Source organism: Mesorhizobium sp. M0954 (assembly GCF_040319155.1).
In the GTDB taxonomy this organism is placed as follows: domain Bacteria; phylum Pseudomonadota; class Alphaproteobacteria; order Rhizobiales; family Rhizobiaceae; genus Mesorhizobium.
The window spans coordinates 54,407-166,638 of record NZ_JAMYNR010000013.1 but is presented as its reverse complement, the minus strand read 5'-3'; the positions used below and the strand labels follow the sequence as shown (position 1 = coordinate 166,638).

Here is a 112,232-nt window from a genome sequence, read left to right as displayed (position 1 = left end):
GGCGCGCACCAGCGGCTTGATCTTCTCGACCATGAGATTGCCGGCGTCGATGTCGACGCCCGCTTCGGCATAGGTGAGCCCGTTCTTGCGCTTGCTCATTTCCGGCGCCTGCTCATCTGTTGCGCTTGCCTGTCGCTGGTTTCATTCGCGTGCGGGCTCTTCGCATGAACGGTTTTGCCCCGCAAGGCAAGCGCGCGATGAGGGTGTTTTCAGTTGGATGCCGGGGGAACCGGGCGCGATACACTCCAACAATAAAAAGAAATCCCTGCCAGAATTGCGGCGAGGCCTCCGACGGTGGCAAGAGACCTGATCTCACCGTCGAAGGGCAGGGTCCCATACGAGAAGCCGGCGGCGATCAACGCCGCCGCGGCAGCCCACAGACCTGGATTTGCAACGACTGATCTTGAGAAAACGAACGCGACGACAGCGGCGGTCAGCCAGAGGGGCCAAGAGACGACCACGCCCACGGCCAGCTCAAGAGCGAAGGCCCACAGGAGATCTTGCGTCGCCACCTTGCGGTGCGGGGCTCCCAAAAATGCGAAGACCAAAAGACTTTCTGTCAGTCCGGCCAGATAACAAAGCGTTACTCGCCAAGCGATTGTGATTCTCTGCGCCATCGTCATTCAGCAGTGGGGAAATAGGCTGTCGCTTCACGGGCTCTTCGCATGGGCAACAGCGTCTTGCAAGGACGGCAGCGGAATACCGGGCACTTACGTCTCTTCCAGGAAAGGCACCGCCGTTTCGTCCGTCCAGAGGCGACCGCCCTTGGGGAGGGTCTGCTGCTGTCCCATAAATCGTTCATCGTGCCCGCGTCCTCCCGGTGACTGGAAGAAGGCATATTGAACATGTCTTGGGTTCCAACGCGCCCCGGCTGGATGTCCCTCATGAACGTGCCGCCAGATCGAACCCCAACTGGGTTCCCAGATATCAATGAACTTGAGAAATAGGCCGAGCAAAACCTTTGTATTCACCGGTTCGGCTCCAGCTATGTAGCTAAACTCCAGCGAAGCATTGTTCTGGCTGTCTTCCGACAGATATTTGGACCAGGAACTGCAATGGACTGATGTGGACGCCTCTATATTTGCCTGGCGCTGGTTCCACAGCGACACATTGTATCCCAGTTCAGGAACGGGCTGTCTCGGAGGCATGTCCGTCTTGTTCCGGCCCTTTAACAGCCAGCGATGGAGAACCTCGCACGACGAGGTGTTGACCGGCTTGAGGCGATTGCTTTTTTGAGCGATCTGCCGCGCGGGGCCCACCTCGCGAACCTGTCGTCGGCTTCGTCAAAGGCCCGGAAATGCGCCTGCAGCTGCGGGACCAGCTCTTCGGCGTCCTTTCTCCTCGCCCCCAGTAGACATAGATGTTGATCGACATGGCGTCCCCTCGAATACGGGAGACGTACCAGCTTTCTTGACTGGCGTCGCCAAAGGAGAGCGCGCGCGCTTCGGGCTCGCTTCCATTTGGTTAGTTCAATGCTGGCTAATCTTCACGCCCCCTCTGCGTTGATCGCAAATTGCGCGGCGAAAGCCCGGATATAGGCCGGCCGTGCTTCCCCGCGCGCTACATAGGCAGCCAAGTTTTGATATTCGTCCAAAATGCCTGACATTCTTAGTCGCAGCAGCACCGACACCATCAACAAATCGCCCGCGCTGAACGCATCATCGAGCCAGTCGGCGACACCCAAGTGAGCCGAGAGTTTGTCCAGCCGAGCGCGAACACGGTCCTTTACCAACGGCAAGCGCTCCTCGCTCCAAGGCTTGTCACGTTCGAATATTCTTGCCGTCGTTAATTCGAGGATCGGTGGTTCGACGGTGTTAAGTGCGGCAAACATCCACGTGATCGCACGCGCGCGGGCATTGCGATCCTTCGGCAGCAATCCCGCATGCTGCTCAGCAAGATGAAAGACGATCGAGCCGGTCTCGAACAGCGAGAGAGAACCTTCCTCATAGGTGGGGATCTGGCCGAAGGGATGGATCGCCAGATGTTCAGGCGCCTTCATCTCTGCGAAGGAAACAAGACGAACCTCATACGGCTGCCCCACTTCTTCGAGCGCCCAGCGAACGCGCGTATCACGCGCCAGTCCCTTGCCGCCATCGGGCGATCGTTCAAATGCTGTGATAGTGATTGTCATCGCGTCCGTTTCCTTGCCTGGGCAAATTTCCTTGGCTTCCTATCGTGAGACGAATGAGCCTCCCCGAAATCGACATCTGTCTTGACCTATTTCATTGCTGGCGCCCTCGTGGGGAGATTGGCAGCTTCTGTGTCGCTTCTCACTTGCCGTAACCCTCCATCTCCATCATGTATCGGCAAACAAGAGCGACGGGATATGCGTTTGACCATCCCCAACATGATCACGATCATGCGCTTCGTGCTGGTGCCGGCGGTGGTGCTGGCCATGCTGCAGGACCGCTGGGACTGGGCCTTTGCGGGCTTCCTCATTGCCGGCATTTCCGACGGCGTCGACGGCTTCATCGCCCGCCATTTCAATCAGTTTTCCAGGCTCGGCGCCTATCTCGATCCGATGGCCGACAAGCTGCTGCTGGTCTCGGTTTTCGTGGTCCTGGGCTTCAGCGGCGAACTGCCGCTGTGGCTGGTCGTTACCATGGTGTCGCGCGACGCACTGATCGTCTGCGCCGTGCTTTTATCCACCGTCATGGCGCATCCGGTCGAGATGAAGCCGCTCCTGGTGTCGAAGGCCAACACCGCGATCCAGATCGTGCTGGCGGCAGTGGTGTTGGGCGAACTCGCCTTCGACATCCGTCTCGATCCGCTGAGGCCGGCCCTCATATTGCTGTCCGGGGTCTTGACCGTGGCTTCGGCCGCGGCCTATCTCGTGGCTTGGCTGAGGCATATGAGCGGCTATGGCGAAGGCTCCACACCCGGCACCTGACGAACGGTCCATCGACGCTGAAGCTGAGGCTGCGGCAGCGGAAGCTGCGGCATCGGCGTCGTTTCGCCGCCAGATCCGCTTCTGGCTGGTCAGCGCCATCATCCTCGCCGTCTTCCTCTATGTCTTCAGCGGCATCCTTCTGCCGTTCGTCGCCGGCATGGTGCTCGCCTATTTCCTCGACCCTGTCGCCGACCGGCTGGAGCGGCTTGGCCTGTCCAGGCTGATGGCGACGGTGGTCATCCTCATCGCCTTTATCGTCGTCCTGGTGCTGGCCGTCGTCATCCTGGTTCCGGTGCTCGCCTCGCAGATGGCTGATTTCGCCAGCAAGCTGCCGGACTATCTGACCCGGCTGCAGAGCCTGATCACCAGCTTCGACCCGAAATGGCTGGAAGAGAAATTCGGCGTCGACGCCAACGGCCTGCGCGAAGGCCTGAACTCGCTGCTGACCTCCGGCTTCGGCCTCCTGACCACCGTGTTCACCTCGATCTGGAGCTCCGGCGTGGCGCTGGTCTCGGTGGTCAGCCTGTTCGTGGTGACGCCGGTCGTCGCCTTTTACATGCTGCTCGACTGGGACCGCATGGTGACAATCGTCGACAGCTGGGTGCCGCGCGACTATGTCAAGACCGTCAGGACGATCGCCAGGGACATCAACACGGCGACCGCCGGCTTCGTGCGCGGCCAGGGCACGCTGTGCCTGGTGCTCGGCGCTATGTATGCCACCGGCCTGACACTGACGGGCCTGAATTTCGGCATCCTCATCGGTCTGTTCGCCGGGCTGATCTCCTTCATCCCCTATGTCGGCTCGCTGACCGGCCTGGTGCTGGCCGTCGGCGTCGCCTTCGTCCAGTTCTGGCCGGACTGGACCATGATCGCAGCGGTGGCCGGTGTGTTCTTCGTCGGCCAGTTCATCGAGGGCAACATCCTGCAGCCAAGGCTGGTCGGCAAAAGCGTCGGTTTGCATCCGGTGTGGCTGATGTTTGCGCTGTTTGCCTTCGGCGCGCTGTTCGGCTTCGTCGGCCTGCTGATCGCCGTTCCGGCTTCCGCCGCCGTTGCCGTTCTGGTGCGCTTCGCCATCGCCCGCTATCTCGAATCGCCGCTCTACAAGGGCCATGCCGACGAGCCGGTGCCGCCGCTGCAGGTGCGGCGCCGCGGGGGCGCGCGCGGTTGAGCCAGATGCCGGACAAGATCGATCCGCCGCGTCAATTGCCGCTCGATCTAGGCCACGGCACAGGCTATTCGCGCGACGAGCTCGTCGTCTCCAGCACCAACAGCCAGGCGGCGGCGCTTGTCGACCGCTGGCCGGACTGGCCGTCGCCGGTCGTCGTGCTGGCCGGGCCGGCCGGCTCGGGAAAAACCCATCTGGCCTCGATCTGGCGGACCCGCGCCGACGCGGTGAAAGTGGAGGCCGGCCGCATCGGCGACTGCATCGAAAATCTCGGCGCGCATCCGGCCCTGATCGACGATGTCGATGCCGGCCCGATCGATGAGCACGGCCTCTTCCACCTGATCAACGCGGTGCGCGGCGCCGGCTCGAGCTTGCTGTTGACGGCGCGGCGCTTCCCGTCCGCCTGGGGCGTCAGGCTGCCCGACCTGGCGTCGCGGCTGAAGGCGGCGGCGACCGTCGAGATCCACGAACCCGACGATCTTCTGCTGGCCGGCGTCATCACAAAGCTGTTCGCCGACCGCCAGGTCGAGGTCGAGCCGCATGTCGTGCAATATCTGGTGCGCCGCATCGAGCGCTCGCTGGCCACTGCCATGCGGGTGGTCGAACGGCTCGACCGCACCGCGCTCGAGCGCAAGACGCCGATCACCCGCGCGCTCGCCGCCGAGACCGTCAGCGCCATGGATGAAGGGCAGGGCGAGTTCGAGATTTGACGATTCCAGTTCCGCCACTGTCCCATTTCGGGAACAAAACCTGGCATCTGTCTTGCAGCAACGAGCTTGCCGGCTAATCCCGGTCCTGATTGCGTATCAAATCAGGTAGTAGGCTCGCCGGGAGATGGGTGGTTGGGGTTCTCGCCCGGCGAGCTTGCCTTTGGCAGCATCGAATCGATAGCGCCATTGCGCGGCTGGCCTCAGCTCTCTCCGCCTGCAACCGCCGCTCGTTCCACGCCAAAGCGCCGGCGGTAATCGCCAGGCACCAGGCCGGTTATCCTAGCGAATACTTTGCGGAACGAGCCGGGATCGTCATAGCCGACCTCCCAGGCGATCTGGTCGATCGACCGCATCGTGGTTTCCAGCAGCTCGCGCGCCTTGCCGACGCGCAGGTGCTGACAATATTCGGTCGGCTTGAGGCCGGTGGCGCTGCGGAACCTGCGCAGGAAAGTCCGCTCCTCCAATCCGGCATGCCCGGCCATGGCGCCGAGCGTCACGTCGCGGGCGCCGTTTGCCTGCAGCCAGTGCTGCACCTTGAGAATCGCTTCGTCGCCGTGGGTCAGCCGCGGCGCGAACGGGCTGTAAAAGCGTTGCTCGCGGCCCGGCGGGTCGACCAGCATGAAACGCGCCGTGTCCATCATGACGGTCGGCCCGAGCACCCTGTCCACCAGCTTGAGGCCGAGATCGGTCCAGGCCATGTAGCCGCCCGCGGTGATGATGTCGCCATCGTCGATGACCAGCCTGTCGGCATCGAGCAGAATGTCTGGAAAGCGTAGCGCCAGCGCGTCGCGATAAGCCCAATGCGTGGTCGCAGCACGACCCGACAGCAGGCCGGTCTCGGCAAGCACGAAGGCGCCGGCGCAGACCGAGCCGAGGGTCGCGCCTGCCGCATGACGGCCCCTGAGCCAGCCGGCATAGGGCGCGGCTGCTTCCCGAGCGATCGGATCTCCCAAGGTTGGCGGGATGATAGCCATGGCTGGTTCATTGTCGGCGCCGGGGTCGCTGTCGAAAGTGCAGACTACGGTCTGGCCCGCGTCCTCCAATTGCCAATGGCTGACGCGAAGCCTCAAAGCGTCCGGCGACCGATCGGCCGCCAGCCGGTTGGCCAGCAGAAAGAGATCGGTCAGGCCGAGCACGGCCGCTTCCTGCACGCCGGGATACAAGACAAGGCCGATTTCGATCAGATCAAGCGCAGCCGCCATTTGTCAGTTTTGCCACGTTGAATGTCCGTTTTGCCAATGCTCACCCTGGCCGCACTGTTATAATTTGTCCAGCAGAAGGGGGCTAAAAGCTTCCCTGTTACCCCCAATTTTTCCATTAAGGAGTAGGACGATGAGCACATTCACCACCCATGACGGCACCGAGATTTTCTACAAGGATTGGGGCAAGGGCCAGCCGATCGTGTTCCATCACGGCTGGCCGCTGAGCTCAGACGACTGGGACAACCAGATGCTGTTCTTCCTCGAAAAGGGCTACCGCGTCATCGCCCATGACCGCCGCGGCCACGGCCGCTCGTCGCAGACCGCGACCGGCAACGACATGGACACCTACGCTGCCGACGTCGCGGCGCTGGCGGCGCATCTCGATCTCAGGGATGCGATCCACATCGGCCACTCGACCGGCGGCGGCGAGGTGGCGCGTTACGTCGCGCTTTATGGCAGCGGAGGCCGTGTTGCCAAGGCGGTGCTGATCGGCGCGGTGCCGCCGATCATGGTCAAGACCGATAGCAATCCGGGCGGCCTGCCGATCGAGGTCTTCGACGGCTTTCGCGCCGCTCTGGCCGCTAACCGCGCCCAGTTCTACAGGGATGTGCCGGCCGGCCCGTTTTACGGTTTTAACCGCGACGGCGCCAAGGTTTCGCCAGGGGCTATCGACAATTGGTGGCGCCAAGGCATGATGGGCGCAGCCAAGGCCCATTACGACTGTATCAAGGCGTTCTCGGAGACCGATTTCACCGACGACCTCAAGAAGATCGAGGTTCCGGTCCTGATCATGCATGGCGACGACGACCAGATCGTACCGATCGCCGATTCCGCGCTGCTTGCGGCCAAGCTGGTGAAGCACGGCACGCTCAAGGTCTACAAGGGCCTGCCGCACGGCATGTGCACCACCCACCCGGAGATCATCAATCCGGATCTGCTGGCCTTCATCCAGGGCTGACGGCTTGCATATCGGACGGGCAGCGCGGGCTCGTGCTGTCCGTCCGTCGCTTAAGCATGACCGGCGACGGCAGACACGCTCGAGCGTGATCCGCTTGCCCTGCCGACGAGATTTGCTTGATGAATGGTCGGAGTGGAGAGATTCGAACTCCCGACCCTCTGGTCCCAAACCAGATGCGCTACCAGGCTGCGCTACACTCCGAACGGTCTGTTGCCTAGTGATTTCAGCCCGCCAAAGCAAGCGTAAAAAGCCATCGGCCTTGCTGCCGGCGGCATTGCGCAGTAATGACGGGCTAGTGCATGGCCAGAGAACAGTAATGTGGTCTCGGGGTCGTGTGCTTGCAACCAGCAATGAGGTGGTCATGTCAGCCCGCATTTTCAGCCCAGCCAAAACCGCGATGCAGTCCGGCAAGGCCAAGACCGGCTATTGGGTGCTGGAATTCGATCCGGAGCAGCGCAAGAAGATCGATCCGCTGATGGGCTACACCACGTCCGGCGACATGCGAAGCCAGATCAGGCTGACCTTCGACACAAGAGAAGAGGCGGTCGCCTATGCCGAGAAGGAAGGGCTGGCTTTCCGCGTCGAGGAGCCGAAGGAAATCAAGCGCCGCCAGATTTCCTATGCGGAGAATTTCCGCTATGACCGCAGGACGCCCTGGACGCATTGATCCCATACCGGCCCTGCCGGCACAATCCGCCGGTCATGCGGCCGGCCAGCGGTCCCGTAGCTCAGCTGGATAGAGCACCGGCCTTCTAAGCCGATGGTCACAGGTTCGAATCCTGTCGGGATCGCCAATATTTTCAGGGTCCATTCCGGACAGGTTCACTCGCCAGTCGCACAGGATTTCCAACACATGACAGCGATGGGCGCGGCGGCACTGCTGATCCTGGTCCTGACCTATGCCGGCGTCGCCATCGGCAGGATACCCGGGCTGCGCCTCGACCGGGCAGGGATCGCGCTGCTCGGCGGTGCGGCGATGATCGCCATCGGCGCGCTCGACATGGAGGACGCCTACCGCGCCATCAGCTTCGACACCATCACGCTTCTGCTCGGCATGATGATCGTCGTGGCGCATCTTAAAGTGTCGGGCGCCTTTCGCGCGCTCGGCGGGTTCGCCATCGAGCATGCGCATGCGCCGTTCATGCTGCTGGTGATGGTGACGCTGTTGACCGGCGTCCTGTCGGCGTTCCTGGTCAACGACGCCATCTGCCTGGTCATGGCGCCGATCGTCGTCCATGTCACCCGCGTCATCAACCGCAATCCGGTTCCCTATCTGATCGCCACCGCCACGGCGTCCAATTGCGGCAGCGTCGCGACCATCACCGGCAATCCGCAGAATATGGTCATCGGCGCGCTGTCGGGGATTTCCTACCCGGCCTTTTCGGCGGCGCTGGCGCCGGTCGCGGCGTTCGGCCTCGTCGCCGTCATCGTCATCATCCGCATCGTCTACCGCGCCGAATTTTCGCGCAAGGCCGAGCTCAGCCCCGAAGTCTATCGCGGCCGCATGCTGCCGGGGCAGGTGGTGAAGGCGGTGGTCGTCTGTGTCGGTTTGGCGATCGCCTTCTTCGCCGGCGTTCCAGTCGCCAAGGCAGCGCTGATCGGCGGCGCCATTCTTCTTTTGACCCGCGCCATCAAACCTGAGCGCATCTATCGCGAGATCGATGGCCCGCTGCTGTTCATGTTCGCCGGGCTGTTCATCGTCGTCGCCGGGGCGGAGAAGACGCTGCTGACGCCCGACATCGTCGCCTCGGCAAAGGACCTCGGGCTGAATGATGTGTGGCGGCTGTCCGGCTTCACCGCAGTGCTATCCAACATCATGAGCAATGTCCCGGCCGTGCTGGCGCTGAAGCCGTTCGTGCCCGGACTGGAAAACCCCGAGCGGGCCTGGCTAGTCGTCGCCATGAGCTCGACGCTGGCCGGCAATTTCACGCTGCTCGGCTCGGTCGCCAATCTGATCGTTGCCGAGCACGCGCGGGTCTCCGGCAAACCGCTGGGCTTCATCGCCTTCTTCAAGGTCGGCCTGCCGTTGACCCTGGTCACGCTTCTTGTAGGGACGGCATGGCTGGCGGCCTAAAAGCGCGTCGCATTCGACCGGCCTCATGCGGCGCGCTTCAGGCTCTTTTTATGCATGTCGTTATCGCAAAACCGCTGCACACTTTTGCGCGGCATGCATCAGCCAGTCAGGGCGATGTCACCGTCAGATGGCCTCTCATGTTGGGATGGAAGCGGCAGAAATAATCGACCGATTCCGCCTTCTTCACCGTCAGGCTCGCCGCCTTCTTCGGCGGGATCATCACTTCCCAGGCGCCGTTGACGGTTGCCGTGTGGGCGAACACGTCCTTGTTCACCCACCTGATCGTGTCGCCGACCTTCGCCTCGATCTTTGCCGGCGAAAACACAAGCTTGTCGATCGTCACCTCGATGGTGTCGGCCTTGGCCAGCTGGGCACCCATGGCCAATGCCAGCGCAACCCACAGATGCCGCCCCGACGCCATTGGCCCGATCCTCACTTCAGCATGCCGGCGACGTGTTCGGCGTGCTGTTCGTGGCCCTGGAATATTTTCAGACCGGTTTCCAGCAGGCTCTTCAGCTCGGCATTGCTGGCCGACGGGATCAGCAGAGTTTCGAGCGCGCCATTGACCTGCTTGTGGTAGGCCACCTCGCTGGCGACATAGGCCTTGTCGAACGCCGCGCCCTTGAGCTTGGCAAGCTTGGCTCGTTCCTCGGCCGCCGCCTTGGTCAGCGCCTTGCTGGTCGGATTGTCCTCAGGCGTGACCTTGAGCTTCTTGACCAGGTCGAGAGCCTGTTTGTTGACCGCCTCGTGATCTCGCACCATGTCCTTGGCGAAATCCACGACCTCCTTGTTCTTCGATTTCTTCAGCGCCTGCTTGGCCGCCTCGACGTCAAGCACGCCTGCTGTGTAGGCGATATGTGCGATCTGCGGATCGGTCGGTTTGTCGGCAGCTTGCGACAAGGGCGCTGCGCTAAGCAGGAAAAATGCGGCCAGTGCCGTGGTCGATCGAATAAACATGATGCTCTCCTTCGCCCCGACGCGGAACTGCATCGGGCTTCGTTTTCAGTGATGCTCATTGGATGCAGGTCGCCGCCAAACGTTCCCGCGAAAATCGGCGCGACCTATCCGGAAAGACCAAGCCGCTGCATCACGGCATTGGTCAGCCGTTCGCAGCGCCGGCCCGCGAAGGGAAAGGCGTCGAGCAGCACCGGGCCGATCTGGTCGTCCAGCGCCTTGCGCACCAGCGCGCGGGCGCGGTGCAGCCGGGTCTTGATGGTTTCTGGTCGCACGCCAAGCAGTTCGGCGGTTTCTTCGATGCTCAATCCCTCGATGACGCGCGCCACGAACACCATCCGGTAGACATCGGGAAGACTGTCGGTTGCCCGTTCGACAAGCTCAAGGATCTGCCGTTGCGCCATCGTCCGCTCCGGATCGTCGCTCGGGTTGAGGGGAAACCGGATGATTTCGGCTTGCGGGTTTTCAGGCATCGCTACCATTCGCCGCCTTTTGCGCAAGCGGCCGAGCGCTTCGTTGATGACGATACGCGATAGCCACGTGGCGAGCGAGGCATCGCCGCGAAAGGCCTCGAGATGGGCAAAGGCGCTGACATAGGCCTCCTGGACGATGTCCTCGGCCTCGCTGTCGTTACGCACGACGCCTCGGGCGATGCGGTAGAGCCTTTGGTTGTGCGTCTTGATGATGGTGCGGAATGCATCGCTATCACGTGCCAGCGCGCGGCCGACAAGCTGCATGTCGCCGGAAGCGGCGGGCGTTGCCGTCAACGCAGCAGGCATGGCCGATCTCCTGATAGGCTTCTCATCGGACATTGGATGAATCGGCCGACAAAAGGTTCCCGACCGATCCGCCGGCCGGCCTCGATCCGTTTCAAGCGCCGGCAGAGGCTATTCTAACGCCTCCACCACACCGGCGTCTCTATTTTGTAGACGCCGTGTCATCGGCTGATCGGTCGCCATGACATCACTCAGGATCGCAATTTTTCCAAGCTGTTACGCCGATTTCCTGACTCAGCCTGGAAAGGTGCTTGGCTCAGGCCTGTGCGGCCGCCGCCAGCCCGCGCGCCAGGTCGGCCTTCAAATCCTCGACATCCTCGAGCCCGATCTGCAAGCGCACCAGCGGCCCGTCATACGGGCCCTTGGCGATTGTGCGGTCGCCAAGGAATACCGGCACGGCAAGGCTCTCATAGCCGCCCCAGGAATAGCCGAGGCCGAAAAACTTCAACGCGTCGAGGAAGGCGTGCTGCTGCTTCTGTCCGCCGCCCGCGAGAACGATCGAGAAGATGCCGCTCGATCCGCAAAAATCGCGCTTCCACATGGCGTGGTCGGGATGACTGGGCAGCCCGGGATGCAGCACCTGCGCTACGCCCGGCTGACCCTCGAGCCAGCCGGCGAGGGCAAGCGCGCTCTTTTGATGATGCTCCAGCCGCACACCCATCGTGCGCAGGCCGCGCAGCACCTGGTAGACGTCGTCAGGCCCGGCGCAGCAGCCCATCGTGTTGAACGTCTCGAAAAGCTGCTTCCAGCAGTCCGCATTGGCCGACACGGTGCCGAGCAGCACGTCGGAATGGCCGGCCGGGTATTTCGTCGCCGCGTGGATCGAGATGTCGACGCCATGGTCGAGCGGGCGAAAGTAGAGCGGCGTCGCCCAGGTGTTGTCCATCATGACGATGGCGCCGGCGGCATGCGCTGCCTTGGCGATGGCCGGTATGTCCTGCACCTCGAAGGTGTTGGAGGCCGGCGATTCGGTGAACACCACCTTGGTGTTGGGCTTGATCAGCGCCGCGATGCCGGCGCCGATGCGCGGTTCGTAATACTCGACCTCGATGCCCAGCCGCTTCAGCATCGTGTCGGCGAAATTGCGGGTCGGATGATAGACGGAATCGACGATCAGCAGATGATCGCCGGCCGACAGGAAGGCGAGCAGCGGCAGCACCACGGCCGCCAGGCCGGACGGCACCGCGACCGTGCCGGCGGAGCCTTCCAGCGCATCGATGGCGCTGGTCAGCGCATCGGTGGTCGGGGTGCCGCGCGTGCCGTAGGTGTATTTCTGGCTGCGCGCCGCCATTGTCGCCGCATTGGGATAGAGCACGGTCGAGGCATGCACCACCGGCGGATTGACGAAGCCGAAATAGTCATGCGGGTTGTTGCCGGAATGGGCGAGCCGTGTGTTGACGCCCATCTCGCTGTCGTCTTTTGCCATTGCTTTTCGTCCCATGGGTTGGTCGTTAGCCATAGTGCGGCGGCATTGGCCGCGCAACCGCACCGCACTCGCCAGGCCAAGGTCTTGAATATGCCAATTCAGCAACGAGCCGTGGACCTGCGGGAAGGCTGCCAAGTGCGCTTGGCAACTCACGGTCGGACTTTGCCGGCTTTATTGGCGCGCTGGCCGATTTGCGAGCGCGTTTGTCTGCAATTTCAGGCATTTCAGGCAGTTGGTTTTCAAAGTCTTTCGGATTTGGTCATTTCCCTTGACCTCACAGGAATAATCGCCTTCGATGTTGTTCGTGAATGGGAGGCAGCGCGTCGGTTACGATGCGGGATTCCGGTAATGGGCCGGGATACATAGCTGCGTTCACACGGGAAAAAGTCAGGTTCGCCTGGAAAAAACAGAAAAGGGTCTGTGGGTCATGAAACACATTGCAATCGGCGTTTTGGGCGCCGCCGCGTTTGGATTCGCGGCTTCGGCGGCTTCGGCGGCCACGCTCGACGATGTCAAAGCGAAGGGCTTCATCCAATGCGGCGTCTCGACCGGTCTGGCCGGCTTCTCGGCGCCGGACGACAAGGGTGAGTGGCAAGGCATCGACGCGGACTTCTGTCGCGCTGTGGCAGCCGCCGTGTTCGGCGATGGCACCAAGGTGAAGTTTACGCCGCTCAGCGCCAAGGAGCGGTTTACCGCTCTGCAGTCGGGCGAGATCGACATCCTGTCGCGCAATACCACCTGGACCATCAATCGCGACACCGCACTCGGCCTGAACTTCATCGGCACGACTTATTACGACGGCCAGGGCTTCATGATCAACGCCAAGAAGCTACCGGGCGTGAACTCGGCGCTGCAGCTTTCGGGCGCGGCGGTCTGCGTGCAGAGCGGCACCACGACCGAGCTCAACCTTGCCGACTATTTCAAGTCGAACAAGATGGAGTACAATCCTGTCGTCTTCGAAAAGCTGGAAGAGGTTAACGCCGCCTATGACGCCGGCCGCTGCGACGTATACACCACCGACCAGTCGGGCCTCTATGGCATCCGCCTGACGCTCGGTGCGCCGGCCGACCACGTCGTGTTGCCCGAGATCATCTCCAAGGAACCGCTTGGGCCGGCCGTACGCCAGGGCGACGACCAATGGTACCACATCGTCAAGTGGACCTATTTCGCGTTGCTCGACGCCGAGGAACTCGGCATCACCAAGGCCAATGTCGACGAGATGAAGAACTCGGACAGTCCAGAGATCAAGCGCGTGCTCGGCCAGGAAGCCGACACCAAGATCGGCACCGATCTCGGCGTCTCTAACGACTGGGTCGTCAACATCGTCAAGGCCGTCGGCAATTACGGCGAGATGTTCGAGCGTAATGTCGGCTCGGGCAGCCCGCTGAAGATCGCGCGCGGCATCAACGCGCTGTGGACCAAGGGTGGCCTGCAGTACGCTCCGCCGATCCGCTGATCGAAAATGGATCCGGAAGGCAGATCGTCTGCCTTCCGGTCTCTCTTTCCAGGGGACTGTCGAATGGCATCGCAGGAAGTTCTTCGCGAGGAGCCAAGCCGCGGTTCCTTCATCAATGATCCTCGTGTCCGCGGAATATTCTTTCAAGCGCTGGTCCTCGTCCTGCTGGTAGCGGGGGTCTGGTGGGTTACCCACAACGTCATCGTCAATCTGACGCGCTTGCACATCGCTTCCGGCTTTGGCTTCCTCAGGGGCCGCGCCGGCTTCGACATCAGCGAAAGCGCGATCGCATATTCGTCGGATTCGACCTATTTCCGAGCCATCCTGGTTGGCTTCATCAACACCGTGATCGTTGCCGTCGTCGGCATCATCACCGCCACCATTATCGGTTTCATCGTCGGCATCGGCCGGCTTTCGCGCAACTGGCTGATCAGGAAGATCTGCACGGTCTATGTCGAGGTCTTCCGCAACATCCCGCCGCTGCTGGTCATCTTCTTCTGGTATTCCGGCGTGCTCGCCGTGCTGCCGCCGCCGCGCGAGAGCATTAATTTGCCGTTCGGCTCCTTTCTCAACCAGCGCGGCTTCTATTTTCCGCGCGCTGTCTGGGGCGAGGGCTCCTGGCTGATCCTGGTCGCCCTGCTCCTCGCCCTTGCCATGGCCTGGTTCGTCGCCCGCAAGGCGCGGCAGCGGCAGATGGCGACGGGTCAGCCGTTCCCGGTGCTGTGGACATCCATAGCGTTGATCGTCGGCCTGCCGCTGCTGGCCTACGCGCTGAGCGGCTTTCCTCTGACCTTCGAATTCCCGAAACAATCGACTTTCAACCTGGTCGGTGGCTTTCAGGTCAGACCAGAGTTCCTGTCACTCTATCTGGCGTTGTCCTGCTATACGGCCGCCTTCATCGCCGAGATCGTGCGCGCCGGCATCAGGGGCGTCAGCACGGGCCAGACCGAGGCGGCCGCGGCACTCGGGCTGCGCTCGGGATCGATCCTCAGGCTTGTCGTCGTGCCGCAGGCGATGCGCATCGTTATTCCGCCGCTGACCAGCCAGTATCTGAACTTGACCAAGAACTCTTCACTCGCCATCGCCATCGGCTATCCGGACCTGACGGCGACTGCCGGCACTGTCTTGAACCAGACCGGGCAGGCGGTTGAAGGCGTGGTGATCATGATGGCTGTCTATCTCGCGCTCAGCCTGATCACGTCGGCGATCATGAACGTCGTCAATGCCAGGATGGCGCTGGTGGAGAGGTAGAGCCATGCAGGAACACGACATGTCCTGGGTGCGGACGGAGATGGCGCTGGCCCAACCGGCGCCGTCGAGCGAGCGTGGCCTCACCGCCTGGATCCGCAAGAACCTGATTGCCACCACGGGCGACACCATTCTCACCATCGTTGGCATCGCGCTGGTCGCTGTGATCCTGCCCCAAATCATCAATTGGGCCTTCATCAACGCCCAGTGGACCGGACCGGACCGCTCGGTCTGCGCCACCGTGGCGCAAGGCGGCATCCAGCCGGATGGCTGGACCGGTGCTTGCTGGGCATTCGTCAACGCCAAGTTCGGCCAGTTCATGTTCGGCACCTATCCTATCGAGGAGCGTTGGCGGCCGATCGTGGTGGCCATCCTGTTCGTGGCACTGCTGGTGCCGTTGCTCATTCCGCGCGTGCCGCGCAAGGGGCTGAATGCCATTCTTCTCTTTTTTGTACTGCCGGTCGCCGCCTTCGTTCTGCTGGTCGGCGGCATGTTCGGCCTGCCGCATGTCGAGACGTCGCGTTGGGGTGGACTGCTGGTGACGCTCAGCCTGTCGTTCGTCGGCATTGCCGTGTCGCTGCCGATCGGCATCGTGCTGGCGCTCGGCCGGCGCTCGAACATGCCGATCGTCAAGCTGCTGTGCGTGATCTTCATCGAGACGGTACGCGGCATCCCGCTGATTACGGTGCTGTTCTTTGCCAGCGTGATGCTGCCGCTGTTCCTGCCGGCCGGCGTCAGCTTCGACAAGTTCCTGCGCGCGCTGATCGGCGTGTCGCTGTTTGCCGCCGCCTACATGGCCGAAGTGGTGCGCGGCGGCCTGCAGGCGATCCCCAAAGGCCAGTATGAGGGCGCCGATTCGCTCGGTCTCAGCTACTGGCAGAAGATGGGCCTGGTCGTCATGCCGCAGGCGCTGAAGCTGGTCATTCCCGGCATCGTCAACACCTTCATCGGCATGTTCAAGGACACCAGCCTGGTCATCGTCATCTCGATGTTCGACCTCCTCGGCATCGTCAAGCAGAACTTCTCCGACGCCAATTGGGCGACGCCACAGACGGCCAGATCCGGCCTGGTGTTCGCGGCGTTCATCTTCTGGCTGTTCTGCTTCGGCATGTCGCGCTATTCAATGTACACGGAACGCCGTCTCGACACCGGCCACAAACGCTAAAAAGGGGACCTTGTCATGGCCATAGAAAACGCCGTCAGCGCGGAAGAGATCAAGGTCAATGCCGCCAAGATGCACATTTCCACCACCGATGTCGCCATCGACATCATCGCCATGCACAAATGGTACGGCGAATTCCATGTGCTGAAGGACATCAATCTAAAGGTGATGCGCGGCGAGCGGATCGTCATCTGCGGCCCGTCGGGCTCCGGCAAATCGACGATGATCCGCTGCATCAACCGGCTGGAGGAACACCAGAAGGGCAAGATCATAGTCGACGGCAAGGAACTGACCAACGATCTGAAGAAGATCGACGAGGTGCGTCGCGAGGTCGGCATGGTGTTCCAGCACTTCAACCTGTTCCCGCATCTGACCATTCTGGAAAATTGCACGCTGGCGCCGATCTGGGTGCGCAAGATGCCGCGGAAACAGGCCGAGGAAATCGCCATGCATTTCCTCAAGCGCGTCAAGATCCCGGAACAGGCCAACAAATATCCCGGCCAGCTTTCCGGCGGGCAGCAACAGCGCGTGGCGATCGCCCGCTCGCTGTGCATGAACCCGCGCATCATGCTGTTCGATGAGCCGACCTCGGCTCTCGATCCGGAAATGATCAAGGAAGTGCTGGAGACGATGGTCGGGCTGGCCGAGGAAGGCATGACCATGCTCTGCGTCACCCACGAAATGGGCTTTGCGCGCAAAGTCGCCAATCGGGTGATCTTCATGGATCAGGGTCAGATCGTCGAGCAGAACACGCCGGCCGAGTTCTTCGACCACCCGCGCCATGAGCGCACGAAGCTGTTCCTGTCGCAGATCCTGCACTGATCCTTACTCCGGTTCGGGACAAGACCGGCGGATCACGCCTCTCTGTCTTGCTGGCTTCGCGCGTATTCGGCGAGCGCTGACCGTGCGCTACGCGAGAAGATAGCAAGCGTGCTTCAGGCCGTTCGAGTGGTCACGTTGCAACCTGGTAACTAGCGCCGGCACGGATCATAAGCGCGCCGGCTGCGTTCATTGCCATTGGGAGTTGTATAACGAGCCGCGTGGGCGCGTGCGGCGGCAGGTCACGGGTTCATCCTGATGCTCATCCAACCGATCGATTATTTCCTCGTCGTCTGGTTCGCGCTGGCGCTGGCTTCGACGCTTTACGTCGGCTTCGACCAATATCGCAACAATCCCGAGCCGGTGGTGATGAAATGGGGCTTCATCCTGGTCACCCTCTATATGGGTCCGCTCGGCTTGCTGCTCTACGTGCTCGCCGACAAGGAGCCCCGGCCGGGCGATCATGAACTCTTCACCCGGCCGCTCTGGAAGCAGGGCGTCGGCTCCACCATCCACTGCGTCGCCGGCGATGCCACCGGCATCATTCTTGCCGCCGCCGTCACGGCGGCGCTCGGCCTGCCGATGTGGATCGACCTGATCGTCGAATATCTCGCCGGCTTTGCCTTCGGCCTGTTCATCTTCCAGTCGCTGTTCATGAAATCGATGATGGGCGGCACCTATTGGGAAAACGTACGCAAGAGCTTCCTGCCCGAGTTCATCTCCATGAACTTCATGATGGCCGGCATGGCGCCGGTCATGAGCTTCCTGATGATGGGCCGCGACATGCGCGCGATGGAACCGACGGAGCTGCTGTTCTGGGGCGTGATGTCGATCGGCGTCATCGCCGGTTTTGCGCTTGCCTATCCGGCCAATGTCTGGCTGGTCGCCCGGGGGCTGAAGCATGGGCTGATGACGCAGCGTGCGCAGGCAGCCGGCATCGATGTCCGGGAGCAGCCTGCCACGAGGCAACATGCGCAGATACAAATGCAGCAGGCCGACGCCAGCGGCCATCGCGGGCAGCACCACGATATGGTTTCCCACAAAGGCAAAGGCGGCGGCCATCACATGGAGACGGATGCCACGACGCCGCAGGTCGCTGCCCTGGGTGCCGTCTCCCTGCTGGCGCTCGCCATCGGCATGGTCGCGCCGGCGAACTGGCTGAACCTGACGCTGTCGGCACGCGACGTCGGCGGGGTGATCATGCCGCGAGGCATGATCATGGATCGCGACACGCCAGCCGATACAATGCGCGACATGGCGGCTACCGATCCACGCCTCGTGGCCGCCTCTTATGGCCTGACGGCAAGGGGCGACCAGGAACTGCCGTTTCGGATGGAGAACGGCATCAAGGTGTTCGAGCTCAGGCCTTCAGTGGTCCGCTGGCAGATCCTGCCGGACGTCGCGGTCGACGCCTATGCCTATAACGGCCAGATTCCCGGTCCGCGAATTCATATTCGCCAGGGCGATCGGGTCAGGATCAACGTCACCAACGGCCTGCCTGAGGAAACGACGGTGCATTGGCATGGCTTGATCCTGCCGAACCAGATGGATGGGCCGGCCGAGATCACGCAGCCGCCGATCGAGCCCGGGCAATCCTATTCATACGAATTCACCGCGACCCAGCACGGAACCTATTTCTATCACCCCCATGCCAAGCCGGACCGGACCCAGGCGCTCGGCCTCTACGGTGCGCTGATCATCGATCCCGCCAATCCCGCCGACGAGGTCGCGGCCGACCATGATTACGTCATCGAGCTTCAGGAATGGCTGGTGCGGGAAGGGCTGACCTACCCGTCGATGCCGATGGATGGCGGCATGCCGAATTTCTTCACCATCAACGGCAAGGCCTATCCCTCGACCGAGACGATCCCGATGAAGGTCGGCGAGACGCTCAAGGTGCGGTTCATCGGCACCAACAACGGCTTCATCCATCCGATGCATATCCATGGCGGACCGTTCGAGGTCGTTGCCCGCGACGGCGAGACGGTCCCCGCTTCGGGTCGTTTCCTTGCCGATACGATCAACGTCGGGCCGGGTCAGCGCTACGACGTAATCTGGAAGGCGCAGCGTCCGGGCAAATGGCTGATCCATTGCCACATCCCGCATCACACCACGAACAACAATGTCGAGGAAAAGGGCGGCGGCGGGCTGATGGTCGTGATCGATGTGACATGACCGGCGTCGCCTAGGCTCGTTCCAGCCGGTGCACCGGCCCGGACGCCATGCAGTGGCTGGGGCCAAATTTTCTCTCAAGCTGAGGTGATCTGCCAGACAGCGACGCCGGCAAGGGCGAGACCGGCGGCGCCCTCGATGGCCCGGGAGATGGTTTCGAACAGGCGTGGCTGGCGCGCGAAAAACTGTACAAGCCGTTCCCGAAACACGATCGACAACACGGCGACGCAGGACAGCGTCAGCGCCACGCCGACCATCATTGTGATGGCAAACAGGACGCCCGCTGCCGGAACACCCCTGGACATCGCGAAAGTCATCGCGAAAAGCGTAAGCGGACATGGGATCAGGCCTGCCATGACGCCGACAGCCTCGCCCTCGTGCCTGTGGTGATGGCTGTGGCTCAAAGCGCGCCAGAGCATCCAGATGCCAATGAGGCCGAGCAGCCCGCGACTGGTGTGCTCCAGAAGCGGAGCGCGGCCGACGCTGCCCAATGCTATTGAGACCAGTGGCAGCGAGAGAGCCGCAATCAGAACGGCAATCGTCACATGCGTGAACGATAGCGTGATAGATACGAGCAGACCACGCGAGACCTTCGCATCCGAACCGGCAAGATAAGTCGCCAGGACGGCCTTGCTGTGCCCCGGCGTCAGCGCATGGGCAGCCCCGAACAGGACGCCCATCGGCAGGAAGGCCATGAACGCCAGCCAATTGCCTCCGGCCGCAAGCAGCTTGATCTGTTCGCCGAGCGTCAGATAGATCGTGCGCTGAAATTCGACGAGCGTCTGGAACATCGGGCGAGACTAGCAGAAAATCGGCGAGCGTCAGTGCATGTGGCCGTGGTCATGCGTGTGCTCGTGAGGATGGCCGTTCTCTCCACGTTCCGTTGAAAACCGCACATTCGCCTCAGCCAGGGCGGGCATATGCTGGGATAGTTCGTCCTTCAGCGCTGCGGCGATCTTGTTGGCCGCCGACAGCGGCAGGGTTTCGTCCGCGGCAATTGCGATGTCGGCGTGCAATCTATGACCGATCCAGCGCGCCTTGGCATCGACAATGCGCGCGCCCGGAACATGCTCGGCGGCATGTCGGATTTCGTCTATCACACCGGGTTCGATTCCATCCAGCATGCGGGTCAGCACCGAGCGGGCCGATTGCCAGACGATACCGAAGATCGCAATCGTGATCAGCAGGCCGACGATCGGATCGGCCAAGGAAAAGCCAAACCAGACGCCGATGGCTCCGATGACCACGGCAAGGCTGGTAAGTCCATCTGTGCGGGCGTGGTAGCCGTCGGCAATCAGTGCCGCGCTGTTGATTTCGCGGCCGACGCGGATACGGAACACGGCAACCGCCTCGTTGCCGAGGAAGCCGACAATGCCCGCCGCAGTCAGCCAGCCCAGGTGTGTCACCGCTTGTGGATTGATCAGCCTGTCGACGGCTTGGTAGGCAGCGACTACAGCGCTGAACAGGATGATGAGCACGATGATGATGCCGGCCAGATCCTCGACCCGGCCCAAGCCATACGTGAAGATCCGCGACGGCTTGCGCCGCGCCAGAACGAACGCAATCCAGAGCGGGATCGCCGTGGTCGCGTCGCCGATGTTATGGATCGTGTCGGCCAGCAATGCCACGCTCCCCGACAACGCAACCACGACCATCTGCAATGCCGCGGTGATGGCCAGGATCACGAACGACCATTTGATTGCCCAGATGCCCCGGTCGGTGGTGGCAATTGTCGCGTCGATGACGCCATGGCTGTGACCGTGCGGACCGTGATCGCCGTGATGATGTGCGGCGTGCGAGCCGAACCCGAGCCAGTCCAGAATGCGGGCTACGATGGCATTCATAGATACTTCGCCAGCTGCTTGAGTTCCGCCAGCGAGTTGCCGCCGGTTTCGACGCTGTCGGTCAGGCAATGCTCGATGTGATCGTTGATCAGCTCGCGCTTGGCGCTGCCGATGGCCCTTTCGACGGCATGAAGCTGCTGCGCCAGGTCAACGCAAGGGCGATGCGCCTCGATCATCGCCAACACCGCCGCAAGGTGGCCCTGCGCGCGCTTCAGGCGCTTTATGATGGAAGGATGCGAGGCGTGGAGGTGATCTGACATGCTTGAGCATATCCTCCCGGGGAGGATATGCTCAAGCTCTAAGTCAGCGGCGCAACTTTCGGAGAGGCTTCACCTTGAGCATTGCTTGTTCTATGCCTTTCCCATGAAGAAGCTTGCCCGTTTTCTTGGCCTGCTGGTCGTTGCAGCAGTCCTTGCAGTGGCGCTGGGCACGCTGCTGCCGCGCCCGCTCTGGCCGGCGGCCGTTGCCGATCCGATCGGCACAAGCCGCCGTATCCTGGTGCTGCAAAATCCGATCCACACCGACATCGCCATCCCGGTCGACGACGTTGTGCGCCGGCGCTTCCATTTCCTGGTCGATGCCGGCATTCCCGCCGACATGACGGAGGTCCGCTACATCGTCTTCGGCTGGGGCGGCCGCGCCTTCTATCTCGAGACGCCGACCTGGTCGGAACTGAAGGCAGTGCCGGTGATGAAGGCGCTGACCGTCGATGCCTCGGTGATGCACGTCGACATTTCAGGCGAAATCGCCGAGCCGCATCCCGACGTCGCCGGCTTCGACATCGGCGAGGAGCGGTTTACGGCGCTGCTCGATTACATTGCGGGAAGCTTCCGGCAGGGACCGAACGGGGCCATGCCGATCGAGAATGCGGCGTATTCCCGTTTCGATCGTTTCTTCGAAGGCAATGGCCGTTTCAACGCGCTGGTCGGCTGCAACACCTGGGCGGCGGCGGCACTGCGCATCGCCGGGCTGCGCACCGGCTGGTGGAACCCGCTGCCGGCATCGCTCGGCCTGTCGATGCGGCTTTACAATTGACAAGGCGCCGATGACTTAGGACCGCCGAACGTCCTACGCCCGCCAGCCGTAGAGCCAGTCGAGATCGGCGGCGAGCTTTTCGGGTGAGCGCATCGCCAGGAACAGGTTGCGGGCCATCGCCACCGGCCCGGCCGCATGCCAGGCGACGCGATTGACGGCGCCGCGACGGGCGACCTGGGCGACGCGCGGCCGCCGCGCCTGTTCCCAGGCGACAAGCGCGCTGCTGAGATCGGCGGGCGAGGTGGCAACGAAACCGGCAAGGGTTACCGCGTCTTCGATCGCCATCGCCGCGCCCTGTGCGGCAAACGGCGTCATCGCGTGCGCCGCATCGCCGGTCAGCGCGATGCCTTCCGGCGTCGTCCACCGCCGCTGCTCGACTATGTGGATCGGCCATGCCGTCCACGGCGCGGCCTCGTTCGCCAGGCGGACCAGCGCCGGCGCGGCGCCACGCATGGCGCTGGCGAGGATGGCGGGGTCGGCATGCCCTGACCAGCCCTCGGCGATGCGCTTGCCCTTGGTGAAGGCCGCGAGGTTGAAGACAGTGCCACGGCTGACCGGATAGGCGACCATATGGAAGCCTGGATGGAGGAATGCGGTAACGCAATCGGGCGCACCGATCGCCCTGAAGGCTTGTCCGGCAAGGCTGTCCGCGGCCACCGTGGCGCGCCAGGCAAGCTCGCCCGAGAATCGGCTTCTGCCGAATTCGGCCGCCTTGCGGGCCAGTTTTTCTCGCACCGACGACCAGACGCCATCGGCTCCGACCAGCAACGATGCTTCGGTTTCGATGGTCGTGCCGGCAATCTCGACTGTTGCGGTGATGCCATTCGGTCCGGTTGCGACGCCGCCGACGCGGGCACCGGTGACAAGCTCGATCTCGGGCCGCTCGGCTATCCGCTGCATCAGCGCTGACTGCAGATCCGCGCGGTGGGCAACGAGATAGGGCGCTCCCCAGCGCGTTTCGGCCGCCTGGCCAAGCGGTACGCGCGCCAGCTTGCGCAGCGTGGCGGCATCCTTGAGCACGACCGCCTCCGGGCGCACCGACGTCGGCAGCAGCCGATCGAGTACGCCGAGCTGCCGTAGGATGCGCGTCGCGTTGGGCGAAAGCTGGATACCGGCGCCGGCAGCCTCGAGGTGCTGCGCCTGTTCGAACAGTTTTACCCGATAGCCGCGCTCGGCGAAGGCCAGTGCCGCGGTCAGCCCGGCGACGCCCGCCCCGGCGATGACCACCTGCCGGGACTGCGTTTCCTGCATCAGGCTTGTCGCGGAAGAATCAGGCGGCCTGGTCGATATAGAGGCAGCCCGGCGGCTGCGTTTCCAATGCCTTCAGTTTCGGCGAATAGCGATAGAGCGTCGAGCAATAGGGGCAGACCTTTTCATTGTCGTCGCCCATGTCGAGAAATACATGCGGATGGTCGAAAGGCGGATTGGCGCCGGTGCACATGAATTCCTTGACGCCGATGTCGATTGCCGGATAGCCCGCATCGTTCTGGAAATGGGGAATGGAACCGCCTGCCATCGTCGTCTCCTGATCTTGTCGATTGCATCTGGATCATAACCCGTCTCTTTGCAAGATCGATGAAATGAAACTGTCGCAAAAGCCTGTCAGAGGATAAGTTAAGCCGGTTAAGGCTATGGTCGTCGAACGGTGTGGGAAGAGCGGAAACCATGAACGAACTGAAGCCGGTGCAGAACGAATTCATCACCGTCGAGGCGGCGAGCCGCGAAGGCGGCAATCCCGACCGCTTCGTCAACCGCGAGTTTTCCTGGCTGCAATTCAACCGGCGCGTGCTCGAAGAGTCGCTGAACGCCAACCATCCGCTGCTCGAGCGTGTTCGCTTCCTGTCGATATCGGCCGCCAACCTCGACGAGTTCTTCATGGTCCGCGTCGCCGGTCTTGCCGGCCAGGTGCGCGAAGGCATCGTGCTGAAGAGCCCGGATGGGCGCACTCCCGAGCAGCAGCTCGAACAATTGCTGCGCGAGGTCGAGCGCCTGCAGGAGGACCAGCAGAACAGCCTTTCGGCGCTGATGCTGCTGCTCGACAAACAAGGCATCGAAAGCATCACCCGCGATGCGCTGACCAAGGACGAGAAGACCTGGCTCGAGGACCATTTCCAGGAGCAGGTATTTCCGGTCCTGACGCCGCTGTCGATCGACCCGGCGCATCCGTTTCCGTTCATTCCCAATCTCGGTTTCTCGATGGCGCTGCAATTGCGCCATCGCAAGAACGGCGAGGAAATGAGCGCGCTTCTGCGCCTGCCGGTGGCGCTGAGGCGCTTCATCCGTTTGCCGGATCGCAAGCATCATGTCCGCTTCATTCCACTCGAAGAGGCGGTCAGTCTCTATATCGGCAAGCTGTTCCCCGGCTATGAGGTCAAGGGCTCCGGCACATTCCGCATCATCCGCGACAGCGATATCGAGGTCGAGGAAGAATCAGAGGATCTGGTGCGGCTGTTCGAGACGGCGCTGAAGCGGCGACGCCGCGGCTCGGTCATCCGGATCGAGTTCGACCGGCTGATGCCGCCCGAATTGCGCGACTTCGTCGCCGGCGAGCTTGGCGTTTCGGCAAGCCGGATCAGCGTGCTCACCGGTCCGCTGGCGCTCAGCCAGATCTCGGAGATCGTCGCCGTCGCCCGCGACGATCTGAAGTTCACGCCCTACAATCCGCGCTTCCCCGAGCGCATCCGCGAGCATGGCGGCGATTGTTTTGCCGCGATCCGCGAGAAGGACATCATCGTCCACCACCCCTACGAATCCTTCGACGTCGTGGTGCAGTTCCTGCGCCAGGCAATGGCCGATCCGGAAGTGGTGGCGATCAAGCAGACGCTCTATCGCACCTCCAACGACAGCCCGATCGTACGCGCTTTGGTCGACGCCGCCGAGGCCGGCAAGTCGGTGACGGCGCTAGTCGAGCTCAAGGCGCGTTTCGACGAGGAAGCCAACATCCGCTGGGCCCGCGACCTCGAGCGCGCCGGCGTCCAGGTCGTCTTCGGCTTTCTCGAACTGAAGACCCATGCGAAGATGTCGCTGGTGGTGCGCCGCGAGGATGGCAGGCTGCGCAATTACGTGCATCTGGGCACCGGCAACTACCACCCGGTCACGGCACGCATCTACACCGACCTGTCCTTCTTCACCACCGATCCGACGATCGCGCGCGATGTCGCCCAGCTGTTCAACTTCATCACCGGCTATGCCGAGCCGGCCGAGCAGATGCGGCTGGCCATCTCGCCGTTTACGCTGCGCGACCGCATCCTCCAGCACATTTCGGATGAGATCAGCCACGCGCTGGAGGGCAGGCCGGCCCGCATCTGGATGAAGATGAACGCCTTGGTCGACCCGATCGTCATCGATGCGCTCTACGATGCCAGCCGCGCCGGCGTCGAGATCGATCTCGTCGTGCGCGGCATCTGCTGCCTGAGACCGCAGGTGCCCGGCCTATCGGAGAACATTAGGGTGAAGTCGATCGTCGGCCGTTTCCTCGAGCACAGCCGCATCTATTGCTTCGGCAACGGCCACGGCCTGCCCTCGGACGGGGCGATCGTCTATATCTCCTCGGCCGATCTGATGCCGCGCAATCTCGACCGCCGCGTCGAGACCATGGTGCCGATCACCAATCCAACTGTGCATGAGCAGGTGCTCGGCCAGATCATGCTCGGCAACATCATGGACAACCAGCAAAGTTTCGACGTATTGGCTGACGGAACCTCCCGGCGCGTTGTGCTGGAGGAGGGCGAGGAACCGTTCAACGCGCAGGAATATTTCATGACCAATCCGAGCCTGTCCGGACGGGGCGATGCGTTGAAGTCGCATGCGCCCAAGCGCATCGCGCAGTTCAAGCGCCGCAAGAAACAGAACGCAGCGACGGGCTGATGATTTCAGCGTCCCAGGGCCGGCTTCAGGACCGCCGACCGCTGTCCATCATCGATATCGGATCGAACTCGATCCGTCTTGTCATCTATGAGGGGCTGGCGCGTTCGCCGACCTTGCTGTTCAACGAAAAGATGCTGGCCGGCCTCGGCCGCGGCATCGTTTCGACCGGAAAGCTCGATCCCGAGGCGGTGACGCGCTCGATGGAAGAGTTTCGCCGCTTCCGCGCGCTCTCCGACCAGGCCGGCGCCGAGCGCATGTATGTGCTGGCGACCGCCGCCGCTCGCGAGGCGGTCAACGGCCCCGACTTCATCCACCGCGCCGAGGATGTGCTCAAGACCGAGATCCAGGTGCTGAGCGGCCGCGAGGAAGCCCATTATTCGGCGCTCGGCGTCATCTCCGGTTTCCACCCGGCCAACGGCATCGCCGGCGACCTTGGCGGCGGCAGCCTCGAACTGATCGACATCGACGGTGAGACGATCGGTGACGGCATCACGCTGCCATTGGGCGGCTTGCGCCTGCAGGACATGGCGAAGAACTCCCTGACCCAGGCGGCAAGGATCACGCGCGAGCAACTGGCGCGGGCGAAATTGCTGAAGGGCGGGCAGGGCAGGGCGTTCTACACGGTCGGCGGCACCTGGCGAAATCTCGCCCGGCTACACATGGAAATGACCAACTACCCGCTAGGCGTCATGCACCATTACGAGATCGGCATCGAAAGCGCCGCGAACTTCCTCCGGCAGGTTGCTAAGGCCGAGATCGACAAGATCAAAGGCATCGAGGGCATCTCCAAGAACCGCCGGTCGCTGCTGCCCTATGGCGCCATCGTGCTGCAGGAGATCATGGCGGCGATGCAGCCGTCGAAGATCATCGTGTCGGCGCTGGGCGTGCGCGAGGGCTTTCTCTATTCGCTGCTCGACAAGGCCGAGCAGAAAGCCGATCCGCTGATCTCGGCGGCGGAAGAGCTTGCCCGCCTGCGCTCGCGCTCGGTCGACCACGCGCATGAGCTTGTCGAGTGGACCGGCAAGGCGTTCGCCGCCTTCGGCATCGACGAGACCAGGGATGAGGCGCGCTACCGCCACGCCGCCTGCCTGCTCGCCGATATCGGCTGGCGTGCCCATCCCGAATATCGCGGCAAGCAATCGCTCAACATCATCGCCCACGCCTCCTTCATCGGCGTCGATCATCCCGGCCGCGCCTTCCTGGCGCTTGTCAGCCTGTTTCGCCACGAGGGCGTGTTCAATGAAGCCGCTCCGGAAATCCGCGGACTGGCGACACCGCGCTATCTCGAACGGGCCCGTGTGCTGGCGGCGCTGCTGCGCGTCGTCTATCTCCTGACGGCGGCAATGCCCGGCGTCATGCCGCGGCTGAAATGGGAAAACCGCGGCAATGGCGTGCTGGCGCTGGTGCTGCCGGCAGCACTGGCCGATCTTTACGGCGAGCGGCCCGCCGGCCGGCTGGCACAACTGGCAAGGGTCACCAATCGCCGGCTGGTGCTGGCGGTCGAGGGCGGGCCTAGCATGTCGGTGAAGTAGTGTCTCAGCCAGGCAATCGCTTCAGGTCTGCGCCGCCCCTCATCTGCCTGCCGGCATCTTCTCCCCGTATAGTGACGGGGAGAAGGGCACCTTCGCAAAGGATTTCGCTCACCTCCAGCGTTGCAGTAACGGTGCCGAGATCTCGGCCAGCTTCCTTCTCCCCGTCACTATACGGGGAGAAGTGCCCGGCAGGGCGATGAGGGGCAGCGCCGACTTCGACAATTGGACGGTCGAGAAAGCTGGATCTAGACTGAAGCAATTCCTCTGGATCCCACCGCAGCCATCCGGCCGTCGGCCGACCATGCACCCGCGCCAGCCATCGCCAGCGCCAGAAAACCGCCTGATATCGCGATGTCCTTCATCAGCATCTGCGAATGCATGAAGGTCAGCGTCGGATCGCCGCCGCCCTGGCCATAGTGGCCGATGAACGCTGTCGCGACGCAAAAGGCGGCGAGCAGCAGCGCCACGATCGGCGTCTTGAAGCCGACGAGGATGAGCAGCCCGGCGATCAGTTCGAACAGCCCGGTGCCCCAGGCAGCCAGCGTCGGCAGCGGCAGGCCAAGGCCGGCGAAATAGCCGGTCGTGCCGGCAATGTCGGTCAGCGCGTGGAAGCCGGACGGCACGAACAGTGCGGCGAACAGCAGTCGGGAAAGCAAAAGCAGCGCATTGCGGGGCATGGTAACCTCCGTTGTCGGCCGGGTGGCCAAGAGCCCGATCCTAGCAGAATTCCGGTCAGCGGACCGACAGGCACAAACGACAACGAAAAAGGGGCGCGGAAAATTCCGCGCCCCTTTTGTTCAGGAAATGCTGGACTGCTTCAGCCGCGCTTGGCGTCGATCGAATACGCGCCTGGGCCCGAGGAGGCGAGCACGAGGAAGCCGCCGGCAATGCCGAGGTTCTTCATGAAATTGATCATCTGCATCTGATCGGCCCAGCCGGTGTGGGCGACCAGGGCGGTGGCGACGGTGAAAATCGCCATTACCCAGCCGACGATCCGGGTCTGGAAGCCGACGAGGATGGCCAGGCCGCCAAGCAGTTCGATAAGGCCGACGACAATGGCGGTCACCATCGGCAGCGGCAGGCCAAGGCTGCCGAAATAGCCGGCGGTGCCGGCAATCGCCGTCAGCTTGCCGAAACCCGAAAGCAGGAAGATGACCGAAAGCAGGATGCGGCCGAGCAGGATCGTGCCCGAGGCGCCGGCGGCGGTGCCGGAACCGGCAAACGAAGTATTGGCGGACGTGTTGGTGGACATGCGTAACTCTCCAGAAGGATTTGGCCAAACGGCTTGGGATACCCGTCTAGTTAGCGCAGGCCGACTGTTCACCAAAGATGCCAGATTGGTTACGGATTGTTCACCAAGGTAACGTTTTCGCGATCAACATGGGTGTTGAGATCCAGGCATATCAACGCCCTAGCCTGGATGCGTCATGTCCTCCGGCCGCACCAGCCGCTCATAATCGGCTTCGCTGACCAGCCCGGTGGCCAGCGCTTCCTGGCGCAGCGTGGTGCCGTTCTTGTGCGCCGCCTTGGCGATCTTGGCGGCGTTGTCGTAGCCGATCGTCGGCGCAAGCGCCGTCACCAGCATCAGCGAACGGTCGAGTGCTGCCTTGATGTTGTCTTCGCGGGCCTCGATGCCGACGACGCAATTGTCGGTGAACGACACGGAAGCGTCGGCCAGCAGCTGTACCGATTGCAGGAAACAATAGGCCATCAGCGGATTGTATACGTTGAGCTCGAAATGGCCCTGGCTGCCGGCGAAGCTGATCGCCGCATTGTTGCCGAACACCTGCACGCAAACCTGCGTCATCGCCTCGCATTGGGTCGGATTGACCTTGCCCGGCATGATCGAGGAGCCCGGTTCGTTTTCCGGCAGCGACAATTCGCCGAGGCCCGAACGCGGGCCGGAGCCGAGCAGGCGGATGTCGTTGGCGATCTTGAACAGCGCCGCCGCGCAGGCATTGATGGCGCCGTGCGAGAAGACCATGGAATCATGCGCGGCCAGCGCCTCGAACTTGTTCGGCGCGGTGACGAAATCGATGCCGGTGATCGCGGCGATGCGCGCCGCCACCTTTTCGGCAAAACCGACCGGCGCATTGAGGCCGGTGCCGACCGCGGTGCCGCCCTGCGCCAGCTCCTGCAGGCCGGGCAGGGTCATTTCGATGCGCTTGACCGACGAGGCGACCTGCGCCGCGTAGCCGGAGAATTCCTGGCCAAGCGTCAGCGGCGTCGCGTCCTGGGTGTGGGTGCGGCCGATCTTGACGATGTGGGCGAAAGCCCTGGTCTTGGCCTCGAGTGCCTTATGCAAATGTCTTAGCGCCGGCAGCAGGTCGTGAGTGATGCGCTCGGCGCAGGCGATGTGCATGGCCGTCGGATAGGTGTCGTTCGACGACTGGCTCATGTTGACGTGGTCGTTGGGATGCACCGGCTTCTTCGATCCCATGACGCCGCCCAAAAGCTCGATCGCCCGGTTGGAAATCACCTCATTGGCGTTCATGTTGGACTGGGTGCCTGAGCCGGTCTGCCAGACGACCAGCGGGAAATGCTCGTTCAGCTTGCCGTCGATGACCTCCTGCGAGGCCTCGATAATGGCCTTGCCGATCGCCGGATCGAGCCGCTTCAGCTCCATATTGGCCTCCGCTGCCGCCCGCTTGACGATGCCCAGCGCCCGCACGATCGAGGCCGGCTGTTTCTCCCAGCCGATCTTGAAATTGGCCAGCGAACGCTGCGCCTGCGCGCCCCAATAGCGGTCGGCGGCGACCTCGATGGGACCGAACGTGTCGGTTTCGGTTCTGGTCTCTGGCGCGCTCACGAAGTCTCTCCGGTTTGCAATTTGCAAACGGCGTATCGCGTTGCACAAATGCCTTCAAGCGGAGATTGCGGGTGACGGGAATGCAAATCGGTTGAAGGTGCTGGCAATCTCCCCACTTGAGGGGGAGATGTCGCCGAAGGCGACAGAGGGGGGGCGGTAGGTCTTGACGCAACTCCCATAGCGGACGGAACAGGCTGGTGTTCCACGCGAGACGACCCCCTCTGGCCTGCCGGCCATCTCCCCCTCGAGGGGGGAGATCGCAACAACCTTACCCCGCCGTGTATCCTCCATCCACGGCGAAGATTCCGCCGCTGGTCCATGCCGCTTCGTCGCTGGCGAGATAGACCGCGATGCCGGCAAGGTCGCTGGTCCGGCCGATGCGGCCGAGCGGATAGCTGCGCTCGACATAGGCCTTGAGCTCGGCTTGCGCGGCCTCAGGCAGGTTTTCGATCGACCTGCGCCGCATCGCTGTGTCGACCGTGCCGGGCGCGATCGCGTTGACCCTTATGCCGCGCGGCCCGAGCTCGAAGGCGAGCGACTTGGTCAGCGAATTGAGCGCGCCCTTCGACAGCGAATAGAGGCTGGACGGCCGCTTCGGGATCATCTTGTGCGCGAAATAGGACGAGATGTTGATCACCGAAGCCGCACCCGGCGCGAGATGCGGCAACAGCCGTTGGGTGAGAAAGAATACCGCCGTGACGTTGAGCGCGAATGACTGCTGGAACTGGTCCTCGCTGACGGTCTCGAACGGCACAAGGAACGCTACGCCGGCATTGTTGACGAGGATATCGACAGGTGGGCCGCGCCTGGCATGCTCGACCACGGCATCGATGCCGGCGCTGGCCGACAGGTCGGCCGACAGCGTGTCGACATTATCCCCGAGCTGCTTGCGGGCGGCGTCGAGTTTTTTGCCGTCGCGGCCGACGATCAGCACGTCCGCGCCTTCGCGCAAGAAAGCCTCGGCGATTGCCAGCCCGATCCCGTCCGAGCCGCCGGTGACCAGTGCCCGTTTGCCGCCTAGTCTCATCCAACACTCCCGCGCATTGCCGTCTTGTCTGATAAGCAGAACAGCGCCGTTGCCAATTGTGGTCAAGCCGCCGGCCTATCCTACAATATGAACTTTCGGCTGATGCGCCTGTCTATTCGGCAGCGGCTGCACCGCGCCGAACAGCCAGCCGCGTAGCGACGAAATCCTTGACCTGATGAATGGCCTGTTCACGCGTGACGCTGCCTGGCTGCAGGCCAAGCCGCAACCACAGCCCGTCGATCAGGGCGGTGACGCCGAAAGCGATCTCGTCAGCATCGCGTGCCGGCGCCAGACCGCGCAGGCCAGATAGCAGGTTGGAGCGCATGCGCGCATGGATCACCTTCTGGATGCGGGCAAGCTTTTCGTCGCGCGGCACCTCCGCGCAAAGCGAAAGCCAAGCGTGGCAGAGGGACGGCTGGAAGAGATGCGGCTCGAAATTGCCTTCGATGATGGCCTCTATCCGTTGCATTGGCGTGCGCGCCTGTCTCAGCCGCTCGACCACCGCATGCCGCAGCACCAGGTTCGATTCGCGCATGGCATGCTCGAACAGCTCCCGCTTGCTGTTGAAATAGTGCAGCACGATGCCCTTCGACGCACCGGCCTGTGCCGCCACTTTTTCTATGGTCGCGCCAGCTATGCCTTCGCGCTGAAGCACGGCAAAGGCGGCTTGCCGCAGCTCCTTGCGGCGTATGTCGCTGAGACGCTTGAGTTTCACGGGCCAGGATCCATGCATCGAAAACCGACGTTGACATTTTTGTCCGCCGAGATCAATGATTGACCGTTGGGACAATTTAAAAACCGAATGGTCAACGTCGTTGGTGAAATGAGGAGAACCGAAATGCTTCGTAGCCTTGGAATAGGCGCTTCGCTCTGCGTCCTGCTGGCGATCCGGCCGGCCTTTGCGGCTGAACCTGAGCAATGCGAGGTCGTGCGCATGGCCGAGCCTGTATGGAACGACCTTGCCTTCACCACCGGCGTCACCAGCGTCCTGCTCGATGCGCTCGGCTACAAGCCGGCAAGCTCGCTTCTGGGCATCAACGTCATCTATGAATCATTGAAGAACAATGACTTGGACGTGTTCCTTGGCTATTGGGATCCGGCGATGATCACCTACTACGAGCCCTATAAGAAGGACGGCTCGGTAGACGATGTGCGCGTCAATCTCGTCGGCGCCAAATACACCTTTGCCGTGCCGATTTACGTTTGGGAGGCCGGCGTCAAGGATTTTGCCGACCTGCAAAAGTTCGCCGACAAATTCGGCAGGAAGATGTACGGCATCGAGCCGGGCTCGAACCAGCTGATGATGGACGCCATCGCCGATAAGTCGCTCGGCCTCGATGGCTGGCAGGTCGTCGAATCGAGTGAAGCCGGCATGCTTTCCGAGGTCGGCTACGAGATCAAGGAAAAGCGCTTCATCGTCTTCCAGGGCTGGGCGCCGCATCCAATGAACACGATGTACGACTTCAAATATCTGAGCGGCGGCGACAAGTTCTACGGCCCGAACTTCGGCGCCGCGACGGTGACGACGCAGGTGCGCAAGGGCTATCTGCAGCAATGCCCGAATGTCGGGCAGTTGCTGAAGAACCTCGCCTTCGATATCGATTTCGAAAATCTCGGCATGGGCTATCTCATCAATGACGGTATGAAGCCGGAGGAAGCCGGCCTGAAGGCCCTCAAAGAGAATCCGGATAGGCTCGGCGCCTGGCTTGCCGGTGTCACCACATTCGATGGCAAGCCCGCGCTCGATGCAGTCAAGCAGCAGCTCGGCCTGTGATATCGGCCGATCAGGCGGGCTGGAGCGGCCGCAAGCGCAAGGTCGGTGCCGGCTGCACTGAAACGGCCTTCGTCGAAATCGCCGGGCAGGAGCCCGCGCTGGTGCTGGTGCACGGCTTCTCCGACACGAGCCGCAGCTTCTCCTTGCTGGCGCCGCATCTCGCCGGGCGCCGGCTTGTCATTCCAGACCTGCGCGGGCATGGCGCCTCGCCGGCCGGGACACGCGGCTTCGCCCCAGCGGATTTCGCGGAAGATGTGGCGAGTTTGATCGAGCGATTGCGGCTCGAGCGGCCGGTTCTGGTCGGGCATTCCCTGGGCAGTATGGTGGCGATCGAGGCAGCCGCACGCTACGCCGAGATGATCGGCGGCCTGGTGCTGATGGCCGGAACGCTACGGCCGCAGATCGGTGAGGATCACCCGATGACCATTGGTGTGCGGGCGCTTCGAGACCCGATATCGCCGGCCGATCCGTTCTATGACTATTGGCATGCCTGCGAGGCCGAGGTTCCAGCGGAATTCCTGACCATGACTGCGGAGGAGGCGTCAGCCATGCCGGCGGCACTCTGGCGCGCAATCCTGGAGCAGGTTCGGCGCATCGATCTGACCGACAAGGCGCGCATGCTGCGCCTGCCGGCGCTTGTCATTGCTGGCGCGCACGACCTGCTCTTCGACGAAACGCACCAACGGCGGCTCCTCGAAGAAATCCCTAGCGCCGCTTTCGTGAGCGCGGTGCGATGCGGACACAACCCGCACTGGGAGGATCCGGCATTGGTCGCGGCAGCCATCGGCCGGTATTTCAAGCTCGGTACCAAAGCTGGACCCCAGCCGACAGCCGAAGCGACCGGTAGTCCGGGCTGAGAGCAGTCATGGATCTTTCCGAATACGTGGCGTTGGACGCCGTCGCCCTGGCCGGGCATGTTCGCCCGGGCGAATTGTCGGCCGTCGAGGTCGTCGAGGCGGCTATCGAAGCGATCGAAAGCATCAATCCCGCCCTCAATGCCGTGACGCTGATCGATGCGGACCGGGCGCTTTCCGTTGCGGCAAGCTGCAACCGGCAGGCGGCACTCGCCGGCATTCCTTTTCTGGTCAAGGACACCGGCGTCAATGTACGGGAGTGGCCGACGACGCACTCGTCGCTCTACTTCAAGGATGCCGCGCCGAAGCCCGACAGCGAGATCGTCCGGCGCTGGCGGGCCGCCGGTCTGATCTTGCTGGGCAAGACAAACACGCCTGAATTTGCCAACGACTTCGTCACCGAACCCAGCTTTCGCGGCCCCACCTCGAACCCCTGGAATCCTTCGCTGACGGCGGGCGGCTCAAGCGGCGGAGCTGCTGCCGCGGTGGCGAGCGGCATGGTGCCGGTCGCCCACGGTTCCGATATCGGCGGATCGATCCGGGTGCCGGCTGCCTGTTGCGGCGTGTTCGGCATGAAGCCGTCGCGTGGGCTCACGCCTGTCGGGCCTGGTCGAGGTCAGGTCGGCGCCGGGCTCTACGCCGAGAACGTCCTGTCCCGCACCGTTCGCGACAGCGCCGCCATGCTGGACATGACTGCCGGTCCAGAACAAGGAGCGCCTTACTCCGTGTCCAAATCGGTGCCGTCCTACCTGGACTGGCTGTCTTCGCCCGGTGCGCGTCTGCGCGTCGCGTGCCTGGCGCACCGGCCGGACGGCACGCCCGTCGCGTCCGAGATCGGGGCAAAATTTCAGGAAGCCATGATCCTCCTCGAGGACAGGGGGCACGAGGTCACAGAGGCGCGTTTCCCGCGGGAAGCCAGCGCCGAAGCGGACTGGAGCATCTTCTGGATGTCGGAAGTCGCGCGGCTGGTTGACGATCGCGCCGACGAGATCGGGCGGATGCCGGGGGCCGGCGAAATCGAAAGCCTGACTCGTCACGCGCTCGACTGTTTTCGGCGATCCTCGGCCGCCGATTATTTCAGGGCGCAGGACCATGTGCACAGCGCTTCGCTGGCGATGGCGATGGCGTTCGATGGGTTCGACCTGATCATGACACCGACGACGGCCGAGCTTACGCCCCGGCTTGGCGCCATCCATGGCGATGGTGCTGTCTTTGATTACGAGGCTTGGGCGAGGCGAGCCTACGGCTTTGCGCCTTTCACAGAAATCTTCAACGTCACCGGCCAACCGGCCGCCAGCCTGCCGCTTTTCCAGTCGAAAGACGGCCTGCCGATTGGCATCCAGCTCATTGGCCGCAAGAACGAGGATCACCGGCTGCTGCGCGTTTGCCTTGACCTGGAGCAGGCAACCGCATGGACCACGCGTTACCAGGTGATCCATGCCAGGCATTTTCAGGTGTGAACCAGACAGGGGGGTTCAGTGCACATAGGTGGCTTTCAACGGCATTGGTCACGCCGGCGTTGGCTGTCCGAGCAGCGACCGCGCCGTCGGCGCCAGGCGCAGAACCTCCACGGGCCTGGCGAATTCCCACTGCGCGGCCTGCTCCAATTCCTGCCATCTCGGGAAGGCAGCCAAGGCTGCCTCATGGCGGGCATGCGCTTCGGTGCTGTCGAAACCGGTGATGCTGATGAAGACGTTTTCGCTGGCCCGCACCGGCAACCGCGGAAAGCTGTTTTCGGCATGCTCGGTAACGAAGGCGGCGAGCGGCGACGCGCCAAATGCGGCGAGCACCGGAAGGGCCGCGGTCTGGAAGTCATTGGCGAAACGGGCTTCCAGGCCCGGTTGCAAATGATGAATCCTGATGACAACAATTGCCTGCAAATCGCTGCTTGCGCTCGGTTTTTCGAGGTCCGCCTGGGGTAATCGTTCCGATCCCGAGAGGTCTAGGTTCGCGCCCGGCCAGGCCGGCTTCAGCAGCAGCACGTCGTCGGATGAGATCATCGTGGCGTTGGCGGCGTCGCGCCAGGCAGCCCAGACCGGCCCGTCGTAGAAGGCGGTCAGAGCGTTTTTCCGCGCTTCCATACCGTCGAAGCCGCGCAGCCAGACGAACATATCCGGCCGGTCGAGATCGCGGAACTGGCCGATGATGGTCATCCCCGCGGTTTCCTGGCCCTCGATCAGGTGATTGTCGAAGATGCCGATCAGCGTCTCGCGCCGGCCGGGTTTCAACGTGTATTGCCTGAGTTCGACGACGGGCGAGGCGAGCAGATCGGGATTAGGTAGGGCGTTCAAAGGCGGGTTCATTGCGCGATCTCCAAAACAGGACAGTCATCCTGTTTTACAAAACAGACCGGTTGTCCTGTTTTGTCAATCTGCTATCGTGTGAAGATGTCAGCAGAGATATCCGCTCGCCCAAGGTCGCGGCCTCAAAAACGCACCAACCACCCCGAAGGCATGCGCAAGAAAGTGCTCGATGTGAAGCAGCCAGAAGCGCCAAGGGACCCCGAAAGAGAATACGTTGAGGCTGCCATATTGCACCGTCAACTACTTGAAATGGGGGATGTCAAAGGATCGAATGCGGCTCACGACCGCTTAATCCGCGCAATAAGAGAGATCAGGAACCGACCTGATCGTGGCCGATCTTTTCTGTTGGGAACCCTGAGGCATACAGACGAAAATGTCAGGTTCTGGAGTGCCGGGCACCTTTTGCCACTCGAAGAAAAAATGGCTCTTGCCGATTTGAAGAGCCTCGCAAGAGACGCGAAATCGTCGGTGGTTAGTTTAAGTGCCGATGTGACCGCAACGGAGTGGCGAAGAGGCACGCTGGATATTGATTGGTTCATGAAAGAGTAGAAGTAGCGCCTCGTCCGAATCGATCACTGGGCGTTGGCGGCGTCACCCCAAGCAAACCCTACCGGCTGTTTTACAAAACAGACCGGTTGTCCTGTTTTGTCAATCTGCTATCGTGTGAAGATGTCAGCAGAGATATCCGCTCGCCCAAGTTCGCGTGCTCAAAAACGCACCAACGACCCCGAAGGCATGCGCAAAAAGGTGCTCGATGTCGCCGAGGAGGCGTTTCAGGCACGCGGCTATCATGCGTCCAGCATGGGCGACCTGATGGCGACGGCGGGCGTCACCGGCGGCGCGCTGCACCACCATTTCCCAACCAAGAAGGCGCTGGCGCTCGCAGTGATCGAGGAGCGGGTCGCCGCCGCCGTAGAAGAGACATGGATCGCGCCGGTGCGGATGGCTCCCTCAGCGCGCGAGGGCGTGCGCTCCGTGTTCGCGGCCATCGCGGCGGAGCTGGAGCGGCAGGGATTCGTGCGCGGCTGCCCGCTCAACAACCTGGCGCATGAACTGTCGCTTGCCGATCCGGATTTCCGCATTGCCCTTGCCAGCATTTTTTCTACCTGGCGTCAGGCGATCGCCGACAAGGTCAGGGCCGACCAGCAGGCGGGCCGGGAGCAGGGCATCGATCCGCAGCGCTTCGCGTCGCTGGCTGTCGCCACCTATTCCGGCGCCATGTCGATGGCCAAGACCGCGCAGGACGCAAGCGTGCTGCGCGATTGCCTGATGGCATTGGAACAGGGAGTCACGAGGCGACGTCGCAGGATACTGCACAGGGCGCTTTAACGCTGGCAGGACAGAGGCCGCAGTCGCTCATATCGCGACCGAGGCGGGAGGCCGAGCTCTTAATTCGGCAGCGGCTTGATCAGCTCGTAGCCGACCACGCTTTCGGCGCTAGTGCCCTCGTCATAGCGCCTGGCCACAACTGCCTGCAGGTCGGGTGCGTAAAGCGCGGTGAACTCGTCCCGCGTCTCGCCGGCCTCGCTCCTGATCGTCTGCTTGACCGCGAGTACGGAGTATTTGCAATCACCCAGGCTGAACGTCTCCTTGCCCTTGACGTTGATCTCCAGCGTCTCGGTGCCCTTCGGCGGCTTGTTCGGTGCAAGACGGGCAAACACGATCTTGCTCTTGGCACCCGCCTTCAGCGGGAACACCTTCCTGAGATCGGAAAACGGGATCATCGCCAGCTGCCCCGTGCTGCTGTCGCGAAACACCTCGATCAGCCCGCCGAACAGGTACTGCGACTGCGGCGATTGCGACTGGTATTTGTTGGCAACCGCCACCATTCCGCCCGCCGCCGGGCGAAATTCGCTGTGGATGCCGGGCCTTTCGAGAATGAAGCCGGCCTTGGCCGATTTGGCGTCGATGCACCCGGCGCCATGCGCTGCGCTCGTCACCGCCAGAATCGCCATTGTCATGCCGATGGATGTAGCTTTCATGGCGTCCTCCTTTGCCCGCGCAAGTTGAATGCCGAAAGCAATGCCAGACCTGGGAGAACGTGTCGACATACTTTACGAGCAACTGGACTGCCGGTCCCCGTCGTGCTGAATTTTAGCGCATGATGCATCGCATTCCCGCCCGGCCGGTTTCCCGGCGCAGGTTCCTGATGCAGGCAGCGGGCCTTGCCGCGGCCGGCGCCGTTTCGCACCCGGCCTTCGGCCAGACCGGCCAGCGCATCCCGCCGATCGACGCCACCTTCTTGTTTATCGCCGATGTCCATGCCTGCCGCACGGCGAACGGATTGAGCCCGCACTGCGAGCAGGAGGGCAAGACAGACGCTGCCTTGCTGCGCAACGTCGCCGCACTCAACGGCGTCGGCGACAGGCAATGGCCGGCTGAAATCGATGGTGTTGCCACCGCCCTGCGCTCGACGGGCAAAATCGGCACGCCGCTCGGCCTCGTCGTTGGCGGCGACATCACCGATGATGGCGGCGGCCAGATCACCCAGCCCAGCGAGGGCACGCAACTGCTTCAGTTCAGCCAGCGCTACCAGCAAGGCGTCGGCCCCGACCGCGTGCACATGCCGGTCTATGTCGGCCTCGGCAACCACGACCTCGACCAGAACGGCCCGCGCTCGCATGTCGACTGGTACCGCCGCGAAATGCGCGACTACGTCGAGGTCAACCACCGCCCCGGCGTGTTCTTCAAGCCGCCTGCGCCGGCGACCGACTATGATGTCGGGACCGATTGCTATTCATGGGATTGGGGCGGCCTGCATCTTGTCCAGACGCACCGTTTCGCCGGCGATACCGGCCATGGTGCCGTCAGCAGCCTGCCATGGCTGAAGCAGGACCTGGCAACCTATGCCGGCGACGGCCGCCCGGTCATCCTGTTCCAGCATTATGGTTGGGATACTTTTTCGATCGAAAGATGGGACGCAGCCGAGAAGACCTTCGACGAAGGCGGCAAGGGTCCGCCGCACTGGTGGAGCGAAGCTGACAGGCAGGCGCTGCTGGCTGTGCTGAAGGGTTACAACGTCGTCGGCATCTTCCATGGTCACCAGCACGCGACGCCGATGATCTACCACCGTGACGGGCTCGATTTGTTCAAGCCGAAGGCCGCCTTCATGGGCGGCTTTGCCTTGGCGCGGGTGACCGGAAACAGCATGGATGTGGTGCTGGGCGAAGCCGCAGGAGATCATGGCGAGGTCACCTTCACCAATGCATACAGCAAAAGCCTGACTTTCTGACGGGCAGGAGAGGACGCAAAAAAGGCGGCCGAGCCGCCTTTTCCTGGTTTGCGAAGGGCCACCCTCAAAGCGCCTTCTTCACCTTGTCCTTCACGTCGCCGTAAGCCTTCTGCATCTTGCCGGTCGCCTTGTCGACGTCGCCTTCGGCCTCGGTGCGCCTGTTGCCGGTGGCCTTGCCGGCGGTCTGCTTGACCGAGCCCTTGGCTTGCTTGGCAACGCCGGCAACCTGATCCTTGTTCACCATCTCGCATCTCCTGGACCGTTCGCCTGGAGAACGGTCGCGGATCGCTTAGGTTCCGGGTTCTGCCCGTCGATTGGGATAGCTTCCGGCCGCGAAGCCGACAGAATAGGGTGCACCAGAACGCCCGAATAGACAGGGCCGGAGGGACAATGGCTGAATTCACGCTCTTCATCGGCAACAAGTGTTTTTCATCGTGGTCACTGCGGCCGTGGCTGGCGATGAAGTATCTGGAGATCCCGTTCGAGGAAGGTCTTGTGCGCCTGCGCACGCCCGAGACCGCGGCCAATCTGGCCAGGATATCGCCGACCGGCCAGGTGCCGGTGCTGAACCATCGGCTGCCGAATGGCGAGGTCCGGATCGTCTGGGAAACCCTTGCCATCCTTGAATATCTCGCCGAGCTGTTTCCCGGGAAAAAGCTCTGGCCGGCCGATATCGGCGCCCGTGCGCTGGCCCGCTCGGCGGCGACAGAGATGCATTCCGGCTTTCGCGAGGTCCGCTATGGCTGGCCGATGAATTTGCGCCGGCCGAAAGGCCACAAGCCGCTCGACGCCGAAGGTGAGGCGCAACGGGCGCGCATCGAAGGGCTATGGCGCGAATGCCGCGAAAAATACGGCAAAGGCGGGCCGTTTCTGTTTGGCCATTTCACCGCGGCCGACGCCATGTATGCGCCGGTCGTCACCCGCTTCGACACCTATGGCGGCACGCTGGCAACCGATACCCGCGCCTATGTCGACGCCGTGCTTTCGATGCCGGCGATGCGCCACTGGTATGCCGAGGCGGCGAAAGAGCCTTGGCCGGAGCCCGGCCCAGACGAATAGAGCCGAGCAACCGGCAAGCTGGTCTTCCACTTCGCGGCCCGCGGCCTATCTGAAGATCGGGCAGGGGCCTTGGAGACTTCACAATGACTTCTGTTTCTTCCGCACTGGCCGGCAAGGTCGCACTCGTCACCGGCGCCTCCTCGGGCATCGGCGAGGCAACGGCTGTGGCGCTCGCAGCCGCCGGGGCCAAGGTGGCGATTGCCGCACGCCGCGCCGATCGTCTCGAAGCGCTGGCCGCACGTATCGAAAAGGCCGGCGGCACGGCGCTCCGCATCGAGGCCGACGTCACCAGCAACGACGATGTCACCGCCATGGTCGACAAGGTTGTCACCGAATGGGGCCGCCTCGACATCCTCGTTAACAATGCAGGTGTCATGCTTCTGTCGCCGGCCGCCGATGCCGAACTCGACGACTGGCGCCGCATGATCGAGCTCAACCTGCTGGCGCTGATGGGCGTCACCAAGGCGGCGCTGCCGCATCTCAGGGCCGCCAAGGGTCACATCGTCAATGTCTCGTCGATCGCCGGCCGCGTCGCCAATCCCGGCGCCAGCGGCTATGCCGCAACCAAGTTCGGCGTCGTTGGCTTTTCCGAATCGCTGCGCCGCGAAGTCTATGCCGATAAGGTTCGCGTCACCGTCATCGAGCCTGGCCTTGTGCGCACCGAACTCGGCGACCATGTCACCAACCCGGCGGCGAAGGCCGGGCTCGACCAGCGGCTCGCCGCCATGGAGGCGCTGACCGCCGAGGACATCGCCGCGGCCATTCTCTACGCCGTGAGCCAGCCGGCACATGTCAACGTCAACGAGATCGTCATCCGCCCGACCGACCAGGAACGGTGAACGGCGTCAGATATTTCGCTACGCTTCGAATCCCGCTCGCAGGAAATCGCCACACTCCTCGACCAGCCGCGACGGGTCCCTCGCGAGGTAGACGCCGAAATCCGCCATCGGCGCCGGCGGCAGGTTGAAGCGTCCGTTGAGGCTTTGGCAGTCGGGCGGCAGTCCTTCTTGCAGCAGAAGGCCGATGCCAAGCCCGGCCCTCAGCGCCGAGATCAGCGTCGCGAAAGTCGACACGCGGCAGCCGATCTTCCAGCCGATTCCGGCCTCCGCGAGCGAGGCCAGCATTCTGTCCTGCCAGGAGCAGGCGCCTTCGAAGATGATCAGCGGAAGCTCGACCTCGTCATCGATCTCGATCATGCGGCTTGCCGCCCAGACCAGCTGTCGTGACACATGGCCTCGCGGCGCCATTGTGAAGCGCGCCGGATCGGCCATGACGATGTCGCATCTTCCTTCGCCCAGCGACTTGCTGAGATCGCTGCTGCTGGCCGACGTCAGCTCGATCTCCACGGAAGGATGCCGGCGGCGGAATTCGGCGATGATCAACGGCAGCCGCGTTATCGCCAAATCCTCGACGATGCCCAGCCGGACACGGCCGACCAGCCTGCGGCCTTCTATCTCGCGCCTGGCATCGTCACCGATCGCGATGGCCTTGCGGGCGAAGGCGAGCAGGATCTCGCCGGCCTCGGTCAGCGTCACGCCGCGCGGCGAGCGGCGCAGCAGCTCGGCGCCGACTTCACCTTCGAGGCGCTGAAGCTGCATGCTCACCGCCGCCTGGGTGCGGGCAAGCCGATCGGCCGCTCGGCTCACCGTTCCCGTATCGGCCACGGTGACGAAGGCGCGCAGCAGCCGGACGTCGATATCTCCGGTCATAAGAATTCCTGATAGCTGTGTCAGCACTATCAGGCTATCCGAAAGCCCGATCTGAATTCAAGGTCCGCTCGCACCAACGAAAACAGGAGCAGCCACCTTGTCCTACAGACGAAGATTTGAGGAGTTCGGTGTCGCCTGGCCGTCGCTCGATCGGCCCGCTTTGCCGTTCTCGCCGACGGTTCGGGTCGCAGACATCGTCTATGTCTCCGGTCAGATCCCCGAGATCGGGCAGGAGATCGCTGCGATCGGCCAGGTCGGCGCAGAGATCGATCTGGCCGCGGCGCGGAACGCCGCCCGGCTCTGCGCGGCCAACATCGTCTATTGGCTGGACAAGGAATTGGACGGCAATCTCGACCGCGTCGTGAGATTCGCCAAGCTGACCGTCTATGTGAACGCGGCGGCCGGCTTTGCGGCCTATTCGGAGGTCGGCAACGGAGCATCCGAATTTCTGCTCCATGTTTTCGGCGAGCGTGGCGAGCATGCCCGCTGCTCGCTCGGCATGGCCGGCTTGCCGGCCAATGTTCCGGTCGAAGCCGACGCCATTGTGCATGTCCGCTGATGCACGCCCAAAGCATGCACTCAGGGCTTATCCGGGAGTGCGCAGTGAAACCAGAGGAGGCTTGGCTTGATTAGCGCAAATCTTGAGGGGCGGAAGGCGCTGGTTCTCGGCGGAGGCAAGGGCCTGGGTTTCGGCGTCGCCGAAGCGCTCGCGGCGAAAGGCGCCGAGATCATCCTGGTCGGACGAGGGGAGGAGACCCTGGATGCGGCGCGGCGCGCGATCGAGTCCGCCGGCCCCGTCTGCTCGACCTTCAGCGCCGATCTTTCCGATAACGACAGCGTCTCCCGGCTGATCCGTGCCATCGAGGACGAGCATCAGCGGATCGACATCGTCCTGCTCAATGGCGGCGGCCCGCCGCCCTTCGCGGCCAGCGTCTTCGATGCGAGCGCCTGGGAGAAGCAGTTCACCAGCATGGTGCTGAGCCAGATGCGTATCGCCATTTCTTTCCTGCGAGGCATGCGGGCGCGGCGCTGGGGGCGCATCATCGCCGTTTCCTCCACGTCCGTCCGCGAGCCGATCCCCGGCCTCACCGCTTCGAATGCGTTGCGCGCGTCGCTTGCCGGCTGGGCCAAGACCCTGGCCGGCGAAGTGGCGGCGGACGGCGTCACCGTCAACCTGTTGCTGCCTGGCCGTTTTGCGACGGACCGGACGAAACAGTTCGACGCGATGGACGCCGCCGACAGGGGTGTCGACGCTGCTGTGATCGCCGCCGAGAGTCAGGCCGAAATCCCGGCAAAGCGCTACGGGACCCCCGCCGAATTCGGCGCGGTTGCCGCGTTCCTGGCCAGCGACGACGCCGCCTATATCACCGGCGTGGCTTTGCCGGTGGATGGCGGGCTCAGCCGGGCCATGCTGTGAGGGGCAGGGTGCAGCGGCGCGAATGGTCGCATCACAGGAACGCCCCTCGTGCCTTTTATCTGCGCGGGGGGCGTCCTGTTTGTCGTCCGCCTTTTCTCAAGATCGCTCTTTCGAGAACGGCTTTCGACACCGAAAAAAATGCCCCGGCGCCAAAATGGTTCCCGGCTGATTGGTTTTTTCGGCGGGCAATAGCCCGGCTTTCGCCGTCCGATGTGCTGGCGCGGGCCGCCGCCGCGCGTCTCCGCGAGTGTGGCAAATCAAAAAAATTGACACAACGCGCAAAGAAGTCTATAAGAATTTTGTCGATATTTGTTTGACCGACTTTTGTTATCCGCGTGCTTAGGCGCGCCTTTGGCGAACTTCCCCCATCAAAATCGAGACAAACGTTGTTGTGCATCCGCATGACGACGAACGAATATTTGCCATGGAAAGGGTTCGTTATGAGCACAGGCACAGTTAAATGGTTCAACGCCACCAAGGGTTTTGGTTTTATTCAGCCTGACGACGGTTCTGCCGACGTTTTCGTCCACATCTCAGCCGTCGAGCGCGCCGGAATGCGCGACATCGTCGAGGGCCAGAAGCTTGGCTACGAGATGGTCCGCGACAACAAGTCGGGCAAGATGTCCGCCGACCAGTTGAAGGCGGCCTAAAACGGAATTAAGCCTCACCGGTGACCACGGATGTACTGGCACCGGTGAATGGCAAATTCCAGCGCATGGTGGCGGGGAGGTTAAGTCCCCGCTCATGCGCATGAGAAGAACGTTCCCTTGCGCGTCTCTCGGGATGCGCAGGCGTTCTCATGGGAGGTCAGGCGGTGCCTGGCCTTTTTCATTTTTGCGCTTCGACCGCCGAAAGAGCGCTGCTCGACGGCCCGGACGTGCTAAGAGGCTGTTTCGAAATTCTCTCCGGCGAGTCATATGGTGGTGGTTTCGAGAACCGGAGCGCAGCGGACATTTGGGTCCGTGAGCACCGGAAGCGCAGAAAACCCCATCAGATGGCCGTCAGAGTAGAATTTCCAAACGGTCTCTAAGGACGTTCCAGCAATTTGAAACCGGCTGCCGTATTGCTTTGTGCGGGATCCTGGCCGAAAGACCAGTCTCGCCACTTTTCGGCGGCGTGCTCCGAACCGGGAGAAAGACCTTGACCGCAACTTCAAAAAAACCCCGCGACCAGGCCGAATCCATTTTCAGCAAGACGCGGACCCAGTCGATGTCGCTCGACCGCATCAATTCCGAACGGGATGCCGTCAGCCAGGCCCGCGAAGCCAAGACCGCGCGGCTGCGCGAATTGCGCCTGGAGAAGGAAGCCGACGACATGGCGGCGGCGGTTGCGCTCGCAGCCTCGCCAAAACGCGCAGGCAAACGCTGATGGCCACCAAACGCGTGCCTCAAAAGGCGATCGCCGCCGATTCGACCATCGCCGATGTCGTGGGTGAACTAGACAAGCCGGTCGAATATGTCCGGCGCGTGCTCGAAAAGCTTGAGCGCTGCCGGCGTGTCCACGGCGATGCTCAGGTGCGGCTCGGCGTGCGCGGCCGCGCCGAATGCCCCAATTATCTGATCGAATATGTCCGGGAAAACGCCAAGACGCACGAGCGCGTGACCTATCCGGATGCTGCCTACAGCGGCAGCACGCATCGCGAACTGGCGCCCCGGCACATCGAGGAAGCCAGGAACTGGTCGCCCGAAGAAATGAACATCACGGCCGTTTCGGCGCTCATCGGCCGCCTTCGCAATCCGAATGCGCCATCATCGCGTTTCTCTGACGAGGATTGATATGGCAATCAAGTTTTCCGCCAAGGGCCAGCCGGCAGCGCCTGCTGCCGCCGTGAAGCCGGCCAAGCCGGCGGCCGCGCCAAAAACCGGCGAAGCCGCCGAGGCGGGCACCGATCTGTTCAGGTCGCCGGCGGAAGCACCGCCGCGCAAGCCCAAGAAGAAATAGCGTCCTTGCAGCAAAATGCCGGCCGGAAATCTGCGCCAAGGCTGCTTGCCCTGGCGGTCGCAGAGGAGTTTTCGTCGCCACGAGAGGGCGCCGGTCCGGTTGCCTTCGATTGCCAGACCTGTGGCGCCTGCTGCGCCTACTCGTCCAGATGGCCGCGCTTCTCCACCGAGGATGACGCGCAGCTCGACCTTATCCCGCAAAAATACGTGGCTGCCGACGAAGCCGGTATGCGCTGCGACGGCGCGCGCTGTTCGGCACTGTGCGGCGAGGTCGGCAAGTCAACGGCCTGCGGCATCTACGACATCCGCCCCGACGTCTGCCGCGCCTGCATGCCGGGCGATGACGACTGCCTGATCGCGCGTCGGGCTCACGGTCTGCCGACGCTTGAATGACGGCCCTCGGGCTGGCGTCCCAGTTTGAATTTCGTCAATCAGATGCGCGAAAGTCGCTGCGGTAGAGGCCGGGCGATCGTCCGGTCAATCGTTTGAATGCCTGCGAGAACGACGGCACCGATTCATATCCGACGGCGCGCCCGATCTCGCCGATGTTCTGGTTCGTTTCCCGCAGCGCCCTGGCGGCAAGGTTCATCCGCCACCGGGTCACATAGGATAGCGGCGGCTGTCCTACCAGTTGAGCGAAGCGACGCGCGAAGGTGGCCCGGGACTGTGCTGCGCCGCTGGCAAGGGAAGCGATGGTCCAGGGATTGCCCGGCCGCTCGTGGATCAGGCGCAAAGCCTGCGCAATGCCTTTGTCGCGCAAGGCGCCAAACCATCCCCCTGTTCCGAGTGGCTGATGTTCGATCCAGGCACGCAACAAGAAGATCAACGTGCTGTCGAGAAGGCGTGGGGCGACAATGTCGTGGCCGCCGAGATCGCCTTTCGCTTCGACCTGCAGAAGTTCCAGGGCAAGCCGCAGCGGCTCGCTGGTGCCAATCTGATTTCGGGTCAAATGGATCAGCGGAGGAAGCAGCGAAACCATCGGGTATGGCCCGACGCCGTCGAGTGAATATCTCGCACAAAGAAGAGTTGTCGCGCCGCTTTCGCTTTTCGGTTCCGCTCCGCTCCGATTCGCGGAAAGGACGGCGGATATCGATGCCGTCGGTGCATCCGCCGGATTGCAAAGGGCATGCCCGATATCGCTCGCGACAAGGATGACATCTCCCTCGCCTAAGCGGATCAGCTCCCTTTCACCGGCTAACCGCAGCCAGCATTCGCCGTTCTGTATGACGTGGATGGCGGCATTCCTTGTCGGATCCACCGAAATACCCCATGGCCGATGCAGGGTCGCGCTGCCGATCATGGCGCTGCCAAATCTCAGCGAAGCAAGAACTTCGGACAAGGCGTCCATGAGAACCATCCTCCAACGATGAATAGGACGACGCTATTAGACGATTGGATAAGAATCTAGGCGAATAGCGTATCGACCATCTCACAATCGCAACAGATCATGTTGGCAATGTCGGCCTGCGGACGCTCCTGTCCACACCGGGCAGAAGCAGGCACGGGAAGGAGCAAAACATGCGTGACGAACCATCAAATCCAGTTCCAGCCAAGATCCATAATTCGCTCGAGACCAACAAGGCGATCGTCCTGGACTTCATCGACAAAGCAGTAAACCAAGGCAACATCGAAGCTGCTTCGACGCATTTTGGCGAACGCTACATCCAACACAATCCGAACATTGCGGATGGTGCGGACGGCTTCAAAGCCTATCTGCAGCAGCTCAAACAGTCATTTCCCCTCGTAAGGGGAGAGGTGAAGCGGATTTTTGCCGAAGGGGATTTCGTCATCGTGCACATGCACGCAAAACGCGAACCGGAGGAGGAGGGCCTGGCCATTGTCGACATTTTCAGGCTGAAGGACAGCAAGCTGGTCGAACACTGGGAAGTTCGGCAGCCTATTGCCGATAGCAAGCTGCACGCCAACAGCATGATCTGAATGCGCATAGGCTCTCAGGTTGGCTTGTGCCCGCACGTTTCGCTGATTACGCTGCCGGCGGCAGGGCCAGCACCGGGAGACCATCCGTGAGCATCGAATTTCTGTTGACGTCGCTGATTGTCGTGGCTTCGCCCGGCACCGGCGTTCTCTATACGCTGAGCGCCGGGCTTTCGCGTGGTGCGCGCGCCAGCATCATTGCCGCTTTCGGCTGCACGCTCGGCATTATTCCGCACATGGCGGCCGCCATCACCGGCCTCGCGGCGCTGCTGCATACCAGTGCCGTCGCCTTCGAGACGCTGAAATATCTCGGCGTCGCCTACCTGCTCTACATGGCCTGGAACACGCTGAAGGAGAAGGGTGGCCTGAGCGTCGAAGAAAATGTTGCGCCGCGCTCGGCCGGCAAGGTGATCACTTCGGGCATCCTCATCAACATCCTCAATCCGAAGCTGTCGATCTTCTTCTTTGCCTTCCTCCCGCAATTCGTCAGCACCACCGAGCCGCATGCGCTGTCGCAGATGCTGGAGCTCAGCAGCGTCTTCATGCTGCTCACCTTCGTGGTCTTTGTCGGCTACGGCGTTTTCGCGGCGTCAATCCGCAGCCATGTCGTGTCGCGGCCAAAGGTGCTGACCTGGATGCGCCGTACCTTCGCCGGAGCCTTTGTCATGCTCGGCGCCAAACTGGCGCTGGCGGACCGGTAGACAGGAAGGTCGCGGGCAGCGCAAATCTATCCCTTCACATAGCCCATGGCCTCGACAATCTGCCCGTCCGCCACGCGCATCAGGTTGACGCCGCGCAGCGAATTGCCGTCGGCCATCCAGTAGCGCCAGCGGATCGTCGCCCGATCACCGGCGACGAAAGTTTCTTCAATGTCGAAGCGCGTGCCGGGTCCGGTTGCGATCGCCGACCACAGTTCGACGCAGGCGCCCTTGCCGATGCGGCGGGCGCCGTCCGGGGCCGGCGTGGTGTTCTCGATCACGCAATCTTCCGCCACCAGATCGTCGAGCGCCGACGGGTCGTGGCGCTGGAAGACGTCGTTGTAGCGCCGCATGATCTCGGCCGTTTCGGCGGAGCGTTTGGCCGCGGCGATGTCGATGACGAGTTCCGGTGTCATTGGATATTCCTTCCCTTCAGTGATCGGTAGCGGTTTCGACGAGGCGGGCCTTGAGCGTGATTACGGCGACGCCGGCCAGCGCCCGCGATACCAGGCAGCTCTCCTTGGCGATCTGCGCCAGCCGCTCGAACTCCGCCGCCGCCAGCCCGGCGACGCTTGCCTCAGTCTCCAGCTCGATGCGGGTCAGCGCCGGTCCGGCCGCGGTGGCGCCGAGATGTGCTTTCGCGATCGTGTGGATGCGCGCGGGAGTGTAACCTTCGCGGCCGAGGACGGCGCTCAGCGCCATCGAGAAGCAGCCGGCATGCGCCGCCGCAATCAATTCCTCGGGGTTGGTGCCGGGACCGTTCTCGAAACGCGACGGGAACGAGTAGGCGCCTTCGAAGACGCCGCTGCCGAGCTTCAGCCGGCCCGAACCTTCCTTCAACGATCCCTGCCATTGGGCCTCTGCTTCACGAATGGTCATAATGGTCATTGTGCCTCTCCTTTGATTTGAGGGGTCGATCAGATTTTGGGGCGGACCAGTCAGGCGCTGTCGACGACCACTTTCCCGAAGACGTCGCCTTGCTGGAAATAGCGATAGGCGTCGTTGGCCTTGTCGAAGGCGAACACCTTGTCGATGACAGGCTTAAGCCGATGCACCGAGATGGCGCGCAGCATGGCTTCGAGGTTGGTGCGATTGCCGACGAACAGGCGGCTGATGGTGGCGAGGCTGCGCTGGTAGACCGGGCCGGGGATCTGCACCGTCCCGCCTTTCGCATCCTGTATGGTGAGAAGCACGATGCGCCCGTAAAGCGCGCAGGCGATCATCGACTGCGCGAAGGTCGGCGGGCCGCCGGTCTCGACGACGAGGTCGATGCCGCCGGTCTGCTCTCGTACCGCAGCACCCCATTCCGGCATGTCGGCGGTCGAGACGACGAGGTCGGCGCCCAGCGCCTGCAGCCGGTCCAGCTTCTCGTTGCGCGAGCTGACTGCCACGACACGGCAGCCGAGCAGCTTGGCGAATTGCAGCGCAAATAGCGCGACGCCACCTGAACCGATGACAAGAACCCATTGGCCGGGCTTCGGCATTTCGGCCGCCGTCACGGCATTCCAGGCGGTCAGGCCGGCGCAGGTTAGTGTCGCCGCTTGATGCCAGTCGAGATGATCGGGAAGCCGCACCGCCCATTGCTCGTCGAGCACGGCGTATTCGGCCAGCATCCCGTCCAGCGTGCAGCCAAGCTGGTCGATCAGACCGGCATTGATGCGGCCATCGATCCAGCGCGCAAAATAACTGCCGGTGACGCGGTCGCCGACGGCAAAGCGGGTGACGGCCTCGCCGACGGCAACGACTTCGCCGGCGCCGTCGCTCAGCGGGATAACGCCTTGGCGCGGCGCCAGCGGGTAGGTGCCGTTGAGGATCATCGTATCGCGGCGGTTGAGCGCGGTGGCGCGGACACGCACGACGATCTCGTGCGGCTTCGGCGTCGGCTGCGCCTCGTCGCGCATCACCAGGCACTTGGTCCCGCAGGTTCCTTCAAGACGATAGCTGCGCATTTGCCTCTCGATATGTAGACTGATCTACATATTATGTAGACCGATTGTCATATTCGAGGCAAGGTCTATAATGCTCACTCCTGACAGAGGTTGACATGGCGAACGACACCCGTACCCGCATACTCGAGACCACGGGGCGCCTGCTTCGGCAGCGCGGCTATCACGGCACTTCGCTCAACGACATATTGAGCGCCTCAGGCGCGCCGAGAGGCTCGCTCTATTTTCATTTTCCGGGCGGCAAGGACCAGTTGGTCATCGAGGTGACGCGCGACAGCGTCGAGGACGTCTCGAAAAGGCTGGGCGAGGCCCTTGCAGCCGAAAAGGACCCGGCGGTGGCCGTCCACCACATCTACCAGTCGGTCGCGCGCATGCTGGAAGACAATCGGTTCACGCTCGGTTGCCCGATCGCGCCCGTGGTGTTGGACTCGCCGATCGACATGCCGGAACTGGCCGAGTTGTGCCGCTCCGCCTTCGAGCAATGGATAGGCTTGCTCAGGGCGGCCTTCGTCGGGGCAGGGGTGCCCGAGCGCCGCGCGCATGCGCTGGCACTGCTGGTCGAATCATCGCTGGAAGGGCTGATGGTGATCGCACGCGCCACCCACGACCGCGCCCCGGTGCTGGCGGTAGCCGATGAGGTCGCGGCGCTGATTGAGGGCGCTTTGCCGGCCAAGAGTGCCACTGCCGCGGTGCATTGATATCGCCGCTTGAGCCGGGGCAGCCCGCTATGAAGCAAACAAAAAGGGCGGCATCGCTGCCGCCCTTTCCGAAAGCTTGCGAGATTGGCTGGATTAGAAATCCATGCCACCCATGCCGCCCATGCCGCCGCCGCCCATGCCGCCAGGCATGCCGCCGCCAGCCGACTCCTTCTTCGGAGCCTCCGCGATCATGGCTTCGGTGGTGACCAGCAGGCCGGCGACCGAGGCCGCGTCCTGCAGAGCCGTGCGCACAACCTTGACCGGATCGACGATACCCATGGCGATCATGTCGCCATATTCGCCGGTCTGGGCGTTGTAGCCGAAGGTTGCCCCCTTGTTCTCAAGGATCTTGCCGGCAACGATCGATGCTTCCGCACCGGCGTTGGCCGCGATCTGGCGGGCCGGAGCCTGCAGCGCGCGGCGCACGATGTTGATGCCGGCGGCCTGGTCGGAGTTGGCGCCGGTTGCCTTGATGCTCAGCGAAGCGCGCAGCAGTGCGACGCCGCCGCCGGGAACGATGCCTTCTTCGACGGCCGCGCGGGTCGCGTTGAGGGCGTCATCGACGCGGTCCTTCTTTTCCTTGACTTCCACTTCGGTCGCACCGCCGACGCGGATGACGGCAACGCCGCCCGCCAGCTTGGCGAGACGTTCCTGCAGCTTCTCCTTGTCGTAGTCCGAGGTGGTCTCCTCGATCTGCTGCTTGATCTGGGCGACGCGGCCCTGGATTTCGGCCTTCTTGCCGGCGCCGTCGACGATGGTGGTGTTCTCCTTGGAGATCGACACCTTCTTGGCGCGGCCGAGCATGTTCAGGCCGACATTCTCGAGCTTGATGCCGAGGTCTTCGGAAATGACCTGGCCACCGGTGAGGATGGCGATGTCTTCCAGCATGGCCTTGCGGCGATCACCAAAGCCCGGCGCCTTGACGGCGGCGATTTTCAGGCCACCGCGCAGCTTGTTGACGACCAGCGTGGCCAGGGCCTCGCCTTCGACATCTTCCGAGATGATGACCAGCGGCTTCGAGGTCTGCACGACGGCCTCGAGGATCGGCAGCATGGCCTGCAGATTGGAGAGCTTCTTCTCGTGGAGAAGAATGTAGGCGTCTTCCAGATCCGCAACCATCTTCTCGGCGTTGGTGACGAAGTAGGGCGAGAGATAGCCGCGGTCGAACTGCATGCCTTCAACGACTTCAAGCTCGGTCTCGGCGGTCTTTGCTTCCTCGACGGTGATGACGCCCTCATTGCCGACCTTCTGCATCGCTTCCGCGATCATCGAGCCGACCGACACGTCGCCATTGCCGGCGATGGTGCCGACCTGGGCAACCTCTTCCGAGGTCTTGATCTTCTTGGCGTTCTTAATCAGCGTCGCGACGACGTCGGCGACGGCGAGGTCGATGCCGCGCTTGAGGTCCATCGGGTTCATGCCGGCGGCAACCGACTTGTGGCCTTCCTGGACGATCGACTGTGCCAGAACGGTCGCGGTGGTGGTGCCGTCGCCGGCGATGTCGTTGGTCTTCGAAGCAACTTCGCGGACCATCTGCGCGCCCATGTTTTCGAACTTGTCCTCAAGCTCGATTTCCTTGGCGACGGTGACGCCGTCCTTGGTGATGCGCGGTGCGCCGAACGACTTGTCGATGACGACGTTGCGGCCCTTGGGGCCGAGCGTGACCTTCACCGCGTCGGCGAGGATGTTGACGCCGCGCAGCATGCGCTCACGAGCGTCGCGGGAGAATTTTACGTCTTTGGCAGCCATTTTTAGCTCCTGGCAGGGGCTTGGATTGAGCCCGAAGATTTAAATGAGGGTGAGGCCGATATTCAGCCGATGATGCCCATGATGTCGGATTCCTTCATGATCAGAAGGTCTTCGCCATTGAGCTTGACTTCGGTGCCCGACCACTTGCCGAACAGGATGCGGTCGCCGGCCTTGACGTCCAGCGGGACGAGCTTGCCGGCTTCGTCGCGGGCGCCGGAACCGACGGCGATGATCTCGCCTTCCTGCGGCTTTTCCTTAGCCGTATCGGGGATGATGATCCCGCCCGCGGTCTTGGATTCGGATTCGACCCGACGAACGACCACGCGGTCATGAAGCGGGCGGAACTTCGACTTTGCCATTTTTTATTCCTCGATGAGAATGGTGAGAACAGTTCCTCCGTCCGGCGGCGCCGGACATGTGGTTAGCACTCATCTTGGGGGAGTGCTAACGTGGCGCTGAAATAGGCTGGCAACTCGCGCGAGTCAAGGCGCCCGCTGGGCATAATCAGGACAATTGCTTCAAACGGATACTTGACCAAGTCAACTAAATCGCTGATCTTGCCGGGAGGAGGATGCCATGACCATTCATCATCACCCAGGCAAGGAGCGGATCGACGCGGTGCGGGCCTTCAACCGCTTCTACACCCGCCAGATCGGGCTGCTCGACGAAGGGCTGCTGAAAAGCACCTTCTCGCTGACCGAGGCGCGGGTGCTCTATGAGCTGGCGCATCGCGATGGCCTGACCGCCACCGACCTTGCGCGCGATCTCGGCCTCGATGCCGGTTATCTCAGCCGGCTGCTGAAGAAGTTCGAGGAGCGTGACCTGGTCGAGCGCGCCACGATCGAGGCGGATGCACGGCGCTCGTCGATCGCGCTGACCAAGGCCGGGCGGCAGGCCTTCGCGCCGCTGAACCAGGGTTCGCACGACCAGGTCGCGGCTTTGCTCGAACGGCTTTCGGTTGCCGAACAGGACAGGCTGGTCAAGGCCATGCAGACGGTGCAGCGTTTGCTGGGCGGAAGCGCCGAGCCCAAAATTCCCTATATGCTGCGGCCTCTGCAAGTCGGCGACATCGGCTGGATCATTCATCGCCAGGGCCTGCTCTACGCGCAGGAATATGGCTGGGACGAAACCTATGAAGCGCTGGTCGCCGAAATCCTCGGTGCCTTCGTCAAATTCTTCGATCCGAAATGGGAACGCAGCTGGATCGCCGAGCGGGAAGGGGAGGTCGTCGGCTCGGTCTTCGTCGTGCGCCAGTCGGACGCGGTGGCGAAGTTGCGCCTGCTCTATGTCGAGCCGTCGGCGCGCGGCCTCGGCATCGGCAAGCGGCTGGTCGAGGAATGTATCGGCTTCTGCCGCGCCACGGGTTACAGGACACTGACGCTGTGGACCAACGACGTGCTCGCCGCCGCCCGCCACATCTATGAGGCTGCGGGCTTTAAATTGACCAACGAGGAGCGCCACCATTCCTTCGGCAAGGATCTGGTCGGCCAGAACTGGAATTTGGAGCTGTAGCAGCGCCGCAGAATTTCGAGCATCGGCCTGGGGCGGTCGCTCAGGTCGCAGGCTTAATGTTTTGGTTCAAGCGAAAGAAATTGGTGGGATCATACTTGTTCTTTAGTGCGGCCAACCTCGGATAATTCTCGCCGTAAGCCGCCAGAACCCGATCAGTGCCTTCTTCGCCGAGATTATTCGCATAGACGCCGCCGGTCGAGAACGGTCTCATTGCATCCCACAGGTCGCGCGCCCATCGGATGTGCGTTTCGTCGTCAGACGGGTAGTCCCAGATCGATATCGGGAAGCAATCGTAAAGCGCATCCCGATTGGCGTAGGGCGTTCCGTCCATCGGTACTCGCGAGATGGCGCCGCCAACCTGCTGCAGGACCAGAAGCGATTCGCTGGGTGCAGTCATGTAAGCCGCAAGCATGGTATCGATCGCCTGATCTGTGATTTCGCGCATGAAGCGCGCCTTCCAGTAGTAGCGCCGCCCGCGCCGAAAGAGGCTGTCCCCGGCCGATTGGACTTGAAGATAGGGGACAGGAGCAATCCGGCGCTCAACTGGCGTGCCATACTCTCTCAGAGGTTGAATGATTTGCTGACCTTCGTCGAGGGGGCCGATGTAGCACGCCGATATGCTGAAGAAGCGTTCGCCCGAGGGCGCCGTCACAAGTGCTGCATCCAGGCTCAGCTCATCCGGGGCGCCGCTCGAGAACCGCATCGCTTCGCGTCACAAGCGCCCGGCGTAATAAATTGCTAACCACGATCGCCCTGCACCGACTGCCATGCACACTCGCCGGCTTCTGGCACAATCCGGCTCCTTGAATTATAAGCACGCTTATTATATATGTCGCTCATGGTTTCCGACGGCATCGACAGATTGGGCTTTTTGATCCACGACGTACAGCGCCTGATGCGCAAGCGCTTCGAAGCGCGCGCCAGTGGTTTCGGCCTTTCTTCGGCGCAATGGCGGCTTCTGGTCCGCGTCGCCAAGGAGGCGGGTGTCGCGCAGGCGCGGCTTGCCGAGCTTCTCGAAATCGAGCCGATCAGCGTCTCGCGTCTTGTCGATCGCATGGAGGAGGGCGGCTGGATCGAGCGCCGTCCCGACGCAACCGACAGGCGAGTGCGCATGATTTTCCCGACCGCCAAGGCAAACGCGGCTTACACCCACGTCAAGAGCCTTGCCGGCGAGGTCTATGAGGAATCGCTCGTTGGCGTTTCGCCGGAAGATCGCCGCGTCCTGGTCAGGGCGCTGGAGACAATGGTGCAGAATCTTGCAGATGGTGAGGCGCCGCCCTCGGAAAAAGTGAAGAATACGGAAGGCACAGCAGCATGAACGCGGTAGCCAAACTAGATGAGAATGCGGCCAAGCTGGAGATGGAAGCTCCCGCGAAGCCGGCGGCAGCTCCGGTAACGGTCGCTCCGCAGATAGCTCCGGCGCCGGTGGCGCCGAAGCAGAAGCGCCGTGCCGGCCGCTTCCTTTTGATGTTTGTGCTGCCCGCTGCGTTGATCGCCGGCGGCAGCTATGTCTGGGTGACCGGCGGCCGCTATCAGGAGACCGAGAACGCCAATCTGCAGCAGGCCAAGGTGTCGATAGCCGCCGATACGGCGGGCCGCATCGTTCAGGTCGACATTTTCGACAACCAGTCTGTCAAGCAGGGCGACGTGTTGTTCGCTATCGATCCCGAGCCCTACCGGATCGCATTGGCCCAGGCCGACGCGGCGGTGGCCGGCGCACGGCTCAATGTCGAGCAGTTGCGTGCGGCCTACAGCCAGGCGCTGGCGCAGGAGAAGTCCGACGAAAGCCAGGTCCAGTACGCGCAGTCGCAATATGACCGCGCCGCCGACCTTGCCCAGAAGGGCATCAACGCCAAGTCGTCTCTGGACGAAGCCAAGAACGACCTCGACAAGGCGAAGCAGCAGCTGGCCGTGGCCCAGCAAGGGATCGTCAGCGCCAAGGCGGCACTTGGCGGCAATCCCGACATCGAGACCGACAAGCATCCAACGGTAATGGCGGCGCTCGCCGCACGCGACAAGGCGGCCTACGATCTGGTCCAGACCACGGTCAAGGCACCTGCCGACGGCATCATCAGCCAGGCCGCTTCGTTCAAGGTCGGCCAGTATGTCGGTTCGGGCACGCCGCTGTTTTCGCTGGTCGAGACCGGCGACACCTGGGTCGACGCCAATTTCAAGGAAACCCAGCTCACCAACATGAAACCCGGCCAGAAGGCCGAGATCATGGTCGATACTTATCCGGGCAAGACGTTCGAAGCCACCGTCAAGGCGATCGGCGCCGGCACCGGCGCCGAGTTCTCGCTGCTGCCCGCGCAGAACGCTACCGGCAACTGGGTCAAGGTCACGCAGCGCATTCCGGTCCGCCTGGAATTGACTGATGCCGACGCCAAGGCGGCGCTGCGCACCGGCATGAGCGCGACCGTCACGGTGGACACCGGCGTTTCCCGTGGGCTGCCGAGCATTTTCCGCCGCGCCACGGCAGGCGAGGCCAGGTAAAGAGGCCTGGTAGCGGCCGCATAGCAAACAGATGATGCAGGATTGGTCCGAGGGAGGCGCAGGAAAAGTTGAATGCGTAGACGGGCTGCGCTGTAGCCTGCCTGAGCAGACAACGTCGCGCAGGATCTTCGGTCCTCAGGTTTCCGGGCGGCAGGCGCCCGCTTTGTCGAGACGCTCAGTCGATGTAACCCCCACATCGATGCTCGCATCCCACCGCGATGAGGGTCTCTCTACAGCGGGGCCTCGCCGTCCGGAAACCTAATGTACACGTTTTTGTTACCTGCTGGAAGTTTTACGTCATGAGCAGCCCAGAACCCTTTCGCGAAGTACCGCACCGCGGCTTGATCACAGTTGCGCTCATGCTTGCGACGATCATGCAGGCGCTCGACACGACGATCGCCAACGTTGCGCTGCCGACCATGACCGGCGATCTCGGCGCCTCCCCCGACAACATCAACTGGGTGTTGACCTCCTACATCGTTGCCGCGGCGATCATGACGCCGGTGACCGGTTGGCTGGCCGACCGCTTCGGTCGCAAGGAGCTGTTCCTGACGGCCGTGGTCGGTTTCACCGTCTTTTCAATGCTGTGCGGCATCGCCTGGAGCCTTGAGACCATCGTTTTGTTCCGGCTCATGCAAGGCGTGTTCGGTGCGGCCATCGTGCCGCTGTCGCAGACCTTCCTGCTCGACATCAACCCCAGGGAACGCCACGGCCAGGCCATGGCCATCTGGGGCGCCGGCATCATGCTGGGACCGATCCTTGGCCCGACGCTGGGTGGCTGGCTGACCGAAAATTTCAACTGGCGCTGGGTGTTCTTCATCAACCTGCCGGTCGGCATCATCGCCTTCCTCGGCATGGCGGCATATCTTCCCAGCGTCGCCCGGCGAGTGCGCAGCTTCGATTTCTTCGGCTTCACCATGCTCTCGCTCGGTGTCGGCGCGCTGCAGCTGATGCTCGATCGCGGCGGCGAGGTCGACTGGTTTTCCTCGATCGAGATATGGATCGAGCTTGGTCTTTCCATCACCGGTTTCTGGGTATTCACCATCCACACGTTGACGGCGGAGCACCCCTTTATCGACCCGAAGATCTTTCTCGATCGCAATTTCGTCACCGGGCTCGCGTTCATCTTTGTCATGGGCGTGCTCATCCTGGCGAGCATGTCGCTGCTGCCGCCAATGCTGTCGACCATCTTCGGTTATCCGACCCTCACCATAGGCATCGTCTTGGGCCCGCGCGGTGTCGGCACGATGATCGCGATGCTGTTCGTCGGGCGGATCATGCACAGGATCGATGCCAGGATCCTCGTCGTCATCGGCTTCCTGCTGACCGCGCAATCGCTCTACACGATGTCGAGCTTTTCGCCGCAGATGGACAACTGGCTTATCCTCAGTTCCGGCGTCATCCAGGGCCTTGGAATGGGAATGGTGTTCGTGCCGCTGTCCACCGTGGCTTTCGCCACGCTCGACGCACGTTTCCGCACCGATGCAACGGCGCTGTTCAGCCTGGTGCGCAATCTTGGCTCGTCGATCGGCGTATCGGTGGTGACGGTTCTGCTGGTACGCAACACGCAGATCAACCATGCCGAGCTTTCGGCCTACATCAATCCGTTCAATCCCAACCTCTGGGCGGCATCGCCGGCAGCGGCGGGCGGCGATCCGACGGCGCTGTCGCTGATGGATCGCATGGTCAATGTCCAGGCGATGATGATCTCCTACGTCAATGACTTCAAGCTGCTGATGATGATGACGCTGCTTGCTGTCCCGTTTGTTTTCCTGCTGCGCAAGCCAAAGGCTGCGCCGCCCGCCGGTGGGGCGCCTGCCGCGCATATGGACTAAGCCTCAGGGCTTACGGCAACCGCGACCGGCCACGGTTTCCGTTGCCGTGCCGGTCGCGTCGGCGTTGAGCCAGGTTCACCTGCCATTAGTATATCCGGACCAATATGCAGTCGCTTTTGGGTTGAAGGCGAGCCTCCTTTGCTTGCCTCAAGCATCAGCGGGAGGAATTGTGTTTGGCCACGAAGTCATCCAGGCAAACCGCCGACGCGCCCGAATCCGCAAATTTGACGACGCTGGCACAACTGGCGACTGCCTCATATGAGGCCCTCGAGTGCGAGCTTCGCGCCACGATTGCGGCACTTCAGGACCAGGCACTGCGGTTCCAGACCGCGATAGAGAACATCTCGCAAGGCATCTGTTTCTTTGATGCCGGTGAACGGCTGATCCTGTGCAATCGACGCTACGCGGAAATCTATCGCCTTGCCCCGGAGCAATTGCAGCCGGGTGCGGCGCTGCGCGAAATCGTCGAGCGGCGCGTCGCTGTCGGAACCTCGGCAATGAATGCGGACGCTTATCTGGCGTTGGCCCGGGCAGTCAATTCGGGCACGGCTTCGGGGAACTGGACAGCCGAGCTCGCCGATGGCCGGACAATTCAGGTCTGCCATCAGCCGATGCCTGACGGCGGCTGGGTGGCCACGCATGAGGACATCAGCGAGCTCAGCGCCAACCGCTTGGTCGTCGACGAGCGTATCTCCTTGCAGACGCTCATCGACCTGGTGCCTGACTACATGTGGGTGAAGGACACCGAAAGCCGCTTCGTCGTCGCCAACCGAGCCATTGCGTCCGACAGCGGTCGAGACAGCACGAGCGACATGATCGGTCTGAGCGACTTCGACCTTCACGCGCCGGATCTTGCGCAGAAATTTCGCCTCGTCGAGCAGCAACTGATGCGCGACGGACAACCGATGATCGACGAGGAGGAGTTCGTCGTCGATGCGTCAGGCACCGGCAAATGGTTCCTGTCTACGAAACTGCCGTTGCGCAACGTTCAGAACAACATTTTCGGCCTCGTCGGCATTGCCCGTGACATCACTGCGCGCAAGCAGGCCGAAATCCTTCGCGACGGGCAGGCGCATATCCTCGAGATGATCGCAAAGAGCGCTCCCCTCGAAGACGTGCTCGAGCGGCTCATGCGTCTGGTCGAGTCCCAACTGGCGGGGATATTCGGTTCGGTCTTGCTGCTCGACAAGGATGGCAGCCACTTGCGCCACGCCGCCGCGCCGAGCCTGGCGAGAGACTACACCGACGCCGTCGACGGCGCCGCGGTAGGCCCAAGGGCAGGGTCTTGCGGTACCGCAGTCTATCGGCGCGAGCCGGTGATTGTCGCTGATATCATGCAGGATCCGCTTTGGCAGGACTATCGCGAACTCGCGCGGCCACACGGTTTGCGTTCATGCTGGTCGACGCCGATCCTGTCGCATCAGGGCGCCGTGCTCGGCGTCTTTGCGATGTATTCTATGACGGTGCGCGAGCCGACCGAGGCCGAGACCCGCCTCATCGATTTCACCACGCGCATCGCCGGGATCGCCATCGAACGCAAACAGGCCGAAGACCGGATCCACTTCATGGCCAATCATGACGTGCTGACCGGGCTTCCCAATCGCGCCTTGTTGGAGGACCGGCTTTCACAGGCGGTCTTGTACGCCCAGCGATACGATCGCTGGGTGACAGTGGTGTTCATTGATCTAGACAATTTCAAATTCGTCAACGACACGCTCGGCCACAATGCCGGCGACGAGCTCCTGAAGACCGTCGCAAGTCGCATGGTCGACTGCGTCCGGGCGACCGATACCGTCGTGCGGCTTGGCGGCGACGAATTCGTCGTCGTGCTTTTCGACCAGCCGGCGAACGTCGATCTCGTTTCCGAGACCTTGCAAAAGCTCAGGGCTGCACTCGCCGAGCCGGTTCGGCTCGGAGCGCATCTTGTGCGGGCGACGGCCAGCATCGGCATTGCCAACTATCCCAAGGATGGGACGGATCCCGATACGCTGCTGGCAAATGCCGACGCGGCCATGTATCGCGCCAAGGAGTTCGGCCGCGATAATTTCCAGTTTTACGCTCCCGAGTTCAACACCAGGGCGCATGAAAAATTCCTGCTTCAGGAAGAGTTGCGAAACGCCTTGGCGCGTTCGGAATTCACGCTGCTCTACCAACCGCAGGTGGACCTTCGGTCAGGTCGGGTTTTTGCGGTCGAGGCGCTGATACGCTGGAACCACCCAACGCTTGGCATGGTAATGCCGACGATGTTCATCCCGACCGCCGAGGAGACAGGTCTGATCGTACCGATCGGCGACTGGGTTCTGCATGAGGCGTGCCGGCAGAACAAAGCCTGGCAAGACGCAGGACTGCCGCCCTTGACCGTTTGCGTGAATGTGTCGGCGCGGCAATTCAGGGAGCGCAACCTGATCGATCGCATCGTCAGCGCGCTGAAGGACAGCGGCCTGGAGGCCAGGTATCTCGAGCTGGAGGTGACCGAGAGCCTTATCATGCAGGATATCGAGCTGGCGGTCGCCACCATGAACGCCCTGCAAAGCCTGGGTGTCCAGATCTCGATCGATGATTTCGGCACCGGCTATTCCAGCCTCAGCGCACTCAAGACCTTTCCCGTGGCGCGGCTAAAGATCGACAAGTCCTTCATCAAGGATCTCGCCGCCGACGAGAACGATCAGGCTGTGGCCAGCGCGGTGATTTCATTGGGGCAAAATCTCAAGCTGAGGGTCATCGCCGAGGGCGTTGAGACAGATGATCAGGTTGCTTTCCTGCGCAGGAACAATTGCGACGAAATGCAGGGCTATCATTTCAGCAGGCCGGTTTGTGCGCAGGACATCGAGGAATTGCTCGGCGGCGGCCGCAAAGACTGACGGATCCGTCGCCAGCAGGCTTCCGCCGTCCAAATGGTGGAAGTTATCTGCCGAGCACAAGGCACCAGTAGCGAAGCGTGCTGTCGCGGCCGTCGCGCACATAGGCGAGGCCGAAGCGGGTGAAGCGCGGGTCGAGCATGTTGCGGCGGTGGCCTGGCGAATGCACCCAGATATCGAACAGCTTCTGCTGGTCGAAGCGGCCTTCGGCAATATTTTCGGCGGCAGCGCCGGCAATGCCATTGTCTTTGACGCGCGAGGCAAAGTCCTTGCCCAAGCCGGTGGTGTGATTCATTCGGCCGCCGCGTGCCATATATCCGGCCTGCTGGAGCGCCGCCTGCTCGAGCCGGGCATCGGGGGCGAGCGGCCCCAGACCCGCCGAAGCGCGGATGCCGGCCAGCGTGCCGGCGGCGGAAGCAGAGACACCGGCGCTTTCACCGGTAGGCAGCACGGCGGTTGCGCAGGCGGTGAGCCCGGCAAGGGCGCCAAGGCCGGCAGCTCTGAGCAGCACGCGCCTGCTTAGGCTTGGTTGTGCCTGATAATTTTCGATTTTCGTAACGGTCATGCCCGCCTGACATAACCGCGATCATGGCTTTTGCCGGGCAGGGCGGTGAAAATGCGTGATGAATGGTTTTGACGCGATGGCACTGTGTCAGATTGATTTCACCGCTCAATCGAAACAGGCCTGCTCGGATGGCAGCATTCGCCCAGACGGCTGTTCGGGCTCGACACTCCCAGGAGCTCGATACCCAGTCAGGCCTTCACGGACAGAGAGTTTCTTTTGCCCTACCTTTGCGGCTTCACGAGCGCTGGCGAGGTATCCTCGGTTGCAAATTTTTGCTGGGGGATATCGCTTGCAGTGACGACCGGAGCGATTCGTACGCCTGAGCACCAAGCAACCTTCGGTATTGGTCTTCGAGACGCTGATTGAAATCGTGGACGGTCCGGATCACCGCAAGCGCCGCGTCAGTTGCAACGATTAATTTGGCCCGTCGGTCGTTCGGATCATGCGAACGCCGAACATAACCAAGGCGCTCCAGTTCATCGATCAACTCACCCATCGATGCTTTGCCAATGCCAGCACGCTCTGCGAGGACGCTGGATCGGGTTCCTTCCGCGTCGATGTTGGCGAATACAGCGCCGTGTTTGGGCTTGATTGCCGAATGGCCGCTCTCCCGGAGAACCTGGACCAAAGCGCTCGCCGACGATTGATAAGCATAGAGAAGCAGAGACTGCGTGTATGGCTGATTATCCATCTTTCCAAACTTATATGGTGCCCATATAGTATGGCAACCGAACTATATGACAGGAGGTCAGCATGGCTACCGGCAACATCCGAACTGAAGGGGTGGAAAGTGTCGCGCACAGGCTGATCGAAGCTTGGAATCGTCACGATGCTCGCGCCTTTGCCGCCGTATTCGCGGCAGATGCCGAGTTTACAAACGTCTTCGGTATGCAGGCGACTGGACGTGACAAGATCGAGCAGTTCCATGCCCCAATTTTTGAGAAGATGTTCAAGCACAGCCATCTATCCGCCGAAAGCGTGCGGAACAGGCTTGTTCGCCCTGATGTTGCCACGCTCGACCTGCGGTGGTCTATGACTGGCGCGCTCGATCCGATGGGAAACGAATGGCCGCGTCGGCGCGGATTAATCAGCGTAGTGGCGACGCGGGATCATGACGAATGGTTGATTGCAACGATGCACAATATGGAACTTGGGGACGATCAAATGGCAGAGTCTCAGGAGAAACTTCAACAGGATAAGTAGGCTCTTCGTTCACGTCAGGATCGAAAGCGACAGCCATCCAGCATAGTCAAGCCGATCTGATCGGGCAATGAGATCGAACGGCGGGTCAGGTGATCGGGATTGGCGAGCTATGCTACAGCAGTTGGTGCTGGATGGCCCGTGCCTTGTCCGGTTTGGCCGACCACATGGCGCGCCTCATAGCCGGTCGCCTTGGTCTTGCGGGATCTAATGTATGAACGGCTTGGAGCGCTGGGCTCTCGCCGGCAGTTCTTGGCGGCGCGGTGATCGCCGGTCGGCTATTCCGCCGCCACGAGTTTGGTTTCCGGCGTCGATGTAGCCCGGCTGGCCCGATCGTCCTCGGTATCTTCCCACCAATCGCCCAGGGCGTCGATGAGTGGCACAAGCTTGAGACCGGGGCTCCGTGAGGTCGTAATCCACGCGTAGCGGATAGCCGGTACGCGCCGTTCGCCGCACAATCCCGGCTTCCTCCAGCTTGCGTAGTTCGAGCGCCAGGATGCGGTGCGACACTGTCGGATTGTCACGCCTCAGGTCGCTGAAGCGCTTGGTACCGTCCTTGAGATAATAGAGCAGCAAGGTGGGCCAGCGACCGCTGAGCACACGCATGGTCTCCTCGATCGGGCAGCGTGAGACGACATCTTTCATGGCGGGGACCTGGTTACAGAATAGTGCGTAATTTACATGGGGCGACCAGCGTTTAGGGTCAAGTTTCGCTGCGCAGCGTGACCCCTAACATGGAAGAGAGAAAGAAATGGAACCTATTCTCCTTTACGGCTTCCCGCTGGGAAGTTCGATGGGGCTTGTCGCTGCTTTTGAACGCCTCGGACAGCCCTACCGCCTGTGTCGTGTCGACATGCTCGCTGAGATGAAGAACGACGCCTATGCTAGTATCAACGGCCGCCAGGAAACGCCGGTGTTGATCACCGACGAAGGCAGGGTGCTCACCGAGACCATGGCGATTGCCGCCTGGCTCGAAGCTCGCGATACGCAACGTCGTATCAGCTTTGAGTCTCGCTCGCCGGAAGCCAACCGGATGCACCAGCTGATGGCTTTCGTGAACACCGGTTTCACCGCCGCTTTCACCCCGCTCTGGGCTGCTTATGAAATGGAGCCGGCCGAACCGGTGCTGCTGGCGACCTTGCGTGACTTTGGCCGCAAGGTCGTTACCAACCGCCATGACCAGCTCGAGGCGATGATCGTCGACACGGATTTCCTGGTCGGCGGCCGGCTGACGCTTGCCGATACCACGCTGATCGGCGTGGCGCGCTGGGCGGAGTTCCACCAGGCGGTCGACGGCGCCGCTTATCCCAAACTGGCGGCGCTACGCCGCCGCATCGAAGCCGATCCGGCCGTGCGTTACGCACAGGCCATCGAGGGTGGCGAAAAGCCGGCGGGTTCGGGTGCCTGTCTTGGCCATGTCCCGCTGGCCGAAGTGATCGATCGTTTCGCTGCCTAGCTTTTGTCACGCATCTCAGCCGCGCGGCGCCAAAGTGTGGTGCCGCGCGGTGACCGCCTGTGGCTTTAGCCGGGCAGGGCAAACAATCCGTGCACGATTAGTCAGGTGATCAGGTGGGATGCGTTGACACGCATCCAGTCGGCCAGCGAATCCAGCGTGCCACGCAAGGTTCTACCCAGCGGCGTTATCTCATACTCCACGCGCGGCGGCATCTCGGCATAGACCCTCCGATAGACCAGACCGCGATGTTCGAACAGGCGCAGCTGCCGCGTGAGCTCCTTTTGCGTAATCGGTGCGACGGCCCTCTGGAGCTCGCCGAAGCGGATCGGACAACCGGTGACGATCAGGCGATAAAGAATGGGAATGGCCCATTTTCCCGAAACCAGATTGACGAAATCGATCATCGGGCAACGATCGGTCGTGCCATTTCCGCCTTCGACTGGCGTTACCTCGATGGCTTTTGCCTGCGCCACGAAATTATTTCCTTTAGTACCCATTCGGTGCCTACTATACAAAGCATACTATCGTGTCGACAATGCCATTCTCATCGTCTTTGGGAAGGCAAATCATGGGTCGCCAAATCATGGGTCGCCAAATCATGGGTCGCTTGAAAGGCAAATATGCCCTCATTACCGGGGCAACCAGTGGCATCGGTCTCGAAACCGCGCGCCAGTTCCTGGCCGAGGGTGCGACGGTGGCAATCACTGGCAGGAGCCCGTCCGGGCTGGAAGCTGCGCAGCGCGAGCTGGGCGGATCGGCGCAGGTGATCAGGAATGATGCCGGCAACCTCGCTGATCAGCGTGCGCTTGCCGCCGAACTCGCGCAGTGCTGGCCTCGGCTCGACATACTGAACATCAACGCCGGCGATGTGATGCATCAGCCCCTTCAGGATTGGGACGAGGTGGTCTATGACCGTCTGATGCAGACCAATCTCAAGGGGCCGTTCTTTTTGATCCAAGCCCTGTTGCCGATGTTCTCCAACCCGTCATCGATCATCCTGTGCGGTTCGGTCAGTGCCCATATCGGCCTGCCCCAGAGTAGCGCCTACGCCGCCAGCAAGGCTGGCCTCCTGTCGTTGGCGCGCACCCTCTCGGGTGAGATGATCGAGCGCGGTATTCGCGTCAATGGCCTCAGCCCCGGGCCGACCGAGACGCCGGCCTTGGGCAAGCTGGGTCTGCCCGAAGCGGACGAGAAGGCGCTTGGCGATCAGATACGCGCGCTAGTGCCGATCGGCCGGATGGGCAAACCCTGGGAACTCGCCAAGGCGGCGGTGTTTCTAGCATCGGATGAGTCGAGCTTCGTCGTTGGCACGGAACTGCTCGTCGATGGTGGCGTCGGAAATCTATAACCGGGATTTACCATCGTGACCATCGACTTGGCGACAATCACCCCTAAATCGACTACCATAGTGCTTATACGAGAAGTGGCAGCTACGGGCGGCCATCCTGGCGGCGGCCGTCCCGACCCACGGGAGAAAAGTTATGGCCGGCTTTCATGTCATGGCGGACGCACGTGGAATGCATGTACAGCCCACGGTGCGCCGCATCAGCACCGAGGATCTGCTCGATGCGCTCCGTCTCGGCGTAGAGGATTTCTGGGCCAAGCCGTCGCACTACGTGTTCCTGTGCCTGATCTATCCGGTGGTCGGCCTGATCCTGACGCAGTGGACGTCGGGCTCGAACGCCATCCAACTCATCTATCCGCTGATGTCCGGCTTCGCTTTGGTCGGTCCGTTCGCCGCTATCGGCCTTTACGAAATCAGCCGCCGGCGCGAGTTCGGCATGGATACATCCTGGTGGCATGCGCTCGACGTGCGCCACTCTCCGGCGCTGCCCGCGATTGCGGTCATCGGTATCATGCTGGTGGTACTGTTCCTGCTCTGGCTGTTCACCGCGCAATCGATCTATACCAGCCTGTACGGCAATCAGCCTCCGGCCTCTATTGTCGGCTTTATTCGCGAGGTGCTGACGACCAGCAAGGGCTGGACGCTGATCCTGCTCGGCAACCTGGCCGGGTTCGCCTTTGCCGCGATCGTGCTGGCGACGACCGTCGTCGCCTTTCCGCTGCTGCTCGACCGCGATGTCGGCGCGGTCTCGGCAATCGAGACGTCGGCAAGGGCAGTTCTGACAAACCCGCTGCAGATGGCGCTGTGGGGCCTGATGGTCGCCGTGCTGCTGGTCATCGGCTCGATCCCGCTATTTGCCGGGCTTGCCGTCGTCATGCCCATCCTTGGCCACGCGACCTGGCATCTTTACCGCAGGGTGGTCGAACCGGAGCGGGCACAGCCGGACCGGCGGCCGATGTAGGACCGATCAGCGTTGCGCGTCGGTTGCCATCTTGACGGCCAGCGCGGTCAGCACCGTGCCCATCATCCAGCGCTGGATCACCAGCCATAGCGGCCGCCCGGCGAGGAAGAGGGCGATCGAACCGGCCGTCACCGCGATGATGGCGTTGACGGTCAGGCTGATCGCGACCTGTGTGGCACCGAGCACCAGAAGCTGCGACAGCACGTGGCCCTTGCCGGGGCTGATGAATTGCGGCAGCAGCGACAGATAGAGCGCTGCCACCTTCGGGTTGAGCAGGTTGGTCATCAGGCCCATGGCGAACAGCTTGCGCGGCCTGTCTCTCGGCAGTTCGCGGATCTGGAAGGGCGAGCGCCCGCCGGGCTTCACCGCTTGCCAGGCGAGCCACAGCAAATAGAGCGCGCCGGCAAGGCGCAGCACATCATAGGCAAAGGGCACGGCGAGCAGCAACGCGGTGATGCCGAACGCCGCCGACAGCACGTAGAACAAAAAACCGAGCGCCACGCCGCCCAGCGAGATCAGTCCGGCCTTCGGCCCTTGCGACAGCGAGCGCGAGATCAGATAGATCATGTTCGGGCCGGGCGTCAGCACCATGCCGAGGCAGACCAGCGCAAAGGCAAGGTGGTTGGCGGGTTCAGGCAAGAGCGCATCTCCGGATGAGGACACTCACCACATGCTTCCATCACCCGCAAGGGCATGAGGGCAGGAGCCTTTGCGCCAGTGCGCCGGGGCCCCTGCCTTAGTCGCCAATCCCATCGCCTTCAGCCGACGATGCGCAGGTTCGACAATTCGTTGGCGATTTCCTTGAAATTGTCCGACAGCGTCGCGCCCGTCGCATTCCAGAACAGCTTGGCCGGCTTGCTCGGGTCGGCCGAATCCTTGCGGAAGCGCGAATCCGACGAACACGCCTTCAGCGCATCGATTGCCTTCTTGTCGCTGGCATCTGTGGGCGACAGGTCGAGCGCCACCGTCATCACCAGAATGTTCGAATTCTTTGCATTGGCGCAGAGCGTTTTCATCTGCTCGTCGAGTGCTGCCGTGTAGTTGACACCGGTATAGGTGGTCTTGCCGATATCGGTGCTGGTATTCATGAACAGGCGGGTTACGCTTCCAGATCCCGGATAGGTCAGCCCAGTGTAGCCGTAGGCGGCGTAGGTCGACCTGTTGTTGGCGTAGCTGCCGTCGCTGACGGCACTATAAGTATTGGCTCCGTCGGTCAGCACCACGACCACCTTGTCGTTGCCCCTCTCGCTGTTCGGCCGACCATCGGTGAACGGTGGGTTGCTCGATACAGTTCGCCAGCCCCAGGCAAGGCCCTCCGGCACGTTGGTGTTGCCGTTCGGCGCCATGGCGTCGATGGCGTCCTTGATCTCCTGCTTCTCTGCGTCCTGGCTGACGTCCTTCAACGGCGTGATCGGGTTGGTGGTGCAGGAGGAATTCGGCCCATCGCCTGCGGCTGCGGATTGCGAACCGTATGGTTTTACAAGGAAATATTTGCGCATGTCAGACTGGCGCTGGGAAGCGGTAGGACCGGCGACATAGGGCCAATCGGCCCACCAGTTGTTGCCGTAATTGTAGGACGTGCCGATGACGTCGTTGATGCCGTCACGGTTGAAATCGAGCCACAGAGTGCCAGCCTCATCCGGGGCGAACATCGGCACGAAAAGCGTGGCCGGCGCGGTTGTATCGGGCGTGGTGTCGCTGACATTGTAGGGATATGGCCGTGCTTCGACGCAACCTTGCCAGCTCGCATAGCGGCTTGTGGTGTAGATATATTCCGGTGCGCTCCAATGGCCGTACTGGCAGGTGCCGTTCTTCTTGTATGTGTCGCAGACATATTGCTTCGAATTGGGTACCTCTTCGCGGCCCGATTCGACCGTCATGTCGGCGTAGAGGCTGAAACGGGTCAGCGGCTGGTCCTTGGTCTCGCCCCAGCCGGTGCCGCGCTTGTACCAGACGCCGTTGAGCTTCTCGGCATATTTGTCGGGATTGTTGGCGGCACTCATCGTCGTCCAGTCGAAATCCTCGTGCTGGATCGGGGACATGCCGTCCTGATCCATCCAGCCGTCCTGGTCGTGGGTAGGACCGACATTGACCGAGGCCGCAAACGGCACGAGAGAAAACTGCACCGGTTTGGTAATCTGCTTCATCTGCTGCGCCTGAAGCGCCAGCGTATCGACAAGCTGCTTGGCGGCCGACTTCAGCAGGTTTATTCGCTTCTCGCCGGTGCCGGAGCCGAGATCGCTCATCGAGCCGGAATTATCCAGCACAAGCGCGACTTCGAGGGTGTTCTTGAGGCGGAGTTCCGAACATTCGGTGAAGGTCGTGTCGCTTGCCGTGCCGCCGATCAGCAGGCTGGCGGCCGGTAGAAAATAGGGATGGAAGGTGAGGCTGGCGCAGAGCTTCAGGGTGCCGCCGCCGGCATTGTTGTTGGGCAGCGTGACGGTCAGCGCTGTATTCGCCGGGTCGATACGTGCGAGATTGGTTTCGAAAAATGTCTTGGCGTAGGCCTTGACGTCGTCGTCGCTGGCGCCGGCAACGATCTGCTGGGCGGCGGCGAGGCCGGCCGCATCAAGGGCGTTCAGCGTTTCGTGCTTTTGGCGCAGCAACTCCCCGTAGTCGACACTGAGCGCCAGACCGGCCATCAGCGGCACAATGGTGATTGCAGTCATTAACGAGTAGTTGCCACGTCTGTCGTGTCGGAATTCTCCGACTATTGCCTTCAGCATTCCCGCCCGCCCCATTTTTCCCGGACGATGCCACGCATTTTTAAATTTCCGATTGCTGAAATACGTTCAAGGCCGGTACGGGTTTTCAATCCCTGTTAACCACGCGTCCGCAATCGGCAATGCTGCTCCGAGCTTCCCGCGGCAAAGCCTCTAAAAAAGGGGATAAGGCGCTGGAAAAGAAAAGCTTTCACCATCGCGTCCTCGCCGGCGTCCCCGTGCGACAATCTTGCGGCGCTATGAAAGCTGGTGACAGGGTGAAGCGCTTCGGTTAATCCCAACCGGTCGCGGCGGACCGTCGGTCGCGGCGCTCGCAAGCATCATGGTACAGGGACAACGGCATGGCGGATTCGCCCGACATCATCGGTTCGCTCGCAGACTTGTCGGGAGCCTATTCAGCCATCCTGTGCGACGTCTGGGGCGTGGTGCACAACGGCGAATGGCATTTCCCGGCGGCGGCTGCCGCGCTGATCGCTGCTCGCGCGGCGAAAATACCTGTCGTGCTGATCACCAATTCGCCGCGTCGCAGCGCCGACGTGGTGGCGCAGATGAACGCCATCGGCGTTCCTCCCGCCGCCTACGACCGTGTCGTGACGTCCGGCGACGTTACCCGCGACCTGATCGCGGAAGGGCCGCGAAAGATCTTCCACATAGGCGCCGATCGGGATTTCACGCTCTATGAGGGCCTCGACGTCGAACTCGTCGAGGAGTTCGAAGCATCCGGCGTGGTCTGCACTGGCCTGTTCGATGACGAGGTGGAGAAGCCGGAGGATTATGCCGATCTTCTGCTGCGGCTGCGTGCCAGGAACCTGCCCTTCATTTGCGCCAATCCCGACATCGTCGTCGAGCGCGGCGAACGCATGATCTGGTGCGCGGGCGCTTTGGCCCGCGAATACGCACAGCTTGGCGGACGCACGCTGATCGCCGGCAAACCCTACGCGCCGGTCTATGATGTCGCCATGAAGGAGATCGCCGTCATTCTCGGCCGCCCGGTCGAGCGTTCGCAAGTTCTGGCCATCGGCGACGGCATGATGACCGACATCAAGGGCGCGGCCGACAATGGCTTCGACGTGCTCTACGTATCGGGCGGGATCCATGCCCGTGATTACGGTGAGACGCTGCAGCCGGATCCGGCCAGGCTCGCGGCCTTCCTGGAAAAATATGGCTACAGGCCGGTCGCGGTGATTCCCAGGCTGCAATAGGTTCAAGCCATGACGGCCATGTTCGAACGCATTTCCGCAACCGCACCGCTGCCGGCCCATCTGCGCGGCGGCGTGGTGGCTATCGGCAATTTCGACGGCGTCCACCGCGGCCACCAGGCGGTGCTCGAACGCGCGCGCGCCGAAGCGGAGCGTCGCGGCGTACCCGCCCTGGTGCTGACCTTCGTACCGCATCCGCGAAAGGTGTTCAGGCCGGACATGCCGTTGTTCGTGCTGACGCCGCCGCCGATGAAGGCGCGGCTGTTGTCGCATCTGGGCTTTGCGGCGCTGGTCGAGCAGCCGTTCACACGCGAGTTCGCCGCCTTGTCGGCGGAGGCTTTCGTCACCGGCGTGCTCGAGCGCAATCTCGGCATAAGCCACGCCGTCACCGGCTTCGATTTCCATTTCGGCAAGGACCGCCAGGGCGGCCCGGCCTATCTGATGGCTGCCGGCGAGCGCCACGGCTTCGGCGTCACGCTGGTGGATGCGTTTCGCGACGAAAGCGCCGAGGTGGTGTCGTCGAGCCGCATACGCACGCTGCTGTGCGAGGGCAATGTGGCCGAGGCCGCCGGTTTGCTCGGCTACCGTTTCACCGTCGAGGCGGAGGTGATCGGCGGCCAGCAGCTCGGCCGGACACTCGGCTTTCCGACCGCAAACATGAGGCTTTCGCCGGAAGCCACCCTCAAGGAAGGGATTTATGCCGTCCGCTTCCGCCGCGCCGACGGTTCGCTTCACGATGGCGTCGCCAGCTTCGGCCGCCGGCCGACGGTCGACGACAATGGCGCGCCATTGCTGGAGACCTTCGTCTTCGACTTTTCCGGCGACCTCTACGGCGAGATTTGTGCCGTGTCCTTCTTCGGCTACCTGCGCTCGGAGGTGAGGTTCGACGGGCTTGACGCGCTGGTCGCCCAGATGAAGCGTGACGAGGCCGAGGCGAAGGCACTGCTCGCCGGCGTCAGGCCGCTTTCCGGGCTGGACGCGGCCATAGCTTTTTAGAGCATGGTCCCGAACCGAAGGTCAGCGAAGCAAAAAAGTGGGAACCGGTTTTCCGATTAAGATCATGCTCAACCAGAATTTATCTCTTCAGCGCCAAGCCAAGGGCGATGAAGCTCCAACCCTGGAAGATCAGGTCGACGGCCAGGAACAGGCCCAGCACCCACACGCTGTTGACCGGCCAGCCCATGGCGATGACCAGTCCCGCCAGCGCGCTGATGACGCCGGCCGCTACCACCCAGCCCCAGCCGGGCTGCGGCCGGTGGCTGTAGCCGACCCAGGCCCTGAGCACGCCTGAGGCAAGCAGTGCGACCGCCAGGAGGAAGGTCAGCACCGTCGAGGCGAGGACCGGATTGTCGAAGGCGAAGAAGCCGGCGACGGCATAGAGGAGGCCGCTGAGCAGCCAATAGAAGAAACGGCCCCATGTCTTCACGCCGAAGGCATGGATAATCTCGACAATGCCGGCCATCAGCATCAGCCAGCCCACGACAAAGACGGAGGCGACGGTTGCGATGAACAGATTGCCGAAGGCGATGCCGCCGAAGACAAGCAGCAGCACCCCGAGCGCCACGAACCACCCCCATTTCGCCCGCGTCTGGCCAATGGCGTCTTTCATGGCATCGCTGTGCACGGTCATTGCCCTTTTCCCTCAAGGTTGCCTAGCTTCTTTGTTCCGGAAGGTAGCGCCGATCGCCTTGCCCGTCCAGCGAGCAGGCTGTGAGCGCCACACTCCCGAGCGATCCGCTAGACCTCCGTTTTTGACCCGAAGCGGCCAAATACCAGATGGAATAATTCGATCATGTGGGGGTGAGCCAGTGCTAAAAGATAACAAGCGGGTTTACGGGCGACCCGTCGTCCCGTGTATTCGCCGCGGCGCAAGTGTAACGAAAATTCCCAGTGCTGGCATTGGCCCTTTATACGATGACGTGTGCTGCTGCTATATGCCGTTTTCTACGCTTGATGAGGCTAGGGAAGCAAAATGAGCGATGCGGACGAACACCTCGATCTGACGGAGATCAACGCCGTCCGCAGGTTGTTGACCTCAAAGCCTCGAACGGTCCGCTGGGACGAACGCCGGGCACGGCTCGACGAAGTCGGTTCGGTGTGGCCAGTCGCGGAGGACATCCGATGCGAGCATGTGGTTTTCGATGGCCTCGAGGGAGAGTGGTCGCTGGCGCCTGGGAGTGACAGGGACAAGATTCTGCTGTTTTTCCACGGTGGTGGCTACTGCTCCGGCTCTCTTAAAAGTCATCGTCGAATGGTGACCGAGGCAGGTCGGGGAATGGGAATGCGCACCCTCGCGATCGACTATCGCCGCGCACCGGAACATCCTTTCCCTGCGCAACATGAAGACGCACTCACCGCATGGCGCTTTCTGAGGCGGCAAGGCATCGCGTCGGATCGCATCGTGGTTGGCGGAGACAGTGCGGGCGGCAACCTCACTCTGTGCCTGGTCAGTATATTGCGCACGGCAGGCGAGCCGTTGCCGCAATGTCTTTGGCTGGTTTCGCCCTGGACGGACCTTTCGATGTCCGGCGCGACACTATCAACCAAGGACGCAATCGACCCTATCATCCACCGGGCGTATTTGGAGGAACTGGCAACGGCCTATGTTCCCAATGGCGTTGGTCGGCGCGATCCGCTGATCTCGCCCTTGTTCGCCGATCTGAGCGGATTTCCCCCAATGCTGATACAAGCCGGTTCGGCCGAGACGCTGTTGTCGGACGCAACTCGGCTCGCCGAAGCCGCTGGCGCGGCTGACGTCAAAGTAGGTCTCGAAATTTGGCCGCATATGATTCACGCTTGGCCGGTTTGGAATGCGGGGTTGAGCGCCGGTCGCCGTGCTCTTCACAGCGCAGGCATGTTTGTCCGCGAATGTTTGTAACCCCTGCCGAGGCAACTGCTATCGTATTCCAAACACTTGATCTGGAATCTTGGTGCGCCAAACAATCGACTGCAACGCGGAACAGGCCGGCCAACGCGGCCAATGTTGCGGATATTAAGTCAAATTTTACCGAACTGGCGCCATGGCTTCAGTCAAGGCTGGTGTATCCGCCAATGCGTTCGACGTATGGAGTAACGATGCGGTCTGTCCCGACGATCTTGGCCGCATTCATGCTCGGCACCTGCGGCGTTGCCAAGGCCGGCGAGGGCACCTTCGGCTGGCTGTCCGGAGACTGGTACCTGACCGTCGGTGCCACCGGCATGGTTGCTCCGAATTTCGAGGGCGGCAAGAAGTACCTGCTCAGTGCCTCGCCGATCATCTCGCTCGGCAAGGCTGGTCCCGCGGCGCGCTTCACCTCGCGCAACGACAATATTTCATTGGCATTGATCGACGATGGCGGCATCCGCGCCGGCCTGACGGGCAAGTTCCTGTTTTCCCGCGACGGTGGTGACGCCGACGAATTGAAGGGTCTCGACCCGGTGCGCTGGGGCGGCGAGGCTGGCGGCTTCTTCGAATTCTATCCTTTGAATTGGCTGCGTGCCCGCGCCGAATTGCGGCACGGCATTCGCGCCCATAACGGTTTTGTCGCCGACATCGCCGCCGACGCCTTTTACGATGTGACGCCCGACGTCAGGATTTCGGCCGGACCGCGCGTTTCGTTCGCCTCATCGGACTATTTCGAGGCCTATTACGGGGTTGATGCCAAGGAGTCCCTGGCCTCGGGACTTAGCGAATATCATCCCGGCGGCGGGGTGAAGTCGGCGGGCCTGGGCGGCGCGGTGACCTGGAAGGTGACCGAGCCGATGACGGCCAGTCTGTTCGGCGAATATTCCCGCCTGATGGGCCCGGCCGCCGATTCCAGCCTGGTCAAGGAGCGCGGCTCCAGGGATCAGTTCATGATCGGCATGTCGACGACCTATCGCTTCGATTTCTCGATGTGATGTCGCAGGTTATATACTGCGCGCAGCCGCATGGCTCAGGCGACTATGCCGTAGGCGATGCGGTTGAGTTCCTCTTCCACAAGCATCGCACCTGTTTCGGATTGTAGGAGATTGATGGGCGCCTCGTTGAGCACCCGACTTCGCTTACGCAGCCAGCGCTGCGCCCTTTCATGGTTGCCGAAAACACGATCCGCCATCGTTGAAATACGAAGTCGCAGGGCGCGTTCGGACTCAGTAATCGTCAGAGTCACATTTCGTTCCTTCCGGCGCGCTAACTGTGAAATGTAAACCGCAGTTGGTACATGCTCTTAGGAGGAAGCATCAGAGTTCGGGCTTTTCAATAGGGCCGGCCTCGTTTAAAAGCCCGGTCATGACGCACTTTATCAGCGCATTCGCGACTGCGACACGAATTACAGGCCCGGTGTTCCGGGCGGCCTGACCGCCGCCGGAGCCGCCGGGAATCTTGCGCGCGGCCTCTCGCGCTTTTTCCAGATCATGATAGTTCAACGCCCGGGCTCTTTTGCCGCCGGCAACGCATATGGCAGACGAATGACTGATACCGAGACCGCCGAGACGATCGATTATTCCAAAACGCTCTACCTGCCGCAGACGGATTTCCCGATGCGCGCCGGGTTGCCGGAAAAGGAACCGCTGCTGGTCAAGCGCTGGCAGGACATGGACCTTTACCGCAAGTTGCGCGAAGACGCAGTCGGCCGCGAAAAATACGTGCTGCACGACGGCCCGCCCTACGCCAATGGCAACATCCATATCGGCCACGCACTGAACAAGATCCTCAAGGACGTCATCACCCGCTCGTTCCAGATGCGCGGCTATGACTCGAACTATGTACCCGGTTGGGATTGCCACGGCCTGCCGATCGAATGGAAGATCGAGGAGCAGTACCGCGCCAAGGGCAAGAACAAGGACGAGGTGCCGGTCAACGAGTTCCGGCAGGAATGCCGCGAGTTTGCGGCGCACTGGATCAAGGTGCAGGGTTCCGAATTCCAGCGCCTCGGCGTCGTCGGCGACTTCGACAATCCCTATACGACGATGGCTTTCCATGCCGAGGCGCGGATCGCCGGCGAGCTGCTGAAATTCGCAATGTCCGGCCAGCTCTATCGCGGCTCCAAGCCGGTGATGTGGAGCGTGGTCGAGCGCACCGCGCTGGCCGAGGCGGAGGTCGAATACCAGGACTATGAGTCGGACACGATCTGGGCGAAGTTTCCGGTCGTCAGCCTCGCTCGCCAGGTCATCAACATCGAGGATGGGCAGCCAGCCCTGGATCCCAAGCTGACGCAGACGTCGCTCGATCTGCTTGATGCCAACGTCGTCATCTGGACGACGACGCCGTGGACGATCCCCGGCAACCGCGCCGTCAACTACTCGCCGCGCATCAACTATGGTCTCTACGAGGTTACGGCGGCCGAGAACGCCTTTGGTCCTCAGCCCGGCGAAAAGCTGATCTTTGCCGAGAAGCTTGCGGACGACGCTGCCGCGAAGGCCAAGGTCACTCTGAATCGGCTTCGCAGCGTTGGCGCCGAAGAGCTTGAAAACCTTACGCTTTCGCATCCCCTCAAAGCTCTGGGTGGCGGCTACGATTTCCCCGTGCCGATGCTCGCCGGCGATCACGTCACCGACGATGCCGGCACCGGTTTCGTCCACACCGCGCCGGGACATGGCCGCGAAGACTTCGACGCCTGGATGGATGCTGCCTCTGATCTTCGCCAGCGTGGCATCGACACCGCGATCCCCTTCACCGTCGACGATGCCGGCTTCTTCACAAAGGACGCGCCGGGCTTTGGCCCGGACCGCGAGGGTGGAGCGGCGCGCGTCATCGACGACAATGGCAAGAAGGGCAACGCCAACCAGGCTGTCATCGACGAGCTGATCAAGCGCAACGCGCTGTTCGCGCGCGGCCGCCTGAAGCACTCCTATCCGCATTCCTGGCGCTCGAAGAAGCCGATCATCTTCCGCAACACGCCGCAATGGTTCGTCTATATGGACAAGGAACTTGGCGACGGCACGACGCTGCGCAGCCGCGCCCTGAAAGCCATCGACGATACCCGCTTCGTGCCCGCCGCCGGCCAGAACCGCATCCGCGCCATGATCGAGGAGCGCCCCGACTGGGTGCTGTCGCGCCAGCGCGCCTGGGGTGTGCCGATCGCCGTCTTTGCCGATGCCGACGGCAATGTGCTGCGCGACGAGGCAGTCAACCGGCGCATCATGGACGCCTTCGAGAAAGAAGGCGCCGACGCCTGGTTCGCCGCCGGCGCCAAGGAGCGGTTCCTCGGCAATCACGATGCCTCGAAATGGCAGCAGGTCATGGACATCCTCGATGTCTGGTTCGATTCAGGCTCGACGCATGCCTTCACGCTTGAGGACCGGCCCGACCTGAAATGGCCGGCCGACGTCTATCTCGAAGGCTCCGATCAGCATCGCGGCTGGTTCCACTCCTCGCTGCTCGAAAGCTGCGGCACCAGGGGCAGGGCGCCCTACGACACCGTCGTCACCCATGGCTTCACCATGGATGAGGAGGGGCGGAAAATGTCGAAGTCGCTCGGCAACACCGTCGTGCCGCAGGACGTCATCAGGCAGTCCGGCGCCGACATCTTGCGGCTGTGGGTGGTGACGACCGATTATTGGGAAGACCAGCGGCTCGGCAAGAACGTGCTGCAGACCAATATCGACGCCTACCGCAAGCTGCGCAACACCATCCGCTGGATGCTGGGCACGCTCGCCCACGACGATGGCGAGGAGGTGCCGCTGGATAAGATGCCTGAACTGGAGCGGCTGATGCTGCACCGGCTCGCTGAACTCGATGAGGTCGTACGCTCGGGCTACGACGCGTTCGAATTCAAGCGCATCACCCGCGCGCTGCTCGACTTCATGGTGGTAGAGCTGTCGGCCTTCTATTTCGACATCCGCAAGGACGCGCTTTACTGCGAAGCGCCTTCCAGCGTGAAGCGCAAGGCTTCAGTGCAGGTGGTGCGCCATCTCTTCGACTGCCTGGTGAAATGGTTGGCGCCGATGCTGCCCTTCACCATGGAAGAGGCTTGGCTCGACCGTCATCCGGATGCGGTCTCCGTGCATCTCGACCAGTTCCCGGAAATCCCGGCGGACTGGAGGAACGAAGCGCTGGCGGAGAAGTGGCGCAAGGTTCGGCAGGTTCGCCGTGTCGTCACCGGCGCGCTGGAAATTGCCCGCGCGCAGAAGGTCATCGGCTCTTCGCTGGAAGCGGTGCCGGTCGTTACCCTCGACGATGCCGTGCTCGAAGCGGCGATCGCCGATGTCGATATGGCCGAGATGGCGATCACCAGCGATCTGGCAATCGTGCACGGCAAGGCGTCGGCGGGCAGCTTTACCCTCGACGACGTCAAGGGCGTCGCCGTGGTCGTCGAGAAGGCGGAGGACCGTGGCCTGGTGAAGTGCGCGCGCTCCTGGCGCTACACCGCCGATGTCGGCTCAGATCCGGAATTCCCGGATGTTTCGGCCCGTGACGCCGCTGTTCTGCATGAGCTGAAGGCTTTGAGCCGTCTTTAAGGCGGTGCACAAATGCCACGGCGGGCGGCCGATCGGCCCCCGCGCGTTGCCCTTAACGAGTGGTTGAGGTAAACACGCGAAACTCCGGACGACAAATTGTCGCCGGAATTCCGTCGGAAGAGCATAGGCGATGGGGACCGGACCTTTCTTTGGCCGGCGGCAATCGAGAGGCTGTCTACAGTGGGACTTTTTGGCATGACCGAGAGAACTTACGCGCGCGTTGCGCTGCTGGCGCCGCTTGTCGTATCGGGCCTCGCTTTGTCCGGCTGCATGGGCTCGCCCACTTACGGGACAGACAAGACCGCGGGCGCGCAGCTTGCCGGCGACCTCACCGGGGCTTTTTCCTTCGCACCCAAGCGCAAGGATAGTATCGACTACAAGCCGCGCCCCACACTGGTGAAGCCAGGGCCGGGGCAGAAGGAAGTCTTGCCGCCGCCGCAGGAAAGCATCGAGACGGCGAGTGCCGAATGGCCCGAATCGCCGGAGCAGCGCCGTGCCCGCCTGCGCGCCGATGCCACCCTGCATCAGGACGACCCGGCCTACCAGGCGCAGGTCATCGATGACGTGCAGACGGATCCGGCGTCGGTCAAGGCCGCGCTGAAGCTGTCGGGCTCGAGCCACCCGCCAGCCTGGACTCCGGCCGATTCGGACAAGAGCCGCGCCGCGGAAATCATGCGCCGCCGGGCTGAAGGCAAACAGGGCGACCCGACCACCCGCAGATATCTGAGCGAGCCACCGGTGCAATACCGCGCTGCCGCCGCCACCGCGCCGCAGGGTGACCTCGGCGAGGACGAGTACAAGAAGGAACGCCGCCTCAAGAGGGAGGCGGCCGCCAAGAGTAAGAGCGGCGGCATGTTCGACTGGCTGCCCTGGTAGGCTGACGGCGCCAGAGACGTTCTTGCCCTGGATTGGCTGACTTGGATGGACCGTCTGCCGGACCAGAAAATCAGGCTCCGCGTCGCTCGCGAAAAAAGTCCTTCAGCAATGCTGCTGCTGCGTTCTCGGCCATGCCCGGATAGATGTCGGGCACATGGTGGCAGGTCGGTGACGTGAAGAAGCGAACGCCGTTGACCACTGCGCCGCCCTTCTCGTCGGCAGCGCCGAAATAAAGCCGGCGCAGCCTGGCGAAGGAGATGGCGCCGGCACACATGGCGCACGGCTCCAGCGTCACATAGAGATCGTGGCCGCTGAGCCGCTCGCTGGAAAGCTTGCGGCAGGCCTCGCGGATCGCCAGCATCTCGGCATGGGCGGTGGGATCGGCAAACTCGCGGGTGCGGTTGCCGGCACTCGCAACGACCGTATCGCCGCCGACGACGACCGCGCCAACCGGCACCTCGCCACGCTGGGCGGCGGCTTCGGCTTCTTTCAGCGCCAGTGCCATGAAATCCTGCCGCTTCACGCGGTTTCCATTCCGATTATCTCCTCGCCACTAGAGCGCGATCCTGTTACTACCCGCGCAAACGAGCAAAGGCCACATGGACGACAAAAACAAGAAATTCCCGCGCAAGGCCGGCCCGAAGCCGGCAGGGACGCGTGGTCGCGATAGCGCTCCCGGCAAGGGCGGCAAGCCGTCCTTCGGCGCCAAAAAACCTTACGCTCCGCGCGGCGACCGGCCGGCGGCGACCGAAGGCGAACGGCCGAAGCGCGACTTCAAAGGCGGCGACCGGCCATTCAGCAAAGGGCCGCGTCCGGAAGGCAAGCCTTATGAACAGCGCTCGGGTCCACGCAAGCCTTATGCGCCGCGCGGCGACCGGCCGGCAGCTGCCGAAGGCGAGCGGCCGAAGCGCGACTTCAAAGGCGGCGACCGGCCATTCAGCAAAGGGCCGCGTCCGGAAGGCAAGCCTTATGAACAGCGCTCGGGTCCACGCAAGCCTTACACTCCGCGCGGCGACCGGCCGGCAGCTGTCGAAGGCGAGCGCGGCGAGAGGCGCTTCGACCGTCCCAAGCGTGATTTTGGCGGCGATCGACCCCATGGGGCACAAACGGCACAGGCCGCATCGGAAGGCGGCTTCAAGCCGCGCCCGCGTCGCGTCGAGGCAACGGAAGAAGCCGGCGAACGCATTGCCAAGCGGCTGGCGCGTGCCGGCCTGGCCTCGCGCCGCGACGCCGAGGAACTGATTGCGGCCGGCCGCGTCAAGGTCAATGGCAAGGTGTTGTCCTCGCCGGCCTTCAACGTCATGCCCGGCGACATCATCCATCTCGACGGCATGGAGATCCCGCCGATCGAGCGCACCAGGCTGTTCCTGTTCCACAAGCCGGCCGGCGTGGTCACGACAAACCGCGATCCCGAAGGCCGCAAGACCGTCTTCGATGTGCTGCCGCCCGGGCTGCCGCGGCTGATGACCATCGGCCGGCTCGACATCAACACCGAAGGCCTGCTGCTGCTCACCAATGATGGCGGCCTGTCGCGCGTGCTCGAACTGCCGGCGACCGGCTGGTTGCGACGCTACCGCGTGCGCGTTCACGGCAAGGTCGAGGAAAGCGCGCTTGCCGGGCTGCGCGAAGGCATTGCCGTCGACGGTGTCTTTTATGGCGCCATCGAGGCGACGCTCGACCGCGAGCAGGGTTCGAACGCCTGGCTGACACTCGGCCTGCGCGAAGGCAAGAACCGCGAGGTCAGGAACATCCTGGGCGCGCTCGGTCTCGACGTGACGCGGCTGATCCGCATTTCCTACGGGCCGTTTCAACTCGACGATTTGCCGGAAGGCCATGTGCTGGAGATCAAGGGCCGCGTGCTGCGCGACCAGCTCGGCGAGCGCCTGGTCGAAGAGTCCGGCGCCAATTTCGATGCCGATATCGCCAAGCCGTTTTCCAACAAGCCGGTCAGGCGTGAGCGCGAAGAGGAGCCCGAGCGGCCGAAATTCACCCGCGACGGCGAACGCCGGCCGATCGGCGAGGGCGGCCTGATCAAGAACCGCAAGCGCCGCGAAGGCAGCCGCGACGAAGCGCTCGGCAAGCTGTCGACAAGCCCTGACAGGACCTTTGGGCCAAAAAAGAGCTTTGGCGAGCGTGGCCCCAGACCTGAACGCAGCGACTTCGGGGACAAACCCCGCGGCGACAAGCCTCGTGGCGGCTTCGGTGAGAAAAAATCCGAACGCGAGCAGCGGCCGATCGAGCCGCCGGGCCAGCGCAAGGCCAATGTCTGGATGGCGCCGGGCGCACGGCCGATCGGCAAGGGCAGGGCGGAGGCAGACGCCGCCAAGGCGGCGGAAAACAAGGCGCGCAAGGCATCGTTCAAGCCGTCTTACGGCAAGCCCGGCGGCAAGCCGCAAGGCGGCGGTGCAAAGCCGTTCGGCAAACCGCGCGGCGAGCGCCCGGATGGCGGTGGCGACCGGCCGCGCGGCGGCCCGAAGGGAAGCAATGCGGATCGTCGGCGGTGAGTTTCGCGGGCGTCCGCTGGCGACGCCCCGCACCTTTGCCATCCGCCCGACCACCGACCGCACGCGTGAGGCGGTCTTCAACGTGCTGGCGCATCGCTTTCCTGAAAAACTGGACGGCGCGCGCGTGCTCGACCTGTTCGCCGGCACCGGCGCGCTCGGCCTCGAAGCGCTGTCGCGCGGCGCCTCCTACGCTGTCTTCATCGAAGAATCCGCCGAAGGGCGCGGCCTGATCCGCAGCAATGTCGAGGCCTTCGGCCTCACCGGCCGCACCAAGATATTCCGCCGCGACGCGACGGGCTTGGGCGAGGCGGGCACCATCGCCGCATTCGGCCTGGTCTTTGCCGATCCGCCCTATGGCAAAGGCCTTGGCGAACGCGCGTTGCGCTCGGCCAAGGCCGGCGGCTGGCTCGCCCCCGGCGCGCTCTGCGTCGTCGAGGAAGCCGCGGCGGCGCCGTTCGAGGCAGGGCCGGGCTTTTCGGTTGTCGACGAGCGCAACTATGGCGAGACGGTCATCCGGTTCATCGAGGCCGCCTGAGTTCGGCTTCCACGGTGGCGCCTTCAAAATGACGAACAATTCGCTTTGCCTCGACCAGCAACCCCGCCTATCGTCCCACTACAAACCGGAGCCATCTATGACATTTCAGGCTGAATGGCTGCGCGGAACGCTCTTGGGACTGGCTCTGGTGATGGCCGCGCCGGCTCTGGCGGATAATAATCCTGACGATGGCGTGGTGACCGATTTCCTGCTCGACAACGGCATGGAGGTCGTCGTCATCCCCGATCACCGCGCCCCCATCGTCACCCATATGGTCTGGTACAAGATCGGCAGCGCCGACGAGCCGCCGGGCAAGTCCGGCATTGCCCATTTCTTCGAGCATCTGATGTTCAAGGCGACCAGCAACCATGCGGCGGGCGAGCTCGACCGTGCCGTCGCCGCCATCGGCGGCTCGGACAACGCCTTCACCTCCTACGACTACACCGCCTTTCACGAGACGGTGGTGCCTCAGGCGCTCGGTGAGATGATGAGCTTCGAGGCCGACCGCATGCGCAATCTCATCCTCAACGACGACGTCATCAAAACCGAGCGCGACGTCATCCTCGAGGAGCGCCGCTCGCGCATCGATAGCAATCCGCAGGCGGTGCTCGACGAGGAGATCGACGCCACGCTGTGGCAGAACCAGCCGTACCGCATTCCGGTCATCGGCTGGATGCAGGAGATGGAGAAGCTGAACCGCACCGACGCGCTGGCCTTCTACAACAAATATTATACACCCAATAACGCCGTGCTGGTGGTGGCCGGCGATGTCGAGCCCGAAACGGTCAAGGCGCTGGCCGAAAAGACCTATGGCAAGATCGCGCGCGGCCCGGACCTGCCGCCGCGCATCCGACCCGTCGAGCCCGAGCAGAACACCAGGCGCACGGTGACGCTGACCGACGGGCGCGTCAGCGTGCCGAGCTTTACCACGCAATGGGTGGTCCCGTCCTATCACACGGCAAAGCCCGGCGAAGCCGAAGCGCTCGACGTGCTGTCCGAAATCCTCGGCGGCGGCAACCGCAGCCGGCTCTACCAGGAGCTTGTCGTCAGGCAAGGCATCGCCGCCGAGGCCGGCGCCTTCTTCCAGGGCACCATGCTCGACGACACCAATTTCACCGTCTACGGCGCGCCGCGCGGCGATGCCAAGCTTGCCGACATCGAGGCCGCGGTCGACGCTGAGATCGCCCGCATCGCGAAAGACGGCGTCACCAGCGACGAGCTGGAAAAATCCAAGGACCGTTTCGTACGCTCGATGATCTTTGCCCGCGACAAGCAGGAGGACATGGCCAACATCTACGGCTCGACGCTCGCCACAGGCGGTAACGTCCAGAACGTCCAGCAATGGCCGGACCGCATCCGCAAGGTCACCGCCGACCAGGTCAAGGCGGTCGCTGCCCGCTATCTCAATCTCGACCACGCAACGACTGGTTATTTGCTTCCCGAAACGCAGGCTGGGAATTGATTTGATGATGAGCTTGAGAGTTGGCGCTGCCCCTCACCTGCCTGCCGGCATCCTCTCCCCGTATAGGGACGAGGAGAGGGGCGCCGTCATCGACGGTTTCGCCAATCTTCAGCGTTTGCAGAGCGAGCGCCGGGATAGCGGCCAGCCCCTTCTCCCCGTCACTATACGGGGAGAAGTGCCCGGCAGGGCGATGAGGGGCGGCGCCGACCTTGGCAATTGGCGCGCCGGCCCTCTTCTAGCAACCCTGTTCCTCTCCCTTCTCTTTCTCCTCCTGCCGGCGCTTTCCGCTCGCGCCGCCGTGAATATCCAGGAGGTGACCTCGTCGAAGGGCATCACCGCTTGGCTGGTGGAGGATTATTCGGTGCCGATCGTCGCCATCCGCTTCGTCTTCGATGGCGGCGCGACGCAGGACCCGCCCGGCAAGGAAGGGCTTGCCAATCTGATGAGCGGCCTGTTCGACGAAGGTGCCGGCAACCTCGACAGCGAGGCCTTCCAGATCAAGCTCGACGACGTCGGTGCAGAGATGAGCTTCGAGGCGCAGCGCGACGGCATCTACGGCTCGATGCGCATGCTGGCCGACCAGCGCGACGGCGCCTTCGACCTGCTGCGCGTGGCGGTCAACCAGCCGCGCTTCGACCAGGTGCCGATCGACCGCATCCGCGCGCAGATCCTGTCCGGCATCATCGCCAACGAGCGCGATCCCGATACGCTCGCCCAACGCAAATGGCTGGAAGCGATCTACGGCAGGCATCCCTATTCGCGGCCCGACCAGGGCACCAGGCAAAGCATCGCGACGATCACGCCGGCCGATCTCGCCGCCTTCCACAAGGCGAATTTCGCCCGCGACGGCCTGCATGTCGCGGTGGTCGGCGCCATCGACGCCGAGACGCTGAAGCAGAAGCTCGACCTGGTGTTCGGCAGCCTGCCGGAAAAGCAGGCGCTTACGCCCGTTCCCGATATCGACCTGAAGCTCGGCCAGCAGCTCGAGGTCGTCTACGACCAGCCGCAGGCTTCGCTGCAACTCGCCTATCCCGGCGTGAAGCGGAACGCGCCGGATTTCTTCGCCGCGGTGCTGATGAACGAGATCCTCGGCGGCGGCACCTTCACCTCGCGGCTGTTCGACGAGGTGCGCGAGAAGCGCGGCCTGGCCTACAGCGTCAGCTCCGACCTCGTCGACCACCAGCATTCCGAGGCGCTGTCCATCACCACCTCGACCCGCGCCGACAGGGCGGCCGAGACGCTGGCCGTGGTGCGCGACGTGGTCAAGCGCATGGCCGAGGAGGGGCCGACCGAAGCCGAGCTGGCGGCGACCAAGAAATACATGATCGGCGCCTATGCCATAAACAATCTGAATTCCTCCGGCGCGATCGCCTCAACGCTGGTCGAGATCCAGCTCGGCAAGCTCGGCATCGACTACATGCAGCGCCGCGCCGCCCTGATAAACGCGGTGACGCTGGACCAGGTGAAAGCGGTGGCGAAAAAGCTGCTCTCCGCCGAGCCGGCCGTCATGGTGGTCGGGCCGAAGCTCGGCGCGGCCAACAAGGGATGAGCCCTAGCTTCGGCATCGCCTTTGGCGGCGGCGGGGCGCGTGGGCTGGCGCATATCCATGTCATCGAGGCGCTGGACGAGCTGGGCATAAGGCCGGCGGCAATCGCCGGCTCGTCGATCGGCGCCATCGTGGGCGCCGGCATGGCCTCGGGCATGACCGGCAAGGACATCCACGACTATACGCGCTCGATCCTCGGCCGTCGCGCCGAAGTGGCGACGCGCATGTGGCGGGCGCGGCCCGGCACTTTTGCCGAGGCGATGCAGGCCGGCCTGCGGGTCAGCCAGTTCAATGTCGAGCGCATCCTCAAGGCGTTCCTGCCCGACGCCATTCCTGAGACCTTCGCCGAATTGAAGATACCGCTGAAGGTGACGGCAACGGACTTTTATGGCCACAAGCTCGCCGTGTTCGACGAAGGCGAGCTGCATTCGGCGCTGGCCGCCTCGGCGGCGATCCCGGCGGTGTTCCGCCCGGTGATGCGCGACGGCAGGCTGCTGATCGACGGCGGCATCTACAATCCCGTGCCGTTCGACCTGATCGAGCTCGACGCCGACATCATCATCGCCGTCGACGTGGTCGGCGCGCCGACCGAGGCCGGCCGCAAATTCCCGACCTCCGTCGACCTGATGTTCGGCGCCACGCAGCTGATGATGCAGTCGATCATCGCCAGCAAGCTGAACCAGAGCCGGCCCGACATTCTGATCCGGCCGGCCGTTTCGAAATACCGGGTGCTCGATTTCATGAAGGTCGAGGCGCTGATGGCAGAGACGGTGGCGATCAAGGACGAGCTAAAGCGCGAGATCGAGAAGGCGCTGAGGGCGCGGGAAGACGCTGCGGTCGAGGGCAGGCAGCGGACGGTGTAGGGGCGCTGCCAATCTCCCCCCTTGAGGGGGAGATGTCGCCGAAGGCGACAGAGGGGGTCGTCTCGCGTAATGCGCCAACCCCCACTGCCGCAAGAGAGGAGCCGAGCCCGGTCGAACCGCCCCCCTCTGCCCTGCCGGGCATCTCCCCCTCAAGGGGGGAGATTGGCTCATCACGCCATCCCAGCCGCATACTCCAGCGCCACCACGCCGTTGCTGAATTGCGTGGCGGAGATCAGCTCGAGCGGCAATTGTGCGCCGGGCGGGAACAGCAGCTTGCCCTGGCCGACGGCACCGGGATAGCTGAGCAGCCTGATGCGGTCGACCAGGCCGTGGCGCAGCAATTCCTGCGCGACGCTGAGGCTGCCATGCACATAGATGTTGCCGCCGCTGCCTTGCTTCAGCCCTCTGACCGCGTCCGGCAATGCGCCCTGCAGCAGCTCGGCCGGCTGCCAGTCGAGCGCCTGCAAGCTGGTCGAGGCGACATATTTCGGCAGCGCGTTGAAGCGGTCGGCGAAGTCTCCGGTCTCCTTGGGCCACGAGCCGGCAAAAATCTCATACGTCGTGCGCCCCAACAGCATGGCGCCGCTGTCGGCAAGCTCATCGTCCTTGAACTTTTGCATCTCATCGTTCCAGGCCACGCTCGGCAGCTTCTCGACCTCGGCAATGCCATCGACGCTGATGAATTCGGTGATGATGAGTTTTCTCATGGCGGGTTCCTTTCTGGCAGGGCCGAATGGCGCGGGCCTTATGCGACATGCGCCGTCAACTAGCGCGGCGCTTTTTCAGGGGGAGGGTTTTCCCTGGTCGCTTCCAAAGACCGATACCGTGGGAAAAGCTTGTCCGACCTGCCAGTCGTTCGGTCATGCCACAAGGTCCGCATCGGGGGCCGGTCTTTTTTGCCGATTGGCTCTGGTTCGTAGCTACCGGCTGCCTACAGGTTGGCAATTCCGGCTTTCAGCAGTCCTTCGCGGACGTGCTGCACATCAGACTCCTGGGCATAGTGCAGGGTGGCGATGAATGAATCGAGGTCGAATTGGGGATCGAGCGTTCTGATTTTGCCTAGATGCGCCGCGGCCGCGATTTCGTCGCCGAGCCAGCCGTAGCAGGCAGCGGCGAAAGCGTGCTGAGCCGAGTCCATGGTTGACAGATGCATGAAAGCTTCGATCGCCTCGCCATACTGGCGCGCGGCGAAATGCGCCTTTCCCAGATGGCTCCAGAACCTCTCCGGGTGGTGCGGGTTCAACTGCATTGCCTTGCGGATCCATTCAATTCCCTCTTCCGGCCTGCCCAGCCACGTCAACAACTCGCCTTGCTGCACCACCACGAGGTCGTAATTGGGATTGAGGGCCAGCGCCCGCTCTTGATGGTAGCGCGCTGTGGTCAGCTCATTGTTGTTCACGTTCACTGCCGCGAGGATGCGATGGACATCGGCATCGTTGTTGTCCAGCGCCAGCGCCCTGTCCAGCGCCGCCATAATGTTGTTCCAGATAGCATCCCTGTCTTCGCACCAGTTATGGACCCAGGCCTGGCCAAGAATGCAGGCCCGCCAGGCATGGGCATGGGCATAATCGGGGTCGAGCGTGACGGCCCTTTCTATCAAGGTTTGCGCGCGTTCATTATCCGCAATCGTGCTTCGGTGATGCAGCACCTTGGCAGCAAGCACACATTCATACGCGACCATGTTTGCAGGTTTCGCCCGCGCGAGCTGGTCCCGCTGAGCCGCCTCGACACGACCGGGCAGCGTGGCTGCGATCGCCGCGGTCACCTCATCCTGAATCGCGAATATGTCGTCCAGCTTCCGGTCATATTTGTCTGCCCAAATATGAGCGTCATTCGCCGTGTCGATGAGCTGAACCGTCACGCGCACCCTGTCGCCGATCTTGCGGACGCTTCCCTCCACCAGGTATTGGACGGTGAGTTTCTCGGCCACCTCGCGCACATTCACGGCGCGGTTCTTGTAGACGAAGCTGGAATTGCGCGAGATGACGAACAGCTCATGATGGCGGGACAGTTCGGTGATGATGTCCTCGGTCAGTCCGTCCGCGAAAAATTCCTGCTCGGGGTCGCCGCTCATGTTGGTGAACGGCAGCACCACTATCGAAGGTTTCGAGATGGATCGCTTTGCCTCGACTTCTGGCAGGGCAGGACTGTCAAACCCAACGCGATAGAGGCGAACCGGGCGGCTGATGTTCTTTAACGTTTTCTCGCCCAGGTCCTCCATGGCAATTTCGAGACGGTCGGCAATTTGGGTCGCCACCGCTGCGGTCACGCAGATACCGCCGACGTCGGCGAGTTGCTCGATGCGCGAGGCAATATTGACGCCGTCGCCGAAAATGTCCTCATCGTCGAAAATGATGTCGCCGAGATTTATGCCGATCCTGAATTCGATACGCCGTTCTTGCGGCACATCCGAATTGCGCCGTTTCATGCGCTGTTGGATTTCCACGGCGCATTTCACGGCATCGGTCACGCTCTGGAACTCAACGAGCATGCCGTCTCCGGTGGTCTTGATGATCCGGCCCTTGTTCTTCGCGATGGCGGGATCGACCAGTTCTATGCGATGGGTCCGAAGGCGTGCGAGCGTGCCGGATTCATCGGCCTCCATTAGCCGGCTGTAGCCCGCCATATCGGCAGCCAGAATTGCGGCTAGTCTCTGTTCCATCGCTGAACCACAAACCAAGCTTATCCTTCCAGAGCTGCCAAATCCAGCAATTTGGGCTTGTGGCTGAATGAAGACGTCTTCTACGCAGCAGCAAGAAAGGGCGGATCAGAACCCTCCGCCTGGTGGCTGCGAGCTCGATCGCTTCAATCGGGGGAGGGATCCGCGCGGCGTCAAGCTCGTCGAGGCGATATATTTCGGCCGCGCGTTGAACCGCTCGGCGAAGTCTCCGTTCTCCTTGGGCCACGAGCCGGCAAAGATCTCATAGGTCGTGCGCCCCAAAAGCATGGCGCCGCTGTCGGCAAGCTCGTCGTCATTGAATTTTGCATTTCATCGTTCCAGGTCACGCTCGCCAGCTTCTCGACCTCGGCAATGCCGTCGACGCTGATGAATTAGGTGACGATGAGTTTTGGTAGGGCGGGCTCCTTCTGTCGGGACGGCCCGGCGCTGGCTAGACGCTCCGTGAACTCGCGCGGCGCTTTGTTTTAGAGATATTAGAGATAGACGTCGACCTCCGCCGACCTGATGTTTGGCGCCAACTGATGATGCAGTGAACGCAGCTTCGGGGATCACAACGGCAATCAGGACTTGGAAACGTCTCGATCTGTATGCAACAACACGGCGCTGACTCGGGGCTGGATTGGGGAGGGGCGAGTCTGTTGGCCAACAAGGAAGCGACTGCAAGAATTAAGATCAATCGCCTTCTTGAGGAGGCTGGTTGGCGGTTCTTTGACGATGGGAACGGTCCAGCGAACATCGTGCTTGAACCAAACGTACAGATCAAAAAGACCGACATTGACGCTCTTGGCCAAGACTTTGAGAAGGCGAACAACGGCTTCATAGACTTCCTGTTACTAGGCCGAGACGGCAAGCCGCTTATCGTCTTGGAAGCCAAATCTGAGGAGAAGAACCCGCTTTCCGCGAAGGAGCAAGCACGCAAATATGCACGTTCGCAGAACGCCCGCTTCGTGATTCTGAGCAACGGCAACATCCATTATCTCTGGGACTTACAGCAGGGAAATCCCTCCGTCATTTCCAAGTTCCCCGGACCCGACGAGATCAAGAACCACTACTTGTTTGAACCGGATGCGAACAGGCTCGTGGCCGAGCCGATCGGCTTGGATTTCATCGCTCTTACGCAAATGCCGGGTTATGCCAATGAGGCAGCTTGGAAAAATGAAGCGGAACGATCCGCCTTCGTCGAAACGAGCAAGCTGCGGTTCTTGAGAATTTATCAAAAGCGCGCTGTTGAGCGGGTCCAGGAGGAAGTGGGCAGAGGCGCTACGCGGTTTCTGTTCGAAATGGCAACCGGGACCGGCAAAACCCTTACCTCTGCCGCCCTCATCAAGCTGTTCCTAAAAACGCGAAACGCGAAGCGAGCGCTTTTCCTTGTGGATCGACTGGAATTAGAGATCCAGGCAGACAAGGCATTCAAGGCGCTCCTGAAGAACGACTTCACCACGATGATCTACAAGGAACAGCGTGACGATTGGCGCAAGGCCGACATTGTCGTGACGACGGTGCAATCGCTTCTGTTCAATGACAAATACCGACGCCTCTTCGCGCCGACGGACTTCGATCTTGTCATATCGGACGAAGCGCATCGCTCCATTGGCGGCAATGCCCGCGCAGTCTTCGAGTATTTCATTGGCTACAAACTCGGCCTCACAGCCACCCCAAAGGACTACCTGAAACAGTCGAAGGATCGAACGTCGGCACGCGATCCGCGCGAAACAGAGCGGCGTATGATGCTCGATACATATCGTACTTTCGGTTGCGGCTCGGGCGAACCGACATTCCGATACTCGCTCATCGACGGAGTGCGTGATGGCTTCCTCATCAACCCCTATGTGGTCGATGCCCGAACCGGCGTCACAACACAGCTGCTTTCCGACCAAGGCTTCATCATCGAAACGGTGGACGAGAACGGGGACGAGACCCAGGAGGCTTTTGCGGGCCGTGACTTCGAAAGGCGATTCTTCGCTGAGACAACCAATCGGGCATTCTGCCAGACCTTGCTCAAGCACGGCCTTCGCGATCCGATTTCCGGTGAGTTCGGAAAGACGATTGCCTTTGCCGTCAGTCAGAACCATGCAGCAAAGGTCACCCAGATATTGAACGAGATGGCTGATCAGCTCTGGCCGGGTCGATACAAGTCCGATTTCGCTCTGCAGGTCACCAGCCACGTGGACGATGCCCAAAAGATGACGGTTAACTTCGCCAACAACAATCTCGGCGGGCACAGCGAATTCTTGCCGGATTACCGCACTAGCCGGGCACGCGTCTGTGTGACTGTGGGAATGATGACTACAGGCTATGACTGTCCCGACATTTTGAACCTTGCGTTGATGCGCCCTGTTTTCTCGCCATCGGATTTTGTGCAGATCAAGGGACGAGGAACCAGAAGGCACAACTTCGCCGAAGAAATGTTCAACCCTGCACGGAAGGCCGAAATTGGCGTGGTCACAAAAACCGAGTACCGACTGTTTGATTTTTTCGCCAATTGTGAATACTTCGAAGAAGAGTTTCAGTACGATGAGGAACTCACGCTGCCGAAACCGGCAGCGATTCCAATGTCAACCGGGGAGGAAGTCCGCGGCATAGCCGGTGCGCTCAGCACCTACGAGTTTTTGGAACCCGACCAAGTCGTCTATCAGGTCGAACAGCAGATTGGCCCTGAGGGCATGCGGGTCGACCGCGAACTGTTCCACAAATTCGAACAAATTGCACGATCCGATAGCCGGCTCAGGGAACTGGTCGAACAACACAACTGGGAAGCCGCAAGCCGCCGCGTTGTCGAAGAGCTGTTTGACAAACCTGATGAATATTTCAATCTCGAGCGGTTGCGCTATGCGGCCGGCGTAGACCGCCGGATTACGATCCGCGAATTGATTGAGAGGGCGTTCGGCTTCATCCCGAAGTTCAAGAGCAAGGCGGAACTGATTGAGGACGAGTTCCAGAAGTTTCTGCTTGATCAGAAGCCTGAGGAAGCCGGTCGTGTCGCCCAGATGCGCTATTTCTTTGAGGCCTATATCCGCGACGTGAAGGTCCGCACCTTGATCGATGCAGGCCATTTCGGCGACCTCAATGTGAACCCAACTTTCACGACTCGTGACCTGCGGGAGGTGCCTGAAAAGTGGCGCAGGCGCATCCCGGAATACATCAAGGACTATGTGTCCCTGAGCCCATTCCTCTGACGAAAGACCCAAATGCTCGATAGTGAAACCAAGCGCCGTATCAATACGTGCCGCGACATTCTGGTTGGCAAGGTGCCTGACCCAAAAAGCCAGGTCGAACAGATCACGGTTGCGCTCATTTACAAGTTCATGGACGACATGGATCTAGAGTCCGAGGAACTCGGCGGTGCACGACGCTTTTTCACCGGCGAGTTCGAACGCTATCGCTGGTCGAAGCTGGTGGCGCCCGGCGTGTCCGGACAGGACATGCTCAACACTTATTCCGAGGCACTCACCAAGATGGTCGAGAACGAACGCCTGCCGGCGCTCTTCCGCTCGATCTTTCGCAACGCCTATCTGCCTTACCGTGATCCGGAAACGCTCCGCAGCTTTTTGCGCGAGATCAATAGCTTTATCTATGATCATAGCGAGCGGCTCGGCGATGCCTTCGAGTATCTGTTGTCCGTCCTCGGTAGCCAGGGCGACGCCGGCCAGTTCAGGACACCGCGCCACATCATTGACTTTATGGTCGGGATCATCGACCCAAAGAAGAACGAGGTGACCCTTGATCCAGCCTGTGGCACGGCGGGCTTCCTTATTTCGGCTTACAAACACATCTTGAAAACGAACTCGACCCATTTCGTCAACGTCAACGGCAAGGGAGAGGAAGCCGACGTTACCGAGCTTGCGCTCGAAAGCCCCATGCGCTTCCCGGGCGATCTACTAACGCCGGAAGATCGCGAGCGACTGTCGCGTAACATAAAGGGCTATGACATTTCTCCGGACATGGTGCGCCTCAGCCTCGTGAACCTTTACCTGCATGGCTTTGCTGATCCGAAGGTGGAAGAGTACGACACGTTAACGAGCCAGGACAAATGGGCCGAGACGGCGGATGTCATTTTCGCTAACCCGCCCTTCATGTCGCCGAAAGGCGGGATCAGGCCGCACACGCGGTTTCAGGTTCAGTCGAAGCGCAGTGAAGTCCTGTTCGTCGACTACATCGCCGAACATCTGACGCCGCAGGGCAGAGCCGCCGTTATTGTGCCCGAAGGCATTATCTTCCAGAGCCAGAGCTCATATGTGGCGCTGCGCAAGATGCTTGTGGAGAACTTTCTTGCCGCCGTCGTCTCACTTCCTGCAGGTGTGTTCAATCCCTACTCCGGCGTGAAAACCTCGATTTTGATCCTCGACCGGGCGGTTGCAAGGGCGAGCCAGCACATCGCGTTCTTCAAGGTCGATAATGACGGCTTCGCCCTTGGCGCGCAACGCAAGTCAATCAAAGGGACGCAACTGCCGCAGGTGAAGGAAGAACTTTCGGCATGGTTGGCGACGGCGCGGTCCGGCAGTGGTGGCGAATTGGATTCTTCGCTGGGCTTTGCGGTAGCCCGATCGGCAGTCCTTATTGAGGGCTCCACTACCCTAAGCGCAGAACGCTACGTTCAGCGAGATGCGAGCCGCTCAGGGCATCCCATGGTTTCATTGGGAGACGAGACTGTGTTTCGCGTCGAAAGTGGTGGAACCCCAAAATCCGACGTTCCTGAGTACTGGAACGGCGGGATAGCTTGGGCGACCTTGGTAGACCTCCCGCAAGAAGACTTTATCACCGAAATTGCTTCGACGGTTCGAACGATCAGCGAGCGCGGGCTGAAAGAGTCATCGGCTAAGCTCCTTCCGCCAAACTCGGTGCTAGTGTCTTCGCGGGCGACCATCGGGCGCATCGCGATCAGCCGCGTACCGCTAGCGACCAATCAGGGTTTCAAGAACATTGTCATCGCCGATGAAACGAGAGCAATCCCGGAGTACGTGGCTCTCGCCGTGACCCGTCTCGTGCCCACGATGCAAAGCTGGGCAACCGGCGGCACATTCGCGGAAATCTCAAAGTCAAAGTTCTGTGAGCTTGAGATCCCCCTTCCACCGGTCGATGTGCAACGGAAGATTGTAGAAGAGATCGAGGGCTATCAACAAGAAATTTCGGCATTGGAGCAGGAGATTTCCGACCGCGAAAAGCAAATAAGGGAGTCAATTGCACGGGTCTGGGAAGAGGGTTAACTGCCCATGGAAGAGGCGCTGGAACTAGGCGAATATCTGCCGCAATCCTTCGCGAATGCGAACGAGCAGACCTATCTCGAATTCCTTTGGTCTGCCTTTCACACGAATTACGAGGCAGAGCGCTTTGAGTTCGCCAGCCTAGCCTTCCACCTGCTCTATATGAGCTTCGTCAGCTTCTCAATTTGGCAGATCAGACTCGCCAGACCAGAGCAATTTGCAATGGCCATGGTAGGCTTTCGATCTGAGGAAGAAGGAAGCTTGTTGGATTGCGAAAGCCCGTTCAAGTTTTACGATAGATTAAAGGAGTCTCAGATCTTCCGTTTTCTGAAACTGATCGGCTGCAACAATCAGCAGGTCGGGGAATTCGCAAAGTTCGTGAAGCGCCGAAACAAGATCGCCCACCCCACCGGCACGGTATTTTTTAACGATCAAGCCACCATCGATCAGGAAATTGCTGAAATGATGCGCGAGGTTCGCAACATCGAAGCCCATGTACAGCCGATCATTAACGAAATCTATCAGCGCTTCCTGCGAGATAGCGCTGATCCGGAAGAGCGGGAATATACGGTCCTCGCTGACGAGATCACTGCCAACTTCGTCCATAAGAACTATGTATCCGGCGCCGACATCGCTTTCTGTCGATGCTTTGATATCGAGATACTTCGCGGAGAGCCTCTCTACGACGCTATGAAAGAGTTGCACGATGCGGTGGCGGCACTCTATCCGGCCGAAGAAGACGTGGAGGAGGCAGCATGACCTCACTCTCCACCCTTGCCTTCTTTCCCACCTTCTCCTAATCTCTCTGAGAAAACCTTTTCCCAAGCCTCGCAGCGTTCGCCGGCATCCAGATGGACGCGCCATCGGCCCATAAGAGAAAAGCTTTTCTCAAAAGGGCGGATCGATATCCAAATCATGGCGTCCGATGCGCAGCCAACGCCCGTCAAACAGCCCGTAACCCTGCGTGAGGTGGCAGCCCTTGCCGGCGTGAGCGTTGCCACGGCGTCCAAAGCGCTGAACGGGCAGGGGCGGATGACGGCCGAGACGCGGACGCGCATTCGCGAGACGGCGCAGCGGCTTGGCTTTCGCCCGAACAGCCTGGCGCAGAGCCTGTTGCGGCGACGCAGCTTTACCGTCGGCCTTTTGACCAACGACACCCTATCACCGCGCCTTCGGCGCGCATTTGTGACGGTCACCGCCCTCATGAAGCAACTCTGATCCCAAATATCGTCGTGCGATGCCAAGCCGCTGCGGGAGGGGATGCGGGTAACGTCAGCAAAGTGGAACAATCCGGCAGCCGACGGGTTTGTACGATGAAGGGCGATCTGTTTCGGAGGAAGATTACGATGAAACGCGTCCTTGCCCAACATGCGGTGCGACTGATGCTCGGCGGCGTAACCGCCTGTCTGCTCACGGTCGTCGAGATTCCCAACCCGATTGCGCCATTGTCGCTTGTGTCCGAGGCAAGGGCTGCCACCACCGTTTCGATCAGCACGTTCTACGAAGACCTGTCTTCCTATGGTGATTGGGTCTCGTATCACGGGGCGACCGTTTTCGTGCCGGTTGATGTGCCTGACGATTGGCGTCCGTATACGCTTGGACACTGGGTCTATACCGAGCAGTATGGCTGGCTCTGGGTGTCCGACGAGCCATTCGGCTGGGCGACGTACCATTACGGCCGGTGGGGCTATGCCGACGATATCGGCTGGTACTGGGTTCCGGGCACTCGCTGGGCGCCAGCATGGGTGAGTTGGCGTCGTGACAGAGAGCACATCATTTGGGCGCCGCTGCCGCCCCGCCGCGATCCGGATTTGATTTCAATCGAGGTGACCTTCGACACGACGCCGGATTATTACTGGGTTGTGGTCCCCACCCGCGAATTCCTTGCCGCGGACATTTCTGTGGTCGTTATTCGTGATGAGCCGGAGTTTGTGCGCATTGTCGAGGCGGCCGAACCGGCCGGCGACGTGACGATCCAGAACAATTTGGTGATCAACAAAGTCATTGATGTCGATGTGATCGAAAAGGAGACGAACCAGAAGGTGACTGCTGTCAAGGTCAGCAAGACCGACGCGCCCGAGAAGTCCGGCAAACTGGAAAACGATAGGGTCGCTGTCTTTGAGGGCGAGGTGAAAGCCGACCCTAAGGCCAAACCAGCTAAGCTCAAAGACATCGAAGAGGTGAAGCAGGTTCAGGCTGGCCGGAAATCGAAGCCGACCGAAGGCGCTGCAACGACCGAGCAGGCCAAGCCCGAAGAAACCGCCAAGCCTGAGAAGCCGAAGGCCAAGGAGCAGCCGGCCACCGAGCAGCAGCAGGCCGAGCCCGGCAAGGCGGCCAAGCCTGAGAAGCCGAAGGCCGGGGAGCAGCCCGCCGCCAAGCAGCAGCAGGCCGAGCCGGAACAGGCGGCCAAGCCTGAGAAGCCGAAGACCAAGAAGCAGCCCGCCGCCGAGCAGCAGCAGGCCGAACCGGAACAGGCGGCCAAGCCCGAGAAACCGAAGGCCAAGAAGCAGCCCGCCGCCAAGCAGCAGCAGGCCGAGCCGGAACAGACGGCCAAGCCTGAGAAGCGGAAGGCCAAGAAGCAGCCCGCTGCCGAGCAGCAGCAGGCTGAGCCGGAGCAGGCTGCCAAGCCTGAGAAGCGGAAGGCCAAGGAGCAGCCAGCGGCCGAGCAGCAGCAGGCCGAGCCCGAGCAGGCGGCCAAACCCAAGCCACAGAAGCAAAAAAACAAGGCGTGCGATCCGCAGACTGAGAACTGCTAGCCGTGCGGGGAGACTACGGGCACCGCGATCATTCCATCGCGGTGCCCGCTGAACGGCAATGCACGCCAAAGCTGCTCGCCCTCTTTCCTTCGGGCCGCCATGGCAGATCCTGGACCCAGGGCAGCGAGTCGTAGTTGACTGCCGAACATGCCTGTAACCAGGCCATTCCCTCTTGCCATCGTTGTATCCTTCCCCTAATCTTCCTTTTGAGAAAACCTTTTCCCAACTCTGCCGGCATCCGCTGACTTCACCATTCAGCGCTTCGCAGGACGATAAGAGAAAAGCTTTTCTCAAATGGGAGGATCGATATCCGAATCATGGCGTCCGATGCGCAGCCAACGCCTGTTTCTGCCAAGCAGCCGGTCACCTTGCGCGAGGTGGCAGCCATCGCCGGCGTCAGCGTTGCCACGGCGTCAAAGGCGCTGAACGGGCAGGGGCGGATGACCGCCGAGACGCGGACCCGTATTCGCGAGACGGCGCAGCGGCTTGGCTTTCGCCCGAACAGCCTGGCGCAGAGCCTGTTGCGGCGGCGCTCCTTTACCGTCGGGCTTTTGACCAACGACACCTATGGCCGGTTTTCGCTGCCGCTGATGGCCGGCGTTTCCGATGCGCTGGTCGATGCCGGCGTCTCGGTGTTCCTGTGCAATGTCGAGGACGACCCGCGCCTTGCCCAGCTGCATGTCGATGCCATGCTCGACAAGCGCGTCGACGGCATCATCGCCACCGGCAAGCGCATCGACCGCCACCTGCCGGTCGACCTCGCCAATCTCGGCATTCCGGCGATCTACGCATTCACCGAGCCCGATCCCGGCGCCATCGCGTTCGTCTCCGACGATGCCGGCGGCGCGCGGCTGGCGGTCGAGCATTTTTGCCGGCTCGGGCGGCGGCGCATCGCCCATGTCAGCGGGCCGGCGAGCTTTGCCGTGGTGCATGCCCGCGCCGAGGCTTATCGCGCGGTGCTGGCCGAGAACGGCCTGCCGGTCATGGAGCCGCTGCTCGGCCCGTGGTCGGAGGCCTGGGGCCACGAGGCGGTCAAGAAGCTGTTCGACGGCGAGGGTTTCGACGGTACGCGCGAAAAGCCCGATGCGGTGTTTTGCGGCAACGACCAGATCGCGCGCGGCGTCATCGACGCCTTGCGCGAGCGCGGTATCGGCGTGCCGGACGAGGTCGGCGTCATCGGTTTCGACAACTGGCAGATCGTCGCCGAGGCGACCCGCCCGCCGCTGACCTCCGTCGATATGAATCTGGCAGCGCTTGGCCGCGAGGCCGGCCTTGCCTTGCTTTCGCTCGTCGGCGGCGAACCCGCTTTGCCGGGCATCAGAAAACTGCCGTGCCGGCTGGTGGTGCGTCAGTCATGCGGCCGTCCGCCGGACGGCTGAACGAAACGGGCCGTGTCGATAGTCACCCGCTTGGGGGCGCGGCTAAATTAAGACGCTAAATTAAAACCATGTGGAGGAGAAGCATGAGAACCACCATTACCGGGCTCGCCATCGCCGCGAGCATTTTGGGCACGCTGGCAACGGCCGGCTCGGCCGCCGCCGACACCGCCAACATCTGGGTTCGCGCCGACGGCTCGAACTTCATGCCGCGCGTCGTCGATGCCTTCAACAAGGGGCATCAGAACCAGATCAAGCTCGACATCATCCCCAATGCCGAAATCATCCCGAAATACGGCGCTGCCGCTGCCGGCGGCACAGCGCCCGATGCGCTGTCGCTCGACCTGATCTACACGCCGTCCTTCGCCGCCGCCGGCCAGCTCGAAGACATCACCGACTGGGCGAAATCGCTGCCTTATTTCGCCAGCCTGTCGCCGGCGCATGTCAAGACCGGCACCTATAAGGGCCGCATCTACGGGCTGCCGTTCTCGGCGGATTCCTCGGTGCTGATCTGGAACAAGAAGCTGTTCAAGCAGGCCGGCCTCGACCCGGAAAAGGGCCCGACCAACTGGGCCGAGATCGAAGCCGATGCCGAAAAGGTCAACGCGCTCGGCGGCGATATCAAGGGCTTCTATTTCTCCGGCAATTGCGGCGGCTGCAACATCTTCACCTTCACGCCGCTGATCTGGGCCTCGGGCGGCGACATCCTGACGGAGGACGGCTCCAAGGCGACACTGGACACGCCGCAGATGCGCGGCGCCATCGACCTCTACCGTTCGATGGTCAAGAAGGACCTGGTGCCTTCAGGCGCGCAGACCGACACCGGCTCCAACTTCTTTGCCGCCTTCGCCACCGGCAATATCGGCATCTCGCCGTCCGGCGCCTTCGCCATCGGCGCGTTGAACACGCAATATCCCGACATCGACTACGGCATCACCTTCCTGCCGGGCAAGGATGGCGGCTGGTCGTCGTTTGCCGGCGGCGACAATTTCGTCGTCACCAAGGGCACCACCAAGGTGGCGGTGGTGAAGGAGTTCCTCGATTTCGCCTATTCGCTCGAGGGCCAGACCATTTTGGCGAAATACGGCAGCCTGCCGGTGCGCGGCGACATCGCCAATGAGGCGCTGAAGGAACTCGACCCGCGCTACAAGGTTGCCGCCGAAGCCATGGCCAAGGGCCGCACGCCCTATTCGGTGGTGTTCAACGACCTGATCAACTCGGCCAACGGTCCGTGGAACCAGATGATGAACGAGGTCTTCTTCGGCGAAGACGTCGACGGCGCCATCGCCAACGCGCAGGAGACCATGCAGTCGATCATCGATTCGGCGCCGCAGAAGTAAAGCGCCGGCTCCACCTCCCCCTCGAGGGGAGGTCGGACCGCAGGTCCGGGTGGGGTCATCGCGGCAGTGCTCGACGCTCTTTTGATGTCGGAGCACTTCGCAGAGGACCCCACCCCCGGCCTTCGGCCGGACCCTCCCCTCGAGGGGGAGGGGACGTCCCGCCAATGGAACAACAGGCATGAGCACCATCACAGTACGCCGTCGCAACGTTGGCTCCCCCTTCTCCCCTTGTGGGAGAAGGTGTCGCCGAAGGCGACGGATGAGGGGTGCTCCAGCTTGGCTCGGACGGCATTCCTTCCAACACCCCTCATCCGTCTCGGCGCTTCGCGCCGATCCACCTTCTCCCACAAGGGGAGAAGGAGAAGGCCAGCGATGACCACCATCACAGCAACCACCGCCGCGCCAGCGCGCGCATACAAACTGGTCGGCGCCGGCCGCCGGCAGTGGATCGGCCTGCTCTATGTCGCGCCGGCCGTTGCGCTTGTCGTCGTCTTCTTCATCGTGCCGCTGTGCATGACCGCCTGGATGTCGCTGCACAACTGGCCGCTGATGGGCGCGCACAGCTTTATCGGGCTCGACAATTACTGGGCGATCCTGCGCGATACCCGTTTCTGGAACGCGCTGAAGTTCACCGGCTACTACACGGTGGTGGTGACGATCGCGATTTTCGCCGTCGCCTTTCCGCTGGCGCTGTTCATCGAAAGGCCGCGGCAGCTGACCGGCTTCTACCGCACGTCCTTCTTCATGCCGGCGGTCATCGGCTTCGCCTCGGCCAGCCTTTTGTGGTCATGGCTGCTCAATGTCGATTCCGGCCTGTTCAGCCCGGCCGCTTTCGAGCTCGGCCTGACCGAGAAGAAATTCAACCTGCTGGCGACCTTCCAGCCGGCCTTCTGGTCGATCATCGCCATGGTCGTGTGGAAGGTGGCGGGCTTCACCATGATCATCCTGATGACCGGCCTGCAGTCGATCCCGCCGGACCTGCAGGAGGCGGCGATGATCGACGGGGCAGGGCCATTCGCGCGGTTCCGGGCGATTACCTTGCCCTTGATGCGCCGCACGCTGGCGCTGGCGCTGATCCTGTCGGTTGCCGGCTCGATCCTCGCCTTCGACCAGTTCTACATCATTCTGCGCGGCGGCCCGCGCAACCAGACGCTGACCGCCGTCTACTGGATCTTCAACCAGTCCTTCGTGTCGTTCAAGCTCGGCTATGGCGCAGCACTGTCGATGGTCCTGCTGGTCATCCTGGTAGCGCTCAGCCTTATCCAGCTGCGGCTGCTGCGCAATCCCGAGGGGGTCGACTGATGGCGCAGGCTCGCACCCGCAAACGCCGCATCGGCATGCAGATCGCCGAGCACTCGACCGGCATCATCGCGTCCATTCTGTTCCTGGCGCCGATCGCCTGGACGGTGCTTTCGGCCTTCAAGCCGGCTCAGGAGGCGCGCCAGCCGCCGCTGCCGCCGTGGCCGACCAGCGGCATCTCGCTCGAGAACTACGCCACGCTCAACACCTTTGGCGACGGCCTCTGGCTGCCGGCGCAAAACAGCATCTACGTCTCGGTCATGACCGTGGTGCTGTCGGTGATCGTCAGCGTGCTCGCCGGCTACGGTTTCTCGCGCTTCCGCTTTCCGCTGAAGAACCTGCTGTTCGTCGTCATCCTGTCGACGATCATGATCCCGTTCCAGTCGATCCTGACGCCGATCTTCCTGGTACTGACCAAGATCGGCCTGCACAACACGCTGACCGGGCTGGTCTGCGTCTACGTCACACTGCAGCTGCCGTTCTCGATCTTCATGATGCGCAACGCCTTCGATGCGGTGCCGCGCGAGATCGAGGAGGCCGCGCGCATGGACGGCGCCAACAACGTCACCATGCTGTTGAGGGTGATGCTGCCGCTGGTCTGGCCGGGCATCGTCACCATCGCGCTGTTCGCCTTCCTCGGCGCCTGGAACGAGTTTCTGGCTGCGCTGGTGCTGATGACGGACCAGTCGAAATTCACGCTGCCGATCATGATGACCGCGCTGCAGTCCGGCCGCTTCGGCGCCATCGACTGGGGCGCCGTGCAGGCCGGCGTCACCGTCATGATGGTGCCGTGCCTGGTGCTCTTCCTGCTGCTGCAGCGCTTCTACATCCGCGGCCTGATGGCAGGGGCCGTGAAGTGACCAACCGAACCGAACCGGAGTAAATTGATGACCGCATCGCATTCCGCCAGTCAGGGCGCCAAGCCGAAACTCGCCTTCCGCCCGCTGCCGGTGCCGCAGGTCGACGTGCGCGGCTTCTGGGGCGACCGCGTCGATGCCGTCGCCTCAAAAACCGCCGGCATCCTCTATGACCGCTGCGTCGAGGCACGCATGCTCGAGCAGATCGACCCGGACCGGCCGTCGCCCGGCGTCGTCATCCCGTTCCACTCACCTTCACCGGACGAGGCGGCCACCGCCGGCAACGAGTTCACCGGATCGACGGTGACGACGCAGATGTTCTGGGACTCCGATTGGGGCAAGACCATCGAGACCGCCGCCTATTCGCTCTATCGCCGCCGCAACGACGAGCTCGAGAAGAAGATCGATGCCGTCATCGACATGTATGGAAAGCTGCAGCAGCCCGACGGCTATCTGTCGAGCTGGTACCAGCGCATCCAGCCGGGCCTGCGCTGGACCAACCTGCGCGATTGCCACGAGCTCTATTGCGCCGGCCACCTGATCGAAGGCGCCGTCGCCTACTACCAGGCCACCGGGAAACGCAAGCTGCTCGACATCATGTGCCGCTACGTCGATCATATCGCCGAGACGTTCGGTCCCGAGCCCGGCAAGAAGAAGGGCTATTGCGGCCATGAGGAGATCGAGCTGGCGCTGGTCAAGCTGGCGCGGGTGACGGGCGAGCGCAAATACATGGAGCTAGCCAGATACTTCATCGACCAGCGCGGCCTTGAGCCGCATTATTTCGACGAGGAGGCGCGCGCCCGCGGCGCCGACCCCAAGGCCTATCATTTCAAGACTTACGAATACAACCAGTCGCACAAACCGGTGCGCGAGCAGGACAAGATCGTCGGCCATGCGGTGCGGGCGATGTATCTCTATTCGGGCATGGCCGACATCGCCACCGAATATGGCGACGACACGCTGCGGGTGGCGCTCGACCGGCTGTGGGACGACCTCATGACCAAGAACCTCTACGTCACCGGCGGCCTCGGGCCGTCGTCGCACAATGAGGGTTTCACCGCCGATTACGACCTGCCCAACGACACCGCCTATGCCGAAACCTGTGCTTCGGTCGGCCTCGTGTTCTGGGCAAGCCGCATGCTCGGCATGGGTCCCAATGCGCGCTACGCCGACATCATGGAGCGGGCGCTCTACAACGGCTCGATCTCCGGCCTGTCGCTCGACGGCTCGCTGTTCTTCTACGAAAATCCGCTCGAAAGCCGCGGCGCCCACCACCGCTGGAAATGGCACCGCTGCCCGTGCTGCCCGCCCAATGTCGGGCGCATGGTCGCCTCGATCGGCAGCTATTTCTACGGCCTGTCGGACGACGCACTCGCCGTTCACCTCTATGGAAACGGCACGGCTCGTTTCGATATTGCCGGGACGCAGATAGAGCTCACCCAGACCAGTAACTATCCATGGGAAGGCGCGGTCTCGATCTCCGTCGAACCGGAAGCTCCGACCGCGTTCACTTTGCACCTGCGCCTGCCGGCCTGGTGCCGCAAGGCAGCGCTCAAGGTCAACGGCGCCGATGTCGATCTGGCTGCTGTCAGCAGCGACGGTTATGCCGCGATCCGCCGCGAATGGAGCAAAGGCGACCGCGTCGAGCTCGACCTCGAAATGGCCGTCGACCGCCTCTACGCCAACCCGCAGGTGCGGCAGGATATCGGCCGTGTCGCGCTGGCGCGCGGACCGCTGATCTATTGCGTCGAGGAGACCGACAATTCCAGCCAGCTGCACCGCATCGCTCTGCCGCGCACGGCCGACATCGAGGCGCATCAGCAGCCGAACCTTCTGGGCGGCGTTGTGACACTTTCGGCGATTGCCAAAAAGGAGGCTTTCGAAAACTGGGAAGAGGGGCTCTACCGCACCGAACCGCCGGCGCTCGAGGGCGCGAAAATCACCGCCGTGCCGTACTTTGCCTGGGACAACCGCGATCCCGGCGAGATGCTGGTCTGGCTCAGAAGCGCGGAGTAGGCTGGGCGCGGCAGCGGCTCAAAGTACCTCGACCGCAGTCGCGAATATGTAGCCGGCGCCACGCTCCGTAACAATGAGCTTCGGCTCGCTCGGATTGACCTCGAGCTTGCGGCGCAGCCGCAATATCTGCACGTCGATGCTGCGGTCGAACACCTCTTCGTCGTGCACGCGGCTGGCAGCGAGAAGCTGCTCGCGGCTCAGGATCTGCTGCGGCGATTTCAGGAAGGCTGCCAGCAGGTTGAACTCGCCGGCGGTCAGCGGCGTCGCCTCGCCCGCCGCCGACCTCAGGCGCCGCATCCGCATGTCGAGCTCCCAGCCGGCAAAACGATAGCGTATGGGTTTCTTGCCGCGCGGCTGCGGCTGCGTCGACCGCGATCGCCGCAGCACGGCGCGAATGCGCGCCAGCAGCTCCCTGAGGCCGAAGGGCTTGGTGATGTAGTCGTCGGCGCCGAGTTCCAGGCCGACGACGCGATCCACCTCGTCGCACCTGTGGCCGGTGATGATGATGATGGGCGCTTCCGGCGGACTGCCGAGTTGCCGCATGATGTCGAACCCGTCCTCATCGGCAAGCCGCATGTCGAGGATCATCAGGTCTACGGGCTTTTCATTGAGGACGCGCGACATGGCCTGGCTGTCGGCGACCGCGCTGACCCTGAAGTTTTGGCTCTCCAGGTAATTGGTGAGCATATCGCGAATTTCGGGGTCGTCGTCGACGACAAGGATATGCTTCGGCGCCGCTGGCTGCTCGATACTGCCTCTCGACTGCTGTTCGTGGCGAATGTTTTGTTCGGCTGACATCTCGCACCGTCCGCAAGCATGGAACTCATGACCGAGCCGTTGCTTTATTTAAACGTCGATTTTCGGCGATTTGGTGAACGCCGATGATCTACGTGATCGCACACCCTGCCGCAGGCTCGCTCGATGGCACATCAGCAGATTGGTAAGGTTCGGGCGGGGCTTTTTGTTCCACTTTGCCTGGCAATGGCGGCACCTTTTGCGTTGGCCCAGAGCAATCAGCCGGCCCCGCCGATGGGCGAGCCGATTGCACCGATCACGGCCAGCGGCCCCTCCGACCGGGCGAAGATCGCGCTTGGCGAGAGCCTGTTCAACGATGCCCGCCTGTCGCATGGCGATGTCGTCGCTTGCAGTTCCTGTCACAGGCTCGATTTCAGCGGCGACGACGGTCTGGCCCGTTCCGTGGCGGCGGATGGCAAGCCGCTCGATTTCAACACGCCGACCGTCTTCAACGCGGCGCTCGATTTTCGGCTGAACTGGCGCGGCAATTTCCGCACTTTCGAGGAGCAGAACGAGGCAGCCCTGCTCGATGACAGGCTGATGAATACGAGCTGGGAGGAATTGCTGACCAAGCTGCGCTCGAATGCTGAGTATTCGCAGCGGTTCGCGAGGGTCTACGGCTCCATTCCCGACCGGACAAACGTGCTCGACGCGCTTGTTGTCTTTCAACGGTCGCTGATCACGCCCGATGCCCGTTTCGACCGCTATCTCAAGGGCGAACGCGAAGCCATCACGACCGACGAAGAGCACGGCTATCAACTGTTCAAAGCGTATGGCTGCGTCGCCTGCCACCAGGGCGCCAACGTAGGCGGCAATCTGTTTCAGAAATTCGGCATCTTCCAGGATCCCTTCGCTCGCCAGAAGACCCTGACCAAGGCGGATCTCGGCCGCTTCGCCGTTACCGGCGCCGAGAGCGACCGCCATGTGTTCCGCGTTCCCAGCCTGCGCAACGTCGCGGTGACGGCGCCGTATTTTCACGATGGCCGCACCGCATCGCTCGCAGACGCGGTGAAGATCATGGCGCGCAACCAACTCGGCCGGGAGCTCGACCAGCGCGATGCCGATCTCATCGTCGAATTCCTCGGGACACTGACGGGCGAGTATCGCGGCCGGCCGTTGACCAGCGCAGCCGATCGTCTGCAGCAATGAAGTCGCTACGCATCCTGGCGCCGATCGTTGCCTGCCTGCTCATCGCCTTGACCTACCTCCTGGTGCAGGGCACGGCTCCCGATGCGGCGCGTCACGAACACACGCTCGATGCGCTCAGGACCGTCATCCTCTATAACGCCGCACTCCAACGCGATGTTTTAAGGGCACGCGCGGGACTGCTGCGCAGCTACGATCCGCTTGTGCGGTCGATCGAGAACCTGGATGAGGCGACGCAGACGCTGCCGGCTGCCCGCGACGTAGCAAGCGGCGAAACACGGGCGGATATCGACAAGCTGATCGCCCAAGTCATCGCCGCGATCCGCGACGAGGAAGCGCTCGTCGAGAGGTTCAAGTCCGATAACGCGCTGCTGCAGAACTCGCTGAACTTTTTCAACTATATGAGCGGTCGTCTCACGAGCGAGGGTGACGGCCTTCGAGCGGTCGAGATAGGAGCCCTGATGGTCGCAATGTCGCGGTTTATCAGCGATCCCCAGCCGGATGCGGCAAAAGCAGTAACCGCCGCACTCGACCGGCTGGCAAGGCCCTCCGTCGATGCCGTGCCTGCAAGCGATGTGCTCTCGCTCGTCTCCCACGGCCGGCTTATCGTCACCAGGCTTCCGGCGGTCGACGATCTCGTCGCCCGCCTGCAGACCGCGCCGACGAGCGAGCGGGCTCGCGCGCTGCAGGACGTCTATCTCGGTGCGCATGGGCGGGCCGCGGCGCGGGCCGAACTGTTCCAGACGCTGCTTTATGTCGCCGCGTTGGGCCTCGTCGGCTATGTCGCCTACCTGTTCGCCCGCCTGCGCCGCAACGCGCGGATCCTGCGCGAGCGGCTGGAATTCGAGGACCTGATCGCCTCGATCTCCACGCAGTTCATCAATCTGCCGCGTGACCGCATCCGCGCCGGCATCAGCAAGGGCCTCGCGCGCCTGGTCGAACATGCCGGGCTCGACGGCGCCCAGATTTTCGTCAGCCACATCGCCGATCCTTCCGGCGGCTACTTCTATCGCCGTCCGGGCGGGAGCAGGCCGGCCCGCCTGTCGAAGGACATGATCGAGCTGGCTTCACGCTGGACGCTGGCCGACCACGAGCGGCAGGGCTGCATCGACGTTCCCCGCGTCGGCGAGCTTCCCGAGGGGCGGGAGAAGGCATCCCTGCAGGCGCACCAGTTTCGATCGTGGCTGTGCATACCGATGTGGCATGCCGGCGAGCGGTTGGGTTTTCTGGCTCTCGATACCGTCACGCACGAAAAGCATTGGGCCGACGACGACATTGCACTGCTGCGCACCGCGGCCGAGATTTTCGCCAATGCCATCGTGCGCGAGCACAACGAACGCGAGCGTGAGGCACTGCAGGCGCGGCTCAATCAGTCGCAACGGCTGGAAGCGATCGGGACGCTCGCCGGCGGCATAGCGCACGAGTTCAACAACATCCTCGGTGCCGTCCTTGGTTACAGCGAGATGGCGCTGGCGGTGCTGCTGAAGGAGTCGCGCGCGCGGCGCTACGTCCAGCAGATCATGCAGGCCGGCAGGCGGGCGCAGGACGTCACCGAGCAGATCCTCGCCTTCGGCCGTCGTCACGAGCGGCAGCATCACGCGCTGCGGGCGGAAGCCGTGGTTGCCGAAGCGATCGACCTGCTGCGCGCCTCGTTCCCCGCCACGCTTTCAGTGCAGACGCGTCTTGCAGCCGCGGATGCGGCGATGATGGGCGATCCGACCGAGCTTCAGCAGGTGGTGATGAACCTCGGCACCAACGCGGCGCAGGCGATGAACAACCGCGGCGCATTGGAAATCGGTCTCGACACGACGGAATTCGTCGAGGCGCGGATGCTATCGCACGGCAACCTGCCTGCCGGGCGCTATCTCCGCCTTGCCGTCAGGGACACCGGCAGCGGCATGGATCAGGCGACGCTCGAGCGTATCTTCGAGCCGTTCTTCACGACCAAGCCGGCAGGGCAAGGCACCGGGCTCGGCCTGTCGACGGTGCACGGCATCGTCATAGCGCACAGAGGCGCGGTCGACGTGAACAGCAAGCCCGGCGAAGGCACGACCTTCGAGATCTATTTTCCGCAGATCGAGGCCGCCGAAGCAACCCAGAACGAGGACGAGAGCGACGCCGCCGAGGTGCCGGTCAAGCGTGGCAACGGCGAGACGATCCTCGTCGTCGACGACGACACGCCGCTGATGCAACTTGCGGAGGAAATGCTCGCCGCGCTCGGCTACGAGCCGGTCGGGTTCGACCGCAGCCCCGCGGCTCTCAGCGCATTCCGCACCGATCCGGAACGCTTCGACCTGGTGCTGACGGACGAGGTCATGCCCGACATGACAGGGATCGAATTCTCCGGCCGGTTGCACAAGATCCGGCCCGACCTTCCGGTCGTGCTGATGACCGGTTACGGCCGTCAGCTGCGGCCGCGCCAACTGACGGCGGCCGGCATAAGCGAAGTCATCAAGAAGCCGCTGCTGTCGGCCGCCGTCGCACAATGCCTTGCCCGCCATCTGCATTCAGGCTGATCACGGCTGGCCGGGTTTCTTCGTTACAACCGTAACCAAAATCCCACCTGGCTGAAATCGACCCGTAGCCGGGCCAGTCGATGGTCCTCCCGCGCCCAGACCATGATCCCGAAAAACCGGGAACCGGTTTTTTGGGAGGTCATGGTCTCTTGAGGAAGGAGAAATCTTATGGACGCAAACATCACCGAGGTAACGAAACAGGCGAATGACGTCGCAGAACTGTCGCCCGAAAGCCTTATGCAACTCGGCCTCGGCTTCTGGGCATCGAAGACGTTGCTGAGCGCCGTCGAACTTGACCTTTTCACGGAGTTGGCGGCCGGACCCCTCGAAGGGGAAACACTGAGAAACCGGCTCGGACTGCATGAGCGGGGAGCGCAGGATTTCTTCGACGCACTGGTTGCGCTGCGCATGCTTGAGCGCGAGGGCAACGTCTACTGCAACACGCCCGTGACTGACCGCTACCTTGACCGCAACAAGTCGACCTATGTTGGCGGGATGCTCGCCAGGGCCGGTCAGCTGCTTTACGCGAACTGGGGCTCGCTCACCGACGCGCTCAGGACGGGCAAACCGCAAAACGGCACCCAGGACGGCGAAGATCTGTTCGACATGCTGTTTTCGGACCCGGACAAGGTAAAGATGTTCGCGCAGGCGATGACCGGCGGCAGCCTCCAGGTGGCGGAGGCGCTCGCCCGGCATTTTCCCTGGGCGGACTATTGTACCTTCATCGATATCGGCACAGCCGAAGGCAGGCTTCCGGTCGAGGTCGGCCGCGCCCATCCGCATCTCACCGGCGGCGGTTTCGACCTGCCGCCGATGCGGCCGGTGTTCGAGGCCTATGTGGAGCGGCACGCACTTGCAGACCGGCTTCGGTTTTATCCCGGCGACTTCCTTGCCGAGCCGCTGCCTTCCGCCGACGTGCTGGTGATGGGTCATATCCTGCACGACTGGAACCTGGAGGTGAAGCGCGCGCTGCTGGCAAAGGCCCATTCCGCGCTGCCGAAGCAAGGCGTGCTCATCGTCTACGACCAGATCATCGATGACGAGCGACGGGACAACGCTGCGGGTCTGCTGATGAGCCTCAACATGCTGGTCAACACCAATGGCGGGTTCGACTACACGCGCGCCGACGGCATGGGCTGGATGCGGGAGGCGGGCTTTGCGGAGGTCCGCTGCGAGCATCTCGCCGGGCCTCACTCGATGATCGTCGGCATCAAATAGCAGCGGAGAAGCTGATGACACGAAGAGCTCTCATCGCAATTGCCGCCCTTGGCCTGGCCGCAGCATTCACCGCCGCAACGCTCAACCAGGGTGAAGTCGGCGCGGCGTCCGCGACCGCTTCGATCGAGCACGGTCGATACCTGGTGAAAATCGGCGGCTGCAACGATTGCCACACGCCAGGGTACCTGGAGAAGGCCGGCAACGTTCCGCAGGATCGATGGCTGATCGGCGACTCGCTCGGCTTCAACGGGCCCTGGGGTACGACTTACCCGACCAATCTTCGCCAATTTTTGCGGACCATGGACGAGGACGACTGGGTACAGTTCGCGCGCACGATCGAGACGCGCCCGCCCATGCCATGGTTCAACCTGCGCGCCATGAGCGAGCCCGACCTGCGCGCCATCCACCGATATGTGCTTTCGCTCCCGGCAGACGATACGCCGGTTCCGGACTATGTGCCGCCCGGTCGTCCGCCGAAGACGCCGCATATCGTGTTCGTTCCGCGGGCGCCGAAATCATAGTGGCGTCCGAACGCCGGGCGCAGGGTGGTTCTCCGCTTGCGTGGTACGCCAGGCACGGGCGCCTGTTTCAGTCGTAACGCAATTCCCGATTCCGGAAATCACGTTGTAGCACCGATCTCCGATCGTGACGGTCGGGCCCCGGGCGGTCATCAGGCTGCCCAGCGGTCACAAATCCCGGATAAATCGATCATGGAGTCAAACATGTACAATCTGCTTGCCGAACATGCGCCGAAGACCGGCCGTGATCAGAGCCCCATGGATCCGCGTCCCTATGCGTTGGGTTACACGCAAAGCGAATTCAAGCGCCTGGAGCTGCAGGGAGCGCTCATTCACGACCTTACCGAGCATGTCCTGCGCAGTGCGGGCATAGGACCCGGTATGCGCGTGCTCGACATTGGCTGCGGCGTAGGCGATGTCTCCTTGCTGGCCGGAAGGCTGGTCGGACCGGCGGGAAGCGTGCTTGGTGTCGATCGCTCGGCAGAGGCTGTGGACATTGCCGAGCGGCGCGCCACTGAATCCGGCCAGTGTTACTGGACACGTTTCACGACGGCCGAGCTTGATACATTCTCGCCCGACGGGAGCTTCGATGCGGTGATCGGCAGGCTTGTCCTGATGTATCTGCCCGACCCGGCCGCAACCCTGCGCAGGCTTGCCGGTTTCCTGCGGCCTGGCGGCATCGTCGCCGTCCAGGAAATGGCGATGCCGCTCACCCGCAGTTTTCCAGAGGCGCCGCTGTTCGGCAAATGCCGCGGCTGGATCATCGACACGATCGAGCGCGCGGGTTTCGAGGTCGACATGGGTGGCAGGCTGCCCATGGTGTTCGCCGGCGCAGGGCTGCCGGCGCCGCGGATGAACTCCGCCGGCCTCGCCGGCAGCGGACCCGACTCGCCGATCTACGACTACATTGCCGGCACGTTGCGCAGCCTGTTGCCGATGGCCGAGGCAGTCGGTACCGCAACCGCCGCCGAGGTGGAAGTCGATACCCTCGCCGAGCGGCTGCGCAACGAGGCTGTCGAGCAGCAGACGTGCATCATGCTGCCGCCCTTTGTCGGCGCATGGGCGAACACACTGGCATAGAACCGAAGGAAGGACACACGATGCTCGATACTGCCATCGGCGAGCGCGCGGGACATCTCGTCGACCTGCACAACATCGATTTCGCCTGGGAGCCTGACGAGATGCTGGTCTGGCTCAGGGACGAATGAAGCCCGACCGCAGCGCCCGACCGATCTCCTCGGCCACAAGTTCCTGCAACTGCCAGAGATTGCGGTCGCGGATGCCGCAGGCGTCGAGATGGCGAATGGTCTCGAACAGATATTCGGCGCCCGAACCCCAATGGCCGACGGCCGTGGCCAGGGTCGCCGCTATCGCTCGCTTTTCGAGCTTGCCGGCATAGCGCGGATTGGCGGGATCGACAACGAAACCAAGCGCTTGGCCCGTGCCGTCGCCCGTCCTGACCTGCAGCCAGCGCGGCACGTTGACGGCCGGCAGGATGGTCATCTCACGTCGCAGCAGCGTTTCGAGATTGGCCCCCAATGGCTCGGCGACCTCGAACACCATGCCCTGACATTGGCCGCCGCGGTCGAGCGCCATCATCAGGCCGGGCTGCTCGACGGTGCCCCTGAAGCGCTGCACCGTAAAACAGAACGAACGGTGCCAGCCCGTCGCCACGGCCCGTTCGCCACCCCTGACCTCGCCGGCCGGCTTCCACAGAAGCGAGCCATAGGCGAAAAGCTTCACCGGCCCGCCCGGCGCGCCGGCTAGCACCTCGTCGCGAATGCGCGCGTAATCGGCATCGGTCATGTAGACCATGCCCGGCGTCGGCCCGGCATCCTCGACCGCACGCAAGGTGCGGGCGACCAGCGCCTCGGTCAGCGCCATCGGTGTCTTGCGCGGCGAACGCCGTGATGCGGCGGAAATGACCTTGCTCATCCTCATGCTCTCAGCCTCGCCGCCATGTTGCCGAAGGCTGAAGGATTCTCAAGGGCCGAGTAAACCAGCGCGGTATCGGGATTCGAACTATCGTGTCCAACAGCCCGACTGGCTTAGTGCGGAGGCTGATCTGGCCGGACGGTGTCGTTGCAGCCGTCAACATAGGGATGGACCGACCACCGGGAGCCGGGCCGGGCCTGTTGCGCCTTGGTGAGCGGATCCTGAGACTGCGCGTAGCCGTCCTGGTAGCCCCGAACGATTTCGTCGATATCGTCGGGCCAGTCGCCGTCCCATGGCCGTCCCAGAATCTGGGCCTGCTGGACCGGATGCAGTTCGTTGTGGCCTTCATGAAAGCTGTCGTGGATGTGTCCGGCATCATAGACCCACCGGCCGGTCACCCCCAGGATTGTCGCTCCGGTTCCGTCGCCCTTGTTGGTCTCGATGCTCGGCAGGCCGGCATCGCTCGGACTGGCGGTGTCCGAACTGCTGAAGGCCGCGCCGAGCAGCGAAGCGAGCAAGGCGAGAAGCGCCAATACGTAGGCGACGACCGCGCCGACGCCCGACATGCATACCGCCAGCGCAATCAATGCCGCGGCTAGGGCGAGGATGTTGACGGTCTGCAGGTCATGGATCGATGCCCCTTCGAACTCCACATGCAGCGCCTCTGACTTTACTCCGGTCACCTTGTCCTCCGCCGGGTTCCCCGTGAACAGAAAGCCATGCGAGGAGGTGATTGCGTTTTCGGCCATCAGATAGCCGAACGGGGCACTGGCGGCGGCAACGGCCT

Annotated in this window: 110 protein-coding genes, 2 tRNA genes and 2 pseudogenes (2 of these 114 running past the window's edge); 68 read left to right on the top strand and 46 right to left on the bottom strand. The window is 62.4% G+C overall.

The window, feature by feature from the left end:
• The 4 genes from purM to NKH93_RS19535 all read right to left on the bottom strand — a co-directional run.
• Positions 1-99, bottom strand: the start of a protein-coding gene (purM, locus tag NKH93_RS19550; RefSeq protein ID WP_352771776.1) for a phosphoribosylformylglycinamidine cyclo-ligase. It extends 966 nt beyond the left edge of the window; only the first 99 of its 1,065 coding nucleotides appear in the window; it begins with the start codon at positions 97-99; its stop codon lies beyond the left edge, outside the window.
• 110 nt (positions 100-209) lie between these two features.
• The gene (locus NKH93_RS19545) at positions 210-623 is read right to left on the bottom strand and encodes a hypothetical protein (protein ID WP_352771148.1); all 414 of its coding nucleotides are present in this window, start codon (positions 621-623) and stop codon (positions 210-212) included.
• Positions 624-710: 87 nt separating this feature from the next.
• Positions 711-1,259 (bottom strand): hypothetical protein, encoded by a 549-nt coding sequence (locus NKH93_RS19540; RefSeq protein ID WP_352820241.1) that lies wholly within the window; start codon positions 1,257-1,259, stop codon positions 711-713.
• Positions 1,260-1,486: 227 nt separating this feature from the next.
• Positions 1,487-2,131, bottom strand: coding sequence for a glutathione S-transferase family protein (locus NKH93_RS19535; protein ID WP_352541636.1), 645 nt, complete (start codon positions 2,129-2,131; stop codon positions 1,487-1,489).
• A 201-nt stretch (positions 2,132-2,332) separates the two neighbouring features.
• On the opposite strand from NKH93_RS19535, the gene NKH93_RS19530 reads away from it, so the two are divergent.
• The 3 genes from NKH93_RS19530 to hdaA are packed head-to-tail and all read left to right on the top strand — an operon-like array spanning position 2,333 to position 4,765.
• Positions 2,333-2,890: a CDP-alcohol phosphatidyltransferase family protein gene (locus NKH93_RS19530; RefSeq protein ID WP_352469229.1), complete on the top strand. Its 558-nt coding sequence runs from the start codon at positions 2,333-2,335 to the stop codon at positions 2,888-2,890.
• Positions 2,862-4,058: an AI-2E family transporter gene (locus tag NKH93_RS19525; protein ID WP_352971464.1), complete on the top strand. Its 1,197-nt coding sequence runs from the start codon at positions 2,862-2,864 to the stop codon at positions 4,056-4,058. The genes NKH93_RS19530 and NKH93_RS19525 overlap by 29 nt, the downstream gene beginning before the upstream one ends.
• 5 nt (positions 4,059-4,063) lie before the next feature.
• The gene (gene hdaA, locus NKH93_RS19520) at positions 4,064-4,765 is read left to right on the top strand and encodes a DnaA regulatory inactivator HdaA (RefSeq protein ID WP_352472673.1); all 702 of its coding nucleotides are present in this window, start codon (positions 4,064-4,066) and stop codon (positions 4,763-4,765) included.
• A 200-nt stretch (positions 4,766-4,965) separates the two neighbouring features.
• Here the strand turns inward: hdaA and NKH93_RS19515 are convergent, their stop codons facing one another.
• Positions 4,966-5,967 carry a GlxA family transcriptional regulator gene (locus NKH93_RS19515; protein ID WP_352971462.1) on the bottom strand — a complete coding sequence of 334 codons (1,002 nt, stop codon included), beginning with the start codon at positions 5,965-5,967 and terminating at the stop codon, positions 4,966-4,968.
• A gap of 130 nt (positions 5,968-6,097) precedes the next feature.
• Here NKH93_RS19515 and NKH93_RS19510 point away from each other — a divergent pair, with 130 nt between their 5' ends.
• Positions 6,098-6,925: an alpha/beta fold hydrolase gene (locus tag NKH93_RS19510; protein ID WP_352971460.1), complete on the top strand. Its 828-nt coding sequence runs from the start codon at positions 6,098-6,100 to the stop codon at positions 6,923-6,925.
• 124 nt (positions 6,926-7,049) lie between these two features.
• Here NKH93_RS19510 and NKH93_RS19505 read toward each other — a convergent pair.
• Positions 7,050-7,126 (bottom strand) — tRNA-Pro (locus NKH93_RS19505).
• 160 nt (positions 7,127-7,286) lie between these two features.
• Between NKH93_RS19505 and NKH93_RS19500 the strand changes: the two genes are divergently transcribed.
• From NKH93_RS19500 to NKH93_RS19490, 3 genes are all read left to right on the top strand, one after another.
• Positions 7,287-7,592 (top strand): ETC complex I subunit, encoded by a 306-nt coding sequence (locus NKH93_RS19500; protein ID WP_023677641.1) that lies wholly within the window; start codon positions 7,287-7,289, stop codon positions 7,590-7,592.
• A gap of 50 nt (positions 7,593-7,642) precedes the next feature.
• Positions 7,643-7,719: transfer RNA gene (locus NKH93_RS19495), tRNA-Arg, on the top strand.
• Positions 7,720-7,778: 59 nt separating this feature from the next.
• Positions 7,779-8,999, top strand: coding sequence for an anion transporter (locus NKH93_RS19490; RefSeq protein ID WP_352569726.1), 1,221 nt, complete (start codon positions 7,779-7,781; stop codon positions 8,997-8,999).
• A 106-nt stretch (positions 9,000-9,105) separates the two neighbouring features.
• Here the strand turns inward: NKH93_RS19490 and NKH93_RS19485 are convergent, their stop codons facing one another.
• The 4 genes from NKH93_RS19485 to NKH93_RS19470 form a co-directional block, all read right to left on the bottom strand.
• Entirely contained in the window at positions 9,106-9,420 is a 315-nt protein-coding gene (locus tag NKH93_RS19485; RefSeq protein WP_352971458.1) for a cupredoxin domain-containing protein, read from the bottom strand.
• Between the two features lie 11 nt (positions 9,421-9,431).
• Positions 9,432-9,956 carry a DUF4142 domain-containing protein gene (locus NKH93_RS19480; RefSeq protein ID WP_352615724.1) on the bottom strand — a complete coding sequence of 175 codons (525 nt, stop codon included), beginning with the start codon at positions 9,954-9,956 and terminating at the stop codon, positions 9,432-9,434.
• Between the two features lie 104 nt (positions 9,957-10,060).
• On the bottom strand, positions 10,061-10,732 hold the full coding sequence (locus NKH93_RS19475) for an RNA polymerase sigma factor (RefSeq protein WP_352820251.1): 672 nt from the start codon (positions 10,730-10,732) through the stop codon (positions 10,061-10,063).
• Positions 10,733-10,985: 253 nt separating this feature from the next.
• Entirely contained in the window at positions 10,986-12,155 is a 1,170-nt protein-coding gene (locus NKH93_RS19470; RefSeq protein WP_352684961.1) for a cystathionine beta-lyase, read from the bottom strand.
• Between the two features lie 427 nt (positions 12,156-12,582).
• On the opposite strand from NKH93_RS19470, the gene NKH93_RS19465 reads away from it, so the two are divergent.
• The 5 genes from NKH93_RS19465 (at position 12,583) to NKH93_RS19445 (ending at position 19,015) form a co-directional block, all read left to right on the top strand.
• On the top strand, positions 12,583-13,611 hold the full coding sequence (locus NKH93_RS19465) for an amino acid ABC transporter substrate-binding protein (protein ID WP_254820740.1): 1,029 nt from the start codon (positions 12,583-12,585) through the stop codon (positions 13,609-13,611).
• 63 nt (positions 13,612-13,674) lie between these two features.
• Entirely contained in the window at positions 13,675-14,862 is a 1,188-nt protein-coding gene (locus NKH93_RS19460; protein WP_352472636.1) for an amino acid ABC transporter permease, read from the top strand.
• Positions 14,863-14,866: 4 nt separating this feature from the next.
• Positions 14,867-16,024, top strand: a complete 1,158-nt coding sequence (locus tag NKH93_RS19455) for an amino acid ABC transporter permease (protein WP_352820255.1) — start codon at positions 14,867-14,869, stop codon at positions 16,022-16,024.
• 69 nt (positions 16,025-16,093) lie between these two features.
• Positions 16,094-16,843: an amino acid ABC transporter ATP-binding protein gene (locus NKH93_RS19450; RefSeq protein WP_031212005.1), complete on the top strand. Its 750-nt coding sequence runs from the start codon at positions 16,094-16,096 to the stop codon at positions 16,841-16,843.
• A 255-nt stretch (positions 16,844-17,098) separates the two neighbouring features.
• Positions 17,099-19,015, top strand: coding sequence for a multicopper oxidase domain-containing protein (locus NKH93_RS19445; protein WP_352501894.1), 1,917 nt, complete (start codon positions 17,099-17,101; stop codon positions 19,013-19,015).
• A gap of 74 nt (positions 19,016-19,089) precedes the next feature.
• Here NKH93_RS19445 and NKH93_RS19440 read toward each other — a convergent pair whose 3' ends face one another.
• Genes NKH93_RS19440 through NKH93_RS19430 form a run of 3 tightly spaced genes read right to left on the bottom strand, consistent with a single transcriptional unit; the run spans position 19,090 to position 21,116 of the window.
• Positions 19,090-19,803, bottom strand: a complete 714-nt coding sequence (locus NKH93_RS19440; protein WP_352971455.1) for a HoxN/HupN/NixA family nickel/cobalt transporter — start codon at positions 19,801-19,803, stop codon at positions 19,090-19,092.
• Between the two features lie 30 nt (positions 19,804-19,833).
• On the bottom strand, positions 19,834-20,856 hold the full coding sequence (locus NKH93_RS19435; protein WP_502896466.1) for a cation diffusion facilitator family transporter: 1,023 nt from the start codon (positions 20,854-20,856) through the stop codon (positions 19,834-19,836).
• Positions 20,853-21,116: a metal-sensing transcriptional repressor gene (locus tag NKH93_RS19430; protein WP_352684955.1), complete on the bottom strand. Its 264-nt coding sequence runs from the start codon at positions 21,114-21,116 to the stop codon at positions 20,853-20,855. The genes NKH93_RS19435 and NKH93_RS19430 overlap by 4 nt, the downstream gene beginning before the upstream one ends.
• 103 nt (positions 21,117-21,219) lie before the next feature.
• Here NKH93_RS19430 and NKH93_RS19425 point away from each other — a divergent pair, with 103 nt between their 5' ends.
• Positions 21,220-21,891 (top strand): TIGR02117 family protein, encoded by a 672-nt coding sequence (locus NKH93_RS19425; RefSeq protein ID WP_352472641.1) that lies wholly within the window; start codon positions 21,220-21,222, stop codon positions 21,889-21,891.
• 33 nt (positions 21,892-21,924) lie between these two features.
• On the opposite strand, the gene NKH93_RS19420 is transcribed toward NKH93_RS19425, so the two are convergent.
• Together NKH93_RS19420 and NKH93_RS19415 are read right to left on the bottom strand one after the other, a co-directional pair.
• Positions 21,925-23,142: an FAD-dependent monooxygenase gene (locus NKH93_RS19420; protein ID WP_352971453.1), complete on the bottom strand. Its 1,218-nt coding sequence runs from the start codon at positions 23,140-23,142 to the stop codon at positions 21,925-21,927.
• A gap of 19 nt (positions 23,143-23,161) precedes the next feature.
• Entirely contained in the window at positions 23,162-23,407 is a 246-nt protein-coding gene (locus NKH93_RS19415) for a zinc-finger domain-containing protein (protein ID WP_254820632.1), read from the bottom strand.
• A gap of 149 nt (positions 23,408-23,556) precedes the next feature.
• Here NKH93_RS19415 and NKH93_RS19410 point away from each other — a divergent pair, with 149 nt between their 5' ends.
• Both NKH93_RS19410 and ppx read left to right on the top strand, forming a co-directional pair.
• Positions 23,557-25,758, top strand: coding sequence for an RNA degradosome polyphosphate kinase (locus NKH93_RS19410; RefSeq protein ID WP_352472643.1), 2,202 nt, complete (start codon positions 23,557-23,559; stop codon positions 25,756-25,758).
• Entirely contained in the window at positions 25,758-27,290 is a 1,533-nt protein-coding gene (gene ppx, locus NKH93_RS19405) for an exopolyphosphatase (protein WP_352971450.1), read from the top strand. Before NKH93_RS19410 ends, ppx begins: the two co-directional genes overlap by 1 nt.
• Positions 27,291-27,535: 245 nt before the next feature.
• Here ppx and NKH93_RS19400 read toward each other — a convergent pair whose 3' ends face one another.
• The 5 genes from NKH93_RS19400 to betI all read right to left on the bottom strand — a co-directional run bounded on the left by NKH93_RS19400 (position 27,536) and on the right by betI (position 31,841).
• Positions 27,536-27,967: a DoxX family protein gene (locus tag NKH93_RS19400; RefSeq protein WP_352472645.1), complete on the bottom strand. Its 432-nt coding sequence runs from the start codon at positions 27,965-27,967 to the stop codon at positions 27,536-27,538.
• Positions 27,968-28,107: 140 nt separating this feature from the next.
• Positions 28,108-28,542, bottom strand: a complete 435-nt coding sequence (locus tag NKH93_RS19395; protein WP_352501902.1) for a DoxX family protein — start codon at positions 28,540-28,542, stop codon at positions 28,108-28,110.
• Positions 28,543-28,701: 159 nt separating this feature from the next.
• The gene (gene fumC, locus NKH93_RS19390) at positions 28,702-30,099 is read right to left on the bottom strand and encodes a class II fumarate hydratase (RefSeq protein ID WP_352501903.1); all 1,398 of its coding nucleotides are present in this window, start codon (positions 30,097-30,099) and stop codon (positions 28,702-28,704) included.
• Between the two features lie 268 nt (positions 30,100-30,367).
• Positions 30,368-31,126 (bottom strand): SDR family NAD(P)-dependent oxidoreductase, encoded by a 759-nt coding sequence (locus tag NKH93_RS19385; protein WP_352472648.1) that lies wholly within the window; start codon positions 31,124-31,126, stop codon positions 30,368-30,370.
• A 112-nt stretch (positions 31,127-31,238) separates the two neighbouring features.
• A complete protein-coding gene (betI, locus tag NKH93_RS19380; RefSeq protein WP_352501904.1) occupies positions 31,239-31,841 on the bottom strand; it encodes a choline-binding transcriptional repressor BetI in 603 nt (200 codons plus the stop codon).
• Positions 31,842-31,964: 123 nt separating this feature from the next.
• On the opposite strand from betI, the gene choX reads away from it, so the two are divergent.
• The 3 genes from choX to NKH93_RS19365 are packed head-to-tail and all read left to right on the top strand — an operon-like array spanning position 31,965 to position 35,214.
• Positions 31,965-32,900 (top strand): choline ABC transporter substrate-binding protein, encoded by a 936-nt coding sequence (gene choX, locus NKH93_RS19375; RefSeq protein WP_352971447.1) that lies wholly within the window; start codon positions 31,965-31,967, stop codon positions 32,898-32,900.
• Positions 32,897-33,757, top strand: coding sequence for an alpha/beta fold hydrolase (locus NKH93_RS19370; RefSeq protein WP_352971445.1), 861 nt, complete (start codon positions 32,897-32,899; stop codon positions 33,755-33,757). Before choX ends, NKH93_RS19370 begins: the two co-directional genes overlap by 4 nt.
• Before the next feature lie 8 nt (positions 33,758-33,765).
• Positions 33,766-35,214, top strand: coding sequence for an amidase (locus NKH93_RS19365; RefSeq protein ID WP_352971443.1), 1,449 nt, complete (start codon positions 33,766-33,768; stop codon positions 35,212-35,214).
• Positions 35,215-35,262: 48 nt separating this feature from the next.
• On the opposite strand, the gene NKH93_RS19360 is transcribed toward NKH93_RS19365, so the two are convergent.
• Entirely contained in the window at positions 35,263-36,057 is a 795-nt protein-coding gene (locus NKH93_RS19360) for an NIPSNAP family protein (RefSeq protein WP_352971441.1), read from the bottom strand.
• 150 nt (positions 36,058-36,207) lie between these two features.
• Here NKH93_RS19360 and NKH93_RS19355 point away from each other — a divergent pair, with 150 nt between their 5' ends.
• A complete protein-coding gene (locus tag NKH93_RS19355; protein WP_352971439.1) occupies positions 36,208-36,606 on the top strand; it encodes a hypothetical protein in 399 nt (132 codons plus the stop codon).
• A 186-nt stretch (positions 36,607-36,792) separates the two neighbouring features.
• Positions 36,793-37,386 carry a TetR/AcrR family transcriptional regulator gene (locus tag NKH93_RS19350; protein WP_352817502.1) on the top strand — a complete coding sequence of 198 codons (594 nt, stop codon included), beginning with the start codon at positions 36,793-36,795 and terminating at the stop codon, positions 37,384-37,386.
• Positions 37,387-37,445: 59 nt separating this feature from the next.
• Here the strand turns inward: NKH93_RS19350 and NKH93_RS19345 are convergent, their stop codons facing one another.
• Complete coding sequence (locus NKH93_RS19345; RefSeq protein WP_352472655.1) at positions 37,446-38,039, bottom strand: hypothetical protein; 594 nt, start codon at positions 38,037-38,039, stop codon at positions 37,446-37,448.
• A 119-nt stretch (positions 38,040-38,158) separates the two neighbouring features.
• Here NKH93_RS19345 and NKH93_RS19340 point away from each other — a divergent pair, with 119 nt between their 5' ends.
• Positions 38,159-39,289 carry a metallophosphoesterase gene (locus tag NKH93_RS19340; RefSeq protein ID WP_352971436.1) on the top strand — a complete coding sequence of 377 codons (1,131 nt, stop codon included), beginning with the start codon at positions 38,159-38,161 and terminating at the stop codon, positions 39,287-39,289.
• Between the two features lie 64 nt (positions 39,290-39,353).
• Here NKH93_RS19340 and NKH93_RS19335 read toward each other — a convergent pair whose 3' ends face one another.
• Entirely contained in the window at positions 39,354-39,533 is a 180-nt protein-coding gene (locus NKH93_RS19335) for a CsbD family protein (RefSeq protein WP_254820647.1), read from the bottom strand.
• 146 nt (positions 39,534-39,679) lie between these two features.
• On the opposite strand from NKH93_RS19335, the gene NKH93_RS19330 reads away from it, so the two are divergent.
• Together NKH93_RS19330 and NKH93_RS19325 are read left to right on the top strand one after the other, a co-directional pair.
• Positions 39,680-40,348, top strand: coding sequence for a glutathione S-transferase family protein (locus NKH93_RS19330; RefSeq protein WP_352503392.1), 669 nt, complete (start codon positions 39,680-39,682; stop codon positions 40,346-40,348).
• Between the two features lie 83 nt (positions 40,349-40,431).
• A complete protein-coding gene (locus NKH93_RS19325) occupies positions 40,432-41,187 on the top strand; it encodes an SDR family NAD(P)-dependent oxidoreductase (protein ID WP_352971433.1) in 756 nt (251 codons plus the stop codon).
• 18 nt (positions 41,188-41,205) lie between these two features.
• On the opposite strand, the gene NKH93_RS19320 is transcribed toward NKH93_RS19325, so the two are convergent.
• The gene (locus NKH93_RS19320) at positions 41,206-42,057 is read right to left on the bottom strand and encodes a LysR family transcriptional regulator (RefSeq protein WP_352684929.1); all 852 of its coding nucleotides are present in this window, start codon (positions 42,055-42,057) and stop codon (positions 41,206-41,208) included.
• Positions 42,058-42,154: 97 nt separating this feature from the next.
• On the opposite strand from NKH93_RS19320, the gene NKH93_RS19315 reads away from it, so the two are divergent.
• The 7 genes from NKH93_RS19315 (at position 42,155) to NKH93_RS19285 (ending at position 45,807) form a co-directional block, all read left to right on the top strand.
• The gene (locus tag NKH93_RS19315) at positions 42,155-42,616 is read left to right on the top strand and encodes a RidA family protein (protein WP_352616790.1); all 462 of its coding nucleotides are present in this window, start codon (positions 42,155-42,157) and stop codon (positions 42,614-42,616) included.
• Positions 42,617-42,682: 66 nt separating this feature from the next.
• Complete coding sequence (locus NKH93_RS19310; protein WP_352971431.1) at positions 42,683-43,474, top strand: SDR family oxidoreductase; 792 nt, start codon at positions 42,683-42,685, stop codon at positions 43,472-43,474.
• 440 nt (positions 43,475-43,914) lie between these two features.
• Positions 43,915-44,124: a cold-shock protein gene (locus NKH93_RS19305; protein WP_010915421.1), complete on the top strand. Its 210-nt coding sequence runs from the start codon at positions 43,915-43,917 to the stop codon at positions 44,122-44,124.
• 490 nt (positions 44,125-44,614) lie between these two features.
• Positions 44,615-44,842: a hypothetical protein gene (locus tag NKH93_RS19300; protein ID WP_023677608.1), complete on the top strand. Its 228-nt coding sequence runs from the start codon at positions 44,615-44,617 to the stop codon at positions 44,840-44,842.
• Positions 44,842-45,249: a hypothetical protein gene (locus NKH93_RS19295; protein WP_352472663.1), complete on the top strand. Its 408-nt coding sequence runs from the start codon at positions 44,842-44,844 to the stop codon at positions 45,247-45,249. Before NKH93_RS19300 ends, NKH93_RS19295 begins: the two co-directional genes overlap by 1 nt.
• Position 45,250: 1 nt before the next feature.
• On the top strand, positions 45,251-45,415 hold the full coding sequence (locus NKH93_RS19290) for a hypothetical protein (RefSeq protein WP_023722752.1): 165 nt from the start codon (positions 45,251-45,253) through the stop codon (positions 45,413-45,415).
• Positions 45,416-45,465: 50 nt separating this feature from the next.
• Positions 45,466-45,807 carry a YkgJ family cysteine cluster protein gene (locus NKH93_RS19285; protein WP_352685019.1) on the top strand — a complete coding sequence of 114 codons (342 nt, stop codon included), beginning with the start codon at positions 45,466-45,468 and terminating at the stop codon, positions 45,805-45,807.
• A gap of 34 nt (positions 45,808-45,841) precedes the next feature.
• On the opposite strand, the gene NKH93_RS19280 is transcribed toward NKH93_RS19285, so the two are convergent.
• A complete protein-coding gene (locus tag NKH93_RS19280) occupies positions 45,842-46,762 on the bottom strand; it encodes an AraC family transcriptional regulator (RefSeq protein WP_352971429.1) in 921 nt (306 codons plus the stop codon).
• Positions 46,763-46,932: 170 nt separating this feature from the next.
• Here NKH93_RS19280 and NKH93_RS19275 point away from each other — a divergent pair, with 170 nt between their 5' ends.
• Positions 46,933-47,352, top strand: a complete 420-nt coding sequence (locus tag NKH93_RS19275) for a nuclear transport factor 2 family protein (RefSeq protein ID WP_352971427.1) — start codon at positions 46,933-46,935, stop codon at positions 47,350-47,352.
• Between the two features lie 86 nt (positions 47,353-47,438).
• Positions 47,439-48,050: a LysE family translocator gene (locus tag NKH93_RS19270; RefSeq protein WP_352578272.1), complete on the top strand. Its 612-nt coding sequence runs from the start codon at positions 47,439-47,441 to the stop codon at positions 48,048-48,050.
• 26 nt (positions 48,051-48,076) lie between these two features.
• Here NKH93_RS19270 and NKH93_RS19265 read toward each other — a convergent pair whose 3' ends face one another.
• Genes NKH93_RS19265 through NKH93_RS19255 form a run of 3 tightly spaced genes read right to left on the bottom strand, consistent with a single transcriptional unit; the run spans position 48,077 to position 49,996 of the window.
• A complete protein-coding gene (locus tag NKH93_RS19265) occupies positions 48,077-48,463 on the bottom strand; it encodes a nuclear transport factor 2 family protein (protein ID WP_352971422.1) in 387 nt (128 codons plus the stop codon).
• 16 nt (positions 48,464-48,479) lie between these two features.
• Positions 48,480-48,926, bottom strand: a complete 447-nt coding sequence (locus NKH93_RS19260; protein ID WP_352971503.1) for an OsmC family protein — start codon at positions 48,924-48,926, stop codon at positions 48,480-48,482.
• 59 nt (positions 48,927-48,985) lie between these two features.
• Positions 48,986-49,996 carry a zinc-dependent alcohol dehydrogenase family protein gene (locus NKH93_RS19255; RefSeq protein ID WP_352472668.1) on the bottom strand — a complete coding sequence of 337 codons (1,011 nt, stop codon included), beginning with the start codon at positions 49,994-49,996 and terminating at the stop codon, positions 48,986-48,988.
• Between the two features lie 95 nt (positions 49,997-50,091).
• On the opposite strand from NKH93_RS19255, the gene NKH93_RS19250 reads away from it, so the two are divergent.
• A complete protein-coding gene (locus tag NKH93_RS19250; RefSeq protein ID WP_352472669.1) occupies positions 50,092-50,691 on the top strand; it encodes a TetR/AcrR family transcriptional regulator in 600 nt (199 codons plus the stop codon).
• A gap of 93 nt (positions 50,692-50,784) precedes the next feature.
• Here the strand turns inward: NKH93_RS19250 and groL are convergent, their stop codons facing one another.
• Both groL and groES read right to left on the bottom strand, forming a co-directional pair.
• Entirely contained in the window at positions 50,785-52,440 is a 1,656-nt protein-coding gene (groL, locus tag NKH93_RS19245; RefSeq protein WP_352541606.1) for a chaperonin GroEL, read from the bottom strand.
• A 62-nt stretch (positions 52,441-52,502) separates the two neighbouring features.
• A complete protein-coding gene (gene groES / locus NKH93_RS19240) occupies positions 52,503-52,799 on the bottom strand; it encodes a co-chaperone GroES (protein WP_006203049.1) in 297 nt (98 codons plus the stop codon).
• Between the two features lie 217 nt (positions 52,800-53,016).
• On the opposite strand from groES, the gene NKH93_RS19235 reads away from it, so the two are divergent.
• Positions 53,017-53,952, top strand: coding sequence for a bifunctional helix-turn-helix transcriptional regulator/GNAT family N-acetyltransferase (locus tag NKH93_RS19235; RefSeq protein ID WP_352971419.1), 936 nt, complete (start codon positions 53,017-53,019; stop codon positions 53,950-53,952).
• Between the two features lie 40 nt (positions 53,953-53,992).
• On the opposite strand, the gene NKH93_RS19230 is transcribed toward NKH93_RS19235, so the two are convergent.
• A complete protein-coding gene (locus NKH93_RS19230; protein ID WP_352971417.1) occupies positions 53,993-54,655 on the bottom strand; it encodes an FAD-binding oxidoreductase in 663 nt (220 codons plus the stop codon).
• Positions 54,656-54,790: 135 nt separating this feature from the next.
• On the opposite strand from NKH93_RS19230, the gene NKH93_RS19225 reads away from it, so the two are divergent.
• The 4 genes from NKH93_RS19225 (at position 54,791) to NKH93_RS19210 (ending at position 61,141) form a co-directional block, all read left to right on the top strand.
• Complete coding sequence (locus NKH93_RS19225; RefSeq protein WP_352474535.1) at positions 54,791-55,270, top strand: MarR family winged helix-turn-helix transcriptional regulator; 480 nt, start codon at positions 54,791-54,793, stop codon at positions 55,268-55,270.
• Entirely contained in the window at positions 55,267-56,445 is a 1,179-nt protein-coding gene (locus NKH93_RS19220; RefSeq protein ID WP_352474507.1) for an HlyD family secretion protein, read from the top strand. The genes NKH93_RS19225 and NKH93_RS19220 overlap by 4 nt, the downstream gene beginning before the upstream one ends.
• 299 nt (positions 56,446-56,744) lie before the next feature.
• Complete coding sequence (locus NKH93_RS19215) at positions 56,745-58,280, top strand: DHA2 family efflux MFS transporter permease subunit (protein WP_352474508.1); 1,536 nt, start codon at positions 56,745-56,747, stop codon at positions 58,278-58,280.
• Between the two features lie 173 nt (positions 58,281-58,453).
• Positions 58,454-61,141 (top strand): EAL domain-containing protein, encoded by a 2,688-nt coding sequence (locus tag NKH93_RS19210; protein ID WP_352971414.1) that lies wholly within the window; start codon positions 58,454-58,456, stop codon positions 61,139-61,141.
• Positions 61,142-61,184: 43 nt separating this feature from the next.
• Here NKH93_RS19210 and NKH93_RS19205 read toward each other — a convergent pair whose 3' ends face one another.
• Complete coding sequence (locus tag NKH93_RS19205) at positions 61,185-61,703, bottom strand: CAP domain-containing protein (protein ID WP_352971411.1); 519 nt, start codon at positions 61,701-61,703, stop codon at positions 61,185-61,187.
• Between the two features lie 235 nt (positions 61,704-61,938).
• Entirely contained in the window at positions 61,939-62,394 is a 456-nt protein-coding gene (locus tag NKH93_RS19200) for a MarR family winged helix-turn-helix transcriptional regulator (protein WP_352685527.1), read from the bottom strand.
• Positions 62,395-62,456: 62 nt separating this feature from the next.
• Here NKH93_RS19200 and NKH93_RS19195 point away from each other — a divergent pair, with 62 nt between their 5' ends.
• Positions 62,457-62,906, top strand: a complete 450-nt coding sequence (locus tag NKH93_RS19195; RefSeq protein WP_352616835.1) for an SgcJ/EcaC family oxidoreductase — start codon at positions 62,457-62,459, stop codon at positions 62,904-62,906.
• A 275-nt stretch (positions 62,907-63,181) separates the two neighbouring features.
• Here NKH93_RS19195 and NKH93_RS19190 read toward each other — a convergent pair.
• A pseudogene (locus tag NKH93_RS19190) lies at positions 63,182-63,548 on the bottom strand (winged helix-turn-helix transcriptional regulator).
• Between the two features lie 106 nt (positions 63,549-63,654).
• On the opposite strand from NKH93_RS19190, the gene NKH93_RS19185 reads away from it, so the two are divergent.
• Positions 63,655-64,359 carry a glutathione S-transferase family protein gene (locus tag NKH93_RS19185; protein ID WP_352770825.1) on the top strand — a complete coding sequence of 235 codons (705 nt, stop codon included), beginning with the start codon at positions 63,655-63,657 and terminating at the stop codon, positions 64,357-64,359.
• A gap of 101 nt (positions 64,360-64,460) precedes the next feature.
• On the opposite strand, the gene NKH93_RS19180 is transcribed toward NKH93_RS19185, so the two are convergent.
• Positions 64,461-64,832, bottom strand: a complete 372-nt coding sequence (locus NKH93_RS19180; protein ID WP_352503373.1) for a winged helix-turn-helix transcriptional regulator — start codon at positions 64,830-64,832, stop codon at positions 64,461-64,463.
• Between the two features lie 125 nt (positions 64,833-64,957).
• Between NKH93_RS19180 and NKH93_RS19175 the strand changes: the two genes are divergently transcribed.
• Positions 64,958-65,707, top strand: coding sequence for an SDR family oxidoreductase (locus NKH93_RS19175; protein ID WP_352569766.1), 750 nt, complete (start codon positions 64,958-64,960; stop codon positions 65,705-65,707).
• A gap of 133 nt (positions 65,708-65,840) precedes the next feature.
• Complete coding sequence (locus tag NKH93_RS19170; protein ID WP_352503372.1) at positions 65,841-66,665, top strand: DUF2189 domain-containing protein; 825 nt, start codon at positions 65,841-65,843, stop codon at positions 66,663-66,665.
• Between the two features lie 6 nt (positions 66,666-66,671).
• Here NKH93_RS19170 and NKH93_RS19165 read toward each other — a convergent pair whose 3' ends face one another.
• On the bottom strand, positions 66,672-67,304 hold the full coding sequence (locus NKH93_RS19165; RefSeq protein ID WP_352685524.1) for a LysE family translocator: 633 nt from the start codon (positions 67,302-67,304) through the stop codon (positions 66,672-66,674).
• Positions 67,305-67,423: 119 nt separating this feature from the next.
• Entirely contained in the window at positions 67,424-69,391 is a 1,968-nt protein-coding gene (locus NKH93_RS19160; protein WP_502896465.1) for a pilus assembly protein TadG-related protein, read from the bottom strand.
• A gap of 338 nt (positions 69,392-69,729) precedes the next feature.
• Between NKH93_RS19160 and NKH93_RS19155 the strand changes: the two genes are divergently transcribed.
• Positions 69,730-70,590 carry a TIGR01459 family HAD-type hydrolase gene (locus NKH93_RS19155; protein ID WP_352503369.1) on the top strand — a complete coding sequence of 287 codons (861 nt, stop codon included), beginning with the start codon at positions 69,730-69,732 and terminating at the stop codon, positions 70,588-70,590.
• Positions 70,591-70,599: 9 nt separating this feature from the next.
• Entirely contained in the window at positions 70,600-71,583 is a 984-nt protein-coding gene (locus NKH93_RS19150; protein WP_352541594.1) for a bifunctional riboflavin kinase/FAD synthetase, read from the top strand.
• A 79-nt stretch (positions 71,584-71,662) separates the two neighbouring features.
• Here the strand turns inward: NKH93_RS19150 and NKH93_RS19145 are convergent, their stop codons facing one another.
• Complete coding sequence (locus NKH93_RS19145; RefSeq protein WP_352685523.1) at positions 71,663-72,217, bottom strand: HdeD family acid-resistance protein; 555 nt, start codon at positions 72,215-72,217, stop codon at positions 71,663-71,665.
• 342 nt (positions 72,218-72,559) lie between these two features.
• On the opposite strand from NKH93_RS19145, the gene NKH93_RS19140 reads away from it, so the two are divergent.
• Positions 72,560-73,465, top strand: coding sequence for an alpha/beta hydrolase (locus tag NKH93_RS19140; protein ID WP_352820299.1), 906 nt, complete (start codon positions 72,560-72,562; stop codon positions 73,463-73,465).
• 197 nt (positions 73,466-73,662) lie between these two features.
• Entirely contained in the window at positions 73,663-74,466 is an 804-nt protein-coding gene (locus NKH93_RS19135) for a MipA/OmpV family protein (RefSeq protein ID WP_352820301.1), read from the top strand.
• 35 nt (positions 74,467-74,501) lie between these two features.
• Here NKH93_RS19135 and NKH93_RS19130 read toward each other — a convergent pair whose 3' ends face one another.
• The gene (locus tag NKH93_RS19130) at positions 74,502-74,717 is read right to left on the bottom strand and encodes an antitoxin Xre/MbcA/ParS toxin-binding domain-containing protein (RefSeq protein ID WP_352531066.1); all 216 of its coding nucleotides are present in this window, start codon (positions 74,715-74,717) and stop codon (positions 74,502-74,504) included.
• Between the two features lie 70 nt (positions 74,718-74,787).
• On the bottom strand, positions 74,788-74,973 hold the full coding sequence (locus tag NKH93_RS19125; RefSeq protein ID WP_352820303.1) for a hypothetical protein: 186 nt from the start codon (positions 74,971-74,973) through the stop codon (positions 74,788-74,790).
• Positions 74,974-75,015: 42 nt separating this feature from the next.
• On the opposite strand from NKH93_RS19125, the gene ileS reads away from it, so the two are divergent.
• Together ileS and NKH93_RS19115 are read left to right on the top strand one after the other, a co-directional pair.
• Positions 75,016-78,006, top strand: coding sequence for an isoleucine--tRNA ligase (gene ileS, locus NKH93_RS19120; protein WP_352820305.1), 2,991 nt, complete (start codon positions 75,016-75,018; stop codon positions 78,004-78,006).
• 195 nt (positions 78,007-78,201) lie between these two features.
• The gene (locus tag NKH93_RS19115) at positions 78,202-78,882 is read left to right on the top strand and encodes a hypothetical protein (RefSeq protein ID WP_352453465.1); all 681 of its coding nucleotides are present in this window, start codon (positions 78,202-78,204) and stop codon (positions 78,880-78,882) included.
• A gap of 70 nt (positions 78,883-78,952) precedes the next feature.
• Here the strand turns inward: NKH93_RS19115 and NKH93_RS19110 are convergent, their stop codons facing one another.
• Positions 78,953-79,405, bottom strand: a complete 453-nt coding sequence (locus tag NKH93_RS19110; RefSeq protein WP_352474534.1) for a nucleoside deaminase — start codon at positions 79,403-79,405, stop codon at positions 78,953-78,955.
• 76 nt (positions 79,406-79,481) lie between these two features.
• On the opposite strand from NKH93_RS19110, the gene NKH93_RS19105 reads away from it, so the two are divergent.
• The 5 genes from NKH93_RS19105 to NKH93_RS19085 all read left to right on the top strand — a co-directional run bounded on the left by NKH93_RS19105 (position 79,482) and on the right by NKH93_RS19085 (position 85,792).
• Complete coding sequence (locus NKH93_RS19105; protein ID WP_352971406.1) at positions 79,482-81,386, top strand: pseudouridine synthase; 1,905 nt, start codon at positions 79,482-79,484, stop codon at positions 81,384-81,386.
• Positions 81,367-81,921 carry a 16S rRNA (guanine(966)-N(2))-methyltransferase RsmD gene (rsmD, locus tag NKH93_RS19100; protein WP_352820471.1) on the top strand — a complete coding sequence of 185 codons (555 nt, stop codon included), beginning with the start codon at positions 81,367-81,369 and terminating at the stop codon, positions 81,919-81,921. The genes NKH93_RS19105 and rsmD overlap by 20 nt, the downstream gene beginning before the upstream one ends.
• A 97-nt stretch (positions 81,922-82,018) precedes the next feature.
• On the top strand, positions 82,019-83,383 hold the full coding sequence (locus tag NKH93_RS19095) for a M16 family metallopeptidase (protein ID WP_352971404.1): 1,365 nt from the start codon (positions 82,019-82,021) through the stop codon (positions 83,381-83,383).
• 190 nt (positions 83,384-83,573) lie between these two features.
• On the top strand, positions 83,574-84,932 hold the full coding sequence (locus tag NKH93_RS19090; RefSeq protein WP_352971501.1) for a M16 family metallopeptidase: 1,359 nt from the start codon (positions 83,574-83,576) through the stop codon (positions 84,930-84,932).
• Entirely contained in the window at positions 84,929-85,792 is an 864-nt protein-coding gene (locus tag NKH93_RS19085) for a patatin-like phospholipase family protein (RefSeq protein ID WP_352971402.1), read from the top strand. Before NKH93_RS19090 ends, NKH93_RS19085 begins: the two co-directional genes overlap by 4 nt.
• Before the next feature lie 170 nt (positions 85,793-85,962).
• On the opposite strand, the gene NKH93_RS19080 is transcribed toward NKH93_RS19085, so the two are convergent.
• Positions 85,963-86,499, bottom strand: a complete 537-nt coding sequence (locus NKH93_RS19080; protein ID WP_352971399.1) for a dihydrofolate reductase family protein — start codon at positions 86,497-86,499, stop codon at positions 85,963-85,965.
• 224 nt (positions 86,500-86,723) lie between these two features.
• Positions 86,724-88,454 carry an adenylate/guanylate cyclase domain-containing protein gene (locus NKH93_RS19075; RefSeq protein ID WP_352971397.1) on the bottom strand — a complete coding sequence of 577 codons (1,731 nt, stop codon included), beginning with the start codon at positions 88,452-88,454 and terminating at the stop codon, positions 86,724-86,726.
• A 656-nt stretch (positions 88,455-89,110) separates the two neighbouring features.
• Between NKH93_RS19075 and NKH93_RS19070 the strand changes: the two genes are divergently transcribed.
• The 10 genes and pseudogenes from NKH93_RS19070 (at position 89,111) to NKH93_RS19025 (ending at position 103,317) form a co-directional block, all read left to right on the top strand.
• A complete protein-coding gene (locus tag NKH93_RS19070) occupies positions 89,111-91,648 on the top strand; it encodes a DEAD/DEAH box helicase family protein (protein WP_352971394.1) in 2,538 nt (845 codons plus the stop codon).
• 12 nt (positions 91,649-91,660) lie between these two features.
• Positions 91,661-93,676, top strand: a complete 2,016-nt coding sequence (locus NKH93_RS19065) for an N-6 DNA methylase (RefSeq protein WP_352971392.1) — start codon at positions 91,661-91,663, stop codon at positions 93,674-93,676.
• A gap of 6 nt (positions 93,677-93,682) precedes the next feature.
• Complete coding sequence (locus tag NKH93_RS19060; RefSeq protein WP_352971390.1) at positions 93,683-94,432, top strand: hypothetical protein; 750 nt, start codon at positions 93,683-93,685, stop codon at positions 94,430-94,432.
• Positions 94,433-94,588: 156 nt separating this feature from the next.
• Positions 94,589-94,831, top strand: a pseudogene (locus tag NKH93_RS19055) (LacI family DNA-binding transcriptional regulator); the annotation flags it as partial.
• 188 nt (positions 94,832-95,019) lie between these two features.
• On the top strand, positions 95,020-96,429 hold the full coding sequence (locus tag NKH93_RS19050) for a DUF6600 domain-containing protein (protein WP_352971388.1): 1,410 nt from the start codon (positions 95,020-95,022) through the stop codon (positions 96,427-96,429).
• A 317-nt stretch (positions 96,430-96,746) separates the two neighbouring features.
• Positions 96,747-97,808: a LacI family DNA-binding transcriptional regulator gene (locus tag NKH93_RS19045; RefSeq protein WP_352971385.1), complete on the top strand. Its 1,062-nt coding sequence runs from the start codon at positions 96,747-96,749 to the stop codon at positions 97,806-97,808.
• 83 nt (positions 97,809-97,891) lie between these two features.
• Entirely contained in the window at positions 97,892-99,145 is a 1,254-nt protein-coding gene (locus tag NKH93_RS19040; protein WP_352971383.1) for an ABC transporter substrate-binding protein, read from the top strand.
• 372 nt (positions 99,146-99,517) lie between these two features.
• Positions 99,518-100,447: a carbohydrate ABC transporter permease gene (locus NKH93_RS19035; protein WP_352452309.1), complete on the top strand. Its 930-nt coding sequence runs from the start codon at positions 99,518-99,520 to the stop codon at positions 100,445-100,447.
• Positions 100,447-101,304 carry a carbohydrate ABC transporter permease gene (locus tag NKH93_RS19030; protein ID WP_023674366.1) on the top strand — a complete coding sequence of 286 codons (858 nt, stop codon included), beginning with the start codon at positions 100,447-100,449 and terminating at the stop codon, positions 101,302-101,304. Before NKH93_RS19035 ends, NKH93_RS19030 begins: the two co-directional genes overlap by 1 nt.
• 27 nt (positions 101,305-101,331) lie before the next feature.
• Positions 101,332-103,317 carry a glycoside hydrolase family 127 protein gene (locus NKH93_RS19025; RefSeq protein ID WP_352971381.1) on the top strand — a complete coding sequence of 662 codons (1,986 nt, stop codon included), beginning with the start codon at positions 101,332-101,334 and terminating at the stop codon, positions 103,315-103,317.
• 18 nt (positions 103,318-103,335) lie between these two features.
• Here the strand turns inward: NKH93_RS19025 and NKH93_RS19020 are convergent, their stop codons facing one another.
• Positions 103,336-104,115 carry a response regulator gene (locus NKH93_RS19020; protein WP_352926194.1) on the bottom strand — a complete coding sequence of 260 codons (780 nt, stop codon included), beginning with the start codon at positions 104,113-104,115 and terminating at the stop codon, positions 103,336-103,338.
• 231 nt (positions 104,116-104,346) lie between these two features.
• Between NKH93_RS19020 and NKH93_RS19015 the strand changes: the two genes are divergently transcribed.
• The 5 genes from NKH93_RS19015 (at position 104,347) to NKH93_RS18995 (ending at position 110,590) form a co-directional block, all read left to right on the top strand.
• On the top strand, positions 104,347-105,261 hold the full coding sequence (locus NKH93_RS19015) for a cytochrome-c peroxidase (protein ID WP_352926192.1): 915 nt from the start codon (positions 104,347-104,349) through the stop codon (positions 105,259-105,261).
• Positions 105,258-107,774, top strand: a complete 2,517-nt coding sequence (locus NKH93_RS19010) for a two-component system VirA-like sensor kinase (protein ID WP_352971378.1) — start codon at positions 105,258-105,260, stop codon at positions 107,772-107,774. Before NKH93_RS19015 ends, NKH93_RS19010 begins: the two co-directional genes overlap by 4 nt.
• A 168-nt stretch (positions 107,775-107,942) precedes the next feature.
• Positions 107,943-108,992: a methyltransferase gene (locus NKH93_RS19005; RefSeq protein WP_352971376.1), complete on the top strand. Its 1,050-nt coding sequence runs from the start codon at positions 107,943-107,945 to the stop codon at positions 108,990-108,992.
• Positions 108,993-109,006: 14 nt separating this feature from the next.
• Positions 109,007-109,513, top strand: a complete 507-nt coding sequence (locus NKH93_RS19000) for a hypothetical protein (protein ID WP_352474406.1) — start codon at positions 109,007-109,009, stop codon at positions 109,511-109,513.
• Positions 109,514-109,702: 189 nt separating this feature from the next.
• A complete protein-coding gene (locus NKH93_RS18995; protein ID WP_352474404.1) occupies positions 109,703-110,590 on the top strand; it encodes a class I SAM-dependent methyltransferase in 888 nt (295 codons plus the stop codon).
• A 114-nt stretch (positions 110,591-110,704) separates the two neighbouring features.
• Here NKH93_RS18995 and NKH93_RS18990 read toward each other — a convergent pair whose 3' ends face one another.
• Positions 110,705-111,445 (bottom strand): gamma-glutamylcyclotransferase, encoded by a 741-nt coding sequence (locus NKH93_RS18990; protein ID WP_352971374.1) that lies wholly within the window; start codon positions 111,443-111,445, stop codon positions 110,705-110,707.
• A 113-nt stretch (positions 111,446-111,558) separates the two neighbouring features.
• Positions 111,559-112,232: the 3' portion of a hypothetical protein gene (locus tag NKH93_RS18985; RefSeq protein WP_352922766.1), read on the bottom strand. 361 nt of this gene lie beyond the right edge of the window; 674 of the gene's 1,035 nt are visible here — the last part of the coding sequence; its start codon lies beyond the right edge, outside the window; it ends in the stop codon at positions 111,559-111,561.

Coding starts and splice junctions, on each gene's coding strand:
- NKH93_RS19545 (WP_352771148.1), bottom strand. CDS start 623: ATGACGATGGCGCAGAGAATCACAATCGCTTGGCGAGTAACGCTTTGT.
- NKH93_RS19535 (WP_352541636.1), bottom strand. CDS start 2,131: ATGACAATCACTATCACAGCATTTGAACGATCGCCCGATGGCGGCAAG.
- NKH93_RS19525 (WP_352971464.1), top strand. CDS start 2,862: ATGGCGAAGGCTCCACACCCGGCACCTGACGAACGGTCCATCGACGCT.
- hdaA (WP_352472673.1), top strand. CDS start 4,064: ATGCCGGACAAGATCGATCCGCCGCGTCAATTGCCGCTCGATCTAGGC.
- NKH93_RS19515 (WP_352971462.1), bottom strand. CDS start 5,967: ATGGCGGCTGCGCTTGATCTGATCGAAATCGGCCTTGTCTTGTATCCC.
- NKH93_RS19510 (WP_352971460.1), top strand. CDS start 6,098: ATGAGCACATTCACCACCCATGACGGCACCGAGATTTTCTACAAGGAT.
- NKH93_RS19500 (WP_023677641.1), top strand. CDS start 7,287: ATGTCAGCCCGCATTTTCAGCCCAGCCAAAACCGCGATGCAGTCCGGC.
- NKH93_RS19490 (WP_352569726.1), top strand. CDS start 7,779: ATGACAGCGATGGGCGCGGCGGCACTGCTGATCCTGGTCCTGACCTAT.
- NKH93_RS19485 (WP_352971458.1), bottom strand. CDS start 9,420: ATGGCGTCGGGGCGGCATCTGTGGGTTGCGCTGGCATTGGCCATGGGT.
- NKH93_RS19480 (WP_352615724.1), bottom strand. CDS start 9,956: ATGTTTATTCGATCGACCACGGCACTGGCCGCATTTTTCCTGCTTAGC.
- NKH93_RS19475 (WP_352820251.1), bottom strand. CDS start 10,732: ATGCCTGCTGCGTTGACGGCAACGCCCGCCGCTTCCGGCGACATGCAG.
- NKH93_RS19470 (WP_352684961.1), bottom strand. CDS start 12,155: ATGGCAAAAGACGACAGCGAGATGGGCGTCAACACACGGCTCGCCCAT.
- NKH93_RS19465 (WP_254820740.1), top strand. CDS start 12,583: ATGAAACACATTGCAATCGGCGTTTTGGGCGCCGCCGCGTTTGGATTC.
- NKH93_RS19460 (WP_352472636.1), top strand. CDS start 13,675: ATGGCATCGCAGGAAGTTCTTCGCGAGGAGCCAAGCCGCGGTTCCTTC.
- NKH93_RS19455 (WP_352820255.1), top strand. CDS start 14,867: ATGCAGGAACACGACATGTCCTGGGTGCGGACGGAGATGGCGCTGGCC.
- NKH93_RS19450 (WP_031212005.1), top strand. CDS start 16,094: ATGCACATTTCCACCACCGATGTCGCCATCGACATCATCGCCATGCAC.
- NKH93_RS19445 (WP_352501894.1), top strand. CDS start 17,099: ATGCTCATCCAACCGATCGATTATTTCCTCGTCGTCTGGTTCGCGCTG.
- NKH93_RS19440 (WP_352971455.1), bottom strand. CDS start 19,803: ATGTTCCAGACGCTCGTCGAATTTCAGCGCACGATCTATCTGACGCTC.
- NKH93_RS19435 (WP_502896466.1), bottom strand. CDS start 20,856: ATGAATGCCATCGTAGCCCGCATTCTGGACTGGCTCGGGTTCGGCTCG.
- NKH93_RS19430 (WP_352684955.1), bottom strand. CDS start 21,116: ATGTCAGATCACCTCCACGCCTCGCATCCTTCCATCATAAAGCGCCTG.
- NKH93_RS19425 (WP_352472641.1), top strand. CDS start 21,220: ATGAAGAAGCTTGCCCGTTTTCTTGGCCTGCTGGTCGTTGCAGCAGTC.
- NKH93_RS19420 (WP_352971453.1), bottom strand. CDS start 23,142: ATGCAGGAAACGCAGTCCCGGCAGGTGGTCATCGCCGGGGCGGGCGTC.
- NKH93_RS19415 (WP_254820632.1), bottom strand. CDS start 23,407: ATGGCAGGCGGTTCCATTCCCCATTTCCAGAACGATGCGGGCTATCCG.
- NKH93_RS19410 (WP_352472643.1), top strand. CDS start 23,557: ATGAACGAACTGAAGCCGGTGCAGAACGAATTCATCACCGTCGAGGCG.
- ppx (WP_352971450.1), top strand. CDS start 25,758: ATGATTTCAGCGTCCCAGGGCCGGCTTCAGGACCGCCGACCGCTGTCC.
- NKH93_RS19400 (WP_352472645.1), bottom strand. CDS start 27,967: ATGCCCCGCAATGCGCTGCTTTTGCTTTCCCGACTGCTGTTCGCCGCA.
- NKH93_RS19395 (WP_352501902.1), bottom strand. CDS start 28,542: ATGTCCACCAACACGTCCGCCAATACTTCGTTTGCCGGTTCCGGCACC.
- NKH93_RS19385 (WP_352472648.1), bottom strand. CDS start 31,126: ATGAGACTAGGCGGCAAACGGGCACTGGTCACCGGCGGCTCGGACGGG.
- choX (WP_352971447.1), top strand. CDS start 31,965: ATGCTTCGTAGCCTTGGAATAGGCGCTTCGCTCTGCGTCCTGCTGGCG.
- NKH93_RS19365 (WP_352971443.1), top strand. CDS start 33,766: ATGGATCTTTCCGAATACGTGGCGTTGGACGCCGTCGCCCTGGCCGGG.
- NKH93_RS19360 (WP_352971441.1), bottom strand. CDS start 36,057: ATGAACCCGCCTTTGAACGCCCTACCTAATCCCGATCTGCTCGCCTCG.
- NKH93_RS19355 (WP_352971439.1), top strand. CDS start 36,208: ATGCGCAAGAAAGTGCTCGATGTGAAGCAGCCAGAAGCGCCAAGGGAC.
- NKH93_RS19350 (WP_352817502.1), top strand. CDS start 36,793: ATGCGCAAAAAGGTGCTCGATGTCGCCGAGGAGGCGTTTCAGGCACGC.
- NKH93_RS19345 (WP_352472655.1), bottom strand. CDS start 38,039: ATGAAAGCTACATCCATCGGCATGACAATGGCGATTCTGGCGGTGACG.
- NKH93_RS19340 (WP_352971436.1), top strand. CDS start 38,159: ATGATGCATCGCATTCCCGCCCGGCCGGTTTCCCGGCGCAGGTTCCTG.
- NKH93_RS19335 (WP_254820647.1), bottom strand. CDS start 39,533: ATGGTGAACAAGGATCAGGTTGCCGGCGTTGCCAAGCAAGCCAAGGGC.
- NKH93_RS19330 (WP_352503392.1), top strand. CDS start 39,680: ATGGCTGAATTCACGCTCTTCATCGGCAACAAGTGTTTTTCATCGTGG.
- NKH93_RS19325 (WP_352971433.1), top strand. CDS start 40,432: ATGACTTCTGTTTCTTCCGCACTGGCCGGCAAGGTCGCACTCGTCACC.
- NKH93_RS19320 (WP_352684929.1), bottom strand. CDS start 42,057: ATGACCGGAGATATCGACGTCCGGCTGCTGCGCGCCTTCGTCACCGTG.
- NKH93_RS19305 (WP_010915421.1), top strand. CDS start 43,915: ATGAGCACAGGCACAGTTAAATGGTTCAACGCCACCAAGGGTTTTGGT.
- NKH93_RS19295 (WP_352472663.1), top strand. CDS start 44,842: ATGGCCACCAAACGCGTGCCTCAAAAGGCGATCGCCGCCGATTCGACC.
- NKH93_RS19290 (WP_023722752.1), top strand. CDS start 45,251: ATGGCAATCAAGTTTTCCGCCAAGGGCCAGCCGGCAGCGCCTGCTGCC.
- NKH93_RS19280 (WP_352971429.1), bottom strand. CDS start 46,762: ATGGACGCCTTGTCCGAAGTTCTTGCTTCGCTGAGATTTGGCAGCGCC.
- NKH93_RS19275 (WP_352971427.1), top strand. CDS start 46,933: ATGCGTGACGAACCATCAAATCCAGTTCCAGCCAAGATCCATAATTCG.
- NKH93_RS19265 (WP_352971422.1), bottom strand. CDS start 48,463: ATGACACCGGAACTCGTCATCGACATCGCCGCGGCCAAACGCTCCGCC.
- NKH93_RS19260 (WP_352971503.1), bottom strand. CDS start 48,926: ATGACCATTCGTGAAGCAGAGGCCCAATGGCAGGGATCGTTGAAGGAA.
- NKH93_RS19255 (WP_352472668.1), bottom strand. CDS start 49,996: ATGCGCAGCTATCGTCTTGAAGGAACCTGCGGGACCAAGTGCCTGGTG.
- NKH93_RS19250 (WP_352472669.1), top strand. CDS start 50,092: ATGGCGAACGACACCCGTACCCGCATACTCGAGACCACGGGGCGCCTG.
- groL (WP_352541606.1), bottom strand. CDS start 52,440: ATGGCTGCCAAAGACGTAAAATTCTCCCGCGACGCTCGTGAGCGCATG.
- groES (WP_006203049.1), bottom strand. CDS start 52,799: ATGGCAAAGTCGAAGTTCCGCCCGCTTCATGACCGCGTGGTCGTTCGT.
- NKH93_RS19235 (WP_352971419.1), top strand. CDS start 53,017: ATGACCATTCATCATCACCCAGGCAAGGAGCGGATCGACGCGGTGCGG.
- NKH93_RS19230 (WP_352971417.1), bottom strand. CDS start 54,655: ATGCGGTTCTCGAGCGGCGCCCCGGATGAGCTGAGCCTGGATGCAGCA.
- NKH93_RS19225 (WP_352474535.1), top strand. CDS start 54,791: ATGGTTTCCGACGGCATCGACAGATTGGGCTTTTTGATCCACGACGTA.
- NKH93_RS19220 (WP_352474507.1), top strand. CDS start 55,267: ATGAACGCGGTAGCCAAACTAGATGAGAATGCGGCCAAGCTGGAGATG.
- NKH93_RS19215 (WP_352474508.1), top strand. CDS start 56,745: ATGAGCAGCCCAGAACCCTTTCGCGAAGTACCGCACCGCGGCTTGATC.
- NKH93_RS19205 (WP_352971411.1), bottom strand. CDS start 61,703: ATGACCGTTACGAAAATCGAAAATTATCAGGCACAACCAAGCCTAAGC.
- NKH93_RS19200 (WP_352685527.1), bottom strand. CDS start 62,394: ATGGATAATCAGCCATACACGCAGTCTCTGCTTCTCTATGCTTATCAA.
- NKH93_RS19195 (WP_352616835.1), top strand. CDS start 62,457: ATGGCTACCGGCAACATCCGAACTGAAGGGGTGGAAAGTGTCGCGCAC.
- NKH93_RS19185 (WP_352770825.1), top strand. CDS start 63,655: ATGGAACCTATTCTCCTTTACGGCTTCCCGCTGGGAAGTTCGATGGGG.
- NKH93_RS19175 (WP_352569766.1), top strand. CDS start 64,958: ATGGGTCGCTTGAAAGGCAAATATGCCCTCATTACCGGGGCAACCAGT.
- NKH93_RS19170 (WP_352503372.1), top strand. CDS start 65,841: ATGGCCGGCTTTCATGTCATGGCGGACGCACGTGGAATGCATGTACAG.
- NKH93_RS19160 (WP_502896465.1), bottom strand. CDS start 69,391: ATGCTGAAGGCAATAGTCGGAGAATTCCGACACGACAGACGTGGCAAC.
- NKH93_RS19155 (WP_352503369.1), top strand. CDS start 69,730: ATGGCGGATTCGCCCGACATCATCGGTTCGCTCGCAGACTTGTCGGGA.
- NKH93_RS19150 (WP_352541594.1), top strand. CDS start 70,600: ATGACGGCCATGTTCGAACGCATTTCCGCAACCGCACCGCTGCCGGCC.
- NKH93_RS19145 (WP_352685523.1), bottom strand. CDS start 72,217: ATGACCGTGCACAGCGATGCCATGAAAGACGCCATTGGCCAGACGCGG.
- NKH93_RS19140 (WP_352820299.1), top strand. CDS start 72,560: ATGAGCGATGCGGACGAACACCTCGATCTGACGGAGATCAACGCCGTC.
- NKH93_RS19135 (WP_352820301.1), top strand. CDS start 73,663: ATGCGGTCTGTCCCGACGATCTTGGCCGCATTCATGCTCGGCACCTGC.
- ileS (WP_352820305.1), top strand. CDS start 75,016: ATGACTGATACCGAGACCGCCGAGACGATCGATTATTCCAAAACGCTC.
- NKH93_RS19115 (WP_352453465.1), top strand. CDS start 78,202: ATGACCGAGAGAACTTACGCGCGCGTTGCGCTGCTGGCGCCGCTTGTC.
- NKH93_RS19105 (WP_352971406.1), top strand. CDS start 79,482: ATGGACGACAAAAACAAGAAATTCCCGCGCAAGGCCGGCCCGAAGCCG.
- rsmD (WP_352820471.1), top strand. CDS start 81,367: ATGCGGATCGTCGGCGGTGAGTTTCGCGGGCGTCCGCTGGCGACGCCC.
- NKH93_RS19095 (WP_352971404.1), top strand. CDS start 82,019: ATGACATTTCAGGCTGAATGGCTGCGCGGAACGCTCTTGGGACTGGCT.
- NKH93_RS19090 (WP_352971501.1), top strand. CDS start 83,574: ATGAGGGGCGGCGCCGACCTTGGCAATTGGCGCGCCGGCCCTCTTCTA.
- NKH93_RS19085 (WP_352971402.1), top strand. CDS start 84,929: ATGAGCCCTAGCTTCGGCATCGCCTTTGGCGGCGGCGGGGCGCGTGGG.
- NKH93_RS19080 (WP_352971399.1), bottom strand. CDS start 86,499: ATGAGAAAACTCATCATCACCGAATTCATCAGCGTCGATGGCATTGCC.
- NKH93_RS19075 (WP_352971397.1), bottom strand. CDS start 88,454: ATGGAACAGAGACTAGCCGCAATTCTGGCTGCCGATATGGCGGGCTAC.
- NKH93_RS19065 (WP_352971392.1), top strand. CDS start 91,661: ATGCTCGATAGTGAAACCAAGCGCCGTATCAATACGTGCCGCGACATT.
- NKH93_RS19060 (WP_352971390.1), top strand. CDS start 93,683: ATGGAAGAGGCGCTGGAACTAGGCGAATATCTGCCGCAATCCTTCGCG.
- NKH93_RS19050 (WP_352971388.1), top strand. CDS start 95,020: ATGAAACGCGTCCTTGCCCAACATGCGGTGCGACTGATGCTCGGCGGC.
- NKH93_RS19045 (WP_352971385.1), top strand. CDS start 96,747: ATGGCGTCCGATGCGCAGCCAACGCCTGTTTCTGCCAAGCAGCCGGTC.
- NKH93_RS19040 (WP_352971383.1), top strand. CDS start 97,892: ATGAGAACCACCATTACCGGGCTCGCCATCGCCGCGAGCATTTTGGGC.
- NKH93_RS19035 (WP_352452309.1), top strand. CDS start 99,518: ATGACCACCATCACAGCAACCACCGCCGCGCCAGCGCGCGCATACAAA.
- NKH93_RS19030 (WP_023674366.1), top strand. CDS start 100,447: ATGGCGCAGGCTCGCACCCGCAAACGCCGCATCGGCATGCAGATCGCC.
- NKH93_RS19025 (WP_352971381.1), top strand. CDS start 101,332: ATGACCGCATCGCATTCCGCCAGTCAGGGCGCCAAGCCGAAACTCGCC.
- NKH93_RS19020 (WP_352926194.1), bottom strand. CDS start 104,115: ATGTCAGCCGAACAAAACATTCGCCACGAACAGCAGTCGAGAGGCAGT.
- NKH93_RS19015 (WP_352926192.1), top strand. CDS start 104,347: ATGGGCGAGCCGATTGCACCGATCACGGCCAGCGGCCCCTCCGACCGG.
- NKH93_RS19010 (WP_352971378.1), top strand. CDS start 105,258: ATGAAGTCGCTACGCATCCTGGCGCCGATCGTTGCCTGCCTGCTCATC.
- NKH93_RS19005 (WP_352971376.1), top strand. CDS start 107,943: ATGGACGCAAACATCACCGAGGTAACGAAACAGGCGAATGACGTCGCA.
- NKH93_RS19000 (WP_352474406.1), top strand. CDS start 109,007: ATGACACGAAGAGCTCTCATCGCAATTGCCGCCCTTGGCCTGGCCGCA.
- NKH93_RS18995 (WP_352474404.1), top strand. CDS start 109,703: ATGGAGTCAAACATGTACAATCTGCTTGCCGAACATGCGCCGAAGACC.
- NKH93_RS18990 (WP_352971374.1), bottom strand. CDS start 111,445: ATGAGCAAGGTCATTTCCGCCGCATCACGGCGTTCGCCGCGCAAGACA.